The sequence below is a fragment of the Nostoc linckia z4 genome, from assembly GCF_002608075.1.
Taxonomy (GTDB): Bacteria; Cyanobacteriota; Cyanobacteriia; order Cyanobacteriales; family Nostocaceae; genus Nostoc; species Nostoc linckia.
In genome coordinates this window covers 1-80,975 of sequence record NZ_LAHA01000043.1, presented here as the reverse complement: position 1 = coordinate 80,975, position 80,975 = coordinate 1, and the positions used below count along the sequence as shown (strand labels likewise).

Here is an 80,975-nt window from a genome sequence, read left to right as displayed (position 1 = left end):
CTAACCAATTGAACTACAGTCCCTTGATTTGCAACTTTCCTATTGTCGCTATTTTTTTTCTATTTGTCAAGTATTTTTGAGTTGAAAATTGGAAATTTTTTGTAGTTATTGGGCATTGGGCATTGGGCAGGGGGCATTGGGCATTGGGGGTGTTGACTGATGACTGGTGAGTTATTATTCTCCCCATCTCCCCATCCCCCCATCTCCCCTATCTCCCCATCTCCCCATCCCCCCATCCCCCAGTCTAAATAGACCCTGATAACACAACTTGAGGCTTTGATTCTAGCTGCTGCAATATCTTCAATTGCATTTTTTTATACTGTTTCTTTAATAGCTGTTTACTCAAGTGGGGTTGAGAGGTGGATGGTAAACTCTGACTCTGTTCCACCCAATTTTTTAACATTTGGCATTGAGTTAAATCGATGCGACTGCTGAGGATATGAGCGCAGGAATGTGGTGATTCCAAAGAAAAGAAAATCAACGGGTAGCGCTCATTTTCAGCTAGGGAACTCAGCAATTTACGATTTTGGGGATTTTGCATATCTAGGTAGCAGGGTAGCCATTTAGGAGCTAGTTGCCGATGATAAAGTAAAGTCACCCATAACAACATTGGGTGGGGAGATGTTATGAAAATAAATTGATTGTATCGCCCAGAAAGGGCATAGCTTTTGATTTGTTGTTGAGGCAACATTAACCATAATGCTGCTACAGATTTTTGTCCGGTGTTTACAAGCTGGGGAAAAACAATTTCTTGAATTGGTTTGTTCTCAGGCCAGGAAAGTTGCCGACAGGTTTGTTCTAATGAAATTGTTAAGCCAGAATCTAAGGGACGGCTGAGGATGGATCTAGAGGCTAAAGTTGTAGGTAAAGTAGGACAATTAGATGGTTCTAAGCTGTTGAGAATTTGTAAAACTTGAGCAATATTTTGTGGGCGATCGCTTGCTTTTTTAGCCAGACAAGCCATGATTAAATTATTGAGTTTTTGCGGTAATTTTAAATTGGGTTTTACATCTGCGATCGCTTTTGGTTGTTCAAAGTGATGTGCTTTATACCAAGCACCAAAAAAATCAGTTTCTGGTTCCCAAGGTTTTTTGCCTGTGAGCATCTCAAACATCATGACACCCAGGCTATAAATATCAGAACGACCATCTAATTTTTCCCCATCTAGTTGTTCTGGAGAACAATAGGGCAAAGTTCCATTAAAACCTGTACTTGTACTAGCGGTTGATGCATAATTTAAACATTTAGCTATACCAAAGTCTAAAATTTTAACTAAATGACCCAATATTGGATCGGGAATCACTAATATATTTGCTGGTTTGATATCTCTATGAACTAATGGGCAAATTTTACCATCGATATTAATGCCTTGATGGGCACATTGTAAACCCAAACAAATTTGTCGGGAGATTGTTAAAAACATCGACAGGGAGAGCGGAATTAACTCTTTTAAACTCTTCCCAAGTAAATATTCCATGACATAGTATGGTTTTCCTTTTTCACTCACACCATAATCATACGCCCGCACAATATGTACGCTTTTTTGACTCAAAGCTGCACTCATTAAAGCTTCGCGAGCAAAGTCTTGTTGCATTTTGCTATCAACAACAGTTTGAGTCAAAAACTTGATGGCAACTGGTGTTCCCCCTAACAAAATATCATTGGCTAAAAAAACTTCTCCCATGCCACCGCTGCCAATTAATTGCTTGAGTTGATAACGATTGGCAAGCAAGCCCTTACTACTTGTAGATGCAAATGGGCTTTGATTCACTTGAATAACCTCTGCTCCTTAGTCTATTTAAAGTTCGTAATATCAAAAGAGAAATATTGTTAGCTAATGGTAAAAAGTTTCTTGATTTTGATAATGATATTTTAACGAAGAGATAAAAATTTAAACAGCATCTCCCAAAATTTAGCTAATCTATTTTTAAAATTTTCTTTTTCAATTTTTTGTTCTGCAATTAACTTGCGGACAATATCTAATTTTAATTTTTCATATTCTATCTTTAAAAGATTTTTGGCTTCTTGAGGTAAAATTGATTCATTTAATTGTTGATTCATGTTTAACGAATCTATAATTTGCTGACGTTGGTTAGCTGTGAGACTTAAAGTTATGACATGAGAGCAACGATTGGGATCTTCTAAGGGGAAAAATAGTAGATGATAATAACCTACTTCTGCTAAACTTCGTGCTATATTCTGACCTTTGTTATCTTTCAAGTCTAAAAAATAAGGTAGCCATTTAGTAAGAGATGGTTGGTTATCGTACAGTACTGTTACCCATAATAACATTGGGTATACATTCATTTTAGTGAGAAATTCTGTACCATGTACTTTATTCAAAAATTTGACAATTTCTTGTTTTGGCAACATCGCCCAAAAGGTTGGGATAGGTCTGGGAGGAGTATGTAATAAGTGCGGAAAACCAATTGGGGCCACTGGTTTATTTTTAGGCCAATTTTTCTGCAAACATTCTTTTTCTGATAAAAATGTTGCCGGGACTAATTGCATATCTGATGGAATTTCGACATTATTTTTAGTACTATAACTAGCATCCTCTAACAGGCTATTTACCTTTGCTAATTCATCTAAAATTTGATTAATATTTGAGGGACGTTCGCTGACTTCTTTTGCTAAACAATTCATTAAGATTTTTTGTAGTCCCTGTGGTATTTTTACTTGGGGATTTACTTCTTCAAGTGTAGGCGGTATTTGAAAACGATGTGCTTGATACCAACTACCAAAGGAGTTACTTTTTGTCTGAAATGGATGTTTACCTGTCAACATTTCAAACATTAATACTCCCAAACTATAAATATCAGAGCGGATATCTAACAGTTTGCGTCCTTCCATATGTTCTGGAGAACAATAAGGCAAACTGCCGATAAAAGAATCTGTCAGAGTCATACCACTCCGTTCTGTTAAAAACTTGGCTATCCCAAAATCAAGGATTTTGACAATTTCTCCGTGTTTAACATCTTGGGTGAGAAATATATTTTCTGGTTTGATATCTCTGTGAACAATGGGATAAATTTCTCCTTTAAGGCTAATACCTTGGTGGGCACATTGTAAACCCAAACAAATTTGCGTAGAAATCTCTAAAAACTGCGATATTGTTAAAGGATGAACTTTCAGAATTTGTTTGAGATTTTTACCTTGGAGGTATTCCATTACATAAAAAGGAATTTTATCCTCGGTGACACCGTAACTTAAAATCCGAACAATATGTTTACTTTTACGACCCAATTGAGCGCCAATAAAAATTTCTCTGGCAAACCTTTGAGACATGTGCTGGTTGGATAAACTCAGTGATAGAATTTTGATGGCGATCGCCATTCCACCTTTAGCAGTATCTTCTGCTAAGTAAACCCTACCCATCCCTCCTTTACCAATCAAATCTCTGATTAAATACCGATTATTTAATAATTGTCCGATGTAATTATCTAATTCTACTTTTTGCCCTACCATATTCTCAATTTTGTTTTGTGTCATAAAAATCAATTATGAAAAATATTGTTGGCAAAATAATTGAATAAGTTTAGTCAATTATTAATTTTTATTCTTAAATAAATCAGAGTTTTGAGAGTAATTTGGCGATAATAGTTTAAAAATACTCTAAGAAAAATTTCTTTTCTTAAATATTCATCGCCTCTCTGCAAAAGTTCTTATACATTATGTAACATATTTATTAAGGAATACGGTTGAGAAATTCCACTGAAAGTACGGTTAAATTGAGCTAATTTAGCCGCTATATTCCGTGAATACACAGTAAAGCTCGCAGGAAAACTGCCTTTGGCTTCTATGTCCTTCAACACAATCTATATCTGTGGCGATCGCCATTTACAATAGTATAATTTTTAACTAATTACTTAAAACTACCATACCAGTAAGAATGATTGCTGAAATATACAGTTAACGATTGAAATTCGGTAGGATGCGGCGCAATAATCTGATGAGCGGTGTTTCAATTTTGACTTTAAAAGCTAGGATTTGAGTGCGTTGTAGAGAGTTAAAATTGTTGTCGCTGATGAGAATTAATGAGCGCTGTCCATCAGGTAATTTGGGGCCAAAAGTTAAACCTTCAATGTTGTCTAAGACTACATCTAGAGTTCTTAAATCTAACAACAGTTTTTTCTGCACAGGTTTAATATTTTTTGAGTTAACAGCTAAAAGGCTATCGATATTATGAATATCATCAGCACCTTGTAAAGAAACTTGAAATAAAGAAACAGCAAATCCTAAACCTGTAAAAGACCGTTCTAAACTTAAAAAATTTCCTTGGTTGTCGAGAGCAAAAATATCAGGTAATCCACTAGCAAATTTACCTGTGAAATTTAAAAACGGTGCTACTGCTTCAGTTGGATAGAGAAATTCTTTTTCTGGCTGGTTACTAAGCAAGTTATATTGCAAAATTCGACAAGGAGTACCGATTTTAGGTTGAGCTGCTGAACCATCTTGAATTAAAGCGTTTTCCGTAGCTGTAAATAGATATTTTTTATCAGGTGTAATGGTCAGGCTTTCAAAAGCCAAATTATTGCGGATACCTTGTTGACCTTTTTTATCTGGCAAAAATTTATTTGGTATGGGAAGTGTTGTAATTTCTTTACCAGAAGATAGCGAAAATTCTTTAATAAAGGGATTAATGAATTTACGAACATCACCTTCAGAAGAAATAAATACAGTATCTTTATTAGTTAAAGCAATGCCTTCTGTATCAGTTTCACCAGCAGGAAACTTTTCACCATTTTCATTTAATAAAGTGGTAACATTAACAACAGTAACTCCATTTTTTTGTAAGGAACCCTTGCTTAAATCTATTTTCAAAGTGTAGAAACGGGTATTCGCTTTTTGTCCTCGGTCGTCAGAAATAGCATAATAAAGATTTTTCTTGGCATCATAGGTAATTCCAGACAAACCTCCAACTTCGGTTTTTTGGAAAATTAAATTTTTCGGTAAAGTCACTTCTCCGATAAATTTGATGCTGCTGATTTCACTAGCTGTTGATGATAAGTTGGCGAACAAGAAGCTGATAATTAGAATCGGGATGAAAAAGTAAATAACTCGTGGAAACGCAAAGATTTTTTTAATTGACCGCATGGAAAGCCATTACTAAACTATAAAACAACTGGGTAATTCAATCCTAAATTACGTCCAGTGGTATCAGCCACAGACAAATTTTGTCAATATCGGCATTGCGTGAGTCCTAATTAAGCAAGTTGCCAAACATATTCATCTCTGAAAAATTTCACCAGCCAGTCTTTAACTATGCGGGTGGCACGACAATCATCTTCATTGTAGCTTTGGATACCTTCTAATAAAGTGCGATCGCCTGTTTCTAGCCATTGGTCATACCAGTAAATACACTTAGCACCGCTGGCTTCTGGATTACGCCATTCAAATCCTAACCAACGAGCAATGGCTTTTAGGGCATAGCTTTCTACAGGTAATGCTACACTTTGAGTTAATTGTTCGTATACATCGATAAATCGATTCAGTACAGGGCGCACGGAGGAGTAGGGAGTCTTATAAAGTTTGGCCAGTCGTTGCACTGTATCAAATTCATAGGTACAAAAATGATAAATTGGTGCTTGGGGATATTGCCAAACCAAATTTAAAAATTGCTGCCAAACTAATTCTTCGTCTTCTGGTTTATCTGCTAAAAAAGAATAAAATTTTTCTGTATTCGCAACTCTATCTACTACCAAAACACCCAAAAGATAATTTAAATCTAAGTCTGGTTGTGCCTCAATATCAAAGTAAAGTTCTATGGGCGCTGTGAATGTAATATTTTCCTTTGGTAGCGGATACGGTAGAATTAGTGGTCGTTTTTGGAGTACAGATTGAGCTTGCACTACCAACTTTCCCGCGACTTGGCTGTCAAAACCAACTAAGTTTTCCAGAATAGCTGGACTGGTGTTAGCGAGAGATTCTAGTGTAGTTATATCTAAGGTTTGGAGTTGAGTGTAGCGAATGGGTGTTACACCTGGTAACAGTGATAGATGTTGCTGAGTTTGAGCCACGGCATAACATTGACTATACCAATGGCAAAGATTACACTTCTGTCGAGAAATAAATACTTCTGGCGGATTTGGTAACTCTAAAATTTGAGTAAATTCTTCCAGAATTTGCTGCATTTGTGGCGTCCATTTAAACAAATCCACTGTATAATTCGTGTTTTTAGTTCGTAAAATCAACCAAGCTGTGTCGGGTATAACTCCTTGGACTGTTGCCAAAACTTGGGCATGAAACGCAGCCACAACTTGATATTCTTGTTTGGGACGCTTACCGAGTTCAATATTAGCTGGCACATACATCCAATCTCCAAAATGGGATTGTCCTGGCTGTTTCACGAGTAAATCTGGACGACTGAGTAAGGTGTATGCTTCAGAATAAGTTGCTGACAACACTCCTTTGTGGATGTACTCAACTCCTCTTTGCATTAGTTCTAAAGTTGCCTTTTCTCCCGTTTTCCAATTTCCAGATGGATAATTAGGCCGCTGGTAAGTCAACTGTGCCAAATTAGTCAGTTGATGAGCAATTTTGTCCTGTTGTAGTTTTCCCAGCAGTTCATTGGGGGCATCACGCAGACCTTTGTCACCGTGGATATCTAAAAAAGATCGGCGTTTACAGCGTTGGTATTGCAGTAGGAGTTCAGCATTAATCAGCATTTCTTTAAGTTAACAACAATTAGCAATCTCTGGGGGTAACTCAGACAATTAATAATGAAATGGGAGTTGACGGTTGACGGTTGACTGTTGGCTGTTAACAAATGACTAATGACTAATCCAAAATCCAAAATTAATATGGCCACTAGTTCTGTTGCACAAACCAGATTGCATCATCATCGAGAGCAATTTCCCGCTTTAGCAAATAAGACTTATTTTAATTATGGAGGACAAGGGCCAATGCCTCTTGGGGCGATGGATGCGATGGCTCAAACCCAAGCTCATATTCAGGATATAGGCCCTTTTGGTAATGAGGTATATCGCTGGCTCAGACCGCAAGTGCAAGCTGCCAGAGTTGCGATCGCTTCCGAGTTCCAGATCCCCACTGATACAATAACCCTAACTCAGAATGTCACCGTTGGCTGTAATATTGCCATGTGGGGTATAGAATGGCTACCCGGCGACCATATACTAATCTCAGATTGCGAACACCCAGGCGTAATTGCCACAGCTCAAGAAATCAGCAGGCGATTTTCTGTAGAAGTTACAACCTGTCCTCTCAAGGCGACTTTAAATGAAGGCGACCCCGTAAAAGTCATTATCCAGCACTTACGTCCTAATACCCGCTTAGTAATATTGAGTCATGTTTTTTGGAATACAGGTCAGGTTTTACCTCTGGATAAAATTAGTGAAGTATGCAGAAATAATCATTCTGCACTCTTAATAGATGCAGCCCAATCTGCTGGTTTGTTGCCTTTAAATTTGACTGAATTGGGAGTAGATTTTTATGCTTTTACTGGTCACAAATGGTTATGTGGCCCTGCTGGTGCAGGGGGTTTGTATGTGCGGCCAGAAGCGCGAGAAAGCCTCAAACCTACATTTATTGGCTTGAATGGCATTGTTGTCGATAGTCAATCTCAGCCTGTGGATTGGCTCCCAGATGGGCGACGATATGAAGTCTCTACAGTAGCTTATCCTTTGTATGTGGGTTTACAAAAAGCGATCGCTATTCATCAGCAATGGGGAACTTCACAGGAACGTTACCAACAAATTTGTCACAACAGTGAGTACCTCTGGCGCAAGTTAACAGCGTTAACAGATGTGAAATGTCTGCGAACTTCTCCACCCGAAAGCGGTATAGTCTCTTTTCATTTGACAAATAATCAGCACCAACCTCATCTCAATTTAGTGCAATTTTTAGACTCACAAAAAATATTAACTCGCACAATTGCCGACCCTAGTTGTATTCGTGTCACCGTCCATTACTTTACTTTAGAATCAGAAATCGACCAATTAATTGAAGCAATTCAAATTTTTTGTAAAAGTAATTAAAAGTTGAGAGTGAGGAGTGAGGAGTGAGGAATTAGGAGTGAGGAGTTAAGAGTTAGGAATTAAAAGTGAAGAATTAAGAATTATTAATTTGTAACTTCCAATTATTAACTCCCAACTCTCAACTCCCACCTCCCACCTCTCAACTCCCGCCTCCCAACTCCCAACTCCCAACTCCCAACTCCCAACTCTCAACTCCCACCTCCCACCTCCCAACTCTCAACTCCCAACTCTCAACTCCCGCCTCCTAACTCCTAACTCCTAACTGAAAAATGGAACGCCCAATTTTATATTTAGCCATCACTAACCACGGATTTGGTCATGCTACCCGCATGGCTTCTGTCGCTGCGACAATTCAAAAGTTGTGTCCAGAAGTACTATTAATTATGGTGACCACTGCGCCGCGTTGGTTGTTAGAGTGCTACATCGAAGGCGATTTTATTTATCGTCCCCGTGCATTCGATTTGGGTGTGGTGCAAGCTGATAGTTTGACAATGGATAAAGCAGCGACTTTAGAAAAGTTGCTGGATATTAAAAAGCATCAAAATTCGTTAATTGCCTCAGAAGTCAATTTTATCCGTCAAAATCGCGTCAATCTCATATTGGCAGATATTCCCTTTCTTGCTTCTGGATTTGCGAATGCTGCAAACATTCCCTGCTGGATGATTAGTAACTTTGGTTGGGACTTGATTTATCGAGATTGGGGAGGTGAATTTTTAGCAATTGCAGACTGGATTAGTGATTGGTATTCAAAGTGCGATCGCTTGTTTCGTCTTCCTTTCCACGAAAAAATGCAAGCCTTTAATAATATCACAGATGTTGGCTTAACAGGCGGTTCTCCCCGTTATTCTCTGGATGATTTACGCTCTATTTGGGGAATAAATACACCAGTTGAAAAAACCATTTTATTGACTTTTGGTGGCTTGGGTTTACAGCAAATTCCCTATCATAATTTGCAACAATTTTCAGATTGGCAATTCATTGTTTTCGACCAATCGGCCCCTGATTTACCAAATTTAGTCAAAATTCACGATCGTAAATACCGCCCTGTAGATTTTATGCCCATTTGTGGGCGAGTGTTTTCCAAACCTGGTTACGGTACTTTTGCTGAAGCCACAAAATTACAAGTACCAATTGTTACTCTGATTCGTGAAGACTTTGCTGAAGCAAGTTATCTCATAGAAGGCATAAGTAATTACAACCAACATCAAATTATTACCCCTGCTGAGTTTTTTCAAGGAACTTGGGATTTTCTGCGTGAGTTAGCCCAAGCACCAAAGCAATTGCAACCAATTGCTAAGGATGGTAATGAAGCGATCGCTCAGGCTGTAATTAATTATTTCCAATCAAATTAAAATCAATAATGGAAAGTTCAACAATAGACAAAGAAACTTTAGAATTAGCCGCCCAAGATGTACGTCGAGTGCTAGAAAGACAAAAGGAAGAACGCCAAGTTTTAATCACTCAGATGAACATCTTGTTTGTCACTAACACAGCATTATTAAGTTTTCTCACAATATCTAGACTAATTACCAAATATAGCTTTTTCAGTGTAGTAGAAACATTATTACTGCTTTTTAACTTTCTGCTGCTAATCTGGGCTTTATTACCACGTAGATTTTTTGTCAGTCCCAACTTAGAAACTGAAGATTTTCAAAATAGATATTTGGAGTTTTCACCTCAAGAATATCATTTACAGATGTTAGCTAACTTGAGAGAGACTTATAATAAAAATCAGAAGCAAGTAGAGGATATTTCCCAATCCTTGACTTATGCTACTTTTGTAACTGCTGGCATAGCTATTGTTGGCTTGTTACATCAGGTAATAGTTTATTTCATTCCTGAACTCCAAAAACTATGAATACCAACCATAATGATACAATGTCCTCTAAAAAAAGTTTACACCTGCCAGAGCCAGATCTAACTAACATTACACCTTTATCTCACAATTTACCTAGTACACCTATCATCCCGGATGCCTTAAAAAAATCTGTCAATGCAGTTTTAAGAATCCTTAGAGTAAGGCATACTCAATTAAACGATCAAGCTGAAACTAAACAACAACCAAATCAAGCAGATTGAACTAATAATTAACTTTTAAGGACTTCCCAGTAAAAAATATTCTATAGAAGACTGTTAACAGTTAACAGTCAACAATCAACCACCTAAAGTGGAATAATTTATTTGTTGAAGTTCCCTTACTGTCACTAATACTATTGTTTCAAATGAGTCACTACCAAAAATTACTAAGAATTACCACCACTGGCAAATCTTTTTACAATATCACTAATAAAATAGAAGCGATCGTTGCAGAGTCTGGTGTTGAAACTGGTCTTTGTACTTTATTTTTACGCCACACTTCAGCTAGCTTAGTTATCCAAGAAAACGCCGATCCTGATGTTCTTGTAGATTTAGCTAATTTTATGGCAAAACTAGTGCCGGAATCAGCTAAATATATCCACGATGCAGAAGGCGCTGACGATATGCCAGCACACATCCGTACAGCCCTCACCCACACTTCTGAACATATCCCCATTAATAGCGGTCATCTGGTGCTGGGAACTTGGCAGGGAATTTATATTTGGGAACACCGCCAGCGCAGTCATTCAAGGGAATTAGTTGTCCACATTTCTGGATAGCAATTTCTCAAATTGAATTTATTTCAGGAGTAGCTCGATCGAGTTTAAATACTCTGTTGTGACTGCCTAGCTTTTGGATAGAATGTTGTAAAGCTTGCTGCAACGCCTTTTTGGCGAAAAATTTTCAGAAGTAATAAACCATATACATACTAGTAGTCTATCAAGGCAACTTTGCTGGGTGAGGGCTGGGGAAAGGGAAAGGGGAAAAGGGTAAGGGATTTAAAAATTTAAAACCTTTTCCCTTTCCCCTTTCCCCTTTAAAGAGTTAAGTTGACTTGGTGAACTACTAGTAAATTTTTATGTATCAGTTTGTAAATGAAAAATTAAGTTTGTTTATCTTTTTTTAATAATTGCTTTATTTCAAGATAAAGTAACACTTAATGTCAGCTGGGCGGACTATTTCAATTACTATGAAGCAAGAACTAACACCGACTCATACTTTCCAATCGCTCGATGAAATACTTGCCCAGCAATCGGTTAATCTTTTGTCACTTAATCCCCAAAAAAAAATAATTACCAGTTTTGCAGAAATGGGGAACATGGTTGCTGAAGAAACCACCGACATCCAAATCATTACAACTCTTCAGGAAACTTTGGAATCTATAGTTGATAGCCAGTTGCAAAATTTTCCAGAAAACATATTCTGGGATTTTGATTTTCTGGTCAGCAGTATGCTCAGACAAGCTTTAGTCGCGGATGAAGGTGCTGTATCTTTTTTAAAGACTTTTGGTGAAAAGATGGTTTCCCTAACAGAGATGTTCGGGATTAACACAGAAATTCGCTTTCGCTATGTCCACGACTTTATATATGGATTTGATTGGGCAAGATGGGTACAAAAAGACCCCAAAAATCGTGCAAATATAGAGCCTTTTAGCTTAGTTTTTTTTGATTATTTACTTACTAAAGGAAAGGAATTGATACAACGCATTAGCCACGGTCAAGTTATTTGTTATAAACTGTGTGATACAGGCTACCGCAATCCATTTTCCTTTTCTCGCGAACCAGAAGATGAATACCGTTTGTTAACTTATCTAGCTCAGAAACAACTAATTCCTGTAGCAGTGTGGAACTGGAATGCTACACCTGTATGGAATAAACCTTTCCAAGAAATACGTCAGCAAATAGCATTAAAATTAGATATTCAACCACAAAAACACTGATTAGCAAGCAAAAACTTAACTCAAAAATTAATGATGAGAATTGCTGATTTAATTACTTGGTTTGAAGCATGGGCAAATCCAGCTTGGTGTGAAAGCTGGGATAATTGTGGCTGGCAGATTGAACCAGGAGTGTTACAAGAAAGAGTACGAGTATTGGTTTGTTTAACACCAACTCTGGCAGTGATGCAGGAAGCCATCGCCTTAAATGCTAATCTCATTTTTGCCCACCATCCTCTGATTTTTACACCCCCCAAGTCCTTACGCACTGGTGAGGCCATAACAGAAATGGTACGCTTGGCCTTTACCCACAATATTGGTATTTACAGCGCCCACACAAATTTTGACCAAGTACAGGATGGTACTGCTGATGTCTTGGCTCAAATTTTACAACTCAAGGAAGTTACTCCCATAGTACCCACACAGCCCGGATTAGGATATGGTCGTGTTGGTTTGCTGGAGCCATCCCTGACACTACAGGAATTACTCACAAATATTCAAAAAAAACTTGCTTCCCCAAATTTAATTTTTTCACCAACAACGAATTTACAGCAAACAATTTCACGGGTTGCGGTTTTGGGTGGTTCGGGAGCTAGTTTCATTTCAGCAGTTACCAAAACTGGGGCCCAAGCTTACCTAACTTCTGACTGCAAATTTCATCAATTTCAAGAAAGCCGCGATTCCAATCTGATTTTAATCGATGCTGGACATTATGCCACCGAACGTCCTGCTTGCCATCGCTTGGTACAAAAATTCCAGTCTTTGAACCTAGACTGGGCGGAATTGAGTCAAAAAGACGAGGATTTTCGCCAGTTTTTTGCTTGATTGTCTGTTCTTAACTGTGATTTTGGATGCTTGCCTAAAAGTTTTACTATATTTTAATATTTTTAAATCGCTAATCATTGCTTGAGGATAAAGAGCAAAGCTACTGAAAAAGTTTGTATTTATCTATGCATATACATTACATAGCAGATGCGCCAAAAGCTTAGTATTTCAGTCATTGCTGTGATACAAATCACTAAACACATGTAATTATAATCACATGTTATTTATGTTCTATATCAACTAGCAGCCCAGAGAAATATTCCACACTGGATGTTATAAATCGCCCACTCTGCCCTAATCAAGATGATTCGCACAATTGTTGAATCTGCTTTCCAAACTGGATATCTTAGTGTTGAATCTGAAGGTTTACTCCATCAAGTGCTGGCTACGAAATGCTACAACTCAGAGGATTTGTCAGCCCTCGCAGCCCTATACGATGCAGTTCGCACAGGTGAAATCAAACGAGAAGCATCCTCGTCTAATGTGCTAATGGAACTACCGTTACCGAATAAATCTTTTTGATACTTCTACATAAGATAGACGAGGGATGGCGAGATGAGCAGAAAAAGGAAGAATTTACTCTGATGTCCCATGTCTCCCTTATCTCTCTTATCTCCCCTATCTTCCTCATCCTCGCATTTCACTGAACCTCTTGTTGAAGCAAAAACCTGAAAAACTTAAAACTCTTTGTGTGTTGTTTTTGAAAATCGTCTAGGTCAGCAAGAGAATGAGTTAAGATCAAATACACAGGGGTAAATAAAAGTAAAGCCAAGTCCCCGGACTTCTTAATAATGCCAATGACTACAAGTAGGCAAATTAAACAACCGCAATCAACGCTTGTTTCTCAGTATTTTTTATTACATAATGGTAGAAAGGACTTACCAGCAAATATTAACCTTGTGAGGAGAAATCCCGACTTGTTTGACTTCTATGAACCAAACATTTCCTAAAATTCAGCCTGAAAGAGATTGAATTCACTGGTAAGGCAACCATTGGTTGATGACCCAAAATATCTTAGATTCTTACAACTACAAGCAAATCTTAAAATTGGGTTATGAGACTTACCTGTTCTCAACCGTGAAATTAAGCTCTTAAAGGTGTAATCTAATGGGGTCAAACCCAGATTTTGACAGGTTTAACTACGTTGTTTAAAAAGGCAGAAGCAGTACATGCTACACCGCAAGATTTATCAACTGTGTTGCGACGGGCGGGAGGTATGTGTTTTCTTGCGGGATCAGCAACGCTGGATTGAGCGTGCCCGCATCATAGACATAGAGGGAGATTTAGTAACCCTACGCTATGAAACAGAAGAAGAGGACGAAATTTGTTCTTGGGAAGAAATGGTTCGCCTCGAAAGCATCGGTGCTGTAACGCAAAAATTGGCTTCAGTGCCACGCGGAAATGTGGAACCTCTCCTAACAGAGGATTGTCCCGAAGCAGAACGCATCCGCAATCGTTACACTGACTCCAATCCAGAATAAAGGATGATTAGTCATTAGTCATTGGTCATTTATTATTCGCAAATGGCTATTGACTATTGACTATCATTTAACCGCTCAAAAGCAGGACAGTAACCTTCTAAAGTTACCTTAAAGTTATACAATGGGGAAGCTGGATTCCAACACCGCTGCCCCCTTTGGTGTCGGCAATTGCCACAACAGTCTACATCTGTCCATGTATAGCGATCGCTGTTTTGATTGAGCAATTCTCTTTGGGACAATCCCCTCAGTACTAGTTCCTCTCCTTGCCAGCGAGCCTCGATTAAGCCAGTATCGGCAAAATGTTGCCAACGAGGATCGGCTGTGATGGCATCCGGTAGGGTGATTGTAACTACTGTTCCTAACTCCGTTAGTTCGCCTTCATAATTCGTCTCTGGGGCTGCCGGTTGCAAGAACGTATCGCCAATGGGCAATTCCACCAACGTTTCAGCAGCTGGAGAATGTATGTGATAGCGGTTTTGTAACTCCTCTAAGCTTGTGAGGTCGGCTAAGTAGGCGGGAGAACCGTGGACAAAAATCACATGCTGTGGTCGCAAATTATGAATTAGCTGCGTAGTACCAGGGCCATCGCTGTGCTGAGCTAGAAGGTAACTTTCGACGGTGGTGGGAGCTAAATATTTTTTGTTAAGTTTTATATCAATTTTTTCCGGCACAAGAATTAGCCAAGGGCCGGTGTTCGGCTGGCAGTGTTCGCGCAAATCAGCTGTGGAGTCAGTGAGAACAATACAGGGTGACTTACCGACAGTGGCACGTTCTTCTGGGTACAAACGACGCACCCGCGGACGTACCCGTTCGTCCCAAAACAAAGGTTGATGGCGGGCAAAGTTTTGTACTGATGGAGGGAGGTGGGGCAGTAGTTCCAAGTAAGCATCGCAGCCAGTGGCCACAGCACCATCTACCCAAATATCTAAATCTCGTCCAGTGAAGTGGTGATGAGAGCGCAAAAGCATCAACAGTTCTTGACCAAGCCCTAAAGCCGGAGTGGGGAGAATTACAGAACAACGTTCAGCGATCGCTCGATTAATGCGCTCTGCTAATTGATTTTCTTGGTTACGGCGGTGGGGATGGCGGGATGTGCCATAAGTGCCTTCAATAATCAGCACATCCAAGTCTAAACCCCGTAATTCCTCTAGGCGCAAACCTTCCACCAGCCGGGAGTTGGATAAGAAAAAGTCTCCTGTATACAGTAGTTTGTAACTGCGATGTTGGGTAGTGTAAGTGAGGAGAATTGCCACTGCCCCTGGTAGATGCCCTGCGGGAAATAATTCCGCCACTAGACCCTCTTGGAATTCCACTGGCGATCGCAACGGCAAAGCATGACAAAATTGGGAAATTTTCTGTGGCTCTTGGTCTTGCCAATTCAATGGCAGTAACTTGCTGGTTACTTCGCTGCCATAAATGGGTAACTTAGGAAAAGCATTGTGCAGTGCCAGCAAGCCTCTGGCGTGATCTGGGTGGGCGTGACTAACTAAAACTAAATCTGCTGGTAAGGGCGGACTGGCTCCACGTACCGACTTGCTCAACCCCCTCGTCAGTGATGAAATATCTTCCAAACCACAGTCCAACAGGATGCGGTGTGGCCCCATCTTCACCAATAAACACACGCCCTCATCGTGATGCTGAACACTGTAGGGCAAACATTCTAATTCACTACCCGCTTCCGCAGCATCTACGCGAGAGGATGCCGACAGATTATCCCTCATGCTCTCCTCCCCTCTAACCTCATCGTCATGGACATATCCCAAAACCCAAAAATTGCATAAATTTTGGTTTTGTGACTTAGGGGTAAGTTTTATCATGCGCCCCTACACCCTGAGAATACGGATTTTTAGTTGGGGAGGACGCCTCTACCGAACCCGCATGAGTCCGGAAAAGTTGGATAACGAGAGAGCTATCAAACTACTAGCTCAAGGAGCCTTGCCTCTTGCCTGTTTTCCCTGTGAAAGTTATGAGCGCTCTTAGCCAACTTACCCTGCGGAAAGTTGCCCCAGCGTCTACAAGTTTCTCTTAATGCGCCGAACCATTGCCGTGATAATTATCTGAGTCATAGAACCCGTTTTTCGTGCCAAAAAATAGACACGAAAGCGTAAATATAACTGTTAAACCAGCTAGAACCAGCTTGACATCCATTTGTTTGCTGTCCTTTATTGAAGACTTTCCTATATTAATTTAGTGCTTCCACAATCAAATGGAATCACTAGAAAATCTTTACTATGCACATATGGATTGGGGAATAGGTAAAATTACCGCAATCAGTTCAAATTGTAGAACTTTTCGGTCAACCTGTCCATCCTTTAGATATGAACTTACAGTCTGTGTAGGCTGAAATCCTGATTATTACATTAGTTTCTGAAAGTTTGGGATTTAGCCAACTTCACCGTTTTGAGCCAAGATCTTGAGCCGTTAATTGCCATAAATAGCAAAATTACGTAAAGTAAAGCAACGAATTTAACTTGTTTTACGTAATATAACCAAATGCCAATAATATCAACTACTATCCAGTAATACCAACTTTCAATCCGCTTTTGGGTCATCAACCACATTGCGGTAAAACTCATAATTGTTGTGAGTGCATCTAAGTAAGGAAAAGAAGCTTTTTCTGGAAATATTGTTGGCAATATTAGATGAATTTGGCTCATGAATATTCCCGTTGCTAAGGAAATAACTATTGTTACTAAAGCAGTCAAAAAAATTGTGTGTCGAGAACTATATCTAACATTTGCAATTTTGCCATTAACTGATTCTGGTGTACTCCATCGCCACCAGCCATAAATACTAGTACCTAAATAATAAACTTGTTCAATGGTGTCAGAATACAAGCCAATTTGATAAAAAAGCACCATGTACAGCAATACGTTGACTATGCCAACAGGCCAAGTCAGAATTTTCCTTTCAGAAATTAGCCATACTGACCATAAAGAGAAAATTGTTCCCAAAAATTCAACATAACTCATGGGATAGCCCAAAACTTTGAAGGCAATATTATTAACGCTCCAAAATTCAAACATATATAGTAAGAATATTTTAGGTGTGAAAAATATGGGTGTTGATTGTTGACTGTTGAATGTTGACGGTTCACAGTGAATAGTTAAGAGTCAACAAACATCATATGTAATATTTCACAAACAATTAGAGATTGCTATAGGATTACTATCTTAAGTTAATTTCACGAATAAGTCTAATAAATTATGATACTTTTGATAACGAGATAACACGTTTTTTACAAAATTAATCCGTGTATTTAAATTACCGTGTAGAGTAAAAAAAGGAATTTTTCTGAGAATTAAATCGTTGTGAATTTGTTTTTGAAATATATTACGATTTGTTTCTCCAGAGCGATACCAAGTACAGTCGTAAGGTATATCTACATCACAAAGAAATACCAAATCATAACGCGATATAGCTTGATGTGTTAGTTGTGCTAATTCCGGAGCAACGGTTTTGTGATAATACAAAGAAAATTGATAGGTTGTGAGGGCATTAGTATCTGTAAACAAGTATTGGTTTGCTTGCGATAATAAAATTTCTTCGCGTTCTAAATGCCCTTGGGCAATCTCCACAAGTTGAGACAGTGAAAGTCTTCGTTCTATTTGATGTTTTTCCCAATATTCGCGCCCATACTCTGGCATCCATAGAGTGTTGTACTCTTTTGCTAGTTGCGATGCTATTGTTGTTTTACCAGTTGAAGGAGCGCCCAAAAAAACAACGTTAGTAATTAGGTCGCGATAAATGTCAGGATGTAAATAGTCTTTAAAAGTATAAGGGTTTTGTCTGACTTGGGTTCCGGAAATTGGGAAAATTTGGCGATCGCTATCTACAAGTCGATTTACTGCTCCCAATGCAAGGCTTACGTGTTCCCCATAAAATTCACTACAGTAAAAATGTGTAATTTTTTTTGATTCTAATTTTTGCAGGATATATTCTTCGTGCTTTTTCTTAATTTCAGGAGTATCGCCAACTTCTGTCGGCCCATCCCACGCCTCAATCACCTCAATTGTGGGATACAGTTTTCGCAGCCAGTTAACCCGAACCGTTAAAGGAATAGCAGTCACTTCTGGACAATCATAAACCATCACTAATACTTCATCCATCTCTGCCAAGGCAGTCTCAATCACTAATTGATGTCCCTTATGAAGAGGAGCGTACTTACCTAGTGTGAGTCCACGTTTGCTGACCATAGTTTCCTAGAATTGCCGTTGACAGTCAACAACCTTATGCTTTTTTAGCACACATTAGCTTACACCATTCCTCTTGGAGTATTACGTCACAGAGAAGATGTATTTAGATCACTGTCAATTACGAGTTAGAAATTAAAAATTAATAATAAGGGACTTTCAAGAAATTAATTATCACTACTTTGGGGTGACATCTTGTCCGCCCTTGGCTTCGGGCGCGCGAGACGCGCACCCTACAGAAAGTAGTTGATTATTTTTTCTTTGCAAATCCCTAAGGCTAATGTAGATTTATCTAATTAAAATTAAAAACGTTAATGTACTTTGCTATACTAAGTCGTTATTTTCCCACGCAATCTATAATAATCCCTTTGAAGCCTTTGTATTGCTAGGAATCAACAGCTTATCCTGGAACGCACTACAGGTCAAGGTAGCGTCTACATCCGCATCTGAGTTACAAAAGAGCAAACTGCATTGTCCGAAATTACACCAAGGGGATTGGGCATGGGAAGAGGGGAAAAACTCATCTCCCTTGTCTCCCTTGTCTCCCTTGTCTCCCTTGTCTCTCTTGTCTCCCTTGTCTCTCTTGTCTCTCTTGTCTCCCTTGTCTCCCTTGTCTCCCTTGTCTCCCTTGTCTCTCTACTTCCCATTCCCCACTCCTTGAATCAAAAAGTAAATACCACAGCAAACAGATATGTTCAATGCCACTGAAATTTTAATTGATGCCTTTGTCAATCAAATTCGAGAAGGTTACCGTCGCACCTATGGCTGCTTTAAAAATGATTACCAGGACATCATTGCCTGGGCTGGTAATATGGCTTTGGAAAACATTGCCAATAGCGATGCACTTTACCATAATGTTGAACACACGGTCTTAGTTACCCTAGTGGGGCAGGAAATTTTACGTGGCAAACACATCAGAGAAGGTGGTGTTTCTAGCGAAGATTGGCTGCATTTCATCATCTCCCTAGTTAGCCATGATATTGGCTACGTTAAAGGAGTTTGCCGACAAGACCAAGAAATAGCAGGCTTATATGCCACAGGTAAAAATGGTAGAATGATTTCCTTGGCTCCTGGGGCTTCTGATGCCAGCCTGACACCATATCATGTTGATAGAGCAAAGCTATTTATTGATGAACGTTTCGGCGGTCACAAGTTAATAGACGCAGATGCAATTAAAAGCAATATTGAATTAACTAGATTTCCCGTACCTGCGGCAGAGGATCAGCAAGATACAAAATGCTTTGCAGGATTAGTGCGTGCGGCTGATTTGATTGGACAATTAAGCGACCCACGTTACTTAAAGAAAATTAATTCTTTATTTTACGAGTTTGAAGAAACTGGTATGAATAAAGTCTTGGGTTATAAAACTCCTGCGGATTTGCGTAAGAACTATGCCAAATTTTACTGGAATGGGGTATATCCCTATATCCAAGAAGGACTGCATTATCTGTCACTGACCCAACAAGGCAAACAAATTTTGGCTAATCTCTACTCCAATGTCTTTGTTGTAGAACACGAAAAACAACAAGAAGAACAACAGCGGTATTTAGAGGAATTGGGAGTTAGGAGTTAGGAGGTAGGAGGTAGGAGTTAGGGGTTAGGGGTTAGGAGTTAAGATTTAAAACTGGGGAGTTAGGAGTTAAGATTTAAGACTGAGGAATGGGGAATAGAGAGTGGAAAGTAGGAAGTTAAGAATTATTAATGATGAATTATCAATTAAAATAAAAACTTCATAACTCCAAACTCATAACTCCAAACTCATAATTCCTCACTCCAAACTCCAAACTCATAACTCATAACTCATAACTCCTCACTCATAACTCATAACTTATTAACTCCTAACTACTATGGATTGGTGGCGACGACTGAAGAAAAATCCTTTGGCACAATTTGGGGCAATTTTGCTATTAATTTTCTACGTAGCGGTAATTGCAGCCGATTTTATTGCGCCTTATGACCCTTATGCCTCACAGCCCAATGGTTCATTGCTGCCACCAACTAAGGTATATTGGGTTTCTCAATCAGGGCAGTTTATTGGGCCTCATGTTTATCCGACGACTCAGGGAGAGACGAATTTAGAAACAGGCGATCGCGAGTTGATTGTAGACTTTAAAAAACCCTCTCCCTTGCGTTTGTTTGTCTCTGGCGCAGAATACCGCTTGTTGCAGCTAACTTTGCCACTACCCCCCAAGTGGGATGAAGTGACAATTTTTCCCGGTATTCCCTTGAATTGGCATTTGTTTGGCACAACAAATGGCGTAAAATTTAACGTTTTAGGTACTGATGACCAAGGGCGCGACCAACTCAGTCGCTTGTTGTATGGCGGCCGCATCAGTATGTTTATCGGCATTTTTGGCGTTGCTATTTCCTTTCCTCTCGGTTTGCTGATAGGTGGAATTTCCGGCTACTTCGGAGGTTGGACAGATAGCATCATCATGCGCTTAGCAGAAGTGTTAATGACTTTCCCTAGTATTTATCTTTTAGTCACCTTAGGGGCAGTTTTGCCACCAGGGTTAAGCAGTACCCAGCGATTTTTGTTGATTGTGGTGATTACTTCCGTTATTGGCTGGGCTGGATTAGCACGGGTAATTCGCGGACAAGTATTATCAATTAAAGAGCGAGAATTTGTCCAAGCCTCAAGGGCAATGGGCGGTAACCCACTTTATATTATTGTCCGCCATGTTTTGCCGCAAACGGCTACCTATGTAATTATCTCTGCTACTCTGGCAGTTCCCAGCTTTATTGGTGCAGAAGCGATATTGAGTCTGATTGGTTTGGGTATTCAACAACCAGACCCCTCTTGGGGAAATATGCTTTCTCTGGCTAGTAATGCTTCAATTATGGTTTTGCAACCTTGGTTAATTTGGCCGCCGGCTGTGTTGATTATTTTGACAGTGCTGGCGTTCAACTTACTCGGCGATGGCTTGCGAGATGCACTCGACCCGCGGAGTTTACGCAGGTAGGTTGTAACAATTAGCTAAACCACATTTAGTTTGCATAATCTTAAATTGCACATTTCTTGTGGGGTGGGCGTCTCGCCCGCCCAATATATGCAAGTTAAATGTGGAACAGTTTAGCAAATGCTGTCGCCGAAATCGCAATTGTAGTGCCCGAAGTCGCAATTGTAGTGCCCGAAGTCGCAATTGTAGTGCCCGAAGTCGCAATTGTAGTGTCCGAAGTCGCAATTGTAGTGTCCGAAGTCGCAATTGTAGTGCCCGAAGTCGCAATTGTAGTGCCCGAAGTCGCAATTGTAGTGCCCGAAATAGCAAATGTAGTGCCCGAACCAGCAAATGTAGTGCCCAAAGTCGCAAATGTAGTGCCCAAAGTCGCAATTGTAGTGCCCGAACAAGCAAATGTGGTTAGCGAAACCATTTCTAAAAATCTTGGCAACAGATGAATCATCTGTAGGGTCACACAGCTGTTATTGGTGTCAACTTAACGTGAAACCCTTGTAAAAACGGGATTTTGAATTTACTAACTTACCATCATGCTTCGCGTTACCCCACCCCGGCTTTGCTGGCGCAAAACCTCCCCTCAGAGCAAGCGGGGAGGGGATTAAGGGGTGGGGTAAAACGGCTGCGGTACAAGCATTTGAGCTTAAGTTGACACCAATGCACTGCTGTATTCCCCTACCGTAAAACCCATCGGCGAAACAGTTCTACCATAATCCGCCATTTTCCCTGAGTTTCCTCAACTACATCATGACGCTTCAAAGTATTCAGCGCTTTTTGTAAATCAGCGTCATTCATGCCTGTAGACTGAGCTAAAGTATCCAGACTTAACCCATCTGGATGAGGTGCAAGTAATTGTACAATTGTTTGTTGACCGCCAGCATCCCGCGCGGCTTGACCCCAAACTCCATCAAAGTAGTAGCTTCCCCGTTGGAAAAATTCAGGGTCATTAATAACTGCTTCCACATCTTCTATTGTGAAAACTGGGTCACGGGGTCGTCCTTGCTCAAAAACAAAGTCATTGTAGCGGCGCACTAGCTGAAAACCCACGAGTTGCACTAAATATGGTTGACCGTGTGTCAAAGCATAAATTTCATCTAAAGCTTCCAAGATATAGTCGAGGGAGAAGTCTTCATTACCTGGGTTAGCGAGAATTTGGCGAGTAGCTGCACGTTCTTGAAAGCCTACATGAATAGGAATGACGCTGGCAAAGAAGGGTTGAAAATAATCTGCTGTCATTTCCTCTAAGGTGTGCAAACCAGCAAAGGCAAAGGCAATTTTAGAACTCATTTGCACCAACCCCCGCAGAAAACCCATAAAATCTATAGGAATTTTTCCGGCTTCAATTAAATCTTCAATTTTCTCAAACTCGTCTAAGGCAATGATTAACCCACCGTCTAGGTTTGCTTCCACTTGTTTTAAATAACGTTCAAAAGTCCGGTAGGGAAGATTTAGTAAATCAGCATCAGCTGGGGATGAAAGTTTTACAGTTCGAGAAATTTCATCACAAATTGCCATTAATACTTCACCGACACCTTGGGGGCTATCTCCTAAACGTAGCAAGTTGACATAGGCTAGCTGTATTTGTGAGCCTAGACAGTTAGCAGCGTTAAGCAAAATAGAAGTTTTGCCCATCCGCCTGTGACCGTAGAGAACTACAGACTGGAGTTGATTACCCATTACCCAAAGTTCTTCTAACTGTTTGATGATATCTTCTCGCCCAACAAAGAGATGACCTTCAACGGGGTCGCCTACAAGATAAGGATTAACCACAGGCTTGGTGATGGAAATTTCTCCCACTTCACCAGTGATTTGTAAAAGGCTTTTTTGCCAAGTTTGAGCAATATCTATAATTAAGCCTTGCTCTGCTTGCGGTAGTGTATCGGCTTGATTTAGGATTTTTGTGAGTTCGCCTAATGCTCGATTGAGAGCTAAAGATTTGGCTAAACGTGAGACGCTACGTTCAACAAACTGGACATCTTCAACAACTCGACGCAGATGAGTGAGAACTTCCCAGGTATCTGGACGTAAAAGCGGTTCCTGTGGAAAAGAAGGAAGTTGGATAGCAGCAATAGAAGATGGTTTTTTGGCTTTGTGAAACGTTGCTAGAGTTTGGGCAAGGGTGTACATTTCCTCACCATAAAGGAGAGAACGCACTACAGCAAAAGCCTCTATTGCTTTGGCTGGTTGTTTTTCATGCAGATGCCAGAAACCAGCAGCAGCAGCACGGGCGGGAGTATCTAAGCGAGTGTCTACTGTTAAGGGTAGGGAGATTGGTTCCTTGAAATAACGAAAGAATACAAAGCCTTTAACAAGTTGTAACTTGATTTGTTTTATCAAATAACCTGAAGCAAAACCTACTAATTTCCAATCAAAGGGATCTGTCGCTAGCAAAGAAACACGCCAAATAATCTGTTCTGATGGAGTTGTAATAAGTACTTTATTGACTGTTTGGAAAACAGGAATGAATTGTAGGGTATATGCCAGCATTTGATTGATATTATGTAAGCCTGTTTCCCAATCATTTTGCAACCAATTTTCCAAACGCCAGACAAGATTAGGAAAAGGAAGCGGAGTGATGCGGGGGAGTAGCCAGCTAGCGTTTCGGATGATTCGCAAGTTTAAAAGTGAGCCAATAAGCCAGGTTTCTGGACGTAGTACCGCCAGGCATACCGTCACGCCGAATGCCACACCTCCTGCCACACCCTCCGCCACGGCAAATGCCACGGCCAATGCCACGCCTATCGCTACGGCTACCGCCACGCTTCCCGCTACGCAGAACACCACACCTACCGCCACGCTTCCTGCCACGCCGAACGCCACGCCGAACGCCACGCCTTTGACCACGCCGAACGCCACGTCGAACGCCACGGTTTTTGCCCCGCCGAACGCCACGTCGAACGCCACGCTTCCTGCCACACTTCCCGCCATACCTACCGCTATACCTAGTGCCACGCCGAACGCCACGCTTCCTGCCACGCCGAACGCTACGTCAAAAGCTATGCTCAACACCACGCCAAACGCCACGCTTCCTACCACGCCGAACGCCACGCCGAACGCCGCCTCAAACCAGTCAACGTGAACATTTAGAGTCTGAAAAATTAGATTTATAGCTAGAAGCGTAACTATTGTTAAAACTAATCCTTGGAAAACTAACTGACGTTGGATAGGATTTTGAGGTAATAATTTCCATCCTTTTTGCCAATTCATTTCTGTTTCAGTAATATATCCACCCCCAAATTCATCCACATACCACCGCAAAGCTTGGGGAAAGAAAAACACCCAGTACAAAAGGCGCAGATAATCTAAAGGGTTCCAGAGGGAGAGGGGACGCTTTAACTTGGGTTTTAAGTCTAAGCGGGGTACAGGGGTCATTATTTAACCTCCATCATCACCCGTGAAGAACCTAAACCCCCAGCCCCCTTTGCACAAAAGGGGGAGTAATCTTGCTCCCCTCTTCGTAAGGGCTTGAGTATATGCACAAGTCTTTTAGAGTTACTACATAACGTAGAATAGGTTAATTTTTTGCAGGTCGATGCAACTAAGGCGCAGGTCGATACAACTGAGATGCTGGTCGATACAACTGAGATGCTGGTCGATGCAATTGAGATGCTGGTCGATGCAATTGAGATGCTGGTCGATACAACTGAGGTGCAGGTCGATGCAATTGAGGTGTAGGTCGATGCAATTGAGATGCAGCCCAAGAGACTTGTGTGTACGCCGCGGCTTCGCAAGGGAGAGGTTGAAGCACAAGTAAAAGCGGTGTCATTCATTGCAAACTCTCCACATACCGCGAATAAGTTTGATAACACAATTGCATCAGTTTACGAGGATGTCCGCCACTTTGTTGGATGAGTTGGATGATTTCCTCTTCAGTAAAATTCACTGAAGTATTAGCCAAACGGTTGGTTATAAAATGACGGGCGCTGATTTCATCCCAAGGTTTTATATTTTCCTCTTGGCAAATACCTGTTAGTGGAGATGTCTTGCGATTATCCTGACTATCGTTAAATAGCTTTTCCAGAGGTTCGCTAGCAGCTAAAATCAACCGCAAAGAAGCATCACGACCTTCAGCTAAACCGCGCAATTGATCCCGAACTTGGCGAGTAAAGCCGTTTTCAATTAACTTCCCTAAATTATCTATAGCTAATAGCACTTTTTTATTTTGCAAATTGCGAGTGAGTCTATAGCCTTTACTTTCAGGAATACCAATTTTATCGCACAAAGCAATGTAGAACTCATCTTCATCATGAACTCCATTATTTAAATCTAAAAAAACTGGCTCACGTGGTAAGCGCAAATAATTTCGTGCCTGTTGGCAAATCACCCATAACAAAGATGACTTGCCGATTCCTTCTTCTCCTATGAGGGCAACACTACTATTACTGTTAAGCACTTCAAATACCCGCAATATTTCCCGTTCCCTTCCAAAAAACTGTTGTGAATCTTCTATTCTGCCGCCTTGGGGAATAAAAGGATTATGATTTTGCTGCAATAAATTAGCTGAGTGTGATTGATTTTTTAGTAGTGGATTAGTTGGTTCTACAATTGGTTTTTGGAAAAGTGAAGCTTGTTCTGAATACTTTTGATATCCTTCTTTAATGGGATTTTGGAAATTCCTTTTTGTAACCGTTATTACTAAATATTTTGTAATCTTTTTGCATAACTTTGCACCCACCTCTCTCACATATTCTGCACTATAAGAAGCATCATTAACAATTTCTGTATACTCCTTCCCCTCCCACATCCCTAAAAACAGCTTTTGTTCCAATTCATTTAAGACTTGCTTATCGTTTGCAAGCAACCTATTAATGAATTTTAATGCTTCTTGTGAGTCCATTAGGTGTAGTTGAATTGGCAGAGCAAATTTAAAATCAGTCAGTAGTGTAATACTTTACCCTACAAACCTACATTTGCCTACTTTCCCTTACAACAATTTAATCACTCAAACTCCCTACTAACGCCTACCTATAGAACCTGTGTCTCAAGTGATGATGGTGTTACAGCAAAAAACTTGAGGAGTTGGAAAAATGGCAACTTTTAAACAACAGGTTATACTTGCTCTCATCGCTGCTACTGGCGCTATAGTGGCAACGGTAGCACCTGCATTAATTGAGGGTGACAAAAAATCTTCTTCAGAACCACAGCCCACTCGCGCCACTACTTCTACATGTGACAAAGTGAGTCCGGCAAAAGTATGCGTTGATAATGTCACTGTGCAGGTTAATAGTAACGAACTTCAGCAAGTGAAAAATGGCGATCGCTTACTCCTAAAATCTAGAGATACCCTCAGATTATCAAACGTTTATTATTGCATACCATCCAAAGCTACAGTTAATCAAGTAGAAGTAAAAGGACATCTATTTAAAAATGGAGTTGAGAGTTATAAAAATAGTTTTTTAACTCCTAGTACCTTTCCCATTAATGCTGCTTGTCATCATATTGGGAACTTCCAAAAAACCTGGAAACTTGAACCAGGACAGCATCGAGTCAGCATACCCATCATTAAGTATATTGGCAGCCATAGAATTGTTGACGGTAGTTTCTACTTCGACTTGGATGTTGGACAGTAGATTTAGTAGGACTTACGCAAAAACTCTCTGAAACTCTTATTTCTCCGTGCCCTCTGCGTCCTCTGTGGTTCGATTCTCCGTTACCTGTGCGTAAGTCCTGTTTAGTTTGAAAATAGGGAGTGGGGGTGCGGAGTGGGGAGATAAGGGAGACAAGGGAGACAAGGGAGACAAGGGAGAATAAGAACTCCGCACTCAACAGTCATCAGTCAACAGTAAACAGTCAACATTTTGAAAATGTTTAACAATTAATTGGTGAAAGAATTTGGCCGATCGCTTCGTTTTTTTAAAATGTCCAAAAGTTTGGTAAATTGGCTAGGAGGAGTTGCTGTAACTTCAATCATCTCTCCAGATATGGGATGCTGTAATTTGAGTCGCCAAGCGTGTAATGCTTGACCAGGCAAATTTACTCCTACTGAACGACCGGAACCATAAATAGGGTCGCCAACAATGGGATGACCGATTTTGGCGCTGTGGACGCGAATTTGATGGGTGCGTCCAGTTTCTAGTTGAAAATGGATTAGTGTGTAATTACCAAGGCGTTCTAGGATTCGCCAATGAGTGACGGCTAGTCGTCCGCCTTGTTCAACGGGTATGATAGCCATTTTTTTACGGTCTTGGGGATGGCGACCGATGGGTAAATCAATTGTGCCACTTTCAGTTTTTGGCGCACCGTAAACTATACCTAAGTATTCTCGGCGTGCGGTTTTGGCTTTGAGTTGTGCTTGGAGATGATGATGGGCAAGTTCTGTTTTAGCGATGGCGATCGCTCCTGTTGTATCCTTATCTAAGCGATGGACAATTCCCGGACGTTGGATTCCCCCGATTCCTGGTAAATTAGGACAGTGCGCCAACAGAGCATTTACTAAAGTCCCGTCTGGATGACCTGGTGCGGGATGAACCACTAAGCCCGCAGGTTTGTTGAGAATAATTAACTGGTCATCTTCGTAGAGGATATCTAGGGGAATATCTTCTGCTTGCAATTCTAAAGGTTGGGCTTCTGGGATTTCTAGAGTAATGCGATCGCTTACCTTAACACTAATCTTTTTAGAAGTGCAAACTTTACCATTCAGTTGCACATTACCTTCTTCGATTAACTGTTGGATGCGGGAACGAGATAAATCTGGTAATTCTTGCGAAAGATAGCGGTCAAGACGAACACCCGCGTCATTACTATTTTCTGGGATTTGTAAATGAAATTCGCTCACAATTGCTTTAAATTAATTCCCCATTCTTTAACTGAAATACTAATTTATCCAAAATTAATATACCATTTCCGAATCTACATTTTTTAACCTAGACGCGCAGCGGCTTGCAATCTGGAGGTATAGGACAAGCTTCATCTTCAATTAAGTCGCTGTTAAGCCGAGAGTAAGAAACATAAAGTAAATCTGGTATTGGTACCCAGTCTTTACCCTGACGTTTTAAAGTAATTGCCCATTCAATACCAAATGCCTATAGGAATCCGCTTTGATTACTGAAATTATTTGCGTAGAAGGGAACAGGGAACAGGGAATAGGGAATAGGTAAGAAGGAATCAAAATGTACTGATTTTTTTCAAAAATCAAATACTAGTCCTATATTATGACTTGCAGTCAGGAATTATTTATCTGAGGTAATCTAAAAATTAGATGTAGATGAGCCAAGCTGAACATCAATAAATGAGAAAACTTAGATGAAGAATCTTGCTATATTTGACAACAGCAAATTTAGTAGAAGCAAATGCGATTGATTTTATACAGTAAACCTGGATGTCATTTATGTGAGGGTTTGCAGGAAAAGCTCGAACAAATCCAAAATTTGAGTTTTGAGTTGGAAATTCGGGATATTACAACTCGCGAAGAGTGGTTTGGTGCGTATCAGTATGAAGTGCCGGTACTTTTTTTAGCGAACCGCCAAGGCGCAGAGGTACTTTTACCGCGTCCTTCTCCTCGTGCGAGTGTGCAACATTTGGAAGAAATGTTGCGTAAGTATTTAGCCAATTAGAAAAAAATAATGCAGAATAAGCGCAAGAAAAGTTTGTGACGAGGTTCGCAAAATGAAATTGCGGGAATTACTAACGGCGGTAGACAGTGTTGAAAAATTACCCAGCCATCCGGCTTTGGAAGCTGCGGAAGTTAGGGGTTTGAAGACGAATTCCCATGCTTGTGGTGTGGGAGATTTGTTTATTGGAATGCCAGGAACACGAGTCGATGGTGGGGAATTTTGGCCTAGTGCGATCGCTTCTGGCGCTGTGGCAGCTATTATCTCTCCCCAAGCAGCACAAAAACATCCTCCCACAGATGAAGCTGTGGTGATTAGTGCCAGTAATATCACTCAAGCTTGTGCCCAGATAGCCAGCGCTTTTTACGGTTATCCAGGGCAAAAACTCAAGCTGGTTGGTGTCACTGGAACCAATGGCAAAACTACAACTACCCATTTAATTGAATTTCTGCTGAATAAAGCTAATCTAGCTACGGCTTTAATGGGAACTCTTTACACTCGTTGGCCTGGTTTTGAACAAACTGCTGTCCACACAACCCCCTTTGCGGTGGAACTGCAACAGCAACTAGCTGAAGCTGTAAATGCTGGAAATGAGTTTGGGGTAATGGAAGTTAGTTCCCACGCTTTAGCACAAGGTCGAGTATTAGGCTGTAAATTCGAGGTGTCGGTATTCAGTAATCTTACTCAAGACCATCTGGATTATCACAAGGATATGGAAGATTATTTTGCTGCCAAAGCCTTGTTGTTTAGTCCTGAATATCTCAAGGGACGGGCAATAATTAACGCTGATGATTCCTACGGTGAGCGGTTAATTGCTTCATTAAATCCAGAACAAGTTTGGAGTTATAGTGTCAACAACAACAACGCCGATCTATGGATGAGTGACTTAAGTTACGAGCCGAACGGTGTCAGCGGAACCTTGCATACACCAAAAGGCGATGTAGCCTTTCGATCGCCTTTAGTTGGTCAATATAATTTAGAAAATCTTTTAGCAGCAGTAGGAGCAGTTTTACATCTAGGTTTAGATTTGCAGTTAGTAGCATCCGTCATCTCAGAATTTCCCGGAGTTCCCGGTCGCATGGAACGAGTGCAAATTAGTTCCCAGCAAGATATTAGCGTCATTGTGGATTATGCTCATACTCCAGACAGTTTAGAAAATTTACTCAAAGCAGCACGTCCATTTATACCAGGAAAGATAATTTGTGTGTTTGGTTGTGGCGGCGATCGCGATCGTACCAAGCGCCCAAAAATGGGTAAAATTGCCGCAGAACTAGCCGATATAGCAGTGGTGACATCGGATAATCCCCGTACCGAAAACCCAGAAAAAATTTTAGAAGATATTTTGGCGGGAATTCCCCAAACAGTACAACCAACAGTAATTGGCGATCGGGCCATAGCAATTCGCACCGCCATTTTACAAGCACAACCCGGTGATGGAGTATTACTCGCCGGTAAAGGTCACGAAGACTACCAAATTCTCGGTACTGAAAAAATCCATTTTGACGACCGAGAACACGCACGCGAAGCCCTACAGGCAAGATTAGGATAATTTGGGCATGGGGCATTGGGCGTTGGGCATTGGGCATGGGGCAGAGGCGAAAAACTCATCTCCCCATCTCCCCCATCTCCCCCATCTCCCCCATCTCCCCATCTCCCCATCTCCCCATCTCCCCATCTCCCCATCTCCCCATCTCCCCATGCCCCATTTTTCATCCTTCACATTTCTTTCCGTGGCTATTTCGTAAAAAATGCACATATAAAGGTGAAAATCGAAGACAGAATTATTTGTTTGCTTCATCCTTATTGTGCTTGACTCATGAATGTTTCTTTGGCTAAGGATCTGTCTGTTTATCAACTGGTTATGGGAGTGCAAGCGCCTCCTAAACCATTGTCCCTCAGTCCAGCTACTCTACTATCTCTGGTGAGAGCGCAAATCGACTTACTCATTGAGCAGCAAATTGCAGCCACTTTATGGGTGAAGCTACCACCAGAAAAAATTTGGCAATTAGAATTAGTCCGTTATCAATCTTCTGTAGGTGCGTCTAGTTTTATCTATACTTGCCAAATTGAGGATATTAACAAAGGGAAAGATCAGGGAGACAAGGGAGATGGGGGAGATGAGGGAGCAAGAGGAGAAAATATCCCCTCATACCCCTCATCTCCCTCATCCTCCTTATCCCCCCATCACATCCCCGTTTACTTACCACCCCATAGCCAACTGCGACGGGAAAATTTTCTGATGGTATTGTCTCCCCAGTTTTGTAGTTTAATTTTGGCTCATCGACCTTTGAAAAAACGCAAAAATCAAACTTCTGGGAAAGTAACTACTAATAAAAATCAGCCGTTGTTAATTATTACTAGTGTTGAGGGGAGAATAATTCAGCAAGTCTTAAATGGTATTCAACAAGCAATTACGCCAGAATCATCGCCCATTATACCTGCTGATTTTATTTGTCCAAGTGTGCCGGAACCTGTATTGATGAATCAATTATTGGCAAAACAACTCCTACGCCAAGATGAAATTAATCGGCAAATCGTCACAGTACGCACTACAAAATTACAGCAACAAAATCAAGAACTGCACAACAAGGAACAACTAAAAGATGAATACTTGAAAAATGTCTGTCAGGAATTACGTATACCGTTGACGCACATGAAAACTGCACTCTCGTTATTGAATTCGCCTAATCTCAAACCACCGCAGCGACAACGTTATTTGCAGATGTTAAATACCCAGTGCGATCAGCAAAATTCCTTAATCACTGGTTTGTTAGATCTTGTGCAACTCGAACATGATTTAGACGCTACAACTTTAGAATCAGTGCGTCTTTCAGATATTGTCCCTGGAGTTGTCAGTACATACCAACCTGTAGCCCAAGAAAAAGGAATTATGCTGGCTTACACTGTACCTACTGAACTTCCAGCTGTTTGGTGCGTTAGTGGTGGGCTGAGGCAAATTGTGATTAATCTGCTGCACAATAGTATTAAATTTACCCCAAATGGCGGTCAAGTTTGGGTGCGTGCCCGCCTCCAAGGCGATCGCGTCCAACTAGAATTCCGTGACACAGGTATTGGCATTCCTGAGAACGAAATTCCCAAAATCTTTGACCGCTTTTATCGCGTGCGAACAACAGCAGCGGAAGATCATGGTGGTGCTGGATTAGGATTAACGATTGTACAGCAATTGCTACTACGTTGTGGTGGTTCTATTGTTGTGAAAAGTAAAGTAAATGAAGGTTCCACATTTACAGTGCAATTAGCCAGTGTTGCAGATAGTCCAGCAGCGATCGCTACTGCTAATGAATAAACCTCTTGCAAAAGTGCTTTTTGCACTCTTGTAGTCAAAGGGGAAAGGTTAAAGGGGAAAGGGGAAAGGTTAAAGGGGAAAGGGGAAAGGGGAAAGGGGAAAGGTTAAAGGGGAAAGGGGAAAGGGGAAAGGGAAAATACCAAAACTTTCGCTCTTTCCCCTTCCTCTTTTACCAACTTCTGCAAGAAATCTAATGATAGAGGAAAATTGAAAACTCAGAATTCATCGAGTCAGAATTCAAAATTAAAATAGCCTCACGATCTAGCTAGCAGGCTTAAATGTCGTACTTGATTAACTTGCAATCTGTTGTAAGTTTTGGATTTTGGATTAAATAATTCAAAATTCAAAATTCAAAAATCGTTGAATTTTTTACTAGCTTATTGATTCTAAATTCTGAATTCTGAATTCTGACTCCTGAATTCTATCTATTTACTCGAAGGTGTTGGAATAGCAGCAATAATTTGGCGGAGCATCATCACTTGCCAATTTGGAACAGGAGCTAGTAATACAGTACCAGTTCCCTCAAAAGTATTGACCAAAAATTCACCAGAAGTCATGGAACCTAGAAAAGATTTGGTAGCTTTTTCAACGCGATAATTTAACGTGTTTGTGCGAGCGATCGCAAAATTTCCATCAACAACTAATCGGTCATTTCGTAGATTGATGACTTCCACAGGGCCTTGTGCAACCATCACCACTTTACCCCTACCTTTGACTTTTGTTTGAAACAAACCCTCGCCACCAATTAAGCCTGACACCAATTTGTTGCGTTCAACTCCTACTTCTACACTCCCATCACTCGCCCAATAAGCGCCACTATCTAAAATCCATTCACTACCGTCTAATTCTAAGATGTGATAACCAGATAAAGAAGGTTCTAAATATAATTCACCTGTACCTGTATATGTGGGACGGAAAATATTTTCTCCTGTAGCTAAAGACTTTAAAAACCCACCTGCTGAAGGAGCTTTAGATTCCATTTTAATGTTGCCATGTATATAGTACATAGCACCAGATTCAGTACGTACTGTTTCGTTTTGCAAAGTTATTTTGACTAAACGTAAACTTTCTCGTTCAATAACTTCAAAAATTGCCATGATTTTCCTTTTGATTGATGTCGAAATGTATACTTAAATTTGCAGCAGAATTTATATACATTTTTGGCATCTATTTTTACAAATGGCAAGTTAGATAAATCTGCGTAATTTAGTTAAAAACCGCGATGGATGACGTTGCACTGCAACGTCTCTACAGGGCGCACTGAGAGATTTATTGTTGTTGTGAATATCAATATTTGTTCTGCATTAAGTAGAAGCGATCGCACTTACTCACATCCTTGTATTTAATACCTCAAGTTTTTATTCCTATTGACTCTTAATAAATAGTACGTACAATTATACGTAGCAACTTATTAACATGAGCTTTTCACTGTTGGCTGAAAACGCATAACCTATGGTTCTGGGGAATTTTGGCAATATTTACTCAGATGAGCTAATTACTGCCACTGAGTTGAATCGTCAGCCTGGGCGAGTTCTAGACAAAGCTTTGGAACGTCCAGTGACAATTACTCGTAACGATCAGTCTTTTGCGTTGCTGCGTCGGGAGCAAGTAACTTCTCTGGTGAAGGCAGCTACTCAAAGTAAAACTGTTTTTGAAGCATTAACCGTGGCTTTTTCTCTATTACTAAGCAAAGAAATCGGCTTTGAACATTCTTATGGATGGTTGAGTGTGTTTGATTCCGATGAATTGCAAGAGTTTATCAAGGAGCTAAGTGAGGCTTTTGGGTTGATAGATTCCTCAACTACAGCATGGGAGATGATTGACGCGCTCATCCATGAATGGCATGAAAGTGCCATTGCTTACTCTAGCCCCGAACTGGCAGCAGCTTTTAGTGCTGAAATTGATGAAGTGGCATTAACTAAGCCATCTGCCGAGAGTGCTGTGTGAGAGAGTATGTCAGATAACCAACAAGAAAATCCCATACTAAAGAATTTAGAGCCGCAGACTATTTTATGTTCCTGACCTTGAACAGTTGAAAATCGTTGTTTACTATGCAGGGAAACATCCTTCCCCTGCACCTATTCCGTAAACTTACTCAACGTTTGTTAATGCCTCCAGTTGTACCAGTAGTTTTTCTAGAAGCTTGCGTCAGAATTTTGTCAAATGGAACGTTGGAGACATTATTGTGGACTTGTATGAAGTTTGCAGAGGGGGGTTTTGGCAAGGTTTATAAAGTGCGACACATTCATGGTAATCCTCTGGTATTCGCTGAATTTGTAGCGGGAGGAAGTTTGCATGATTGCATTTACCTAAAACAGCAATTCATCTCACGACTCATGCGAAGGGAAGCATTCAGTTTGCTTGGGGTCAGCAACGCCCTCCTAGTTTTTCGCGATCGCTGCTAACTTCCAAGGGGAGGAAAATTGTTAATATTTCTCCATAGTGTGGACGTTGACGAACAATCAGTTTCCCACCGATCGCCTGAAACAAATGTTTCGTTGCGGCCATATTCAAGCTAATAGTACCTGTTTCTGGCTGAAACATCAGCAGTTGACCAAGGGCTTTGCGAATTGGTGGTGTTGCTGGTGTAGTAGATTTATTTGTATCTTTAGATAACAGTTGGGGCGATAATTGTAACTTTAGTTGATCTCCAGCGGGAATTACTTGTACCTGAATGTGGCTACCAGGAGGTAAGCTGCGGGTAAAATTCTCCATCAACCCAGTGAGTACGCGATCGAGCATACTGGGATTACTAACCACAGTTGGTAATTGCTGCGGTAAGACTACATTTAAAGTTAAGTTGCGCCGCTGTGCTGCTTGTTCCCAACGGGGAATGCTTTGTTGCAACACTCGATCTAAAGACATGGGCGTTAGTTGAGTTTTGGAAGATTTTACTGGCGCAGAAGTTTCCAGTTCTGCTGCTTTAAACAGTAACTCCATACGGTCAATTTGCTCGCTACACTCGCGATCGATAATTTCTAACCGATTGATGACGCTCTTAGCCAAGTCCCGCCGCTTCAAGAGTAGGCGCGTCATGGTGCGAATAGTCGTTAAAGGTGTACGAACTTCGTGGGCAAAAGCCTGGAGCAATTCGACATCGGGATTGGGCATTGGGGATGGGGCATTGGGGATGGGGGATGGGTTATTTTCTTTGTCCTCCTTGTTAAGAGTGCCTAGTAAAGAGTCTCTGGTTTCTTCTGATTCTGTTAGTTCTTGAAGTAACAGCTGGCTAAATTGAACCACCATCCGGTAATCTGGTGCTAGTGGAGAATACTGTTGTACTAATGTATCCAATTGGGTAAAAAATTCTGGGTTAGTCAGCATTACCCGCGCTCCTAGCGATCGCCAAGCCTGCTGTACTACCTCCGGTTCAAAAGAAAATGAAAAAGTTTTTTTACCGTTTTTATGTGTTGCTAAAACTAGTACTAATGTAAATTTATCTGTAAAAACTAAGCAAAACTGTTCTGCCGCTAATGGATCGGCTGGTAATAAAGGAAGTACGGATTCACAGGGAGCAACTTCACAATCTTCAAGTGCAATCGTATCTGGCATCTGAAATGGCATCAGTGCCAAAGGGTTAAATGGTTTTGCTGTAAAAGTTACTGTCTCTAAGCTTTGAGCGAGTTTTGGCTGACTAAATAACGGTGCTGGTGCAGCTAAAACTAATCCTTGGGTAGTGTCACCTGGAACAGTTGCTAAACTATTTAATAGCAAGTGTTCTGTTGCTGCAAGGCTGACACGCCATTGCCGCTCTGCTTTTACTGGTGAACATTCAGCCACACTTGATTGATTTTGTGCCAAAATTTCCAAAAGACTTGGCAATATCCACTGGTACACAAGTTTTCACCCCTTAATTCAAGAGCGACGAATAAGGTCTAGGATAGAACCTCACTACTACCTAAGAGGTTATATTCATTTGTGTACAGGTAACAGTCGTAGAACCGAACAATTTGGGTGCAATTTCCGTTGTAAATTGAAAAATTGCATAAGGGAACTCCAAAAAATAAATTGTTCCGATTCAGGTCGTTGACTGTTCACTGTTGACTGCTGACTGTCAACGGTCAATGGTCAACAGTTAACAGTCTTCTGTGGAATATTTTTTTACTTGGAAGTCCCTTATACCAATTTGGAAAAAGAATGATACAGAGGTATCTAGGGGCGCAAAGCTTTGCATCCCTACAGATTTTGGAGCTGTTGCCAACTTACCATCTCGATTTACATCACCCTCAGAGTAGGCTCTGAGGGATTGGGGATGGGGTAAAACGTTTATGGAGAAAAAGCTTTAGTTGAAATTAGTTTATGCACAGGTGTGCATAAAAGATTAATCTATAAGAATTATATGTGAAACTCTCAGAAACTCTTGCTTCTCCGTATTTTCTAAAAAAAACTATAATGCTCCTCTCCCTGTTGGAGAGGAGTTAGAGGGAGGTGTCGAACTCACGTTATTGGATAGCCTTTGGAGATTTGAAATTTTGCACAATTGTACTAGTCTTCGCGTTCGCCAAAAGCTGTCTGTAAAATCACTGCCACACCTCCGTCTTGGTGATATTTATCTGCCCAAGCACGGATAACTTCATCTAATTCTTCCATAGCTTGCTGCATTTTTTCTGGAAGAATATCAAGTTCTTCCAACAAGCGCATAGCGTTTGGTCGTCGTTCTGCCCAATTTTTCATCATCCGGAAATACCGGGCGGTATCTTCTACCATGATGTAAGTGCGTTCTTGGTCATCTGCTGGGGCATAAAAAGGACGAGTCAAAGCATAGAAGGGCATTCCCCAAGGAGAATCAATGCGGGTTACCGTACCTGAGTAGAGCAAACGGCGCTTGATATGTTCGCCTAAAGCTTCACTCAAAGGCATTTGGTGTTCGGGTGGCAAATCTTCTTGCGATCGCTTGTGCAAAAATTCGATCAAATCCAAGAACTCAAATGAGCTAACTAACTGGGCATCAGGTAGATTGCTTGGTAGTTTTTGCTCAATTTGTCTTTTTTCTTCACTTGTCAAACTAGTACCAGGTACGCGCGATCGCCCCGGTTGCCAAGGATATTTTTCTAACCAGACATAAGGCAATTGAATAAGATACCGTGGTTCTTGAGAACCCAGCATCTTTAGTAGTTTCCCTTCAGTTAGCGCTTGTCTAACTTCTTCTACAATAATTTTTACCCGTTTCGGTTCCAAGTGGTGCAAATGCCCTGTCATTCGCAGGTTTTGTCCCTGCTCTAGATAAGTCATGTATATTGCACACTTGGCTGCTGTTGCGGCTGCGTCTAAAAATGCCCCATGCCTGTGCCCACTCGTCCGCATGGCACTAAAAGCCAGATAAAGCATGATCTGATCCATCGCACTGGGGTCAAGACGTTTGATCAGATCTATGTCGTTACTCATATTACAGACAATTGAATAGCACGTTTACAGAGTTTTTAATCGAGTGAAAATAGGTAGTATACACCTGGCTGAAGGCAATGTCTTTACTTCAGACTATATTAGTATGCGATAACTATGATATTGGCAGTAGTTGAAACTACAATTATCGCATATTTTCTGGTACACATATAGATTCAGTGTTGTTACAATAACTGTCCCTACATCTGTCGAGAAAAAGAGAAAACATCACATGTCCAGCTTTACGGCGCTTTATGTCCTCAAAGGCAACTGTGTTACAAAGTATCGACAAAGCTTTTAAGTTCTTTAGGTTTTTCTAGTTTGTTGTCTTTCAAGAGCAAAAATGTCAAGTTGCTTAGGGCTAATTATGACATGATGCTAGCTCGCTTCAAGTAAAAACTAGTTTACACGGTTCATCTGGGATATCTATAAACTCGAAAAAGATGGTTTTTATTTTGCTTTGAAGAATTATTTGTATTACACAATCGACCGGAAATCATCGAAAGCGTAGAAGCAAAGCAGTTAGCAGGTGTGGCAACATTCACAACCTCAGTCAAACCGCTAGTTGTGAAGTATTATCCTGTTCGCAACCTCCAGTAGTGTTTTGGCAATATAGCTTGCCGGCTTGAGGAAAAATCGTAGACATGAAGTAAGACAAATAATTTCAATTTCAAAATACCTGTTTATTTCAAACATCGTTAATGATTGTATCATTATTTTTTGCCTTAGTAATATATTTATATCTTTTAAAGTTAATTGCTTATGTGTATTTAAATAATTTATATTATCAAAAAGTCAAGGTTTCTTGATATTCAAATAAAGCTAATAAATCGGAGAACATTTATCTTTGTTGTGTTGCTGTACTGACCCCAAAAGCTGCTACACGAACAGGATTAACTGCGTAGCTAATGGGTTTTACTTAACCACAAAAATAGTGATTACTCAAAAATATGATAAAACATTTCCGGTTACATTTAAGCGTTATAAAGAATTTTTTTGTTGATGAAATTATATTTTTTTGACAAAAGTATTTTAAATTTTCATCATTGATGGTAGCCAACACAGGAGCAAGAGACGCTCAATCTAGGGTCAATATTCAACGGTCAAAAGTCTGGTTGTTTGGACTTTGTACTTTTAATTCCGAACAAACTTTAGGAATACAACTATAAAAATTAGCTTTGATTTTTTGAAATTATTCATACAGTGCGCCAAGCCCAGCCCAAGCACGAGTGGCTACAGAGGGAATTAAGCTTTGTCTGTAGGTAGTTAGGGAATAGGAAATCAGCTTTTTCCAGTTTAGAGTGAGTTTTTTCAGCCACTCCAATAAAAGTCCATTGTTGAAATTGTTATAACCATAGTCAATTCCTGAAGTCAGTCCTACTCACACTGCTCATATATACGTGTTTTCCTATCTGCATCAGGCTAAATCTCTAAAAATGCAGAGTGAGTAGGGAAATGTGGTTGTCAGTTAACACTCAACACTTAGGAAGTTACAAGTAAAAAATATTTCATAGAAGATTATTGAGTGTTGACTGTTGACCGTTGACGGTTCACAGTTAACAGTCAAGACTTTAAGTGCAAGTGTTTTCAATAGGGTTCGGATCAGCAGTATGAACTTCCCTTGTGGTCTGGGAAAAAGGTTAATGGTTCGACCCTTCGACAAAGCTCAGGACAGGCAAGCTCACCAACCGGGGTAAGGGGTAAAAGATGTATTTGAAACCTTTCCCCTTTCCCCTTTCCCCTTTCCCCTTTAACCTTTCCCCTTTCCCCTTTCCCCTTTAACCTTTCCCCTTTCCCCTTTAACCTTTCCGAATCCCCTCTATTGACACTCAACAACCATGTACTGTTGTTTATTTTTTGCAGTTACCGCTATTACGCAAAACAAAATGTGATGATAGCTACTCTAGCTACCATCACACTTGGACTGGTTGAACTGGTCATTTAATTAGCGGGAGTAGAGGGTTTAACTTGATTTCGCATTGCTTCAAAGCTGAAAGCTGCTGCGCCAAAAGTTACAAACAACACTCCTAGAATTTGTAGGATATCTAAATTTTCTTGAATGATTAACCCAGCGAAAATCACGGTTAAAACTGGGATGCTACTACCGATGAGGGCTGAACGTGAAGCACCTAATTTTGTAATTCCGGCATTGTTGAGCAAATAGCTAGAAAGAGTCAACACGCCCAAAATAAATGCGCTTAAAATCAGTTCCAGCATTTTTGTGGGGTCAATTAGCAAATTCCAATTACTTGGTAAAGGTAACATCAAGCAAATAAAGCTCAATACCAACATGGTGGCGAAGTTGATTAAAGTGAAAGTTACCGGATGCAATTTACTCGCACAAACCCTTGTCAGAATTATGTAAGCAGCAAAAGCTACGCCAGAAATAATGGCGGTGCTAATTCCCAGTGAAGTATTACCAATACCAATACTAGAAGAAGTTCCTAAAACTAATAATTCACCGCAGCAAATGGCTGCGATCGCTCCTGCACGGAATATGGTGGGGCGATCGCGAAACAAAAACCACGACAATAAACCGCTAACCATTGGATAGATAAAGAAAAGTCCGATGGCAATTCCTGTGGGAACTTGAGCAATAGCGATATAAATTAGCACTTGAGACAAAAATAAAAAGCAACCACTGACAATGGACAACACCAAAATCTGCTTTGTACCTGCATTGCTCGGTGTTGGATTTCCTCGCACTGAATTAACCAAGTTTTCTAAATCTTGCCATAGTCTGGGATGCAGTATCGGAGACAACAATACCATCAGTGGTACTACTACCATAAATCGCATGGTCAAAATTAAGAAAGTATTGCCCAAAGTCGGTGGTAGCAACTGCTCTACCTCTACTACACCGAAAATTTGGGAACCTTCATGAAAAATCACCTTAATGGCTACGTTGTAAAGCGAGGATATGACTGTGGACAACACAATCAGTACAAAACCAAGTTGAATTGCAGATAAACCAGAGGAACTGGGTGATGGTCGTGTGGGAGTTTTGGCTTCTTTCGGTGGCTCTAGTGCGGTGGCAGGTGTGGGTTTAGCTTTGGCCTTTGGCACACTTTTGCGGAGAACAGAAGCTAATTCGGGAGCATTAATATTTAGTGAAGGTTGTGTTGGTTGCTCCTGTGGAGCTGATGTATCAGGTTCAGAAGAAGTTTCTTTTTCTGATAAATCGTTGCTGAGAACAGAAATTGGTTCACCGGCTTTTTCCTGTGGTGGTGGAACTGGCTGTTCTCTTTGGGATAAGTCTTCAGTGGGGTTTTCTTTTACTGGTGGAACTATAGCAGCAGGTTGTGGCGGAGTTTGACTTAAAGACGAGTCGTTTCTGAGAACAGAAATTGCCTCAGTGGGGTTTTCTTTTGCTGGCGGAACTATGTCAGGCTGTATTAAAGTTTGATTTGCTGGTGGAACAGCAGCAGGTTGTGGTGGAGTTTGACTTAGTGAGGAGTCGTTGCTGAGAACAGAAATTGCCTCAGTGGGGTTTTCTTTCGCTGGCGGAACTATATCAGGCTGTATTAGAGTTGGATTTTCTGGTGGAACAGCAGTAGGTTGTGGTGGAGTTTGACTTAAAGACGAGTCGTTGCTGAGAACAGAAATTGGTTCAGTGGTGTTTTCTTTTGCTGGAGTTTGATTTTGGGGAGAGTCGTTACCGATCGCCTTTTCTTCAACAACAGCAGACTGTGATGGAGTCTGGTTTTGGGGAAATTGATTAGCGATCGCAGAACTTGGTTCGGGTGAATTTCTAACTACTTCGCCAAACTGAGGCGATGTCTCTAAAAAAGCGTTTTTTTCTGGTTCCGTCAGCTGTAAAACAGTTGGTGTACCTGTTGTTGGCGACTTGCGTGAAGTTTCTTGTATAGTTTTTTCTAGTCGTTCATACAAGCGATTCACAAACTCTGTCAAAATCACTTCCCCTTGCTGCTGTTGGCTGTACATCCTCGACAGCTGTTGAGAAAGATTACTTTGATAATTCTTTAATTCTTGTTGCAGCGAATTAAAAGTGATAGTAACCGTGTCATCAAGACTATCAAACATGTGTTCGACTTTTTCATTGATTTCACTCACTACATTGCTATTCACTTCAGCAGATTTCAGTGCACCTTGTTCGTAAGATTTACCCTCTATATTTTGCGTAGCTAAATTTGCCAGAGAGGATTGCAGTTGTGAAGATATATGCTTTGCCAGAACTTCTGCCAACTGACGAATTAATACTTGCTGCTCAGTAATTTGCCGTACTTGTTGTAAATGCTCTTTTTCTTCTACCAAGCTTTGGATGTCATCAGATAACCGATTTTTTTCTGCTTGCAGCCGCTTGATGTCTTCTTGTAAGGCTCTGAGGACATTCTGCTGGAGATTTTCTAAGTCTTCAACTACAGCCCAAAGAGCATTTTCCGCAGCTCTTGAGAGTTCGCCTCTAATTCGCGGATTTTCTGGTTGCTTCTCGAATCGCCCCATTAGTTTCTAACCTCTAACGCCTTGACAATAAAGCTGCTTTGCGTTGACTTGATTGGCACTCATACTAATTTCCTGTATTTTGTCAGATAAATTAAAAATTTTAACAGCACTTCCGCATTTCGACGTAATTCTGTCACGCAAAACACAGGGTTTGCAAAGCATCAACCCTTGGTGGCAAATTATAAATCACGTCCTGCACCGATTTCAGAAACCCAGACATTAGACTTCTTGCATAAGTCGGGAAAAGGGGCAGGGGGAAAGGGTAAAGGTTTTGTATTTTCCCCTTCCCCTTTAACCTTTTCCCTTTTCCCGACTCTTGCAAAAGTGTTTTTTGCAAGAGGTCTATTGAAAAATCCAGTTCATCCCAAGTCAGCACTCCGGTTTTTGCCGGTGTCAGATTTGCCTTAAAATTCAAAATTATGATTTGGGTAAGTCCTATATTTATTGTTTTGGTGGCAATTTTACGATCAAAGACTTGCTTTTGAGTGCCCGATCGCCACAAATTTTTCCGACTTGCGAAACTAGCTGTAAATTTATGTGGAATGTAACTTGAGTGACAGTTTACATCTCCAATGGAGATTAAAGTATCCTTCTGTGGAAATTCCAGGTTACGCGATTCCCTGCACAATATTCTAATAAATGAGCAGCAATTCTGCAAAAATACGCTTTTTGGTTGTTGTCTAGTATTATGGCAAGGCAAAAATTCTGCTGAAGGTGGAAAGTAGGAAGTAGGGAACAGACAACTAGCCGTCAGAAAATAGCAAGCGCCAATCCCCAATTAATTGATTCAGAATTCTGAATTCTGAATTCTGAATTCTTGATTATTTCCATAACAAAAAAATCCGGGCGATGCTAAAGATAGCAGCGCTGAGAATTGCACTAATAGGAATTGTGATTAGCCATGCAGTGGCAATTCCTTGTAGAGTTTTGAACTTAATTGATTTAATATCTCTTACCAATCCAATACCGACGACACCACCCACAAGGGCGTGGGAAGTGGACACCGGTAAACCAAGCCGGGAAGCAACCAGAATAGTGGTAGCAGTGGCCAGTTCTGCACAAAATCCACTGCTAGGTTGCAAGGAAATGATATTTTCGCCAATGGTGGCAATGACTTTTTTACCCCAGACAGCCAAACCCCCAACAATACCAGCACCGCCAAGAATTAAAATCCACATGGGGATAGTAATTCCATCCACAGGTACGCTACCAGTGCTATTGATGTAAACAATCGCAGCTAAAGGAGCGATGGCATTTCCAACATCATTAGAACCGTGAGCAAAAGCCACAAAGCAAGCACTCAACAGCTGGAAGCGGGCGAATAATTTTTCTACAGCAGTGGGGAATGGGGAGTTAGGAGTGGGGAGTGGGGAGTTAGGAGTTATGCTACTTGTTCCCTTGTCTCCCTTGTCTCCCTTGTCTCCCTTGTCTCCCTCATCTCCCGTTTCTTGCAATTGTCGCCAACTAATAATTGTGAGTCCAATTGCCGCTACTGCACCAGTGAAGAGTGGAATGTCGTAAGTGGGTATGTCTAAGCCAACTTGCTCAATTAAAAAATTTGTCACAGGTTGGGTGACCGAAGGTAATACAATCACACCAAAGACACTTATTAGTAGGGTACTCAACCAAGGAATCCATTCTTGTAGCTGGACTATTTGATTGGGTCGATCTAAAATCCAGTGCTTAATTTGACTATAAATTAAAGCTGCGATCGCTCCACTAATTACAGGTGTTAAAACCCAGCCTACGGTAATCTTGCCAATTGATGACCAATCGATTGCATCTACTCCCAAAGCTACCCAACTAAATCCAGCGATCGCACCCACAACGGCGTGGGAAGATGACACTGGTAAACCGCGCGATGTGGCAATTTGCAACCACACACCACAGGAAACCAACACCGTCGCCATTCCCACAACAAGTATTTCTGGTGTAGCAGCAAATAAACCGGGATTAGCAATTTTCGTTGCTAGAGTTTCCGTTACCTGATGTCCAAACAACACAGCACCGGTAAACTCTAATACCCCAGCAATTATTAATGCCTGTTTGAGAGTCACAGCTTTGGAACCTACAGAAGTTCCCATCGCGTTAGCAACATCATTTGCACCGAGATTCCAAGCGACGTAGAAGGTTAGTAGGGCGACGAAAAGTAGGGTTAGGAGCATGGGAGATGGCTTTTACGGATAAATTAAGATTTTATAAGTTTCCGCCGTGGGTGCGATCGCTGCTTCCACTGCTGCTGATAAATCTTTTAATGGATAGCGATCGCTAATCAATGCTTTTACGTCAATTCGCTGATTAAATACAATATCAGCTGACAAGTTCTGAAGCCGATAAGATGAACTGTAACTGCCCATTAAATCAATTTCCCGACGATAAAGGATATTCGGGTTAATGGGAATTTCCACTTCATCCGGAAATTCAGCAAAAAACAAGATTTTACCGCCTTTGCGGGTACAATCAAGGGCTTGAAAGAAAGCTTTTTCACTGGGGACGGCTAGCAAGGTAACATCAACACCTAGTCCACCAGTCAAGGCATGAATTTTGGCGGGTAAATCGGCGTCACGAGCATCAAAAGCCGCTTCTGCACCAACATGCAATGCTTTTTCAATTCTAGAGGGTAGTAAATCGGTGGCGATCGCTTTTGCTCCGAAATACTTCACCAACATAATGAACATTAACCCAATGGGCCCTGCACCAGTGACTAATACAGTTTGTCCTGGCGCAATTTGGGCTTTTTTCACTGCTTTCAAGCAGCAATTCGTGGGTTCGACAAAACTTGCTTCTTCAAAACTGATATTGTCAGGGATGGGAATTAACCCGCCGTTTTGCACAATATGTCCTGGAACTTTGACATAATCAGCGAAACCGCCGCCACTAGCATTAAAGCCTGCGGTGGTGGAAATGTTTTTGTAGACATCGCACATGGAAAAATTGTCATTTAAACAATAGGCGCAATGCATACAAGGGATGTGGTGCATGACAGCCACGCGTTGTCCAACTTGCCAATTTTGGACTTGAGAACCTACTGCTGCGATCGTACCAGCGGTTTCATGTCCAAAAATGCGCGGTGGTTCATATAACGGATAACGAATTTTTTTAATATCTGATTGACATAAACCCACAACCCGCACCTGTACCAGTACTTCATCTGGTTCCAAGGTTGGAACTGGGACATCTTCGTAAGAAAGTTGATTTACGCCTCTAAACACCTGTGCTTTCACGTTGATTTTTCACCGCTCAACGATACTAGATGTAACATTATTGGTCAACGTTAGGTGATGAAAGTGCGGATTTTTTCTTTTTTGTGACCAATAATGTACATACAAACCAGCCTCAACTGTAGAAAGTAAGGTGTCTCGTAGGTACATTGGAAATAAAACACAAGCATCTAAGATGACATTAGGCATAGTAATTTGACTATCTTAATTATTCTTCATAATCATCAAGTCCAGCTTCTTGACTCATTTCTATTAGTTCCTGTAACAATTGTCTACGTTTAGTATCCCTATCGAAACAACTATTATTTATATAAAATAATTAATTTCCTTTTGTATCCTTAGCAATATACGAGGAGCAACACCAACTTGTTTAGCTTTATTTAACCAATCTTTGATCTGATTTTCATTGCCTAAAAAATAATCTGCTTTAGCAATGTAGCAGCAACTATATACGATATCAATGAGATCGTTACCTGCTTCTGTCAAAGGTAAAAGCATTTGTTTACCTTCACTATATCTACCTAATTCTATTAGAATAGCTCCTCTAGTTCCTTGAATAGTTTTAATATCACCAGCTAATGCTAGTGCTTGAGCAGACCAAGTATCAGCTTTTTGTAAATATTCCATTTTTTCGTGTTCAATAACAATTGAAACTAAAGTATCAAGGATATATAATTTGTCTCTTACTATTAGGCGATCATTAATTACAATTGGCTCTAATAATTTAATTACTTGATTAAAGTTTCGTTTATCAAATTCTACTTGAGCCTCATATAGTATTTGTAATGTTTTCAAATCATTGTTAAAAAAATCAATTGAAGAGTCATTTTGATGAATTGTGTATCTATCAAAACCTAACTTTTTTTGAATCAATTGTTCATTAGTTTTAGTTAAAACATCGAGTACTTGCTTACCATCATTTGAGTGTTTTTGTCCGTATATAGTTAATTCTGATGGCAAAAGATTACCAAAAACTAATAAAAATTCAAAAACAGCAAAAGAGACTAGAATATTTAGATAGTTTGGAAATATATAATGTAGAATTTTCTGATTGTAAATGCTAATAATTAATATAAATAATAAACAATTAATCATCGGCCCAGCTAAATACATAAGTATCAGCTTAGGTTTGATTTTATCTAATTTTAAATTAGATATATAAGTTATACCACCGCTAGGCATAAAATTAAATTCAATTATAAAATCGAATAATTTCAAATATAACATTCTTTTACCACTTCCAATTTTCACTAAAAATGGTTTAAAACCCATCATTTTTGCTACCATAAGATGTCCCATTTCATGACAAAATATTGAAAAGTAAGCCCATATATAAATTGATAAGCAAGCCCATATCCAAATCAATAAAATTTTCATTTAAATCACAAGTTAGTCTTTATTTATTAGTATTCCCAATCAATTAATAATTTATTCGGTAAAAATACGAGGAATAGATAATTAAATTGACACTATTAGGGAATACTAAATTATTAGCTAATACAAACATTAGATAATAAGAAAATGCTGATAAAACAGGATAAATTCTGATGTATCCTCGTCAAAAATACGTAAATTATTCTTTATGGTTAATCAAACATACATAGCAGATGTCTTAGTTGTTGGTGGTGGAACTGGAGGGACTGCTGCTGCTATCCAAGCAGCGCGACGGGGAGCTAAAACTATGTTGGTGAGTGAATTTCCTTGGTTGGGGGGAATGCTCACTTGTGCGGGAGTAGCTGCACCCGATGGCAATGAATTAGAAGCTTTGCAAACAGGGTTATGGGGTGCCTTTTTGCAGGAATTACGACATCGACAACCAGGGGGATTAGATAACTGTTGGGTAAGCTTTTTTAGTTACGATCCCCGCATTGGGGCAGAGATTTTTGCTGATTGGGTGAAGGAATTGCCGAATCTTCATTGGATTTCTTTGCAAGTGCCTTTAGAAGTTTATCGGCAAGGCGATCGCATTACTGGTGTGCGCTTTGCGGATTTTGCTGTCACAGCCAAAATTATTCTCGACGCCACAGAATTAGGAGATTTATTGGCTTTAGCTGACATTCCTTACCGTTGGGGTTGGGAATTGCAATCTGAGTGGGGAGAACCCAGTGCCCCGGTAAAATTTAACTCTTTAACCGAGAGATATCCGGTGCAAGCGCCCACTTATGTGGTAATTATGCAAGACTTTGGTGAAGCCGTTGCCCCAGAAATTCCGCCTGCCCCCAACTATAATCCATCCTTATTTGCAGGTGCTTGGGACGGTTATGGAGCAGAGACATTTTTAAATTATGGACGTTTACCTGGCGATCGCTTCATGATAAATTGGCCAATTTGTGGCAATGACTACGGCCAAGGGGTAGGGCGGCTGATAAAGTCAGAGGTAACCAGAGGTGAATTTATCCAAGAATCACGCTGGCACAGTCAAAATTTTGCCCATTATATTCAACATCAACTCGGCCGTCGCTATGGTTTAGCCAGAGAAGTATTTCCCTATACTCAAAAAGCTTTTGCACTGCATCCCTATTACCGGGAAAGCCGGCGCTTAGTGGGGCTAACTACTATCCGCGAACAGGATATTTTGCCTGTTGCTGGGGGTAGAGTTGCATCTATATTTAATGATGCAATTGCTGTTGGTAACTACGCCAATGACCATCATTATCCTGGCGTTCAATTTCCACTGCAACCAAAATCTATCCAATGGGGGGGACGCTGGACTGGGACTCCCTTTACAATTCCCTACAGTTGTCTAATTCCAGCCACAACGGATGGTTTCTTGGTTTGTGAAAAGAATATTTCCGTTTCCCACATTGCCAATGGCGCAACCAGATTACAACCAGTGGTTATGGGCATTGGTCAAGCAGCGGGAATGGCGGCGGCGATGTGTGTTGAGTTAAACTGCCAGCCAAGGGATTTACCTGTCAGGGATCTACAAGCGGCTCTACTACAAGACAACCGCTCAAAAGCAATAATCATACCTTTTTTTAATTTATCGCCTAATCGTTCGGATTGGCTGCATCGCCAACTGTATTACTTAAATAACCCATTAGCCTATCCAGCTAGTGGTGATTGTCCTGGGCTATCTACGGATAACTACTTTGAATCTAATGTTAATGAGGTCTTAATCTCACAAAACAAGTGTTTTCAAGGTATTTTCTACCGCATTGGTCATCAGGAATACAGATTCACTGTCACTGCTCCCGCCTTATATCAAGGTAAAAATTGGCAGCTTGTGACTTTGCGATCGCATATCAATGAACAGTTACACGCTTATCCCGACCAACAATTAATTACAGTATGGGGTCGTGAAAATCACTTCAGTAATTGGTTATTAGTCGAACATTTAAGCTAAGGATAAGAGTAGTTTATTTTCAGTAAAACACAATACTTTTTGATGAATTGTCCGGATATTCCTAGAAAAGCTAAGTATCAGTGAAGTGGAGAGTTCCAAAATAGACATCTGCTATGCGTGCTGCCATTTCACTTTTAGTTTCGAGTCTGGTGTTCGGCCCCTTAGCTTCCAACTGCCAAGCAATGGACAATCACTTAACAAGCAGAAAGTCTGTAGACGATTCTGCAACTTTTCCCAAACTACGACGCCTTCCAGCAATACCAAGAGCAAACAGACGCCACTTGCTACAAGCCGGGAGACCCGTCCAATGCAGTGGCTCAACTTTCCAAGACAATTGGCTGCTTTCGATGCCTGCTTGGCAAAAGTTCCTCTCGGCACAATCTGACCAAAATCCAGATGATGCGCCACGTCATCGCGGTAGTGGGCGCAGAGAAGTAATGCAAAAATTCGCCAAAAATTTCTACGCTGTTGTTTAATAGCTGTGGGATAATGGACGTTTTGGCAAAGCTGATTACTAGAAAACAAGGTGTTGCGCTAATATTTTTTTCGCGGTTTTGGTGGCAGAGATCTATACAGTTAACATCCGAAAATCTTCAGCGATCGCTTAGTATTTCAACTAAAATTTGCTGTATGTAATAGTTGGCATAAAATCTGGAAATCAAAAGGCAAATTCAATCAATTGTCTCGAACTACAGTATTACCAACTCATCAAAAACCACACAACTGTTACTCTTATTTCTGGGAAGCTCTGCGTCTCAACCTCAACTACTTTAGAAACAGATGTTACTTAGGTTATCAATTAATTTAAAACACATCTAATTCCGACATTTTGCTAATTGGGGAAAAAACTTAAGGCAACTTCTCTTTATTCCCAAATAAGTTTTCTTACAGATTGAGTAGCTGGTTACCTACATCAATACATATAGGACTTACGCATGGTCAACGAAAAATTAAGGGTTTGGGCTGGGGATAGGGAAACAGTTGCTTTCTGACGCAAGGCGACAGGAAAGCAACTGGCGTCATAGGAGAGCCACTGCGTCCTTGCGGGTAATGCCCGACTTGTAGCAAGTGGCGTCATTGGACAAGAAAAAATCCCCTGTTTGCCCTATGCCCTATTCCCGACCTCAACAAATAATTTCGCTGCGTAAGTTCTGACATAATTATTGGGCATGAGCCATGGGGCAGTGAACAGTCAACAGATAACTGATAACTATCATCTCCCCATCTCTTCATCTCCTCATCTCCCCACCCCCTATTCCTTCACTTCAAACGGTTGTTTTCTGGCGATTATCTTCTATTCGCTCGATACCGTTGAGGAACATGGGTACAAATTTCTCGAAAAACGCTTGTGGATCGCGCTGCCAAGCTTTTTGTGCGGCTTGAATCCTAGTAAACTGCAACTCAGGTGCTAACAAAGTCTGGGGTAAGCGTTCCATCAGGTACTGAGGACGTTGCCAAAGGGGCATGTTATTTGCAACTTCCAGCAAGTTGGCAACTCGGCGCAGTTCGGCCCCCAAGGTGATATCCATTCCCGATTCAAAGGCCGCCTGTTCAATTGCAGTATATTTTCGCTTCGCTTGCTCTATTTTTTGGCGATGTTCTGGACTTTTACGCGCCAGTTCTGCTAACCAACGGTTACCCCAGCGTACATGTCCTGCTTCCTCTGGCAAAATCTTTTCAATTGTTTGCCGGATTTTGATGTTTTCTTCTGTTTGTGGCGCTTGCTTGAGAGCGTAAATGTGTGCAGAAAAATACTCACAACCGCGTTTTTCAGTGATGTTAATTGCTGTCAGAGCAGCAATCATCCAGTCGTCTAAGTTACGTTTTGGATCGTAGGCGTCTTTGTCAAGCAGGCGATCGAATTCATCAATATAGGAAGTTCCGGGGGGAGTTCCTACATCGCTTCCTAGTTCGATGAGTAAATCAGTCAGCCACATGGCATGGCGAGCTTCGTCCGAGATGTGATGAGACAAATCCCGCACTAATTCTGGAGGCTGTCCATTCAGTTGCTCGATTAAGTCAGTCAGGTCTTTACAACTGCGTTGTTCGCTGTAGCGGTAGCGATTGAGGGTAATTAAGTGGATGTGGCGATCGCATACCACTTGTTTCAAGATTTCCCTTGCACCAAAGGCATTCTGAAATTTACGTGGGTAAGTGACTGTCATAAACTTATATAAAGTTTTGTAAACTTACACGATCCTAACTTACTTTTTTGTCAGTGCCGTATTCCTACTGTATTACTGAAAAACAATAAACTTCAAAAAAAAAATTACCGAAAAACGGCGATAAAGCCTATTCTTTCTGGGGATGGGATGAATTGCCGTCTTAGTCATTAGTCATTGGTCAATAGTTATTAGTATTATTAAAAACAAAAAATACCGTATAACTACTCCTGATTCAAAATCCTCAGCACGTAAAGCCGGGGGATGAGTTAGGGACTTTCAAGTAAAAAAATATTCCACAGAAGATTGTTATCTGTTGACCGTTGACGGTTGACAGTCAGCGTTCCCTTAATCAATCTCCACTTAATAATATCAGACTGCAAAATATAAACTTTTGTAAAAAATGTTAGTGGTTTTGAACAATAATTTTGACAAGTAAAATCGCTAAAAGCTTGATTTTTCAAGCTTTTTATTGGATATGCACTCAGATGACAAATATGGAATTTCTAAATTCAATGCAAAATAGTAGCTTATGTTACAGTTTTTTCTGTTATATTAGTCATAGAAAAGAACCCAAAAATATATATTCACTACAAAAGCGTGGAGGACTATGGTTATGTCTATTGCAGAAAAATCTCGTGCATTAATGGTTCGCGAACATCAGCAAGTCAAGAATCGCCAACAATCGATGCTGATGCGTGCTGCACAAGAACTTGGTCTTCCTGAAGAAGCATCTCACTACTGGAACCCTATTCAAGGGAAGATAGATGCAACAACGCGGATGATTTATGGACGCAGCAACGCGACGATGAGTTAGTGAGGATATGGGGAGATGGGGAGATGGGGAGATGAGTTTTTCCCCTGGAGCCTCTTCTCAATGCCCCATAGCCAACACTAAAAAATAGCTGCTCAACAGAGAAAAAAGCCACCCTCCAAGGTGGCAAAATTGAAACTTTTAGTTAAATACGGTGCTTAAGGGATTACCAAGGAATAAATTTCCAATTTTGTGGGGTGGGCGTTTCGCCCGCCCTTTGCTATGGGCAGCCAAGATGTTCACCCCACAAAAAATTGAATGTTTTTTATTCGGCAGCCCCTAATTAAGCATCGTAATAGAGGTAAAACTCGTAGGGATGAGGACGCAGCTGCAACTGCTTGACTTCGTTAGCCAGCTTGTAGTCAATCCAATTTTGGATAAAGTCTTCTGTGAAGACGCCTGATTCTGTCAAGAAAGCGTGGTCGTTTTCTAGTGCTTCTAAGGCCAATTCCAAAGAACCTGGGGTTGAAGGAACCTTCGCCAGTTCTTCTGGAGAGAGTTCATAGATATTTTTATCTAAGGGAGAACCAGGATCTATTTTGTTTTTGATGCCATCAATACCAGCACAAAGCATCGCAGCGAACGCTAAGTAGGGGTTAGAAGTGGCATCTGGACAACGGAATTCTAACCGCTTAGCTTTGGGGTTATTTCCAGACAGAGGAATACGGATAGAAGCAGAACGGTTACCTTGGGAGTAAGCCAAGTTAACTGGTGCTTCATAACCAGGTACTAGGCGCTTGTAAGAGTTGGTACTAGGGTTGGTAATTGCTAACAGTGCTGGTGCGTGTTTGAGAAGACCGCCAATGTAATACAGTGCTGTTTCACTCAAACCAGCATACTTGTCACCTGCGAATAGAGGTTGACCATCTTTCCAGATGGACTGGTGACAGTGCATTCCCGAACCGTTGTCGCCAAAAATTGGTTTTGGCATAAAGGTGACGGTTTTGCCGTATTTTTTAGCAACGTTTTTGATGACATATTTGTAAATCATCAACCAGTCAGCAGCTTCGATCAACTTCCCAAAGCGGAAACCCAATTCGCACTGACCACCTGTAGCAACTTCATGGTGATGCTTTTCAATGGGTACACCTAAGTCTGCCATTGTCAACAGCATTTCTGTACGGATATCTTGGAAAGAATCCGTTGGCGAAACTGGGAAGTAACCTTCTTTGAAGCGTGGTTTGTAAGCCAAGTTGGGTTTTTCAGCTGTACCGGCTTTACCAGAATTCCAAGCACCTTCTTCGGAGTCTAAGAAGTAGTAGCCTTCGTTGGCGGTTTGAGCAAACCTAGCATTGTCAAAGATGAAGAACTCAGCTTCAGGGCCAAAGTAGACTGTATCACCAATACCAGTGGAAACTAGGTAGTCTACTGCTTTTTGAGCAATTACCCGTGGACAACGGTTATACCATTCACCCGTGCGGGGTTCCTTAATACTACAAACTATACTTAGCGTTGGTACTTCCATGAATGGGTCGATCCAAGCAGTGTTGGGATCGAGTACCATCGTCATGTCCGATTCGTTGATCGCTTTCCAACCCCGGATGCTGGAACCGTCAAAAGGTACGCCATCAGTGAATGAACTTTCATCGATTTGGTTGTAGTACACAGTGAGGTGCTGCCAAGTCCCTACTGTATCAATGAATTTGAGATCGATCAGCTGAATTTTTTGGTCTTGGATTAAATTCAAGACTTCTTGTGGGGTTGTCATTGTTACTCCTTCTGTACCAATTTCCTAAAGTAAAACCAGAATCTTCCAAAACATCCTAGCCCTGCTGATCTCAATCAAGCCGTGACACACCTGAAATATCTTAAATACTAGATATTAGGGGATTTTGTAGTTTGTGTTACAGATATCTGGATTACAGGTTATATTAACCTTTCGCCGATCGTCTGTACAAAACTGGAAAGTTCATCACATAGGGGTCAACTTTGGCATAGAATCCTTATGTAGTGGATAGATTGTTTTTGTGCCGAATCTATTTTTAATAGCACAAAAATTTACTGTTGCATAAATGCAGCCAAATAAATATCAAACCATAGATAGCAACGATTGGGAGAAAAAGGAATGCGCGATGCGGTAACAAGTTTAATTAAGAATTATGACGTGGCTGGTCGGTATTTTGACCGGAATGCGCTTGATAGTCTAAAGTCTTACTTTAATAGTGGTACAGCACGAGTACAAGCGGCTGCGGCAATTAATTCTAATGCAGCCGGACTTGTCAAGCAGGCTGGTTTAAAGTTATACGAAGAACTGCCGGAACTGATTCGTCCCGGTGGAAATTCTTATACAACCCGTCGTTATGCGGCTTGTTTGCGGGATTTAGATTATTACTTGCGCTACGCCACTTATGCGTTGGTTGCTGGAAATACAAATGTGTTAGATGAACGAGTCTTACAAGGTCTGCGAGAAACTTACAATTCTTTAGGAGTACCCATCGGGCCGACGGTTCGTGGCGTGCAAATACTCAAGGATTTAGCTAAGGAACAAGTAGCAGCAGCAGGTGTGGCTAACACTGCTTTTGTAGACGAACCATTCGATCACATCACACGCGAGTTGAGCGAGATTGATGTTTAGATTTTAGGGTGGCGTCTTCGACCAACGCCACAACTAATGATAAATAGCGATCGCCCTCTAAAATTCAAGTGCGATCGCTTTTCTATGAAGCCCCAATTTGCTGTTTCAATTTAGCGATCGCACCTGTGTAAAATAATTTTGCTACATTGAAGCTGTGTTTTTGGAGTTGTTTTCGACTAATGCCTGCTGTGGGCTACGCCTACGCAATTTGCAAATCTTCACAGATCCAAAGCAATAAAAAATAACATAGCTGTTGACACTCAACAACCATGCTATTGTTTTGATTTATAACTTGCTTAGAAAATTTTGTTGTTTCTAGACTTTAAGTTTTCTAAAGTAGGAATTATCTAGGATTGAGATGGCGTCTAGTTCCCCATCCTGGATTGACGATGTTGGCTAAATCTTCTTCTGACAATTTGTCGATTTCTCTGTCTAGTTCTTCAGGGGTGAATTCATAGCCACGTTCGCGAGCAATCTTGATAAAAGCTTCTGGATTAGCTGTTGCTTTGAGCTTCTCTTGTAATGCTTGATCTCGCTTGACGGCTTCAAAAAGTCGGGCAGCATTTTGCTGTGTCATGTTAGCCCATCTCCTGTTTTAAATATCAGGTTTGAATTGAATGCAGTAATTTGATTCCTGCGCCTTCACAAAATTTTGTAAATAACTTTCCAATTCAGCATATTAAGTTTCATCTTAGAAACAAAAAACAAAAAGGTGTTAATTTTGACAGAAAAATATAACATTTAGGCTAAAATTTAACATCTTATTTGTAAAATTCAGTCCTCAGACAGTAGCATTGTTGATCGGGACTTGTAAGATTTGGGATTTGGCGAAAAGTCTTGGATTGTCGAAGTCCATATCCCCGACTTGTTAAACAAGTCGGGGATCTAACTTTTCAGCAATGATTTAAGATTGCTATGGAAGTTGCCGATGTTTGAGGCGGTAATTATGGAAGAACTATTAACTTTAAAAGACTTGCTTCTTCAAGGTGATATTCCAGCGGCTTTGATGATAGTGGAAGAATTAGAGGAAATGAGTCGAAATGACATCATCAAGACGATTCGTAGTTATGCAGTGATTCTGTTGTTACATCTAATTAAACAACAAGCTGAAAATCGCACGACTCGCTTTTGGGAAGTCTCGATTCGGAATTAAATTCGGTAAATTCAGCCAGAAAATAAGCGGCGTCAAGCTGGTGGTTATTATTTGACACGAGAAGAACTCAGGGAAACTTTAGAGGAAGCTTATTTAAACGCTATTGATGAGGCTTCTCTAGAAGTTGAAGAAGGACGTTATGAAGTCCAAGAGTTAGAGAAGCTGGTTAATGGCGAAGAAATTATTAATCGTGCTTTAGATTTAATCTTTCCAGCACAATCAAGTTATAATAACTAGAAAATTGTCTTTTTAATTTGGCACCCATTCCCTAATCCTGAATATCCAGTCCCCTTTACTTTGGTGTCAATTGGCTAAACAACGACTCGATACATTATTAGTAGATTTAAATTTATGTACTTCCCGCGCTTTGGCACAGAGGTTAATTCAGGCGGGGGAAGTTACTGTTAATCAGCAGATAGTTGATAAACCTGGTACAGAAGTTGATATTACGGCTCAAATAAATATTAAAGAGCGATCGCCCTTTGTTTCTAGAGGTGGTGAAAAACTCTCCAAAGCTTTGACAGTGTTTGCCATTCCCGTCACTGGACGCGTTTGTTTGGATGGGGGAATTTCTACAGGTGGCTTTACCGATTGTTTATTACAAGCTGGGGCAAAACTAGTTTACGGTATTGATGTTGGTTATGGACAAGTAGACTGGCTCTTAAGAAATGATTCGCGGGTAATTTTGCGCGAACGCACCAATTTACGACAGCTACGACCAAATGATTTGTATGGTGAAAATGACCCGATTCCCGATTTAGCTGTGGTGGATGTGTCGTTTATTTCCTTAACTAAAATTCTCCCTGCTTTATGGGAGCTAACTCAAGCAAATCGAGAAGCTATATTGTTAGTTAAGCCACAGTTTGAAGTCGGTAGATCCCGTGTGGGAAAAAAAGGAGTTGTGCGCGATCCTAACGACCAAGCTGACGCTATTTTCCAAGTATTGCAAGCCGCTCAAAAATTAGGATGGAAACACAAAGGCTTAACTTGGTCGCCAATTACTGGCCCGGCTGGAAATATCGAATTTCTTCTATGGTTGGAGATGGAAAGTGAAACACCATCGCTTGATTTAGAGGAGATTAAGCAAATCGTTCAATTAGCAATAGTTGATTTGCGGAAAAATTGAAGAAGAATACAGAATACAGAATTCAGAATTCAGAATAAATTAAAAACCACTAAATCTTTCGTGCAGCATTCGGCAGTAAAAATTTAGTTTAAGAAGAATACAGAATAAATTAAAAATCACTAACTTTCGCATAGCCTTACACAGTCAAGATTTAGTGGATATTTCAACGTAAAGATTTATCAATGACTCGTACATAATTGATACTAAATTCTGAGTTCTGAATTCTGAATAAATTAAAACCCACTAAATCTTTCGCATAGCCTTACGCAATCAAGATTTAGTGGATATTTCAACCTAAATATTTATCAGTGACTCGTACAGAATTGATTCTGAATTCTGAATTCTGTATTCTGAATTCTTTCTAAACGTCGTATATTAGACACTCTACAGAATCAGGATGGCGATCGCAATACTTATCCAAAGAGGTTTTGTGTTGTTCTGCTTGATGTTGATGAGATTTTTCAGCTTGCAATTCTTCCACGATATCCCAAGCTACGGCACAATTAGCAGAATTACTGCCATTTAACTCACAGGTTGTACGAGCTTCATTAATGGCTTCAAAAATAGCTTGCTCAAGAGTTGTAGCAGTTTGATTTACGTTTAAGGTTGTTGTCATGTCGTTACCTGATGTTTCCAAAGATATCAATCAACGGCAGAGATTCTAATGACCTTAGAAAACTCACATTTACAGTTTAGATATGCTTACCAAAATCAAATGGTGTAAACACCGCAATCTTTTAGCAAACTTAAGTGGGGATTACCCTATGGCGATCTTTGCTGAAAAAAGCTAAACTAACGCGCTTTGAAATTCACAATCACTCGGTTTGTTGATTGTTGACGGTTAATAGCAAAGATAGTCATGTTCTCAATGTTGCATTGCAAATTGGGAATTGCAATGGATTGTCATAAGAGTTTGATAGAAGTTGATAAACGCTTATAAAGGGTAACAAATGAGAAACAATTATTAGTTATTCTCAATACTTCATCCCTAATTCTTGTTGCAAACGATACAGAATTGTGTTTTGGTCAACTTGAGAGAGAATTTCTTGAATGACGCTGCTAGCGCCCAACTGTCCCCAGGTGCAGCCTTTTTCGAGATAGACTTGGGCGGCTTTGCCAACGGAGTATGCACCATAACCAGCGATTCCAGCTTGGGCGATGGCACTACCAGCAAAGGCTGTAATATTTGTGGGATTGTCACCGCTAGCGATCGCAGCTGTACTCTTACCCAAACCCAACACAAAACTACTACCTAATTCTCCCAGAAGTAAGCCACCAGAACTCAATAAAATCGTTTTGAGAATTTTCCCTGCTTCATAACTGGTCATTGGTAGCCCATATAAGCGAGCTAAAGCGCGAATTAAAGCTAAATCGGCAACAGTTCCCCCCAGGATATCTAAAAAGGCGATGGGATTCAGGGCTACTGCTAAAGCTTTGTATTTGGTAAATTGCCAGATGATATCTTCGGCTTCTTGTTGGCGTAAATCAATGGTTTTTTGGGCGATGGACTCTTCTGCGTCTCGTGCTTGGACGAGTGCATTTAAAGCTAAAAGGGATCGGCCTTCGCGATTTAGAATGTTCAAAATTGTGTGCTTGAGTTCATCCACTTGCGGTGGTGGTGTCTCCCATTCATAGGTAACGCTACCATCAGGCCATTCAACCCGCACTTCCATTGGTGCTGGTTCCGCCGCCACCATGACAATTTCATCGGGTAGCAAGGGTTTTGCTTGGGAATATCCAGCACCGAGTTGTTGCAAATTTTCGTAAATTGCTGCCTTGTCTGTATCTGGGTACAAATCTATTTTGTTAAACACCAAAATCAAAGGTTTTTGCGATCGCCTTAATTCCAGCAACGCTTGATACTCAGTACGCGTGATGTCACCGGAAACAACAAACAAAATCAAATCAGCTTGTCGCACTACTTCCCGTGCCATGTCTGCCCGTGATTCGCCCTCAATTTCATCTAATCCTGGTGTATCAATTAACTCTACTAATACCTTATTACCGGGCTGCCAGCGTACCGAACGAGGCCATTGAGTGACACCATTCAAAGGCCCAGTTTGCAGAATTTTGTCTCCCAACAAAGCATTTAAAACCGCTGACTTACCACGACTCACCAAACCAAAGGCAGCAATTCTAATTACGTTAGAGTCTAGTTTGTTGAGTGTGGAGTTAAGAGTTTCTAATTCTGGTTTCACAAAAGATGCCAATTCTGGGTTAGATGAAAGCTGTCCTGATTTACGAAGATAGCCATACCAAGATAGCGCCTGTCTGAGACTGGCGCGGGCACGGTTTAAGTGAGTTTCTTGCAGATTACGCGAACTCGACATATTATCAATATTTTCAGCTTTCACTTTCGGAAAAATGCTCTTTTAACAGCGAACAGTCATGAGTTAAATCCCTGGGTTTGGTATCCCCCACCAATTGGTGTCAGGTGTTGGTGGGCCGTAACGCCACACCATACGCTGTCAGGACTGATAACTGAATTTAATGCTCAGTTACTCTATTTCAGCGTTTGAGCATGTTTTTGGATATATTTTTATACTCAATATTCATGCTCAACAGATGCCATGCCCTTCCAACAAAGGAAGAGAGTAAAAGGTTATATCTATCCTAATATCTCCAAAGTTCTGAGAGTAGGCTATTATGCTTATAAATTCAGTATATGAGTCCTATGGGTCGCAAAATTATCTATTGAGGCTAGTTGTAAAGAAGGACTTGCATTAACTGTCAACCGTCAACATCAAACAGATAACTTGGCTATAGAACTCATATTTCATTTGGTGAAAAAACTCAGTACACCCCTAAATTCCTTTTTTCCTGTTAAGAGTTCCCTGTTAAGAGTTCCCTCCCCACACAAATATGTTCATTAGACCTCTTGCAAAAGTAACTTTTGCTCATAGGGGGAAAGGGTAAAGGTTAAAGGGAAAAGGGTTTTTATTTGCCCTTTACCCTTTACCCCTTACCCTTTTCCCCACTTTTGCAAGAAGTCTATTAATCAAATCGGATTCCTATAGCAATGTAGCCATTCCAAAATTCACATTTGATTTGGGAATAATAAATCTGGTGTTAAAGATTTGGCATTTATGATTAACATTCCCGGATATCAGGTGGGCGAAAAACTTTATGATGGTTCCAGAACACTGGTTTACCGAGCTGTTAGAGAAATTGATTTATTACCAGTAGTCATCAAGGTTTTAAAGAATCTTTATCCCAGCTTTAGCGAAGTCTTACAATTTCGCAATCAATATACCATCGCTAAAAATCTCAACTATCCTGAAATTATCCAAACCTATAGCCTAGAACCCTACCCAAATGGCTATACGTTAGTCATGGAAGACTTTGGGGGAATTTCCCTGAAAGATTATTTTGTCAACAATCATGTTGGTTGTTTAGAGAAATTTTTAGAAATAGCGATCGCTCTGTGCAATGCCTTAGATATACTTTATCGCGAACGCATTATTCATAAAGATATTAAACCCAGTAACATCTTAATCAATCCCCACACCAAACAAGTTAAATTAGTTGATTTTAGTATTGCTTCTTTATTACCAAGGGAAACTCAAACCTTTGTCAATCCCAATGTTTTGGAAGGAACGCTGGCTTATATTTCTCCAGAGCAAACAGGGAGAATGAATCGCAAGATTGACTATCGCACTGATTTTTATGCAATGGGTGTCACTTTCTATCAATTACTCACGGGAGAGTTACCTTTTGCTTCAAGTGAACCAATGGAATTGGTACATTGTCACATTGCCAAAGTACCACCATTAGTACACGAAATTAATTGTGAAATTCCTCCGGTGATTTCCCAAATCATCAGCAAATTGATGGCGAAGAATGCTGAAGATAGATATCAAAGTGCCTTGGGATTGAAATTCGATTTGGAGAATTGTTTACAGCAATTAATAGCAACGGGTTACATTGAGAACTTTAAAATTGCACAGCGCGATGTGTGCGATCGCTTTATGATTCCCGATAAACTTTATGGTCGAGAAACCGAAGTCTCAACCTTACTCCAAGCCTTCCATCGAGTCAGTCTTGGGGCTACAGAAATGATACTGGTTGCTGGATTTTCGGGGATTGGAAAAACCGCAGTTGTCAACGAAGTGCATAAGCCAATTGTGCGGCAGTGCGGTTACTTTATCAAAGGTAAATACGACCAATTTAACCGCAACATCCCCTTCAGCGCCTTTGTCCAAGCCTTCCGAGATTTAATGGAACAACTATTGAGTGAAAATGATATTCAGCTGGCGCAGTGGAAAAACAAAATCCTTGGTGCTGTGGGTGAAAATGGGCAAGTCCTCATAGAAGTTATTCCCGAACTCGAACAGATTATTGGCAAGCAACCAGCAGTGTCAGAACTCTCAGGTAGTGCAGCCCAGAACCGCTTCAACTTGCTATTTGTGAAATTCATCGCTGTGTTCGCAACACTAGAACACCCCTTAGTAGTGTTCCTCGATGACTTGCAGTGGGCAGATTCAGCCTCGCTGAAGCTGATGCAAGTGTTGATGAATCAAAGCAAGGAGGGCTGTTTGCTGATGATTGGGGCATACCGAGATAACGAAGTCTTTCCCACTCATCCCCTAATGCTGACACTGGAGGAAATGAAGAAAGCTTTAGCAACCATCAGTACTTTTACCCTCGCCCCCTTAAGTAAATTTCAGATCGATTGTTTGGTGGCTGACACCCTCAGTTGTTCCACAATGATGGCGCAACCGGTCTCCGAGTTAGTTTATCAAAAAACCAAAGGCAATCCCTTTTTTGCTACCCAATTTCTCAAAGCCTTGCATCAAGAGGGTTACATTGCCTATGACCTGCAAGTTGGACACTGGCAGTGCGATATAGTGTCAGTGAAATTGCTCTCCCTCACTGATGATGTAGTTCAGTTCATGGCGCGGCAATTACAAAAGTTGCCACAAATCACTCAAGAGATACTGAAGCTAGCTGCTTGTGTGGGGGCACAGTTCGATTTAGAGACATTGGCCATTGTTTCCGAACAACCAGCAACTCACATTGCAACAGCATTGTGGAAAGCCTTGCAAGAAGGTTTGATTTTACCCACAAGTCAAATTTACAAGTTTTTTCACGGTGGACAACAATGCCAGGTACAAGAAACAGTCAATCCCACCTATCGTTTCCTGCACGATCGCGTCCAGCAAGCTGCTTACTCTCTGATTCCTGACGACCAAAAGCAAGCCACTCATGTGAAAATTGGGCAATTGCTGTTGCAAAATACAACACCTGAAACTTTAGAACTGCATGTTTTTGATATTGTCAATCAATTGAACAACGGAATTGCTCTCATCGATGAAATAAGCGATCGCTATCAGTTAGCTCAGTTAAATTTGATTGCTGGCAAAAAAGCTAAAGTTTCCACAGCCTACAAAGCAGCCATGAAATACTGCGCCATCGGCATGGAAATCCTTCCCGAAGATAGTTGGCAAACTGCCTACGACCTCACCTTTAAACTTTATCGGGAATGTGCAGAGTGCGAATACATCGTAGGGCGCTTTGACGAAGCAGAGCGACTCTTCCATCGGGCATTACAGTACGCTGAGAATAAATTCCATCTCGCAGAAATTTATGGCTTGCAACTAGCCCTGAAATCCAATCACGGAGAAAATATACTCGCCGCTTATGAAGCTGCACTCAGTGGTTTGAGTGTTATGGGCATGAACATTCCGGCAACCGATGAAGGTCAGCAAGCACTGATTGAAAGCATACTCCAGGAAATCCATTCCAAACTGGCAACTGTACAACCCGCAGATTTATTTTATCTGCCTGCGATGACCGATGCACAGAAAAAGGTATGTATGTCAATCCTCCCCGATCTCTGGGGAGCTGCTTATACCGGTGGCAATCAAGCACTGACCATTCTCAGCATCCTGTTAATGGTTCATACTTCATTAACCTATGGCAATGCCGAAAGTTCCGGCTGTGCTTATTGTTTGTATGGGATGATGCTGACGATTCAGGGAGACTATCGCAGTGCTTATGAGTTCGCCACCTTGGGACGAAAGCTTGATGGCCAATTCAATAGCGCCAAGTTCATTCCCAAAACTAATAACGTTTTTGGTCATGCAATCAATCCCTACAATAGACCACTAGTTGAAAACTTAGCAGTTTACCAACAATCTCTTCACATCAGTTATGAAACAGGGGATCTTGGGTTTGGCGTTTGGGCAGTAATATGTCTGATTTGGACGATGCTGTTAAAAGGCGATTGCCTATCAGAGGTGTATGGCGAAACCGAGAAATACTTGAGCTATGTGCAACAAGTAAATAATGTCAATATTACCCATACATTTCACCTCCAACAGCAATTTCTTTTACACCTGCAAGGTTTGTTAGCAGAACCCGATTTACTGGTGGATGGTGGAGATGGCCAGATTCTCTGCCTTGATGTTTGGCACAAGAATAATTTTGAGGCAGGGATCAATTGGTATTGCTTCTTGAAAATCCAGCTATTGTACTTGTACCATCGCTATGCCGATGCCGTGGAAGTCGCTGCCATTGCTGAAAAAACCCTGGCTTCTAATCTTGGTTTGTTTCCCATCATTTTATTCCACTTTTATTATCCGCTGAGTTTAGCCGGGCTTTATTCCCAAGTAACACCAGAGAAACAGCAGCATTACTGGGATGTGATGCAGCAACACCATCAAATTCTAGAAACCTGGACGCACACTTGTCCAGAGAACTTTTTACATCAATCACTGTTGCTAGCAGCTGAAATGGCTAGAGTTTCTGGTAACTATGCAGATGCCATTGCCTCTTACGATGGCGCTATTACCGCAGCCAAAGAAAATGATTTTACTCAAATTGCCGCACTGGCCAACGAACTAGCAGCAAAGTTTTACTTGGAATGGGGCAAGGAACGGATTGCTCAGGAGTATATGACTCAAGCTTACTACGGCTACACTCGCTGGGGTGCAAAAGCCAAAGTCGCTGATTTAGAAAAACGCTATCCCCAACTACTTGGGCCGATATTACAGCAAATTCGTTCTCCTGTTTCCATCAACGAAACCATCTTTGCATTAGGAAGTGTTACATGCACCAGTTACCCCACATCTAGCAGCAATCTCTCAGATATCCTAGATTTAAAAGCTATTCTCAAAGCTTCTCAAACTATCTCCGGTGACATCCAACTAGAAAAATTAATGTCATCGTTGCTTTCCATTGTCATCGAAGATGCAGGGGCTGATAAATGCGTGTTAATGCTGGTGCGAGACGAACGCCTGCTAATTAAAGGCTCAATTACCCAGGGAACACAGCCAGCGATATTGCAGCGGATTCCTGTTGAGGACAGCCAGGAAATTCCCTTAAAGCTAATTTACAAAGTCAAGCACAACAAACAGATTGTTGTCCTAGTGGATGCCACAACAGATCCCGTCTTAGCCAACGACCCGTATATCATGCGCCAGCAGCCTAAGAGTGTTTTGTGTACTCCGATTTTGCGTCAAGGCAAGTTGATGGGCATTTTATATCTAGAAAATAATTTAACCACGGGAGCATTCACTAGCGATCGCGTTGAATTACTAAATCTCCTTTGCACTCAAGCCGCAATTTCCTTAGAAAATGCCCGACTTTACGAACGTTCTCAGGAATATGCCCAACAATTAGAGCGATCGCTTCATGAACTGAGTGCCACACAATCTGACTTACAAACATCCCAGCAACGGCTAAAATTATTGGTTCAGCAAACTCCAGTAGCAGTTATAGAATGGGATACCAATTATCACGTTACTGACTGGAACCCGGCAGCAGAAAGAATCTTTGGTTACAGCAAACAAGAGGCTTTGGGTCGTGAATTCAAATTCATTATCCCTGAAAAGATTCAACCAGAAATGGAACGAGTCAGCGTCGAAATCATATCCCAACAAGGCGGTAATTACAGCGTCAATGAAAATGTGACCAAGGATGGCAAAATGATTATTTGTGCGTGGTATAACAATCCCCTTGTGAATGTGGATGGTGAATTAGTTGGAATTGCTTCTCTAGCAGATGATATTACCGAACAAAAAGTTGCCCAATTCCAACTTCAACAAAAAGCCCAAGAACTAGAAACTGCTTTACAAAATCTGCAACAAGCCCAATTACAAATGATCCAAAGTGAAAAAATGTCTGCTTTGGGTAACTTAGTTGCTGGTGTGGCTCACGAAATGAATAATCCTTTGGGTTTTATTGCTGCCAGTATTAAACAAGCTAAACCCACTGTTGCCGATGTTGTTGAACACCTAAAACTCTATCAAGAAACTTTCCCCCACAAAAGTAATGAAATTATCGATCATGCTGAAGAAATTGACCTGGAATACAGTTTAGAAGATTTACCAAAAATATTTGATTCCATGACAATAGCGTGCGATAGATTAAAAAATATTAGCACCAGTCTCCGCACTTTTTCACGTGCTGATAAAGATTATAAAGTGAAATTTCATATTCATGAAGGTATCGATAGCACAATTTTAATTTTGAAGCATCGCCTGAAAGCTAACGAACAACGTCCAGCCATTGAAGTGGTAACTGAATATGGCGATATACCTGAAATTGAGTGTTTTCCAGGGCAATTAAATCAAGTATTTATGAACATCTTGGCTAATGCTATTGATGCTTTAGAAGAATCAAATAACAAACGTAGTTTTGAAGAAATTAAAGCCAATACCAACAAAATTACAATTACTACTTCAGTTAAAGATAACCAAGTAAAAATTTCAATTTCTGATAACGGTATTGGCATGAATGAATTAGTAAGACAAAAAATATTTGACCATTTATTTACTACCAAAGCCGTTGGTAAAGGTACGGGTTTGGGACTGGCCATCGCCTACCAAATTATAGTAGAAAAACACCGCGGTTACCTGGAATGTAACTCTTCTCCCGGTGAAGGTACAGAATTTGTCATCTTGATTCCAATCCGATAATAAATAGGACTTAGGGACTTACAAGTAAAAAATATTCCATTGCTATTGGTGACTGTTGACCGTTGATGGTTAGACGTTAGAACATGGGACTGTGTTCGTTATCCCAACATTTGCGATCGCGCCAGTCTCTACCAGTATCTTCGCATTCAGATGCATCATCTATCCAAGGAATTGATGTCGAGTGATGTAAGTTTCCTGCGGAGGTAAATAAATTAGTACTGAACACAGACAATAATGGCAATAAAAAGGATAAAGTTATCAAAGTCAAAATTGGTAGAGTAATCAAATATCCAACGAGTAGTATTATGTGATTTGGAGTTGTATAAAAACTCGAAGTTTTATTTTTTTGACTAATTTTTAAGCTTGGTTTGGAATTAGAGAAAAACATCATACAACCCTGTTAACGCCAGTTTCTATAGAAATCAATTTGGTTTTTTCCCAGCCAAGCTGACTTAGAGCTAGCCACAACAGGTTTTAGCTCTCAGTATACTTAGCAAGATGCAAGTGAGATTTCTATATAATTCCGAATTTTTACGTAACTAAGATTATTGAAGTTATATGTTTGAATGTCAAAGGTGCAAGTCGGGACTTCTTATAAATTTTAATCTTTGGGCGCTAAAAAATATTTTTAATGAAAATATACTGAAGTAGTGGCTCTTATATCTCAGTAAATACCGAAAAATTCAAGATTTTAGCTGGAAAATAGGGAGTGGGGAGGTGGGGAGATGGGGAGATGGGGAGATGGGGAGATGGGGAGATGGGGAGATGGGGAGATGGGGAGATGGGGAGATGGGGAGATGGGGGAGACAAGGGAGACAAGGAGAGAAGTCTGAGCGGAGGTTTCCGACCATCAGAACTTCGGAGAGAAAGATTGCTACCTTGTCTACCTTGTCTACCTTGATGGGGGGATGGGGAGATGGGGAGATGGGGAGATGGGGGAGACAAGGGAGACAAGGAGAGAAGTCTGAGCGGAGGTTTCCGACCATCAGAACTTCGGAGAGAAAGATTGCTACCTTGTCTACCTTGTCTACCTTGTCCTCTTCCCATCCCCAATGCCCAATGCCCCATGCCCCATGCCCCATGCCCAATGCCCCATTCCCAAATAAAGTCAGTATCCAGTTGAGCGTTTTATACATTTTTATTTTTACGGATGCCCATGTCTGATGTTAGAAAAATCAGAATTTTGATTGTTTATGAGCGTTCGGGAATGGGTCATGAAGTGATGGCTAATATTCTCGCCAATGAGATTTTACAGAATTCTCAGTTTGAAATTCTCAGGTACACCATCACTGAATTACTTCAAGACCCGTTGAGCGAACTATTAACAAAAACTTGGGTTAGGGCGTGGAATTTTTTAATTAATCGTAACTGGATTAATGTAGCAGATATACTAATTAATTATCTGATGCGGTTTATTTTGTTGCCTATCGGTGAGGTTAGCTCAGTTACAGCTATGCACCAAACTTTAGATGAAATTGCACCGGATATTCTCATTTGTACTGCCGATACTGCTGCTAAATCCTTGGGGAGTTGGGCTAAAGAAAAGCAAATTCCTTTTTTGATTGTGATTACAGATTTGGCTGTTTTTATAGATTTAGTTTGTCCCACTGCTATCCATATCTGTTATTTTCATGAAACTGTAAATGCTGTACAAAGTTTTCCATTCACCCTTACTTATTGGGCTGATGAATTAAATCGTCATAGTAAGTTCTCACAGCAAATTCGGTTTATAGGTAAATATCTTTATGATTTTGTGATTTGCTATCCACAAAATCGTATCTATCGGAATATAGATAGAGATTATCAATCTAAAAATCCGGCTAAATGTGAGGTAATCGGCCCGTTGCGTGAAGCCAAGCATTTTGCAATTAGAGAACAAAATAAACTGCGCGATCGCTTGCAATTATCTCCTACAGATTCTTGTATTCTCATCATCAGTGGCAGCTTTGGCGGCAATTTTTGTACAAAATATCTTAAATATTTACAAAGCCTATTTTTAGATTCTTTAGTTATAATTGTGGCTTGTGGGCGAGATGAAAAACTGCGGATTCAAGTTGAGCAGATAGCTAAACAAAACCTAAATGGTAAAGTGCGATCGCTTGGTTTTGTAGATAATCTCCATGAGTGGATGTCTGCTGTAGATATTATTCTCGCCCGCCCTTCAGCAGGTGTTTTATTAGAATCAATGTTAGCTCGCACTCCATTGCTACTTACCAGACAAGCTGCGGCGAATGACCGCGGAACTATTAGCTTTGTGGAAAAATATCAATTGGGTGAGTGCTTTACAAATCGCCAAGATTTGCAGTTAAAAATCAAGCGTTTATTGCAAGAGAAAGAACAATATCAAAATCGCATTGAGGCTTTACTGAAAAAGTATCCATCTACCTTTGAAGAACAAAGCGCAAACTTCTACAATATATTATTGCGATCGCTGGAAAATTAAGTAATATTATTCTATGAGGTTAAACAGAAGATTTCCCATCAATAATACCTTGTAAAATATCAGGAACTTCAAACACAGCTTGGTTTTGAATTGCTGCCACATTCGCTTGATAGCGCAGCAAATTTTCCGGGTTTAAGAGTTCTTCTACAGCCGGAACAATATTGCGGAAACTGTTAATTACCATGCCTACTTGTTTTTCTAATATCCACTGTGCATTGTATTTTTCAGTCATGAGTGTTGAAGAATTGCCTTCGACAATCACAGGCAAATTCATCACCATCGCTTCACTAATACTCATAGGCCCTGGTTTGCCGATAAAAAAATCAGCCAAACTCATAAAATATGGCACTTCATCAGTAAAACCTTGCACGTATTGGCGTAACTTCGTTGGACGTTTTTGTAATGCTTGTGCGAGTTTTTGATTGGAACCACAGAGAAAAATTAACTGTACTTTATCGCTGATAGAATCTAAATACTTGGCAATATCCAGCATTGTTGCCGAACCTTTTGCCCCAAACAAAACGATTCCTGTTAATCGGTGTTTTTCTAATCCTAAACGCTGTCTTTCAACAAAGCGATCGCCAGATATCGGTTGATAGAAACGGGGATGTACAATCATTCCTGAAGTTTGCACAATGTATTCTTCTGAAATACCCAAAGAACGCGCTTGTTTAGTGGCGCGATCGGTTCCACAAATCAAGTGACTTTGAGTCTTTGGTTCTACCCAAAAATGTGGAGGAATATCGGCAAAATCAGTCATGATTGTCACCATTGGTGTGTGCGGTTTAACTCGTTGCAGACTCTCCCAAATTGGTAAGTTGTAGAGAGGAATTAGAGAAATCACTAAATCCGGGGGACTTTGCTTTCGCCAATGTTGTTCGCCCAATTTTACCCCAATGGGATGCAACAAACGAATAAAGAATTTATCAAAAAACATCATGATTGGATGTAGCCATGTCCAATCTGTACCAATCATTTCGTTATAAAGTTCGTTACCGTCAGAACCGAACAGCTTTTTATAGGGATCTATCGGTTCTGATAATTCGCCGATATCTGTAACAGTGATTTCCCAAGGTCGTTTTTGTTGAATGGCGATGGCACTTAAAGCTTTGAGGGTGGCGTAGTGACCTCCACCAGCGTTGAGTGTAAAAATATGCAACGAAAAAATTTTATCATCAGTCATAAGTTATTCAGACGCTCACGGACACGGTAAATCGCTACTTTATCCGCCAGTCGTACATAATACCCAACTGAATCCTGACGACTGACTTTTGAATTGTGTTTTGATAAATCTTCAGGCGAAGCTGATATTATTCAGCAACGCCAAAAATTCTGAGACGTTGCAATCCAAAGTCTCTACATTTGCATTCATACCACAATTGTGCAACACTTTCGTGATTTACATCTGTTGCTTAATTTTGGAGAATTACTATAATCTCAAAAATCAAACCGAATTATTATATAATTTTTAAATTCTAATTAACGAGATTAAACCTTTAGCATTCTTTTTGAGCCTATGCACTGTTGCTAGATCCCAAATTATTGGGATAGTAAGTGTTGTTTGAAATTCTGGAAATAGCTTTCTAGTCAAGATTTTTAATCCAAACTTCACAATCTCAAATCCCAAATTGGTATGAGGCAACAAAATACTTACGCAAGAGGTCTATTCATTTGTTACATTTCAACTTTATTTCATTGGCAATGATGAAGCAATGGTTTGCCGATAACGTTTTCCTTAAGAAAATTATTAAAAATGCTAGTTGGCTGCTAGGAGGTAGAGTCATGACTGGACTCACTAGCCTAGTGTATTTAAGTGTGGTTACTCGTCACCTTGGCGTTACGGGTTTTGGTACGCTGGTTCTCATCCAAACTTATATTCAGATAATTATAGATTTAACTACCTTTCAATCTTCTCAAGCCGTGATTCGTTACGGGACTATTTGTCTTGAGCAAAACGATAAAGTAGCTTTGCAACAGTTGTTAAAGTTTACTACCTTGTTGGATTTACTGGGAGTGCTGATTGGTTTGGCCATCGCAATTGTAATTGCTCCCTATATTGGTTTTTATCTGGGATGGGATCAAACCTTAATTACTCAAGTCCAGTGGTGTAGTTTGATTATTCTTTTTACCAGCACAGCAACACCCAGAGGCTTATTACAACTTTGCGATCGCTTTGATTTATTAGCTTTACAAATTAGCATTCCTACCTTCATTTCCATGTTATCAGCCCTCGTTGCTGTTACCGTGAATGCTCCCTTATGGGGATATCTTCTAGGCTGGTTCATTGCACAGGGATTTGGAGGTTTAGTGCTGTTTGTAGTTGGCTGGAAAGAAGCCAAGAAACGAGGAATGCTGAGGAACATCAATTGGTTTGGTATTGAGTTGAGTCAACGCCATCACGGCTTGTTGGAGTTTTGCATCGTCTCCAACTTTGATTCTTCCCTACCAACCATGATGAGACAAGCTAGCCCTTTAGCAGTGGGAATTTTCGCCACTCCCGCAGCCGCAGGATTGTTTCAAGTAGGTTATGAATTATCTACTCCCCTCAAGGATCTAGCTTTTATTTTGAATCAATCTGTATATCCAGAACTAGCTAGGTTAGATGTCCAACAAAAGTCGCGTTCATTTGTGACTTTGCTACTCAAATCAAGCGCCATCGCCACAGCTATCGGCATAGTAATCTTGCTTGTCATCGTTTGCCTGGGTAAAATTTTCCTCAAATATTTCTTTGGTGATGAATTTATTTCTGCCTATGGTATTTTATTGCTCTTGGTGACAGCAGAAGTCTTCACAATGGCGAATTCCGCTTTAGAACCTGCCTTTTATGCAATTGGCAAACCCAGTTTTCCTTTGAGAATCAACGCGATGGCAATTTTGGGAGTTTATTTCCCATTGTTGTTGATTTTAACTAAATCCTTTGGCATCACCGGTACAGGAATTGCCACCTTATCCTCCACAGCTTTAATCTTTATTTTCAGTAGCGTACTAATTTCGCGCCAACTGCGTCAAAAATTACGAACATACACCAGAATTGAGAAATCACAAGTCAGAGTTGGCAAATAAATAGGGAAAAGGGGAAGGGGGGCCCCTCTGGGGAAAAGGTTAAAGGGTAAGGGTTAAAGGTTTTTTCTTTCCCTTTTCCCCTTTCCCCCTTTCCCTTTCCCCCTTAACCGACAAGTATTGAAATCAATCTTCTCATGCCCAATGCCCAATGCCCAATGCCCAATGCCCAATGCCCAATGCCCAATGCCCGTATCACCACCAACGAACTTGTAAATATCCACGCTTCTCTGGTTGCAACTGGCTCTCGGTTTGCCAATTTACAAGTTGATAGGTTCCAAAAATTCGATCCCACCAGTCAACACCAATACCAAAGTTATGATTCCATTGCTGGTATTCGTGATGAACATGATGAACTGGCATAGCTAACCAGAAACATAATTTGGGGTTATCGTGTTGGAGTTGATGGGCGTAAGCTGCAAATACGGCATAACTTAAACATCCGATTACCCAAGCAATTTGAATGTACAAGTTTGCCCCAATTCGGTCAAGAACTAAAATTGTCAACAACAGTATCGGCAAACCACCAAGGACATAATCTCGAAGTTCTTTCACCACACCCTGTCCAGTTCCATCTGTATGGTGATCGACATGAAATTGGCAGGTTTTCGGAAATATATGCATCAAGCGGTGACTCCAGTACTCACCCAAACTGGCGATCGCAAAGCCGGCTATCAAGGCAGTTACCATTTGTATAATATCAATCAACATATTTTTGACAAAATTTTGTTTATCTATTCAAAAGTAGCAGTGCTGGCTGTTGACTGTTAACAGCCTGAGTAGCAAGATTGCACTTTCTCCAGGACTTACGGGTAAAGGTTTTTTCTTTCCCCTTTCCCCTTCCCCTTTTCCCCTTAACCGACAAGTATTGGAATGGATTATTATTATTTTGCTCTGCGCTTTATCATAAGATTTTTGTGACAGTGTTATCCTCTTCGTTCAAATCTCTCATAGATGTTCTCATTCATCGCGCTGAAAAACAACCAAGCGATGGAGCTTTCACTTTTCTCAAAGACGGAGAAATTGAGTCTGGTTTCCTCACCTATCAAGACTTAGATTTACAAGCTCGTGCCATCGCTGTTAGTCTGGAATCTGTCACTTCAATTGGCGATGCCTGCGGTGGGCACAGCCAACGCATTTTATTAGTTTATCCTTTCAAAGCTTGTCTGGAGTTTGTTGCAGCTTTATTTGGTTGCTTTTATGCGGGGGCGATCGCCATACCCACAAGACCCCCTCAAAATGCTGAAGAATGGGCGGATTTTGCCTTTCGCGTCCAAGAATGTCAAGTAAATTTTGCTCTCACTACTACCGAACTCACAAGTAAGTTACAAAATTCATGGTCAGAGTGGTTGACTCAATCACCAAATTATGATTTAAAAAATAAAAATTTATCTTGGATAGCCAGCGATGGAATTTCCTTGAATCAGGCCTGTAAATGGCAGAAACGAGAAATTGATGGCGATGCCATCGCTTATTTTCAATACACCTCTGGTTCCACAGGTATTCCCAAAGCAGTCACAATTACCCACAGGAATGTGTTGGAAAACTGCGGCAATTTTCAACGGAAATTTCCTGATTTTGAATTTCGGGCAGTGAATTGGCTGCCTTTAACTCATGATATGGGTTTGGTTGCTGCCATTATGCAAACCCTTTATTCTGGAGGCCATGCTGCTTTAATGACGCCAGTAGCAGTGTTTCAAAACCCCAGCCGTTGGCTCAAGGCAATTTCAACCTACAAAGCAACCATCACCGGCGGCCCTAATTTTATGTACGATCTCTGCATCCATAGAGTGAAACCAGAACAAATACCAGATTTGGATTTGAGTAGTTGGCAAATCGCTGGCAATGGCGCAGAACCTATAAGACCTGAAACTCTAGAAAAATTTACAGCTTTATTTGCACCCTATGGCTTTCGAGAACAGGTATTTTATCCTTCCTATGGAATGGCGGAAGCAACTTTGTGGATTTCTGGAGGTGTTTTCCAAAGGTCATCAGCCATTCAGTTTGTGGATGAGCAAGCTTTGTCAGAAAATCGAGTTGTGATGGTAGAACAGGGGCAAACTAGAGCGCGAATGGTGGTGAGTTGCGGTCATCCGTGGCCGGGAAACCGCGCGATAATTGTCAATCCCCAGACTTTGACTCCTTGTCCCCCTGATGGTGTCGGTGAAATTTGGGTGCAAGGACTGGGGCTGAGTCGTAGTTATTGGCATCGACCCCAAGAAACCGAGAAAACATTCCAAGCTTATTTGTCAGATAGTGGTGACGGCCCCTTTTTAAGAACCGGTGATTTAGGTTTCATACACAACGACCAATTGTTTATTACTGGTCGTTTCAAAGACATCATGATTTTTTGGGGGCGCAATTTTTATCCTCAATTGTTAGAACAAACTTCAGAAAACAGCCATCCAGCATTATCAGAGAATGCTAGCGCCGCTTTTTCTGTAAATGTGGAAGGAGAAGAAAGACTAGTAATTGTGCAAGAAATCCATCGTCACGCCCTGCGAACATTGGATGCCAAGCAGATTGCAGAGATAATTGGTGCTATTCGCCAAACCATGTTGATGCAGCATTTAGTAGAAGTTTACGCGATCGCTCTGTTAAAACCCGGTGCTGTGCCCAAAACCTTTAGCGGCAAAGTCCAACGCCGTCGCTGTCGCGACAAGTTTTTAGCAGGCACACTACCCTTTATCGAACAATGGTTCTGCCCCGCCTCAGAACGATTAGATCCCACCGATTTGAGTAGTTTGCCAGGAATCGAAGACACTTGATACTTTGTGTGACTTATCAGCTGACGCGAAGACACGGAGACACGGAGACACGGGGACACGGGGACACGGAGACACGGAGACACGGAGACACGGGGAGGCAAAGAAAGTTTAATCATAAGTAATATCATGTCCAATACGGTTTGGATAAGCAGTATGAACTTCCCTTGTGGTCTGGGAAAAGGTTAAAACACTTTCCCCTTTCCCCTTTCCCCTTTCCCCTTTCCCCCTTCCCCTTTCCCCTTTCCCCTTTCCCCTTTCCCCTTTCCCCTTTCGGGGAAGTGTGAGGATAATTTGTATGGCTAAGCTGAGATTGAGGTTTTAAGTTGACCAAAACGGCGATCGCGTTTTTGGTAACTCAACAAAGCTTGATGAAATGCTTGTGTGTCAAAATCTGGCCAAAGAGTTTCAGTAAAATACATTTCTGTGTAGGCCATTTGCCACAGAAGAAAATTACTCAATCGCATCTCACCGCTGGTACGAATCAGCAAATCTGGTTCGGGAGTATCTGCGGTGTAGAGGTGTTTTTCTATCAAGTTTTCATTTACTTGTTCTGCCCTAAGTTCCCCTGTTTCCACTAATTGAGCTACTTGACGACAGACTTTTGTAATTTCGTTACGGCTACCGTAGTTCACTGCAACGGTAAAGTGTATTGCTTGGTTATTTAAGGTTTCTGTCATTGAACGTTCCATTTCTCTTTGTAGAGATTTGGCTAAAACTGATAAATCTCCAATAAATGAAATTCGCACCCCTTCTTGATGCATCTGTGCTAATTCTCGGCGCAGTAATCGCTCAAACAAAAGCATCAGAAAATCTACTTCTTCAACGGGACGTTGCCAGTTTTCGGTAGAAAAAGCGTAGGCGGTTAGTGCTTTGATTCCCCAATGTTTGCAACAACGTAATAATTCTTTGAGGGTTTTGGCTCCTTGGCGATGTCCGGCGATGCGAGGTAATCCTCGCTGAGTTGCCCAGCGGCCGTTACCATCCATGATGACGGCGATATGTTGGGGTAGGTGTTGCGGGTTTAAATCGGCGGGTAATTTTGTCATTTTTTATACGATTAAATTTGAGATTTGGGATTGGCAATTGCTTTGATGTGTCTGGCTTGGTGTGTTATTTATCTAAAACTAATGACTAATTTCAAATAAAGTTTGTAGGTATTTTGGTGTCAGGGTTTTGTTCCAAGTCCACAAGCGATGCATTGTATAAGTGGAGGTAAACAGGAGGGTGGTTTTGTTGGTTAATGACCAAGCCTTCCAATTCAGGGTAGCCATCATCCGGCGAAGAGTACGGATAAGGTTGTTGCGCTGATAGTTTTGAGAGCGAGTTTTGATTAGGGTGCGTGTAATTCGGATTAACCCCGTATCTGGAAAAGCCCAGACTCCAAAGCCCCAGAATTTAGTCATGTGGTTGATTTCATCTTGTGCTAGTTCTGCGAGTACTTCGTGCAGTGCGCCTGTGGTGTGAGCCATTAGCCAAAGGTAAAGGCAGGTTGCACCATATTCTGTAGCAATGCGGTGTAAGCCGTGGCGATATAAATCTTCGTGAGGGTCATCTGTGGGGAGATAGCCGCGGACTGTACGATGTTTAGGGGTAATTTTGTCACCTGTTAGTTGGCTATAGACTTTGATTAATGCAGGTGTGTGCTGACGTTCTTCTTTTTCCCATAAACCAAGTTCTGTAAGATTGTTATCTTCACCGACTGTTCCACCAACAAAGCAAGCCATGTGAGGATGCAAGTTTTCTAAATATTGGCGACTGGTTTGGGTATAGCCGCGAATGGGTGCTTCTGTATCCATTGCACCAATCAAGATTGATAAAAAAACTTCTGGTTCTATACCGATAATTTGATTGCGGTTGATTGCTTGCCAGTCGATGACTTTCCAAGGACGTGGTTGGGGATTTTGAAATTGTATCGGTAAATCTTGCAAGCGTTCGTGTAGTTTTTCGGCTGCAACATATCTATCTACGAGGAAACGGATGCGATGTTGTATTGTCAAAAAATCACAACTGGGATGGTTTTGAACTGCTAAGTCTTCTGCAAGTGGGCTAGGAGTGTGAAGCATAATTTTTATACTTGACATTTTATCTCTTCGCCCAATAGCCTAAGCGATCGCACTTTGTTTTGTCAGTCGGCTGAAGTCGGCTGTTTTATCTGATGCTGTTGCAAAAGTCGGGGAAAAAGTTGGTTTTGAGTGTTGATTGTTGACTGGTCAATACGATTCGGATAAGCAGTATGAACTTCCCTTGTGGTCTGGGAAAAGGTTAATGGTTCGACAAGCTCACCAACCGGGGTAAGGGGATTTGGATGTATTTAAAACCTTTCCCCTTTCCCCTTTCCCCCTTCCCCCTTCCCCCAAACCCTATTGGGTGACTGGGGAGTTATTTTTGTCCTCTGCTCCCGAATTAAGTTTTAGAACGCCCAGTGGTATTACTCCCCACTGCCTGTTTAGGTTTTTTCTCAATCAATTTTATTTATCGATTTAAAAAAAAAGAATATTTGCTCCTATCATTCAACCAGCGTACATTAAAAGTCATCAGGATAAACACAGATTGAAACGACGCCAAGAGGTGCAAGATGAATACATTAAAACCAGTATCGAACAAAGTTGATGCAAAAGTAACTCAAAAGCCCCAAGTTGTAGAGATACAACCAGCAGCAGACACTTCGATTACAGAACTGACTTTCGGACAACGCCTTGCTGATAAATTTGCGGCGCAGGTTGGTTCCTGGGGATTTTTGATTGGACAAAGTACCGTTTTGGCGGGATGGGTTGGTATGAACTTAATGCCTGGGGTTCCCCACTGGGATGAGTCACCCTTCATGATGCTCAACTTAGTATTTTCATTTGCCTCAGCTTACACAGCACCCATCGTTTTGATGAGTCAAAATCGCCAATCTGATACCGATCGCAAAAATTCTGAAATTGACCACCAAGTAAATTTGAGGGCTGGACAAAATATTGAATTACTCCATGAAAAATTGGATGATATACACACCCAACAACTCAACGAACTTACTCAAATCATCAAAGAACAGCAACGAATTCTCAGCGAATTAAAAGTAACTTTAGTACCTAATTCCAAAGATAATAAAGAAGTTAAATTAAATATTTTACCGGGACTTCATACCCAAAGTAATGCCAAATTTACCAAAGAAAGTTCTAGTAATAAATTCTTTGTTGATGACCAGCAACTTGGTGAAAACAATAAAGTTGTGGAAAAGCTGATTCGTCAATAAAAGCGGAGTAAAAATGGATTTTCATTATCCAATGTTCAGAGAGTCTCAATGCTATTTTAGTCTATATAATTATCGATTAAACTTAGACTCTCTCCTCAGGATTTTGAAGAAAAATAAAATTTACCACAAGCAGATTGATAGAGCTAAAAAATTTGGAATTTGAGATTTATGATTGCTTTTGTAAGCTTCTGATAAGCAGCTTGAATGAAAAATTTTAGATTGTGTGTTTTGGATTAATTAGATAAACAAATTTGTCGTTTATGAAATTTTTTATAGTTTTAAATTTAAAAATTTTATCCAAAATCTCAAATTTCATATTTAATTAACTCGCAGTTTTTCCAAAATTGGCAGATATTAACTAACGCTAACCTAGACACACCAATATGTGAGGAGAGATAAAAATGAACGAACTCATCAGTGCATTTTCCACCGGAATAGCAGCTTTTACAGCTACAAACCTCGATGATTTAGTTATCTTAACGCTGTTATTTTCTCAGGTAAATGCAACTTTCCGGCATCGACACATCGTGATTGGTCAGTATCTAGGTTTTTGTACTTTAGTGATTGCTAGCTTAGTTGGTTTTCTGGGGGGTTTGGTTTTGCCATCCCATTGGATTGGTCTTTTGGGTTTAATACCCATCACCATTGGACTAAATCGTTTGTTGAATCCCGAAAACGATTCTCAGTCAGAAGTACAGCCCCAATTGTCTAGTTCTTTTTCCTTGATTAGTTTTCTATCTCCCCAAGCTTGCAGTGTGGCGGCTATTACCATCGCCAACGGTAGTGATAACATCAGTATCTATATGCCCTTGTTTGCTAATAGTACCCCCTCTAGTTTGCTGGCGATCGTTGCAATCTTCTTGCTGTTAGTCGGCGTTTGGTGCTATGTAACCTATAAGCTGACTTGCCAGCCTGCAATTTCTCAGCTGTTAACTCGTTATGGCAACGGTTTTGTTCCTTTCGTTTTAATAGGCTTGGGTGTGTTTATTATCTTAGACAGTGCCTCCCTGACTCCAATTGCCTTGATAGTTAGCTGCTTGTGTTTAACTGGGCTTGTCAAACTGTATGCAATGAATGGACAGCTGGCAACATCCTCAAGCATTGAAATTCGTGGGTAATCATGGCTGAATATTTGTGAGACTGTTTGCTAACAAAGCTAAAAACCCATTCAAATAAATAGTCTCATTTAGTAAAATTTTCAATACTGAAAATCTTTTGTAAACCTCAAAAGGACAATCCAAGTGAAACTTTTCAAAACTGCTCTCGTGGCTTTAGTACTTTTAGTTAATTTAATAATTGCCCAACCTTCTTGGGCTGATAGACCGGACTTAACTACTACTCCCGACTATATCGAAGTAAATCAAGTAATTAATAATGTATTGCAGCTGAAAAATACACCAGAACAATCTCAATATACACCAGAACAAATTGAGCAAGAATTAGGTGAATTGAAGCTACAAAAGTACATTTTAGAAACAGCATCAAGCTGGGCACAATGCCGCAATGAAACTGGCAAAACTCTAGCGATTTACGCCCATAAACCTAAAAAAGTTGCCCAAGGAAATACCCTCTACTTCTTAGGAAATGGTCAAATTACAGAAAATGAATGGGATTGTGATGGCGTTTACCTACCGATTGGAACTAAGGTAGCTGGTATAGCTGCGGATGGCCAAGCATTGACAGAACCTTTGGCTATTAAAATTGTAGATGGAACTCAGTTAATAGCTAAAACTAATCCACAAACCGGTACTATTGAATTTAACGTTAATCCTGCAAGAGTATTCAAAGCCGGTGAACCTAACTGGTCAATTCCCAATTTATCCCAAGCTGATATTGATGCAGCAATTCCCAATGCACCCATTGAAGATTAATATCATTTCATATCATGTCTGGTTGAAGACTTATCATTAGGACTGACACGGAGACGCGGGGACGCGGAGAATTTTTTTGACAAGTGATTAGGCGGACATGATATCACTTGAAAATTGATACAAAATATACAGCAGTTAGCAAGGGAGCAAGGGAGAAAAAAGCTTAACTGAACTGTATTACCTTAAAAAGGGGGCTTTAGAAGTTGCCCCCTTTTTAAGCTTGCAGAAGTCGGGAAAAGGGGAAAGGTTTGGTATTTTGCCTGTCCCCAGACCACAAGAGTGCAAAAAGCAATTGATTACAAGAGGTCTATTGTAAGGGCCGACGACCGTTGGCCCCTACCCATCTACCTCATTTACCTAAAAAACGTGTAATTATTGGAGATGTCTAATGACTAATGACTAATGACTAATCACAATTAAACTTGAATTGGCATTCCTCGATCTTCATTTTTTGGCTGCGAACTCAATTGATCTAGAATTTCTAAAACTTCTTGTTCAAAGGCGACTTGAGCGCGATTAGTTTTGCCACCGACATACAAGCGATCGCCTTTTTGTAATGCCCAAACTTGCGAGTGGGAAAAGTAACTCATCACCACACCCAACATTAATAAAGCAAATCCTGAATAAACAATTGGTATACCTGGATCGGCTTTAATTTGTAAACCTGTGCTACCAATTACCTCTATTATTTTCAAGTTCACACCATTGACTTCGGCGGACATCCCAGCGCGGATAGTATTAACTAGTTTGCCAGTGGCATCATAAATTAATACCATTCCTTGTAAATCTTTGGCTAGCACCGAGACACCTTGACTCAAATCTGGTTTAGTCGGAATCCAGGTTCCCCAAATTGCACCTTGTCCGTTGGTATTCAACTTGACCATCGGTAGCTGGAAAACTGGACTTTTATTAAATTGGACGCGAACAGCCGCAATTCCCCAGTCAGTTTGGTAAAAGGTGACGCCATGATAGCGCAGAGGTTGGTTAACAAAAATCTTTTTGTGGTCAACTTCTTGTCCCTGATTATTTAAAACAGATAAATCTGAATAAAATTGATCTATCCCTCCGGTGGGAGTGTAATCAATCCAAAAACGATTTACTCGCACAGACCAATCTTTTGGCACTTGACCTGCTGCCAAAGGGCCAGCATCTATAATATTTTTTACCTCAAATGTATCGCCACTAGCAACCATTTCTTGGGCAAGAAAACCGGTCATTGCCCCCCAAATTCCTCCCAGCAAAATAGTGACGATGCCAATATGAACGATAATTGGCCCAATACGTCCGACTATTCCTTTACGGGCATATAAAACATTTTCTTTTTCTGTTTCTGAAAAAATTTTATAACGGCGTTTCTGTAAAATTTGGTTGAGAAAATTCAAAGAACCAGTATCTAATTCCGCACTTAAAGCTAGTTTTTTAAATTCCCGTGGTTCTTCATAATATTTCCAGCGTTGGGCTGCTTTTAAAGCTGGTAACTGACGAGTAAAAGAACAAGCAGTTAAGCTAGTGCCAAATAAAATCAGTAATGCTAAAAACCACCAAGTACGATATACATGGTCTAAGCCAACTACTTGAATTACTTTCCAACTTAAGAAACCAAACAATGCTGGATGTTCTGGATAGTTAGCTTGGTAAAATGCTGGAGACTGACCTTGCTCAATTACAGTACCTGTAGCGCTAAAAATGGCAATCAATAGTAATAGTGCGATCGCCAGTCGTAAATCTGTCAGTACAGGCAAAAACTCCCGGCGGAAATACCGCCCAACTACAGCCCACCAACTGATTTTTTTGGAAGTCGAATCTTCTAATGTCATTACTCACATGTGTTAATCGGTGTACAATTATCTGAATTTAGGAATCAGAATTCAGAATTCAGAATTCAGAATTCAGAATTAACAAAAATATAATAATTCAGTACTTGGGAGGCAAAATCACAAATTAGAAAGAATTTAGTATCATTTGTAGATTGATTCATCAAATTTTATTCTAATTTTTAAAGTCATCTGACTCCTGAATTCTGACTCCTGAATTCTGACTCCTGAATTCTGACTCCTGAATTCTGACTCCTGAATTCTGACTCCCGAATTCTGACTCCAGAATTCTAACTCCTGAATTCTGACTCCTGAATTCTGACTCCTGAATTCTGACTCCCGAATTCTGACTCCTGAATTCTGACTCCTGAATTCTGACTCCCGAATTCTGACTCCTGAATTCTGACTCCTGAATTCTGACTCCTGAATTCTGACTCCTGAATTCTGACTCCTGAATTCTGACTCCTGAATTCTGACTCCTGAATTCTGACTCCTGAATTCTGACTCCTGATCCTGA

The 80,975-nt window shown here is 40.7% G+C and carries 63 protein-coding genes and 2 pseudogenes; 30 read left to right on the top strand and 35 right to left on the bottom strand.

Going from position 1 to position 80,975, the window contains the following annotated elements:
- Window positions 1-59: 59 nt before the first annotated feature.
- The 5 genes from VF06_RS39585 to VF06_RS26965 form a co-directional block, all read right to left on the bottom strand.
- The gene (locus VF06_RS39585; RefSeq protein ID WP_244918090.1) at window positions 60-236 is read right to left on the bottom strand and encodes a hypothetical protein; all 177 of its coding nucleotides are present in this window, start codon (window positions 234-236) and stop codon (window positions 60-62) included.
- 8 nt (window positions 237-244) lie between these two features.
- Window positions 245-1,771 (bottom strand): serine/threonine protein kinase, encoded by a 1,527-nt coding sequence (locus VF06_RS26980; protein ID WP_099069756.1) that lies wholly within the window; start codon window positions 1,769-1,771, stop codon window positions 245-247.
- Window positions 1,772-1,872: 101 nt separating this feature from the next.
- Window positions 1,873-3,492 carry a serine/threonine protein kinase gene (locus tag VF06_RS26975; protein WP_244918091.1) on the bottom strand — a complete coding sequence of 540 codons (1,620 nt, stop codon included), beginning with the start codon at window positions 3,490-3,492 and terminating at the stop codon, window positions 1,873-1,875.
- Between the two features lie 420 nt (window positions 3,493-3,912).
- Window positions 3,913-5,097 (bottom strand): esterase-like activity of phytase family protein, encoded by a 1,185-nt coding sequence (locus tag VF06_RS26970; protein WP_099069755.1) that lies wholly within the window; start codon window positions 5,095-5,097, stop codon window positions 3,913-3,915.
- Between the two features lie 110 nt (window positions 5,098-5,207).
- The gene (locus VF06_RS26965) at window positions 5,208-6,668 is read right to left on the bottom strand and encodes a TM0106 family RecB-like putative nuclease (protein ID WP_099069754.1); all 1,461 of its coding nucleotides are present in this window, start codon (window positions 6,666-6,668) and stop codon (window positions 5,208-5,210) included.
- Between the two features lie 135 nt (window positions 6,669-6,803).
- Here VF06_RS26965 and VF06_RS26960 point away from each other — a divergent pair, with 135 nt between their 5' ends.
- From VF06_RS26960 to VF06_RS26920, 8 genes are all read left to right on the top strand, one after another.
- Window positions 6,804-7,997: an aminotransferase class V-fold PLP-dependent enzyme gene (locus VF06_RS26960; RefSeq protein WP_099069763.1), complete on the top strand. Its 1,194-nt coding sequence runs from the start codon at window positions 6,804-6,806 to the stop codon at window positions 7,995-7,997.
- Window positions 7,998-8,266: 269 nt separating this feature from the next.
- Complete coding sequence (locus VF06_RS26955; RefSeq protein ID WP_099069753.1) at window positions 8,267-9,349, top strand: glycosyl transferase; 1,083 nt, start codon at window positions 8,267-8,269, stop codon at window positions 9,347-9,349.
- An 8-nt stretch (window positions 9,350-9,357) separates the two neighbouring features.
- Entirely contained in the window at window positions 9,358-9,855 is a 498-nt protein-coding gene (locus tag VF06_RS26950) for a hypothetical protein (RefSeq protein WP_099069752.1), read from the top strand.
- Window positions 9,856-10,219: 364 nt separating this feature from the next.
- Window positions 10,220-10,633 carry a secondary thiamine-phosphate synthase enzyme YjbQ gene (locus VF06_RS26940; protein WP_099069750.1) on the top strand — a complete coding sequence of 138 codons (414 nt, stop codon included), beginning with the start codon at window positions 10,220-10,222 and terminating at the stop codon, window positions 10,631-10,633.
- A 410-nt stretch (window positions 10,634-11,043) separates the two neighbouring features.
- Window positions 11,044-11,793, top strand: a complete 750-nt coding sequence (locus tag VF06_RS26935) for a hypothetical protein (protein WP_099069762.1) — start codon at window positions 11,044-11,046, stop codon at window positions 11,791-11,793.
- 33 nt (window positions 11,794-11,826) lie between these two features.
- Window positions 11,827-12,615, top strand: a complete 789-nt coding sequence (locus VF06_RS26930) for a Nif3-like dinuclear metal center hexameric protein (RefSeq protein WP_099069749.1) — start codon at window positions 11,827-11,829, stop codon at window positions 12,613-12,615.
- A gap of 303 nt (window positions 12,616-12,918) precedes the next feature.
- Window positions 12,919-13,137 carry a hypothetical protein gene (locus tag VF06_RS26925; protein ID WP_099069748.1) on the top strand — a complete coding sequence of 73 codons (219 nt, stop codon included), beginning with the start codon at window positions 12,919-12,921 and terminating at the stop codon, window positions 13,135-13,137.
- Between the two features lie 647 nt (window positions 13,138-13,784).
- Entirely contained in the window at window positions 13,785-14,096 is a 312-nt protein-coding gene (locus tag VF06_RS26920) for a DUF6679 family protein (protein ID WP_099069747.1), read from the top strand.
- A 53-nt stretch (window positions 14,097-14,149) separates the two neighbouring features.
- On the opposite strand, the gene VF06_RS26915 is transcribed toward VF06_RS26920, so the two are convergent.
- The 5 genes from VF06_RS26915 to VF06_RS42190 form a co-directional block, all read right to left on the bottom strand.
- Entirely contained in the window at window positions 14,150-15,817 is a 1,668-nt protein-coding gene (locus tag VF06_RS26915) for an MBL fold metallo-hydrolase (protein WP_099069746.1), read from the bottom strand.
- A gap of 304 nt (window positions 15,818-16,121) precedes the next feature.
- The gene (locus VF06_RS43675) at window positions 16,122-16,244 is read right to left on the bottom strand and encodes a DUF8629 family protein (RefSeq protein ID WP_099069745.1); all 123 of its coding nucleotides are present in this window, start codon (window positions 16,242-16,244) and stop codon (window positions 16,122-16,124) included.
- 212 nt (window positions 16,245-16,456) lie between these two features.
- Window positions 16,457-17,122, bottom strand: a complete 666-nt coding sequence (pnuC, locus tag VF06_RS26905; RefSeq protein ID WP_244918093.1) for a nicotinamide riboside transporter PnuC — start codon at window positions 17,120-17,122, stop codon at window positions 16,457-16,459.
- Between the two features lie 147 nt (window positions 17,123-17,269).
- Entirely contained in the window at window positions 17,270-18,292 is a 1,023-nt protein-coding gene (locus VF06_RS26900; protein WP_099069744.1) for an AAA family ATPase, read from the bottom strand.
- Between the two features lie 517 nt (window positions 18,293-18,809).
- Window positions 18,810-18,974 (bottom strand): hypothetical protein, encoded by a 165-nt coding sequence (locus VF06_RS42190; protein WP_180267539.1) that lies wholly within the window; start codon window positions 18,972-18,974, stop codon window positions 18,810-18,812.
- A gap of 6 nt (window positions 18,975-18,980) precedes the next feature.
- Here VF06_RS42190 and VF06_RS26895 point away from each other — a divergent pair, with 6 nt between their 5' ends.
- The 3 genes from VF06_RS26895 to VF06_RS41290 all read left to right on the top strand — a co-directional run bounded on the left by VF06_RS26895 (window position 18,981) and on the right by VF06_RS41290 (window position 21,686).
- Complete coding sequence (locus VF06_RS26895) at window positions 18,981-19,862, top strand: Npun_R2479 family HD domain-containing metalloprotein (protein WP_099069743.1); 882 nt, start codon at window positions 18,981-18,983, stop codon at window positions 19,860-19,862.
- Window positions 19,863-20,136: 274 nt separating this feature from the next.
- Entirely contained in the window at window positions 20,137-21,252 is a 1,116-nt protein-coding gene (locus tag VF06_RS26890; RefSeq protein WP_099069742.1) for an ABC transporter permease, read from the top strand.
- A 143-nt stretch (window positions 21,253-21,395) separates the two neighbouring features.
- Complete coding sequence (locus VF06_RS41290; RefSeq protein WP_180267718.1) at window positions 21,396-21,686, top strand: hypothetical protein; 291 nt, start codon at window positions 21,396-21,398, stop codon at window positions 21,684-21,686.
- A gap of 232 nt (window positions 21,687-21,918) precedes the next feature.
- Here VF06_RS41290 and VF06_RS26880 read toward each other — a convergent pair whose 3' ends face one another.
- The 3 genes from VF06_RS26880 to VF06_RS26875 form a co-directional block, all read right to left on the bottom strand.
- Window positions 21,919-24,615 (bottom strand): AAA family ATPase, encoded by a 2,697-nt coding sequence (locus tag VF06_RS26880; protein ID WP_099069741.1) that lies wholly within the window; start codon window positions 24,613-24,615, stop codon window positions 21,919-21,921.
- 166 nt (window positions 24,616-24,781) lie between these two features.
- Entirely contained in the window at window positions 24,782-25,009 is a 228-nt protein-coding gene (locus VF06_RS39580; RefSeq protein ID WP_143861712.1) for a hypothetical protein, read from the bottom strand.
- Window positions 25,010-26,080, bottom strand: a complete 1,071-nt coding sequence (locus VF06_RS26875; protein WP_180267537.1) for a helix-turn-helix domain-containing protein — start codon at window positions 26,078-26,080, stop codon at window positions 25,010-25,012. It lies immediately after the preceding gene.
- Between the two features lie 190 nt (window positions 26,081-26,270).
- Between VF06_RS26875 and VF06_RS26870 the strand changes: the two genes are divergently transcribed.
- Window positions 26,271-26,813 carry a hypothetical protein gene (locus VF06_RS26870; protein WP_099069740.1) on the top strand — a complete coding sequence of 181 codons (543 nt, stop codon included), beginning with the start codon at window positions 26,271-26,273 and terminating at the stop codon, window positions 26,811-26,813.
- 245 nt (window positions 26,814-27,058) lie between these two features.
- On the opposite strand, the gene VF06_RS26865 is transcribed toward VF06_RS26870, so the two are convergent.
- Complete coding sequence (locus tag VF06_RS26865) at window positions 27,059-28,021, bottom strand: RluA family pseudouridine synthase (RefSeq protein WP_099069739.1); 963 nt, start codon at window positions 28,019-28,021, stop codon at window positions 27,059-27,061.
- 106 nt (window positions 28,022-28,127) lie between these two features.
- Window positions 28,128-28,259: pseudogene (locus tag VF06_RS42940) on the bottom strand (Uma2 family endonuclease); the annotation flags it as partial.
- 273 nt (window positions 28,260-28,532) lie between these two features.
- Here VF06_RS42940 and VF06_RS26855 point away from each other — a divergent pair.
- Both VF06_RS26855 and VF06_RS26850 read left to right on the top strand, forming a co-directional pair.
- Window positions 28,533-28,796 (top strand): glutaredoxin family protein, encoded by a 264-nt coding sequence (locus tag VF06_RS26855; protein WP_099069738.1) that lies wholly within the window; start codon window positions 28,533-28,535, stop codon window positions 28,794-28,796.
- Between the two features lie 52 nt (window positions 28,797-28,848).
- Entirely contained in the window at window positions 28,849-30,342 is a 1,494-nt protein-coding gene (locus tag VF06_RS26850; protein WP_099069737.1) for a UDP-N-acetylmuramoyl-L-alanyl-D-glutamate--2,6-diaminopimelate ligase, read from the top strand.
- Here the strand turns inward: VF06_RS26850 and VF06_RS41285 are convergent.
- Window positions 30,334-30,492: a hypothetical protein gene (locus VF06_RS41285; RefSeq protein ID WP_180267942.1), complete on the bottom strand. Its 159-nt coding sequence runs from the start codon at window positions 30,490-30,492 to the stop codon at window positions 30,334-30,336. The genes VF06_RS26850 and VF06_RS41285 overlap by 9 nt on opposite strands.
- 117 nt (window positions 30,493-30,609) lie before the next feature.
- Between VF06_RS41285 and VF06_RS26840 the strand changes: the two genes are divergently transcribed.
- Window positions 30,610-32,100 (top strand): DICT sensory domain-containing protein, encoded by a 1,491-nt coding sequence (locus VF06_RS26840; protein ID WP_099069735.1) that lies wholly within the window; start codon window positions 30,610-30,612, stop codon window positions 32,098-32,100.
- Window positions 32,101-32,525: 425 nt separating this feature from the next.
- Here the strand turns inward: VF06_RS26840 and VF06_RS26835 are convergent, their stop codons facing one another.
- Window positions 32,526-33,197 carry an AIM24 family protein gene (locus VF06_RS26835; RefSeq protein ID WP_099069734.1) on the bottom strand — a complete coding sequence of 224 codons (672 nt, stop codon included), beginning with the start codon at window positions 33,195-33,197 and terminating at the stop codon, window positions 32,526-32,528.
- 355 nt (window positions 33,198-33,552) lie between these two features.
- Between VF06_RS26835 and VF06_RS26830 the strand changes: the two genes are divergently transcribed.
- Window positions 33,553-34,047 (top strand): hypothetical protein, encoded by a 495-nt coding sequence (locus VF06_RS26830; protein ID WP_099069733.1) that lies wholly within the window; start codon window positions 33,553-33,555, stop codon window positions 34,045-34,047.
- Between the two features lie 420 nt (window positions 34,048-34,467).
- On the opposite strand, the gene VF06_RS26825 is transcribed toward VF06_RS26830, so the two are convergent.
- From VF06_RS26825 to VF06_RS26785, 7 genes are all read right to left on the bottom strand, one after another.
- Window positions 34,468-35,937 (bottom strand): sensor histidine kinase, encoded by a 1,470-nt coding sequence (locus VF06_RS26825; protein WP_099069732.1) that lies wholly within the window; start codon window positions 35,935-35,937, stop codon window positions 34,468-34,470.
- A 648-nt stretch (window positions 35,938-36,585) separates the two neighbouring features.
- Window positions 36,586-37,485: a heterocyst differentiation master regulator HetR gene (hetR, locus tag VF06_RS26820; RefSeq protein WP_099069731.1), complete on the bottom strand. Its 900-nt coding sequence runs from the start codon at window positions 37,483-37,485 to the stop codon at window positions 36,586-36,588.
- A gap of 1,938 nt (window positions 37,486-39,423) precedes the next feature.
- Window positions 39,424-41,946, bottom strand: coding sequence for a DMT family transporter (locus VF06_RS26810; RefSeq protein ID WP_099069729.1), 2,523 nt, complete (start codon window positions 41,944-41,946; stop codon window positions 39,424-39,426).
- Between the two features lie 133 nt (window positions 41,947-42,079).
- Window positions 42,080-42,448 (bottom strand): hypothetical protein, encoded by a 369-nt coding sequence (locus VF06_RS26805; protein WP_099073086.1) that lies wholly within the window; start codon window positions 42,446-42,448, stop codon window positions 42,080-42,082.
- 319 nt (window positions 42,449-42,767) lie between these two features.
- On the bottom strand, window positions 42,768-44,111 hold the full coding sequence (locus VF06_RS26800) for an inorganic phosphate transporter (RefSeq protein WP_099069727.1): 1,344 nt from the start codon (window positions 44,109-44,111) through the stop codon (window positions 42,768-42,770).
- Window positions 44,112-44,123: 12 nt separating this feature from the next.
- Window positions 44,124-45,170 carry a zinc-dependent dehydrogenase gene (locus VF06_RS26795; protein ID WP_099069726.1) on the bottom strand — a complete coding sequence of 349 codons (1,047 nt, stop codon included), beginning with the start codon at window positions 45,168-45,170 and terminating at the stop codon, window positions 44,124-44,126.
- Between the two features lie 303 nt (window positions 45,171-45,473).
- Entirely contained in the window at window positions 45,474-46,544 is a 1,071-nt protein-coding gene (locus tag VF06_RS26785; RefSeq protein WP_099069725.1) for a M50 family metallopeptidase, read from the bottom strand.
- 205 nt (window positions 46,545-46,749) lie between these two features.
- Here VF06_RS26785 and VF06_RS26780 point away from each other — a divergent pair, with 205 nt between their 5' ends.
- Together VF06_RS26780 and patX are read left to right on the top strand one after the other, a co-directional pair.
- On the top strand, window positions 46,750-48,513 hold the full coding sequence (locus VF06_RS26780; protein WP_099069724.1) for an FAD-dependent oxidoreductase: 1,764 nt from the start codon (window positions 46,750-46,752) through the stop codon (window positions 48,511-48,513).
- 113 nt (window positions 48,514-48,626) lie between these two features.
- A complete protein-coding gene (patX, locus tag VF06_RS26775) occupies window positions 48,627-48,989 on the top strand; it encodes a heterocyst-inhibiting protein PatX (RefSeq protein WP_099069723.1) in 363 nt (120 codons plus the stop codon).
- 789 nt (window positions 48,990-49,778) lie between these two features.
- Here patX and VF06_RS26770 read toward each other — a convergent pair.
- A complete protein-coding gene (locus VF06_RS26770; protein ID WP_099069722.1) occupies window positions 49,779-50,678 on the bottom strand; it encodes a ferritin-like domain-containing protein in 900 nt (299 codons plus the stop codon).
- Between the two features lie 613 nt (window positions 50,679-51,291).
- Here VF06_RS26770 and gifA point away from each other — a divergent pair.
- Window positions 51,292-51,492 (top strand): glutamine synthetase inactivation factor IF7A, encoded by a 201-nt coding sequence (gifA, locus tag VF06_RS26765; RefSeq protein WP_073638537.1) that lies wholly within the window; start codon window positions 51,292-51,294, stop codon window positions 51,490-51,492.
- Between the two features lie 280 nt (window positions 51,493-51,772).
- On the opposite strand, the gene glnA is transcribed toward gifA, so the two are convergent.
- Entirely contained in the window at window positions 51,773-53,197 is a 1,425-nt protein-coding gene (glnA, locus tag VF06_RS26760; RefSeq protein ID WP_099069721.1) for a type I glutamate--ammonia ligase, read from the bottom strand.
- A gap of 357 nt (window positions 53,198-53,554) precedes the next feature.
- On the opposite strand from glnA, the gene apcB reads away from it, so the two are divergent.
- The gene (apcB, locus tag VF06_RS26755; RefSeq protein ID WP_099069720.1) at window positions 53,555-54,064 is read left to right on the top strand and encodes an allophycocyanin subunit beta; all 510 of its coding nucleotides are present in this window, start codon (window positions 53,555-53,557) and stop codon (window positions 54,062-54,064) included.
- Window positions 54,065-54,407: 343 nt separating this feature from the next.
- On the opposite strand, the gene VF06_RS26750 is transcribed toward apcB, so the two are convergent.
- Complete coding sequence (locus tag VF06_RS26750) at window positions 54,408-54,641, bottom strand: Nif11-like leader peptide family natural product precursor (RefSeq protein ID WP_096534900.1); 234 nt, start codon at window positions 54,639-54,641, stop codon at window positions 54,408-54,410.
- 369 nt (window positions 54,642-55,010) lie between these two features.
- On the opposite strand from VF06_RS26750, the pseudogene VF06_RS26745 reads away from it, so the two are divergent.
- Window positions 55,011-55,454 (top strand): annotated as a pseudogene (locus tag VF06_RS26745) (DUF29 family protein).
- 70 nt (window positions 55,455-55,524) lie between these two features.
- Entirely contained in the window at window positions 55,525-56,343 is an 819-nt protein-coding gene (locus VF06_RS26740) for a TlyA family RNA methyltransferase (protein WP_099069719.1), read from the top strand.
- Window positions 56,344-56,704: 361 nt separating this feature from the next.
- Here VF06_RS26740 and VF06_RS26735 read toward each other — a convergent pair whose 3' ends face one another.
- Both VF06_RS26735 and VF06_RS26730 read right to left on the bottom strand, forming a co-directional pair.
- On the bottom strand, window positions 56,705-56,959 hold the full coding sequence (locus tag VF06_RS26735) for a Calvin cycle protein CP12 (protein WP_099069718.1): 255 nt from the start codon (window positions 56,957-56,959) through the stop codon (window positions 56,705-56,707).
- A 358-nt stretch (window positions 56,960-57,317) separates the two neighbouring features.
- Complete coding sequence (locus VF06_RS26730; RefSeq protein ID WP_099069717.1) at window positions 57,318-58,673, bottom strand: DUF697 domain-containing protein; 1,356 nt, start codon at window positions 58,671-58,673, stop codon at window positions 57,318-57,320.
- Window positions 58,674-59,429: 756 nt separating this feature from the next.
- Here VF06_RS26730 and VF06_RS26725 point away from each other — a divergent pair.
- Entirely contained in the window at window positions 59,430-65,264 is a 5,835-nt protein-coding gene (locus VF06_RS26725; RefSeq protein ID WP_099069716.1) for a trifunctional serine/threonine-protein kinase/ATP-binding protein/sensor histidine kinase, read from the top strand.
- Between the two features lie 76 nt (window positions 65,265-65,340).
- Here VF06_RS26725 and VF06_RS41275 read toward each other — a convergent pair whose 3' ends face one another.
- A complete protein-coding gene (locus VF06_RS41275; protein ID WP_180267511.1) occupies window positions 65,341-65,490 on the bottom strand; it encodes a hypothetical protein in 150 nt (49 codons plus the stop codon).
- Window positions 65,491-65,981: 491 nt separating this feature from the next.
- On the opposite strand from VF06_RS41275, the gene VF06_RS39565 reads away from it, so the two are divergent.
- Together VF06_RS39565 and VF06_RS26705 are read left to right on the top strand one after the other, a co-directional pair.
- Window positions 65,982-66,428: a hypothetical protein gene (locus tag VF06_RS39565; RefSeq protein ID WP_143874532.1), complete on the top strand. Its 447-nt coding sequence runs from the start codon at window positions 65,982-65,984 to the stop codon at window positions 66,426-66,428.
- Complete coding sequence (locus tag VF06_RS26705) at window positions 66,421-67,707, top strand: glycosyltransferase family protein (protein WP_099069713.1); 1,287 nt, start codon at window positions 66,421-66,423, stop codon at window positions 67,705-67,707. The genes VF06_RS39565 and VF06_RS26705 overlap by 8 nt, the downstream gene beginning before the upstream one ends.
- Before the next feature lie 19 nt (window positions 67,708-67,726).
- Here the strand turns inward: VF06_RS26705 and VF06_RS26700 are convergent, their stop codons facing one another.
- The gene (locus VF06_RS26700) at window positions 67,727-68,890 is read right to left on the bottom strand and encodes a glycosyltransferase (protein ID WP_099069712.1); all 1,164 of its coding nucleotides are present in this window, start codon (window positions 68,888-68,890) and stop codon (window positions 67,727-67,729) included.
- A gap of 518 nt (window positions 68,891-69,408) precedes the next feature.
- On the opposite strand from VF06_RS26700, the gene VF06_RS26695 reads away from it, so the two are divergent.
- Window positions 69,409-70,770 carry a lipopolysaccharide biosynthesis protein gene (locus tag VF06_RS26695; protein ID WP_257207721.1) on the top strand — a complete coding sequence of 454 codons (1,362 nt, stop codon included), beginning with the start codon at window positions 69,409-69,411 and terminating at the stop codon, window positions 70,768-70,770.
- Window positions 70,771-70,962: 192 nt separating this feature from the next.
- Here the strand turns inward: VF06_RS26695 and VF06_RS26690 are convergent, their stop codons facing one another.
- Window positions 70,963-71,457 (bottom strand): sterol desaturase family protein, encoded by a 495-nt coding sequence (locus tag VF06_RS26690; protein WP_244918095.1) that lies wholly within the window; start codon window positions 71,455-71,457, stop codon window positions 70,963-70,965.
- Between the two features lie 227 nt (window positions 71,458-71,684).
- On the opposite strand from VF06_RS26690, the gene VF06_RS26685 reads away from it, so the two are divergent.
- Window positions 71,685-73,535, top strand: a complete 1,851-nt coding sequence (locus VF06_RS26685; RefSeq protein WP_244918096.1) for a fatty acyl-AMP ligase — start codon at window positions 71,685-71,687, stop codon at window positions 73,533-73,535.
- 299 nt (window positions 73,536-73,834) lie between these two features.
- On the opposite strand, the gene uppS is transcribed toward VF06_RS26685, so the two are convergent.
- Both uppS and VF06_RS26675 read right to left on the bottom strand, forming a co-directional pair.
- Window positions 73,835-74,581, bottom strand: a complete 747-nt coding sequence (gene uppS, locus VF06_RS26680; protein WP_099069709.1) for an undecaprenyl pyrophosphate synthase — start codon at window positions 74,579-74,581, stop codon at window positions 73,835-73,837.
- Between the two features lie 78 nt (window positions 74,582-74,659).
- Window positions 74,660-75,598, bottom strand: coding sequence for a hypothetical protein (locus VF06_RS26675; RefSeq protein ID WP_099069708.1), 939 nt, complete (start codon window positions 75,596-75,598; stop codon window positions 74,660-74,662).
- A gap of 512 nt (window positions 75,599-76,110) precedes the next feature.
- Here VF06_RS26675 and VF06_RS26670 point away from each other — a divergent pair.
- The 3 genes from VF06_RS26670 (at window position 76,111) to VF06_RS26660 (ending at window position 78,644) form a co-directional block, all read left to right on the top strand.
- Window positions 76,111-76,773 (top strand): DUF1003 domain-containing protein, encoded by a 663-nt coding sequence (locus VF06_RS26670; RefSeq protein ID WP_099069707.1) that lies wholly within the window; start codon window positions 76,111-76,113, stop codon window positions 76,771-76,773.
- Between the two features lie 401 nt (window positions 76,774-77,174).
- Window positions 77,175-77,891, top strand: coding sequence for a cadmium resistance transporter (locus tag VF06_RS26665; RefSeq protein WP_099069706.1), 717 nt, complete (start codon window positions 77,175-77,177; stop codon window positions 77,889-77,891).
- Between the two features lie 123 nt (window positions 77,892-78,014).
- Entirely contained in the window at window positions 78,015-78,644 is a 630-nt protein-coding gene (locus VF06_RS26660; protein WP_099069705.1) for a hypothetical protein, read from the top strand.
- 416 nt (window positions 78,645-79,060) lie between these two features.
- Here VF06_RS26660 and VF06_RS26655 read toward each other — a convergent pair whose 3' ends face one another.
- Window positions 79,061-80,461, bottom strand: a complete 1,401-nt coding sequence (locus VF06_RS26655; protein WP_099069704.1) for a cytochrome c biogenesis protein — start codon at window positions 80,459-80,461, stop codon at window positions 79,061-79,063.
- Between the last annotated feature and the right edge of the window lie 514 nt (window positions 80,462-80,975).

Coding starts and splice junctions, on each gene's coding strand:
- VF06_RS43675 (WP_099069745.1), bottom strand. CDS start 16,244: ATGGATGTCAAGCTGGTTCTAGCTGGTTTAACAGTTATATTTACGCTT.
- VF06_RS26965 (WP_099069754.1), bottom strand. CDS start 6,668: ATGCTGATTAATGCTGAACTCCTACTGCAATACCAACGCTGTAAACGC.
- VF06_RS26835 (WP_099069734.1), bottom strand. CDS start 33,197: ATGGCAATTTTTGAAGTTATTGAACGAGAAAGTTTACGTTTAGTCAAA.
- VF06_RS26700 (WP_099069712.1), bottom strand. CDS start 68,890: ATGACTGATGATAAAATTTTTTCGTTGCATATTTTTACACTCAACGCT.
- VF06_RS39580 (WP_143861712.1), bottom strand. CDS start 25,009: ATGACACCGCTTTTACTTGTGCTTCAACCTCTCCCTTGCGAAGCCGCG.
- VF06_RS26970 (WP_099069755.1), bottom strand. CDS start 5,097: ATGCGGTCAATTAAAAAAATCTTTGCGTTTCCACGAGTTATTTACTTT.
- VF06_RS26655 (WP_099069704.1), bottom strand. CDS start 80,461: ATGACATTAGAAGATTCGACTTCCAAAAAAATCAGTTGGTGGGCTGTA.
- VF06_RS26665 (WP_099069706.1), top strand. CDS start 77,175: ATGAACGAACTCATCAGTGCATTTTCCACCGGAATAGCAGCTTTTACA.
- VF06_RS26960 (WP_099069763.1), top strand. CDS start 6,804: ATGGCCACTAGTTCTGTTGCACAAACCAGATTGCATCATCATCGAGAG.
- VF06_RS26750 (WP_096534900.1), bottom strand. CDS start 54,641: ATGACACAGCAAAATGCTGCCCGACTTTTTGAAGCCGTCAAGCGAGAT.
- VF06_RS26735 (WP_099069718.1), bottom strand. CDS start 56,959: ATGACAACAACCTTAAACGTAAATCAAACTGCTACAACTCTTGAGCAA.
- VF06_RS26900 (WP_099069744.1), bottom strand. CDS start 18,292: ATGGTCAGCAAACGTGGACTCACACTAGGTAAGTACGCTCCTCTTCAT.
- VF06_RS41285 (WP_180267942.1), bottom strand. CDS start 30,492: ATGGGGAGATGGGGAGATGGGGAGATGGGGAGATGGGGAGATGGGGAG.
- VF06_RS26785 (WP_099069725.1), bottom strand. CDS start 46,544: ATGAAAATTTTATTGATTTGGATATGGGCTTGCTTATCAATTTATATA.
- pnuC (WP_244918093.1), bottom strand. CDS start 17,122: ATGTTTGAATTTTGGAGCGTTAATAATATTGCCTTCAAAGTTTTGGGC.
- VF06_RS26920 (WP_099069747.1), top strand. CDS start 13,785: ATGCTACACCGCAAGATTTATCAACTGTGTTGCGACGGGCGGGAGGTA.
- uppS (WP_099069709.1), bottom strand. CDS start 74,581: ATGACAAAATTACCCGCCGATTTAAACCCGCAACACCTACCCCAACAT.
- VF06_RS26875 (WP_180267537.1), bottom strand. CDS start 26,080: ATGGACTCACAAGAAGCATTAAAATTCATTAATAGGTTGCTTGCAAAC.
- patX (WP_099069723.1), top strand. CDS start 48,627: ATGCGTGCTGCCATTTCACTTTTAGTTTCGAGTCTGGTGTTCGGCCCC.
- VF06_RS26670 (WP_099069707.1), top strand. CDS start 76,111: ATGAATACATTAAAACCAGTATCGAACAAAGTTGATGCAAAAGTAACT.
- VF06_RS26955 (WP_099069753.1), top strand. CDS start 8,267: ATGGAACGCCCAATTTTATATTTAGCCATCACTAACCACGGATTTGGT.
- VF06_RS26730 (WP_099069717.1), bottom strand. CDS start 58,673: ATGTCGAGTTCGCGTAATCTGCAAGAAACTCACTTAAACCGTGCCCGC.
- VF06_RS26830 (WP_099069733.1), top strand. CDS start 33,553: ATGGTTCTGGGGAATTTTGGCAATATTTACTCAGATGAGCTAATTACT.
- VF06_RS26880 (WP_099069741.1), bottom strand. CDS start 24,615: ATGACCCCTGTACCCCGCTTAGACTTAAAACCCAAGTTAAAGCGTCCC.
- gifA (WP_073638537.1), top strand. CDS start 51,292: ATGTCTATTGCAGAAAAATCTCGTGCATTAATGGTTCGCGAACATCAG.
- VF06_RS26925 (WP_099069748.1), top strand. CDS start 12,919: ATGATTCGCACAATTGTTGAATCTGCTTTCCAAACTGGATATCTTAGT.
- VF06_RS26810 (WP_099069729.1), bottom strand. CDS start 41,946: ATGGGGCGATTCGAGAAGCAACCAGAAAATCCGCGAATTAGAGGCGAA.
- VF06_RS26725 (WP_099069716.1), top strand. CDS start 59,430: ATGATTAACATTCCCGGATATCAGGTGGGCGAAAAACTTTATGATGGT.
- glnA (WP_099069721.1), bottom strand. CDS start 53,197: ATGACAACCCCACAAGAAGTCTTGAATTTAATCCAAGACCAAAAAATT.
- VF06_RS26780 (WP_099069724.1), top strand. CDS start 46,750: ATGGTTAATCAAACATACATAGCAGATGTCTTAGTTGTTGGTGGTGGA.
- apcB (WP_099069720.1), top strand. CDS start 53,555: ATGCGCGATGCGGTAACAAGTTTAATTAAGAATTATGACGTGGCTGGT.
- VF06_RS26890 (WP_099069742.1), top strand. CDS start 20,137: ATGGATTGGTGGCGACGACTGAAGAAAAATCCTTTGGCACAATTTGGG.
- VF06_RS26800 (WP_099069727.1), bottom strand. CDS start 44,111: ATGCTCCTAACCCTACTTTTCGTCGCCCTACTAACCTTCTACGTCGCT.
- VF06_RS26950 (WP_099069752.1), top strand. CDS start 9,358: ATGGAAAGTTCAACAATAGACAAAGAAACTTTAGAATTAGCCGCCCAA.
- VF06_RS26840 (WP_099069735.1), top strand. CDS start 30,610: ATGAATGTTTCTTTGGCTAAGGATCTGTCTGTTTATCAACTGGTTATG.
- VF06_RS26675 (WP_099069708.1), bottom strand. CDS start 75,598: ATGCTTCACACTCCTAGCCCACTTGCAGAAGACTTAGCAGTTCAAAAC.
- VF06_RS26895 (WP_099069743.1), top strand. CDS start 18,981: ATGTTCAATGCCACTGAAATTTTAATTGATGCCTTTGTCAATCAAATT.
- VF06_RS26705 (WP_099069713.1), top strand. CDS start 66,421: ATGTCTGATGTTAGAAAAATCAGAATTTTGATTGTTTATGAGCGTTCG.
- VF06_RS26975 (WP_244918091.1), bottom strand. CDS start 3,492: ATGACACAAAACAAAATTGAGAATATGGTAGGGCAAAAAGTAGAATTA.
- VF06_RS26770 (WP_099069722.1), bottom strand. CDS start 50,678: ATGACAGTCACTTACCCACGTAAATTTCAGAATGCCTTTGGTGCAAGG.
- hetR (WP_099069731.1), bottom strand. CDS start 37,485: ATGAGTAACGACATAGATCTGATCAAACGTCTTGACCCCAGTGCGATG.
- VF06_RS39585 (WP_244918090.1), bottom strand. CDS start 236: ATGGGGGGATGGGGAGATGGGGAGATAGGGGAGATGGGGGGATGGGGA.
- VF06_RS26935 (WP_099069762.1), top strand. CDS start 11,044: ATGAAGCAAGAACTAACACCGACTCATACTTTCCAATCGCTCGATGAA.
- VF06_RS26690 (WP_244918095.1), bottom strand. CDS start 71,457: ATGGTAACTGCCTTGATAGCCGGCTTTGCGATCGCCAGTTTGGGTGAG.
- VF06_RS26695 (WP_257207721.1), top strand. CDS start 69,409: ATGATGAAGCAATGGTTTGCCGATAACGTTTTCCTTAAGAAAATTATT.
- VF06_RS26915 (WP_099069746.1), bottom strand. CDS start 15,817: ATGAGGGATAATCTGTCGGCATCCTCTCGCGTAGATGCTGCGGAAGCG.
- VF06_RS26940 (WP_099069750.1), top strand. CDS start 10,220: ATGAGTCACTACCAAAAATTACTAAGAATTACCACCACTGGCAAATCT.
- VF06_RS26850 (WP_099069737.1), top strand. CDS start 28,849: ATGAAATTGCGGGAATTACTAACGGCGGTAGACAGTGTTGAAAAATTA.
- VF06_RS26855 (WP_099069738.1), top strand. CDS start 28,533: ATGCGATTGATTTTATACAGTAAACCTGGATGTCATTTATGTGAGGGT.
- VF06_RS26870 (WP_099069740.1), top strand. CDS start 26,271: ATGGCAACTTTTAAACAACAGGTTATACTTGCTCTCATCGCTGCTACT.
- VF06_RS26930 (WP_099069749.1), top strand. CDS start 11,827: ATGAGAATTGCTGATTTAATTACTTGGTTTGAAGCATGGGCAAATCCA.